Genomic DNA, 112,202 nt, shown 5'->3' on the forward strand with positions numbered 1-112,202 from the left:
GTTCACGCGGCGTGCCGCCGTCGCGGTCGGGCGCATAAATACCGGGGATGCGCAGAATACTGCTGCGCACCGGCGTGGCACGACCCAGGAAACGGACACTATTTTCAGCATCAATTCGGCGCCTAGCCCTCGTCGTTTCTGGCCTAAGCGCTCTTGTTTCTATAGCGACTTCACTCTGACAGTCGCCATAGACGCCACTGGTGGAACCGTAGACCAGGGCATCAGGCAAGCGGCGCCGGCGCAGGGCACGGGTCAACGCCCGGGTGCGCGGGTCGGTCCAGCCGGCGCCCGGCGGCGGCGCCAGATGCACGACGCGCGTCGCCAGCCCGGCCAGTCGGCGCAGCGTGTCGGGGGCGTCCAGATTGCCCTGCAAGGGCGTGATGCCCCGGGCCCGTAACTCAGCAGTGCGCCCCCCGCTGGAGGTCAGCGCCATCAGGCGCACCCGGCCGGCCAGAGCTTGCGCCACCCGCAGCCCGATATCCCCGCAACCGATGAGCAAAACACGGGCACGGCGAAAGCGCGCCGGCAAGGCGCCAGGACGCGTAGCGTACAGACTGGGGGACGGGGTGGCTCGGGGGCGTGGGTTTGGAGGCAAAATCGGGGCTATTAAAAATGTAACAACGCCTAAGGATACAGAAAACATGACGAGCAGCGAAACCGGAACACCAGGGTTCCAGATCACCGTCAAGCCCAGCGGCCGCTTATTCACCGCCACCCCCGGCGAAACCATTTTGGCCGCCGGCATTCGCGCCGGGGTTGGCATGCCCTACGGTTGCAAGGATGGCGCCTGTGGCTCCTGCAAATGCAAAAAAATTGAAGGCATCGTGGTGCATGGACCACATCAAAGCAAGGCCCTGAGCGAGGAAGAAGAAGCCAACGGCTTTGTCCTGACCTGCTGTGGTGTGGCGCAGAGCGACGTCGTGCTGGAGTCGCGCCAGGTGACGTCTGAGGGTGCTTTTCCGATCAAGAAAATGCCGACGCGGGTCGCCTTGATGGAGAAAAAATCCGCGGATGTGATGTTGCTCAAACTGCAGCTGCCGGCCAACGACAGCTTTGCCTACCACGCCGGCCAGTATGTCGAATTTCTCCTGCGCGATGGCGCCCGACGCAGCTACTCCATGGCCAACGCACCCCACACGCTGGCCACAAGTGGCGGGCTGGAACTGCACATTCGCCACATGCCGGGCGGCAAATTTACCGACCAGGTGTTCAACACGATGAAGGAAAAGGAAATCCTGCGGGTGGAAGGGCCGTATGGCAGTTTCTTTTTGCGCGAAGACAGCAACAAACCGATCGTGCTGCTGGCCTCCGGCACCGGCTTTGCGCCCCTCAAGGCGCTGATTGAGCACATGCAGTTCAAGAACATCCAGCGCCCTGTCACGCTCTATTGGGGCGGTCGGCGCCCGGCCGACTTGTACATGGATGCCTGGGTCAAGGCCAAGCTGACGGAGATGCCGCAACTGCGCTACGTGCCCGTCGTCTCGGACGCCCTGCCCGAAGATGGCTGGACCGGGCGCACCGGTTTTGTGCACCAGGCGGTGCTGCAGGATTTGCCCGATCTGTCGGCCTACCAGGTCTATGCCTGCGGCGCCCCGATTGTGGTGGACTCGGCCAAGGCGGCCTACACCCATCAGGCGGGCCTGCCCGAGGACGAGTTTTACGCCGATGCATTCATCACCGAAGCCGACAAGGCCCACGAAGCAGCGTCGGCCTGACGCCTCGGGTCTGACAAAGCAAAAAGGCCACGACTTGTCAGTCGTGGCCTTTTTTTATGAATAGCCCCGGCGTTACTTCACCACGTCAATCACCGGCTTGTCGGCTTTTTGCTTGTCAATGGCTTCGCTGTTCTGGTTCACTTCGTTTTTGAGCTTTTTGTGCTCTTTTTTGGTGACTTTGCCATCGGCTTTGGCTACTTTCTTGGCAGCATCCAATTTGGCTTCACGCTTCTCAAGACCAGCGGCCTCTTTGGGGTTCAATTGGCCAGCAGCGACCCCTTTGTCGATGCTCTTTTTCTGCTCGGCCTGATGTTTGTCCAGTTCCGGCGTCGCCACCGGATCCTGGACGACCTGCGCGGCGGGAGCGACGGGTTTCAAGTCCATGGTGCGGGCGGGTGCGGAGGGTGCAGCCGGTGTGGCAGGTACGGCGGGTACGGTTTGCGCATAAGCGGCGCCACTGGCAGCAATTACTAGCGCGGTCATCAAAGTCTGAATCTTCATCGTGAATTCCTTCGTTGAGTAAGTCATGGAGAAAATTCCCCATAGGTATTCAACGTCTGCCCGGCACGGGTCGGACGACAAGCACAGGGCCTGGAGCTGTAAGGGTTTGTCACGGCGATCCGGCCCTTCGCCGTGGCATAAGCGCGTTATGGGCGTTACAAAATCCCACTCAATCGGTCTGGGCGCCCGCTTCGAACCACTGTTTGATGAGCCGGCGCTCGGCATCGCTGATGCCGGTGGCGTTGTTCATCGGCATCAGCTTGGTGACCACCACTTGCTGGTACAGGTTTTGGGCATGCAGCTTGACGTTTTGCGGGGAATCCAGCCGCACGTTCTTCATCTGCACCTGCGCACCGTGACATTGGTAGCAGCGCTGGGCCAGCACCACCTGCAAGGATTTATAGTCATTTTGACCTGTAACCCCCGTCAAATAAGCGGAAGAAGCTACTGAATTTATAGCACCCTGATCGGCCAGCGCTGGTGGCGCCGGCTTCAGCCAGACGATCACCGCCACGATGGCCGCCACCCCCACCAGGGCGTAAGGCAGCGGATTGCCGTTGCGCCCCAGCTTGTAGCCGTGGCGCATGACAAAAAACTGGCGGATCGCAGCACCAGCGAACATCATCAAAATCAGCACCAGCCAGTTCTGCGGATGCGTATAGGTAAAGCTGTAATGGCCGCTGAGCATGGCAAACAGCACCGGCAGGGTGAAATAGGTGTTGTGCACGCTGCGCTGCTTGCCGCGCTGACCGTGGATCGGGTCCACCGGCGCGCCGGCCTTGATCGCCGCCACCACCTTTTTCTGCCCCGGGATGATCCAGAAAAAGACGCTGGCACTCATGCTGGTGGCCAGCATGGCACCGACCAGCAAAAAGGCCGCCCGCCCGGCAAACCAGTGGCAGGTCAACCAGGAGGCGATACACACCAGCCCAAACACCAGGGCGCCCACGATGGCGTCGCCGTGCTTGCGCTGGCCGAACAGCCGACAGATCAAGTCGTACAGCAGCCAGAAGACAACCAGAAACGACAGCGCCACCGCAATGGCGGTCGCTGGCGCCCAGTCCATGCGCGACTTGTCGATCAGGTAGGTGCTAGCGCTCCAGAGGTAGGACACGGTGAACAGCGAGAAGCCCGACAACCAGGTGCTGTAACTCTCCCAAAAGAACCAGTGCAAGTGCGGCGGCAGCTGCGGCGGCGCCACATTGAACTTGACCGGGTGGTAGAAACCACCGCCATGCACCGCCCACAACTCCCCGCTGACGCCCTGCTTTTTCAGGTCGTCATCGACCGGGGCGGTGAGGCTGCTGTCGAGAAAAACAAAATAGAACGACGAGCCAATCCAGGCAATCGCCGTGATGACGTGGAGCCAGCGCAACAGCAGGTTGGCCCAGTCGAGGTAGTAACTTTCCATGCGTTTAAACCTTATTCGTGCCTGCCACTCTAGCGGCTAAGTTGGCTAAGTTGGCTAAGTTGGCTAAGTTAAAAGGTTTGCAATATCTGTGCCGCGACGGCCACCGCAATCACCGCAGGCGCTTTGCCGGCAATGCCGGGAACACCGATCGGGCAGGTGACATGGGCCAACTCTTGCGGCGTAAAACCCCGCGCCGCAAGCCGGTGCCGGAACGTCGCCCATTTGGTCTGGCTGCCAATCAGGCCGACATAGGGCAAATCAGCGCGCAAACGCTGGCGCGTCAGACAGGCGGCCACCACGTCCAGGTCTTCGGCATGGCTGAAGCTCATGATCAGCACGCGGGAGTCCGGCGCCAAGGTGGCAACGGCGGCCTGCACCGGGTCGGACTGCTCACAGGTGATGTGTGACGGCAGCTGCGTCGGAAAAATCTCATGGCGGCTGTCAATCCAGCGCACCTGCAATGGCAAATCAGCGAACGCGTGCACCAGCGCATGGCCCACATGGCCGCCCCCAAACAGGGCCAGCGGGTAACGCGTCACGGCCAAACGCAGTTGCAGGGCATCCCTGTTGGCCGCTTGTACCCGCTCAAAACGCAGATGGACTTCGCCACCACAACACTGGCCGAGCGCCGGGCCAAGGGCATAACGCCGTACCGGTTCGCCCTCCCCGGCCCGGCTGTGCAAGCGCTGACGGGCTTCCGCCAGCGCCGACAACTCCAGGTGACCACCGCCCACCGTGCCGACCGCGTTTTGGCTAAAAACCGCCATCCAGGCGCCTTTTTCGCGTGGCACCGAGCCGCGTGCGGCATGCACGGTGACCAAGATCGCGTCTTCATCGGCCAATTGGGCCAGAAATTCGTCTGTTGTACTCACGCTACCATTACCTTTTGATACTCAAAACAAATCCACAACCCATGTTGTTTCGGGCACAGTATGCTTCGCGGATTTAACCGTCACCGCTGCTTGCCCCCTCCAATAGAAATCCGTTCACACCCAAGGCGCCACATGAACAAGAATACCAATCGCCTCTATGCGTTACTGGCAGCCACCGCCGCCGGTATTGCCGCCCTCATCGCGGGTTGTTCCTCGACCCCGTCCGCGCCACCGGGATCAGCGCCTGGCGAGTCACCCTTTGCGTCAGGTCAGCCAAGAACACCCGAGTCGACCGTTTCTGGTGCCACCTCGCCCCGCGCTTACCGGCGTGATGCGGCCAATCACTTGTATGGGCAAAACACACAACGAATTTTCAAAGGCAAGATGCCACCGCTGCTCTATGCCATTGGCGTGCTGCAGGTGGAAGTCGACGGCAAAGGCCAAGTCACCGCCCTCAACTGGATGCGGGCGCCCACCCATGCGCCGGAAGTCGTTGCCGAGATCGAACGCACCGTCCGCCTTGCCGCCCCCTTTCCGGTCCCGGTGCGGATGGGCCGCGTGACCTACACCGACACCTGGCTGTGGCACAGCAGTGGCCGCTTCCAACTCGACACGCTGACCGAAGGACAACTGTAAAGCCTTGCGGCGCAAACCGCAGGCACGGTGTGGGCCAGCGCGGCCCTCAACGGCTTGAAAATGGCGTCAAGACCCCCGGTAAGTCGAATAACTCCAGGGGCTGACCAGCAGCGGCACATGGTAGTGCTGCGCGGCATCGGCAATGCCAAAATCCAGGCTCACTTTACCCAGAAAATTGGGCTCCGGCAGCGCAACACCGCGGGCCCGGTAATAGCCTGACACATCGAATAGCAGACGGTAGGTGCCGGGCTGGAGATGGTCGTTATCAAGCAGCAGGCCATCCGGGTTGCGCCCATCCTGATTGAGAACGAACTGCTTGAGCAGTGTCGCCGTCTCCCCTTCTGTGGAGTAAAGCGCAACGCGCATGCCGGCCGCAGGCGTGCCGTGCATGGTGTCCAGTACGTGTGTGCTCAGGCCCATAGTGGTGCATCCTTCGTCCGTGGCAAACTGAAAGTGTATACACCTTCAAGCACACTAAACTGGCAATAAATCTGGATGCACGCACAGCGAACCACATGACAACGAAGGGCTCCCCGGCAATCATGAACCACTACGACAGCACGCGCGCCTATCCTCGCGATCTCATTGGCTACGCCAGCAAGCCACCCCACGCCCAGTGGCCCGGACAGGCCCGCGTGGCGCTGCAGTTTGTCTTGAATTACGAAGAAGGCGGCGAAAACAGCGTGTTGCATGGCGACGCCGGTTCCGAGCAATTTTTATCTGAAATGTTCAACCCGCCGAGCTTTCCGGCGCGCCACATCAGCATGGAGGGCATCTACGAATATGGTTCCCGTGTGGGCGTGTGGCGCATCCTGCGCGAATTCGAAAAGCGCCAGTTGCCGCTGACGGTGTTTGGCGTGAGCATGGCGCTGGAACGCCACCCCGAATTGGTGCATGCGGTGAAAGAACTGGGGCATGAAATAGCCTGCCACGGCTGGCGCTGGATCCACTACCAGAACATCGACGAAGCCACCGAGCGCGACCACATGGCGCGGGGCATGGACATCCTCACCCAAATCACCGGCGAACGCGCCCGCGGCTGGTACACCGGGCGCGACAGCCCCAACACCCGCCGCCTGGTGGCGGACTACGGCGGCTTCGAGTACGACAGCGATTACTACGGCGATGACCTGCCGTTCTGGATGAAAGTCCAAAAAACCAATGGCGAGGTGGTGCCCCAGCTGATCGTGCCCTACACGCTGGACTGCAATGACATGCGCTTTGCGCTGCCGCAGGGCTACTCCCACGCCGATCCGTTCTTTCAATACCTAAAGGACAGCTTCGACGTCTTGTACGCCGAAGGCGAAGCGACGCCGCGCATGATGAGCATCGGCATGCACGGCCGCCTGCTGGGTCGCCCGGGACGCATCACGGCACTGCAGCGTTTTCTGGACTACATTGAAAAATTTGAGCGGGTCTGGGTCTGCCGGCGCATTGACATTGCCCGACACTGGAAAACAACCCACCCTTACCAGGACTAGCGCACCCATGAAAACGGCCCTGACCCTGGATCAACTCAATGCCGCGCCCGTCAACGAGGCCATGCATCTGCTGGCGGGCGTCTATGAACACTCGCCCTGGATTGCCGAACAGGCACTGACCACACGACCGTTTGCCTCGCTGGCCCAACTGAAACACAGCATGGCGCGCAGCGTGGCCACGGCTGGACGGGACGCCCAGTTGGCGCTCATCCGGGCGCACCCGGAGCTGGCCGGCCAAGCCATGGTCAGCCAGACCCTGACAGCCGAATCCAGCCACGAGCAAAGCAAGGCCGGCTTGACCCAATGCAGCCCGGCTGAATTGACCCACCTCCAGCAGCTGAACACCGCGTACCGCGAGAAATTTGGTTTTCCCTTCATCCTTGCGGTGCGCGGACCGCGCGGCACCGGCTTGTCCCGCAACGACATCATCGCCACCTTTGAGCGCCGCTTGCTGGGCCACCCCGAGTTTGAATTGGCGGAATGCCTGCGCCACATCCATCGCATTGCCGAGCTGCGCCTGAACGACAAGTTCGGCGTCACACCCACTCTCGGGAACGAGGTGTGGGACTGGCATGAAGCACTGGCGCAATTCAGTGATGCGGGTTACCAGGAACAGGGACAACTCACCGTCACCTACCTGACCGAGGCGCACCGCGCCTGCGCCGCGCAGATTAAGAGTCGAATGCTGGCCTGCGGCTTTGATGAAGTTCACAGCGACGCCGTCGGCAATGTCGTCGGACGCTATTATTCTGATAGCAATACCCGTAACATCGACGGTGGCTACAGCCCTGAAACACCTAACACTTTGCTCACCGGCAGCCATTTCGACACGGTGCGCAACGGCGGCAAGTACGACGGCCGCCTCGGCATTTTTGTACCGATGGCCTGTGTCCGTGAGTTGGCGCGCCAGGGCCAGCGTCTGCCTTTTCAGATTGAAGTGGTGGCCTTTGCCGAAGAAGAGGGGCAACGCTTCAAGGCCACCTTCCTGAGTTCCAGCGCCCTCATCGGTCGGTTCGACTTTGAGTGGCTGAATCAACAGGATGCGGATGGCATCACAATGCGCGAAGCCATGCAACACGCCGGTTTGGCACAGGACGAGATCCCCCAACTGCAACGCCAGCCGGCCGACTACCTGGGGTTTGTCGAAGTCCACATCGAGCAGGGTCCGGTTCTCAACGAGCTGGATTTTCCGCTCGGCGTGGTGACCTCCATCAACGGCAGCGTGCGCTACACGGCCGAAGTCATTGGCACGGCCTGCCATGCCGGCACCACGCCGATGAACCGGCGCAATGATGCGGCGGCGGCCGTCGCGGAGTTGCTCCTCGCCGCCGAAAAACGGGCCACGCAGGATGGTGACTCGGTGGCCACCGTCGGCCAACTCCTGGTGCCCCATGGTTCCCCCAACGTGGTGCCGGGACGCTGCCAGTTCACACTGGATCTGCGGGCGCCGACCGATGCCCAGCGCGATGCCATGGTCAGCGACGTGCTTGAGTCATTCCAGAATATTTGCAACCGCCGCCAAGTTCGCTCGACCCTGGAAGAGACGATGCGGGCCGCCGCCGCCCCCAGCGCGCCAGCGTGGCAAAAACGCTGGGAGCAGGCCGTTAGCGCGCTGGGGGTGCCGCTGCACCGCATGCCCAGCGGCGCCGGTCACGACGCCATGAAGTTGCACGAGGTGATTCCGCAAGCCATGCTGTTTGTGCGCGGACAGAACGCCGGCATCAGCCACAACCCGCTCGAATCCACCACCAGCGACGACATGCAACTGGCCGTGCTTGCCTTCTCGAACCTGCTGCAACAGCTCGCCTCCGACCTGCAACAACCTGGACTCCCGCCTGCGCGGGAATGACCTCTTTATTTCGACCTGAAAGTCTCGCCCAATGACGCCCTACGAACAACTCGACGCCTGGATTGACGCCCACTTTGACGAACAGCTTCAATTCCTGCAAGAACTGATCCGCGTCCCCACCGACACGCCACCCGGCAACAACGCCCCCCACGCCGAACGCACCGCCGAACTGCTGCATGGGCTGGGACTGGACGCCGAAAAATACCCGGTGCCCGAGGCCGAAGTGCAGGCCGCCGGCCTGCAGAGCATCACCAATCTGCTGGTGCGCCGCCACTACGGGCCGGGTCAAACGATTCTCCTGAATGCGCACGGCGATGTGGTGCCTCCCGGCGAAGGCTGGACCAAAGAGCCCTACGGAGGACAGATTGAAGACGGCAAGATTTACGGCCGCGCCACAGCGGTGAGCAAAGGCGATTTTTCGACCTACGCCTTCGCGGTGCGAGCGCTGGAAGCGGTGGCCCGACCCACGGCCGGCAGCGTCGAGCTGCTCTTCACCTATGACGAAGAATTTGGGGGAGAAGTGGGGCCCGCCTGGTTGCTCAAACACCAGATCATCCAGCCCGACCTGATGATTGCCGCCGGCTTCAGCTACCAGGTGATCACGGCACACAACGGCTGCCTGCAGATGGAAGTCACCGTGCATGGCCAGATGGCGCATGCCGCCATTCCGGATTCGGGGGTGGACGCCTTGCAGGCCGCGGTGCACATCCTCAGCGCCTTGTACGCGCAAAACACGCTCTTTAAGAAAGTCAGCTCGTCGGTCGAAGGCATCACGCACCCGTACCTGAACGTCGGCCTGATTGAAGGCGGCACCAACACCAACGTGATTCCGGGCCGTGTCACGTTCAAACTGGACCGGCGCATGATCCCGGAAGAAATCCCGGCGCAAGTCGAGGCCACGCTGCGCCAGATCATTCTGGACGCGGCCATGCAACAACCCGGCATCCGGGTCGACATCAAGCGCATTCTGCTGGCCCATGCCATGCAGCCGCTGCCGGGCAACAAGCCGCTGGTGGACGCCATTCAGAAGCATGGCAAAGCAGTGTTTGGCGAAGACATTCCGGCCTTGGGCACGCCCTTGTACACCGACGTACGCCTGTTCTGCGAGGCGGGCATTCCCGGCGTCATCTACGGAGCCGGACCGCGCACCGTGCTGGAGTCGCACGCCAAGCGGGCGGATGAGCGCCTCGATCTGGAAGACCTGCGGCGGGCGACCAAAGTGATTGCCCGCACCTTGCTCGACCTGCTCAAGTAAGCACAATAACGACTATCAGAAGGGCTGCACACCGAGTAGCCTATTGCTTTAAATAAAACAACACAGGAACCCCGTATGAGCAAAGAACTTTCCCCCGCCGAATACGCCCTGCGCGAAGCCGCCCGCGATTACCACCGCAGCCCCACGCGCGGGAAAATTTCGGTCAACGCCACCAAACCGCTGTCCAACCAGCGCGACCTGTCACTGGCCTATTCACCCGGCGTCGCGTACCCCTGCCTGGACATTGAAGCCGACCCGTCCCTCGCCGCCGAGTACACCTCACGCGGCAATCTGGTGGGCGTCATCACCAACGGCACCGCCGTGCTGGGCCTGGGCAACATCGGACCGCTGGCCGCGAAGCCGGTGATGGAGGGCAAGGGCTGTCTGTTCAAGAAGTTTGCCGGCATTGATGTGTTTGACATTGAGCTGGCCGAGAACGACCCCGACAAACTGGTGGAGATGATTGCCGCCATGGAGCCCACGCTGGGTGGCATCAACCTGGAAGACATCAAGGCGCCGGAGTGCTTCTACATCGAGCAGAAATTGCGCGAGCGCATGAACATTCCGGTGTTTCATGACGACCAGCACGGCACCGCCATCATCTCCAGCGCCGCCCTGCTCAACGGGCTGGAGCTGGTCGGCAAGCGCATTGAAGAAGTCAAGATCGCCGTCTCCGGTGCCGGAGCTGCGGCACTGGCCTGCCTGGACGTGATGGTCGGCTTGGGCGTGCGACGCGAGAACGTCTACGTCTGCGACTCCAAAGGTGTGATCCATGAAGACCGCCCGGGCGGCTTTGACGAATCCAAGGCCCGTTTCGCGCAGAAGACGTCTCTGCGCACGCTGGCCGACGTCGTCAACGGCGCCGACGTTTTTCTGGGCTGCTCCGCGCCCGGCGTGCTAACGCAGGACATGGTCAAAACCATGGCCAACCAGCCCATCATTCTGGCGCTGGCGAACCCGGAACCCGAAATCCGCCCGGAACTGGCGAAAGCGGTGCGGCCGGATTGCATCATCGCCACCGGCCGCTCGGACTACCCGAACCAGGTCAACAACGTCCTGTGTTTTCCCTACATCTTCCGCGGTGCGCTGGACTGCGGCGCCACCAAGATCACCGAAGCCATGAAACTGGCCTGCGTGCGCCAGATTGCCGACTTGGCCAAGGCCGACATCAGCGAAGAAGTCGCCACCGCCTACGCCGGCAAAGAACTGGTGTTTGGCCCGGACTACCTGATCCCGACGCCCTTTGATTCGCGGCTGATCTTGCGCATTGCACCAGCTGTCGCCCAGGCGGCCGAAGAGTCCGGCGTCGCCGTGCGCCCGATCAAGGACATGGAAGCTTACCGCCAGCAGTTGTCGCGCTTTGTCTACCAGACCGGCATGTTCATGCGCCCGGTCTTCACCGCCGCCAAAGCCGTGGCCAAAGACGCCAAACGAGTCGCCTATGCCGAAGGCGAAGACGAACGGGTGCTGCGCGCCGCCCAAGTCGCGGTCGACGAAGGCCTGGCCCATCCGATTCTGGTCGGCCGGCCCGCGGTGATCGAGGCGCGGCTGGCCAAAGCAGGCCTGCGCATCCGGCTGGGGGTGGATGTGGAATGCGTCAACCCGGAAGACGACCCGCGTTTCCGCCAATACTGGGAAACCTACCACCGCCTGATGGGGCGCCATGGCGTGTCCATCGACGCCGCCAAGGCTGCCGTGCGCCGCTCCAACACCATCATTGCCTCCTTGATGCTCAAGCTCGGCCATGCCGATGCCATGCTGTGCGGACTGGTGGGGCGTTTTGACGTGCACCTGGAGCACATTCGTGACGTCATCGGGGTCAAAAAAGACGCGTCCGGCTTTGCCACCTTGAACGCCTTGATGCTGGAGCAGCGCACCCTGTTCATCGCCGACACCTTCGTCAACGAAGACCCGGACGCCGCACAACTGGCCAGCATCGCCGCCATGGCGGCCGCTGAAGTCCGGCGCTTTGGCCTGCCACCCAAAGTCGCTTTTCTCTCGCACTCCATGTATGGCTCCTCCAACCGCAAATCGGCCGTCAAAATGCGACTGGCCCACGAGCTGTTTTGTCAGCTGGCGCCCGAGGTGGAATGCGACGGTGAACTGCAAGGCGACGCCGCCTTGTCGGAAGACATGCGCGAAGCCGCCCTGATGGGCAACAAGCTGCATGGCGAGGCCAATCTCCTGATCTGCCCCAATCTGGACGCCGCCAACATTCTGTTCAATGTGCTCAAGGTCACGGGCGGACATGGCGTCACGGTGGGGCCGATCCTGCTGGGCGCGGCGGCCCCCGCTCACGTCCTGACGCCCTCCTCGACGGTACGGCGGGTGGTCAACATGACGGCACTGGCCGCGGCGAACGCCGTGCAGGGGACGTAAGCCACTCAGCGGCTACTTGGCACTGTTTATGCGTGTAGGACGGTGATTCAAACCGTCCTACTGTCCGCCCTTGCTGGAGATCTCTATGAGTAAACGCATTCTGTTCAAGTTGGCCGTCGCGCTGGTGGCGACCTCGGCCCTGGGGCTGGCCCAGGCGAAAAACACGCCGATCAAATTCCAGCTCGACTGGCGCTTTGAGGGGCCGGCAGCCTTGTTTCTGTCGCCGGCGGCCAAGGGCTACTTCAAGGCCGCCAAGCTGGACGTGAGCATTGACGCCGGCAACGGCTCCGGCGGCACCGTCACCCGGGTGGCCTCCGGCACCTACGACCTCGGCTTTGCCGACATGGCCGCGCTCATGGAGTTCCATGCCAACAACCCGGACTCCCCCAGCAAGCCGGTCGCCATCATGATGGTCTACAACAACACGCCCGCCTCCGTCATGGTGCTCAAGAAATCGGGCATCAAGACGCTGGCCGATCTGAGCGGCAAAAAATTTGGCGCGCCCGTGTTTGATGCGGGCCGCCGCGCCTTTCCGATTTTCGCCAAGGCCAACCACATCACCGGCGTGCAATGGACCGCCATGGACCCGCCACTGCGGGAAACCATGCTGGCCCGCGGCGATGTGGAGGCCATCACCGGCTTCACCTTCACCTCGCTGCTGAATCTGGAAGCTCGCGGCGTCAAGGCGGCCGACGTGCTGGTGTTCCCCTATGCGGACCATGGTGTCAAGCTGTACGGCAACGTGATCATTGCGTCGCCCAAAATCCTGAAAGAAAATCCGGCGGCGGTCAAAGCCTTTCTGCTGGCGTTCACCCAAGGCGTGAAAGAGGTGCTCGCCAAGCCCGAAGCGGCGATTGAATCGGTACGGCAACGTGACGGCATCATCAACGTGGCGCTGGAAACCCGGCGCCTGAAACTGGCCATCGACACCGCCGTCAACAGCCCGGATGCCCGGGCCGAAGGCTTTGGCCAGGTCAAGGGACCGCGCCTCACCCTGATGGCATCTCAAGTGTCGGATGCCTTCAACACCAAGACCCGGGTCAACGCCGACACCGTGTGGAATGGCGCCTTCCTGCCCCCGCAGGCCGCGTTGGACGTGTTGCCAAAAAAATAAGCGGGGTCAGATTAGCTACATTAATAATAGCTAGTTACGCCCTATCGACGGGGGCTAAAGCCCTATTTCTCATATAAAAATGATGCAACACTCCGCCAGCCCCTGGTTTGTCGATTTTCAGGACGTCTGGCTCGCCTACAACGACGAACTGCGCCAGCAGAACCACTTTGCGGTCGAGGCCATCGACCTCAAGGTTCGCCAGGGCGAGTTCATTGCCATCGTCGGGCCGTCCGGCTGCGGCAAGTCCACCTTCATGAAGCTGGCCACCGGCCTCAAGATGCCGTCGATGGGCAGGATCATGATCGACGGCCAAGCCGTCACCGGGCCTTTGAAAATCTCCGGCATGGCGTTTCAGGCACCGTCGCTGTTGCCCTGGCGCACCACGGTGGACAACGTGTTGCTGCCGCTGGAAATCGTGGAACCTTACCGCAGCCAGTTCAAGGCGAAACGCAAAGAATACGAAGCACGCGCCCGGGCGCTGCTGCAAAAAGTCGGACTGGCGGGCTACGAGGACAAATTTCCCTGGCAGCTGTCAGGCGGCATGCAGCAACGGGCCAGCATCTGTCGGGCTCTCATTCATGAACCCAAAATGCTGCTGCTGGACGAGCCTTTTGGGGCGCTCGATGCCTTTACCCGCGAAGAGTTGTGGTGCATTCTGCGCGACCTCTGGACCGAGCAAAAATTTAATGTCATCCTGGTCACGCACGACCTGCGCGAGTCCGTCTTTCTGGCCGACACGGTGTACGTGATGAGCAAAAGTCCGGGCCGGTTTGTGGTTAAAAAAGCCATCGACCTGCCGCGCCCGCGCGACCTGGAAATCACCTACACCCGCGAGTTCTCCGACATCGTGCATGAACTGCGGGGCCATATTGGTGCATCGCGGAACCATGGCACCCAAGCGCACACCACCGGCAGCCCCGCATGAACCGTCAACTCACCGAACGCTGGGCGCCCGTGCTGCTGGCGCTTGTCCTGATCCTGCTGTGGCAACTGGTCTGCATGGGTTTCGCCATTCCCGAGTTCATTTTCCCCAGCCCGTTGGCCATCGGCCAATCCATGGCCGAGTTCGCCGGGCCGCTGGCCGCGGCGGGCTGGAAAACCTTCTGGGTCACGCTGATCGGCTTTGGCATTTCCATTGTGGTCGGGGTGATGCTGGGCTTTTTGGTCGGGTCGTCCCGCATGGCCTACGCCGCGGTCTACCCGCTGCTGGTGGCCTTTAATGCGGTGCCGAAAGCCGCACTGGTGCCCATCCTGATCGTCTGGTTCGGCATTGGCGTGGGCCCGGGCATCCTGACCGCTTTTCTGATTTCATTCTTCCCCATCACGGTCAACATGGCCACCGGCTTGGCCACGCTGGAGCCCGAGCTGGAAGACGTGTTGCGAGTGCTGGGCGCCAAGCGCTGGGACGTGCTGATCAAGGTCGGCTTGCCGCGTTCCATGCCCTACTTTTTTGGCTCGCTCAAAATCGCCATCACGCTGGCTTTTGTCGGCACCGTGCTGGCGGAGATGACCGCGGGCGACTCGGGCATTGGCTACCTGATGCAATCGGCCGGCTCCGCGCAGCGCATGCCCCTGGCGTTTGCCGGCCTGATCGTGATCGGCGCGATGGCCATGGCGATGTACGAGTTGTTCAGCTTTATCGAAAAAAACACAACGGCCTGGGCGCATCGCGGCACCCAGGGCGAATAGCGGCCCGGCCCCGACCTTGACATGAGTTGGCACGCCTCCCTGAAACTCGACTACACCGTGCGGACCGAGCGCACCGTCGCCCATTTTCTCCATGACGGCCCCTTGCGTGTCTTGCAAAGCCTGTACCCCGAGGGCGATGCGGTGTGCCACAACGTGCTGGTGCACCCACCCGGTGGCTTGGTGGGCGGCGACACACTGGACATTCGCATCACCGCCGGCGAGGCGTCCCACGGACTGATCACCACCCCCGGCGCCACCCGTTTTTACCGCTCCAACGGCGAACGCGCCGTGCAACGCACCCACATCACCTTGACCGGGCAGGCCCGTCTGGAATGGTTGCCGCTGGAGGCGATTTGCTACAACCACGGCCTGGCCGAAAACCACCTCACCCTGGAGCTGGCGCCGCAAGCGGAGTTCATGGGCTGGGACGTGACGGCGCTGGGGTTGCCGCATGCCAGCCAGCCCTTCGAGCAGGGGAGTTTTTTGCAACACATTGAAGTGCCCGGCGTGTGGCTGGAGCGCGGGCGCATCAAGGCCGATGACCTCCGATTGATGAACGGCCCGCTGGGGCTGGCGGGGCACCGCTGCCTGGCCTCGATTTTTTTTGTCGCTGGCAGCAAGCTGGAAAGAGGACGGCGCCAACGCGCGCTGGACGCCGCCCGAACCGTGATCGACGCACACGCCCTGCGCGCCACCGCAGGCGCCACCAGCCCGGATGGACAGGTCATTGTGGTGCGGGTGCTGGCACCGATGGTGGAGCCGGCCATGGACCTGCTGCGCCAGGTATGGGGCGCGTGGCGGCAGCACTTCTGGCAGCGGTCAGCAATCAATCCCCGTATCTGGTCAACCTAATGATATTATTTTGAGATAACCAAAATACGAGGTGACCCCCATGTCCTATCCTGCATCCGGTGCTGCAATGCAGACGGCAGCCTAACAATGGCGCTGCCTGAAGACGACTTGTCCGCTTCGAGTGCCTTGGTAATTGAGAGCAACCCCACCTCACGTTCGATTCTGGTAGCCCAGTTGCGCGACTTTGGCATGGGTACCGTGCTCCAGTGCGCACGGCTGGTAGATGCCCGCCGCCAGCTGGAGTACCGGACCTTTGACGTGGTGCTGTGCGAACATCATTTTGCCAACGAAGTCATGTCCGGCCAGGACTTGCTGGACGATTTGCGCCGCAACCAACTGTTGCCGTTTTCGACCGTCTTCATCATGGTGACCGCCGAGGCCACCTATGCCAAAGTGGCCGAGGCCGCTGAATCGGCGCTGGATGGCTATTTGCTCAAACCGCACAAAGCCACCCATTTGGGAGAACGGCTGCGGCAAGCCCGCATCCGCAAAATTTCCCTGGCCGAAATATTTACCGCGATCGAAGCCGAAGACTTTGAACGCGCGGCCGAGCTTTGCCTGCACCGCTTTGAGTCCCGGGGCCTGTTTTGGCTGTATGCCGCTCGCGTCGGCGCCGAGTTGCTGCTGCGCACCGGCAAATGCGCGCAGGCCCAGATCTTGTACGAAGCCGTGGTGGCCGCTAAAACCCTGCCCTGGGCCAAACTGGGGGTTGCACGCTCTTTGCTGGATGAAGGCCAGATTTCCAAGGCCACCAGTACCCTGGAGAACCTGATCAACGAAGACCCCAGCTACGCCGACGCCTACGATGTGATGGGCCGCGCCCAGTTTGAACTCGGCAAGTTTGACAAGGCCCTGGCCACCTACAAAATGGCCAGCGAGCTGACGCCCGCGTCCATCACCCGTTTGCAAAATCTGGGCATGATGACCTACTACTCGGGCGACCGTGCAGAAGCCGAAAAAATACTCGATCGCACCACCCGGCTCGGACTGGACTCCAAAATGTTCGACTGCCAGACGCTGGTGCTGCTGGCGTTTGCCCGTCTGGATTGCGGCGACAGCAAAGGCCTGCAACGCTGTCGCGACGACTTTGTCCGCCTGATCGACAGAAACCCGGACAGCAAACGCCATCGTCGACTCGCCAACATTGTGGATGCGCTGGCGGCCATTCAGCAGCACCAGTTTGCGCAGGCCGTGGACGCCGTGCGCGCCATGAGCAAAGTCGTGCAATCGCCCGACTTTGATTTCGAATCCGCCTCCAACCTGCTGGCCCTGATGGCACAACTGGCCAACAAAGCCATTCAGCTGGACGAAGTGGAGTCCGTGGTGGACACCCTGAGCATGCGTTTTTGCACCAGTCGGCCCTTAACCGAACTCCTCGCCGCTGCCGCTGCCGTCCATGAACCCTATGCCGCCCGCATACGGGACGCACAGGCCCAGATTCTGAAACTCACCGAGCACGCCATGTTGCTCAGCATGGAAGGGGACCCCAAGGCGGCGGTCAAAAACCTGATTTTTCACGGCAGCTCCACCCTCAACGGCAAGCTGATTGAAACCGCCCACCTGGTGCTGCATCGCTACGCTGAAAAAATTGAGGACGCACAAGGCCTGAACGAGATGGTGCAGGACTTGCGCACCCGCTTCGGCACCCCCATCAGCCGACCGGCACTGGGTGAACAAAAACGTCAGGCCGGCGGGCTGACCCTGCGCACCGGCGGCGCGCCCGCCAAGGCCCCCAGCACATTGACGTAACAACCGGGGGTGCGGCCCCGTCACATGGCGACCAGTTGCCGCACGCGGTCAATCGCCATGTTGCAGCCCTTGCCGCGGGCCAGCATGCGGATCATGCGCCCAATGCTCTTGATGATGACAGCGGCATAAGCGGGCAGCGCAGACAGGGTGGCGACGGCAACGGTGAGTACCTTGAGCGTCAAACGTCGTGAATTTGAACGTTGCATGTTGCTTCTCCGGTGGTGATAAGTTTCCATCTCGCTGCGCGGCGGCCTGTTTTTGAAACAGGCTTTTGCATGGCGATGGGGAGGGACTTTAGGGAGGAGCGGGAGATTGGGAAATACGCCTTGTGGCGTATGGGGCGAGCGAATCCATAAGGAACCTACTCAAATGTGAAACTCTACTCAACAGAACAACATGGGTTCGTGATTTTCCGCATTGCAGCGGAAGCGGTCATTTAGAAGCTCCGCCCATTTGGGGGATAAGCTTGACGTTTACGAACGATAAGTCATGGGAACAAAACTCGCACCCGCTGAAGAAGAGCTTTACCGCAGAACCGACGAAGTTTTGCACTATGTATGGGACCCAATAGGCGTCGCAGGGACACCTCTCGCACGAGACGAATACTTCGGCTATTTGCCTCAGGTCTTCCGTTTGATTCAGGCTAACGCTTCGGCTGAGCAGATAGCGGCGTACCTAGAAGAAGTCACAACGGTCGGCATGGGTTTACCAGCCAATTCTGGGCGGGCTTTGAAAGTCGCAAATATATTGCTGCACTGGAAGGAGACTGTCGCTTCCAAGTTCGACTTCCTTCAGCGTTGAATGACCGCCTCGGAGCAAGACAAAAGTCTGTTTTGGGTCTCAAACTGCCATCCACGGTCTCAAACTGACCCATCAAACTTATATATACCCGTTCCAATTCAAGGCGAAACGCATGCCTTAAGGCAATAACACTTTCACGGCGTGTGCTCTCCCCGCACCCAAGCGGCCATCTGCGCCACCTCGCTGCCTTGCGCCATCAACCCAGCAACCACTCCTTGCTGATCTGCGGCTGGACGGTTTTGGCTGACCTTCCACTTGCCCACCCAGCGCTGCACCGGAATCTCGATGCCGACGATGGCGATGAGCATGCTGTTCAGGTAATCAGCGGGCGCATCCGACACCTGCCAGGGTTGGGTTTGCCGGGCTTCGTGTGTCCGGGTCAGGCGGGTGACCAGATCAAGCAGCCGGGCCGGGTCGTCAAACGCCTGCGGCACACCGTGGGCGTGAACGGTGGCGTAATTCCAGGTGGGCACGACCTTGCCATGCGCCTGTTTGCTCGGGTACCAGTTGGGTGACACATAGGCTTGTGGCCCGGTGAACACCGCCACCGATGACGCCGCCGTCAAAGCCTGCCACACCGGGTTGGCGCGGGCAACGTGGCCAATCAGCGTGCCGTGCTCTCCGCGTTGGGCATCCAGCAGAAACGGGATGTGGTTTACCAGCAGCTCACCCTGGTGCGGCACCACCCAGGTGGCCAGCGGGTAGGCGCCGACCAGCGCGTGCAGCGTGGCGGGGTCGGTTTCTTCAAAATGGGCGGGGAGGTAGGTCATGGGTATTGCGAGGGCCTGGTTTCGAGCTCAACGTGGCGGGTGGTCGGGAAGCCTATTTGCTACAAAATAAATAGCTATCCACGCTTATTTCACGGGGGCTATAAGCCTAAATAACATCCAAATGTAACGAACACTGCCAGCGCTTTTTCACGCTGACGCTCAGAGCTTATCCCCCAATTCGGCTAGGCGATGCGGGACTGGTCGCCGTGGCCCGTCAGCGTGAGCATTTGGTACGCCCTCTAAAATAACCTAAAACAAATAGGGATATCTGTGAATTCAATCCGATTGCTTGCAGCGCTTCTCGCTGGATTGTGTGTGTATGCCGTTGCGGCGCCTGCCATCGCGCAGTCAACCCGGACTCGGGTGGCCGAGGTCGATCTGCCGGCACGGCTGAAGGAGGTGGAGCACGACGCCAAACTGTCTGAATCCGCCTTCAAGACCGGCCGCAAAGTGGCGGCAGTCTGCGCCAACTGCCATGGCGAAGGGGGCAACAGCCTCAAGCCGGAGATCCCCAATCTGGCCGGCCAAAACCCGGCGTACCTGATCGAACAACTGCGCAAGTTCGCCGATGGACGGCGCCGCAATGAGTTCATGGAAGGCATGATCAAGGCGATGAACAGCGACGAAAAGATCGGGATGGTGCTGTTCTATGCCAATCAAAAAGTTGTCCGCAAGACCGTGTCAAACCCGGCGCTGGCGGCCAAGGGCAAGGAGCACTACAGCAAGACTTGCTGGCGTTGCCACGGCGAAGATGGGCGGGGCAACGAGAAATTTGCCCGCATCGCCGGGCAGCAGCCGGATTACCTTCGCGCCACCCTGCGGGGTTACCGGGCGGGGACCGGCCTGAGAATTGACCCGCTCATGGCGGCCACGACCCAACTGATGACGGACGCCGACATTGATGCCGTCGTCGCGTACGTCATGTCCATGGAATAAAGCGGCCTGGCGGCGCTTCTCTGTCAGGCCGTTACAAAATCGATAAAACCGCGTTCCACATTGGTCGAGACCAGTTTGACGTGGACTTTGTCGCCGACCTTGAGTCCGTCCGCGCCGCTCACCAGCTTGCCATCGGCGGGCGGGGTAAAAATCCGGACCCAGATGCCGTCGGTGGTGCTGCCGGTCACGATGGCGTCATAACGCTGGCCAACGTGCGACTCCAGCAACAGCGCCGCCTCGGACTTGCGCATGCGCCGCTCCACTTTCTGGGCAGAGTTTTCTTGCCGGGTGCAGTGCATGGCCAGCTCGCCCAGCTCGGCGTTCGAGTACGGCGGCGGCTTGTTCGCCAGCACCGCCTTGAGCAGGCGCGAGGTGATCAGGTCGGGGAAGCGCCGGTTGGGCGCGGTGGAGTGGGTGTAGTCGCGCACGGCCAGGCCAAAGTGACCAATCGGCGGGCCGCCGGGCGTTTCCACCACATACTCGCCCGAGCCCATGAGCCGCACGATGACGAGCGACAGATCGGGAAAGCGCAGCGGATCGGCCTGGTGGCGTTTGGCCAAAAAGGCTTCCAGCGCTTTGGAATCGGGCTCCGCCGGCAAGGTTTCGCCGTATTCCTGGGCCACGGCCACGATGCGCAACCAGCGCTCGGGTGAGCGCACCACGCGCCGCAGCGAGGCGCCGCCCTGCGCGGCCAGATAACGGGCGGTGCAGCCGTTGGTGGCGATCATCACTTCTTCGATCAGCTGGCGGGCGCGGTTTTGCACTTGCTGGCGAATGTCGATCACCTGCTCGCCTTCAAACACGGCGCGCGGCTGGAAGGTTTCAAACTCCAGTGAGCCTTCAGCATGTCGGCGCAGGCGCAGCTGCTGGGCCAGGGCGTCCTGGGTGCGCAGCTGGGCATCCATGCCGGGCACGGCCGCGGCGGCGGCCGGCAGCGCGGCCTCGCCGTCAATCCAGGCGCTCACCGCGTCGTAGGCCAGCTTGGCCTTGTTGCGCACTTTGGCCCGGTAGACGGTGGAGCGAATCAGCGTGGCGTCGGCGCTGAAGTCCATCTCGGTCACCAGCGCCAGCCGGTCCTGGTCAAAGTTGAGCGAGGTCAAGTCGGTAGACAGGCGCTCGGGCAACATCGGAAAGATGCGGGCCGAGGTGTAAACCGAGGTGGTGTTGGTGCGGGCGTGTTCGTCAATGGCGCTGCCTTTTTTGACCAGCGCGTCCACATCGGCGATAGCCACCCACATTTTGACGCCGCCTTGCGGCAAACCTTCGCTGGCGGTGAGCTGATCCAGATCCAGCGAGTCGTCGTTGTCGATAGAGCACCAAAGTAAATGGGTGAGATCGCGGATGGCAGCGTCGCTCTCGCGGCTGGGGCCGGTGATGGCAGCCAGTTGTTGCTCCACCCCGGCGGAGAACTCGGGTTGCAGGCCGCGCTCGAACATGGCGCTGGTCGCGATGCGGACAAGGTCTGAGCGGTGATGGTGATGATGGTTGTTGTGGTTATTGGCGTGCATGCGGGCAATATACATGCAGCGCCCGCAGCCCAGCCGTGGCGCTGACCGTGCCGGGGGGCGTCTTGGAGGGCCTGAGCCGCTTACATGCCGACACACTTCAACACAAGTCGACCGCGCACTCTGGATTATTCTGTAGGTTCTCCGTAATGTCAGCAACCCGTTTGATGAAGTGATGAACTTCAACTAGGAGTGAATTGATATGAATCCCCAAGATACGCCCGAGGGACAGGCCCCGGGAGAATTGACAGGACAGGTGTCGGAAATCACGATTGCCCAGTTGGTCGGCGAGGTCTATGAATCCGCGCCGCCGGTAGAGAAAAGTCGTCTGCTTGAGCATTTATTGCGGCCATTGGGGGTGCTTTCGATTGTGGCCGTGGCCAATGGTATCTTCGCCAATATCCGGTTTCGAGGCGGCTGGCAGGACATGCACGTTCGCCCCGAAGAAGCCCAGAACGTGCAAGCCAGCGATGTCATCACCCTGGTCAACCATGTGCAGCAGGTCAGCTTTCACGCCGTCGATGGCTTGGCCAAAATGCTGGCGGCCTCGCCGGTGATGACGGGCTCGGCGGCCGCGGCGCTGCTGGTCACCGTGCTGATGCAGCGCGCCCGAAGCCGCCGCGCCAGCGACACAGCGGGCATCGATGATTCTTTGGTGCCGGACTGACCGCCACACCGAAACGTCGTCAGATCAGGTAAAGCACTGCATTAGATCGACCGTGGCGCGTCGCCCGACATTGCTGGCATGCTCGGTCAGCCAATTAGTGGCACGCTCGCGGCCCTGCTCGTTCAGCAGTTCGAGAAAAGGCGGGTGTGCCAGCAGCTTGGTTTCGGTGCGCTGCAGGCTCACCAACTCGCTGGAATCGATCATGTGGAACCGCATCTTCTGCAGCCGCCGTTCCAGCCGGCCCCAGGTCAGAAAGGTCGGGCTTGAAAACTCAATCGCCTGCGCAAACATCCGCATCTCACGCATGAAGTTGGCGCTGAACGCCAACTCTGCAATGCGCGCCTCGATTTCTTCCACGGTGTGCGGTGTGCCTTCGCGCTTGAGCGGGCTGAGCAGCACCAACAACACGTCGCGCGAGTCGCAGTCATAAAACAGCGGAAAGACGGCCGGGTTGGCCGCGTAGCCACCATCCCAATAGGGCTCGCCTTCGATCTCGACTGAATGATGAATTTTGGGCAGACAGGCGGAAGCCAGCAGCACGTCAACGGTGAGTTCGGTTTCGCGAAATATCCGCAGCTTGCCGGTGTTCGCCTGCGTGGTGCCGATGAACAGCTTGAAGGGGCACGCTGCGCGCAAGCGGTCGAAGTCGATCTGCCGATTGAGCAGGTCGCGCAGGGGGTTCAAGTCAAAGGGGTTGAGCTGCGAGGGCGAAAAGTTGCCGGCCCAGTTGGCGAGCAGCTTGCTGGCGGGCGACAGGCTGATGGCATCGCCCTCACCCCGGGTCATGCTCCCCCAAGGCATCTGTTGGCCCACTTCGGTCCAGAAATCGGTCAATCCCTGGCGAGCCCCGTCGCGGCCGCCCTTCAACCAGCCGTTGGCAAACACCACCGCGTTCATGGCGCCGGCGCTGCTGCCGCTCAAACCCTCAAACTCCAGCTCCGGGTTGGCCAGCAAGGCGTCCAACACGCCCCAAGTGAAGGCGCCATGGGCGCCGCCGCCTTGCAGCGCCAGGTTGAGCCGGCGCGGCGCCGGGCGGCTGAAGCGTTGGAGCAAACCAAGGCCCGGCCGGCTGGAGTTGGCTCGGCGGGTGGGGGATGCAGCGCGGTCGGTCATAGAAACTCCTTATCGGCGCACGCGGCGCCCTGCAAGCTGGGATCAGTATAGGGTTTCCCCTTGCACAGTATCCACGACTCGCGCGTCACAGCATGGCGCAAGACGAATTGCTATTAACTTAATAGCTTCTCGCGCATACTGGACGGGGGCTATAGACCAATAATACGTACAACCTCTCTGAACTGCGGGGGCCATGGCCGGGCACGATGGCCAGGATTTGGGCCAGGCCGTTGTTGGGCGCAGGCTGACCGAGCGTCAGCGCGAAGGCACTTCGGTACTCTGGTTCGGAATCCCATCGATGGGCGCTTCGTCCGTGCCGATCGTGGTTCGGGTAAATGACTCCACCTGCCTGCGTGCCGCCTCCGGATCAGCCAGCCAGTTGGCGTAAAAGTCGAACGGGCAGGCGGCCAGCCCTTTGTCCCCTTCGCCCGAATTGATCACCCCGGTATAACCGCGGTGCAGCAGTTTGAAGAGATGGTTTTCGGACTGGCCGTTGCGACGGAAGTCGCGAATCAGATTCTTGGACAGGGCCGCGTACTGAATACCCATCTCTTCCTCGCCGCACTCGCCCAGTGTTCGGCCGTCAAACCCGATCAGGGCCGAGTGTCCAAAATAGGAATAAACGCCATCAAAGCCAGCAGCGTTGGCGACCGCCACATAGGTGTTGTTGGCAAAGGCCATGGCCTTGGAAATCAGTATTTGCTGCTCCTTGGCCGGGTACATATAACCCTGGCAACGGACAATCAACTCAGCCCCGCGCATCGCACAATCACGCCAGATTTCCGGGTAATTGCCGTCGTCGCAAATGATCAGGCTGACCTTCATGCCCTTGGGTCCCTCACTGACATAGGTGCGGTCACCGGGGTACCAGCCCTCGATCGGTGTCCACGGCATGATCTTCCGGTATTTTTGGACAATCTCGCCCTGATCATTCATCAGAATCAGGGTGTTGTACGGCGCTTTGTTCGGATGCTCTTCATGCCGCTCGCCGGTCAGCGAGAACACCCCCCACACTTTGGCATTGCGGCAGGCTTCGGCAAAAATATCGGTCTCGGCACCCGGCACCGTGGCCGCGTTCTCGTACATTTCGGCCGTGTCGTACATGATGCCGTGCGTGCTGTACTCAGGGAAGATGACCAGGTCCAGCCCGGGCAAGCCCTTCTTCATGCCCTCGACCATGCGGGCAATATTGCGCGCGTTGTCCAGCACTTCCGCCTTGCTGTGCAGGCGGGGCATTTTGTAGTTGACTACCGCGACGCCGACCGTGTCTTTGCTGCTTGAAATATCACCGTGAATCATATTGACCTCATTCGTTAGTAGGACCGCGTGGGTCAGTGGCTGATCATCCAGGGCCGCTTGCCCGGAAAGGCCTTGTTCCCATTCGGTGCTGTCACCGTCGCACCGCGCTTGCCGGAGGTTGAGCAACAACCGCAGCCGGCGGGGTGTTTCAGCCGCGCATAGTCGCTTGAGCGTTTCGGCTCGTGCCGGGCTCGCTCGTTGGTTTCCAGCGCGCGGCGCGTGCTGCCCTCCATCAGGGCCAGGCGCGGTGCCGTGACAAAAACACGCGCGGCGTCGGCGCCGCAATCGGGGCATGGAGCGGCCTCGTTGCGGGCCGCCAGCGGACGCAATGCGTCGAAGCCCCCGCAATCAGGACAGGCGTAGTCATAGGTGGGCATGGGCAGACCTCGCTGTGTGTCAGATCAAATCGTGCGACAGCGGCATGTCGATGCTGCCGTCAAGGTGCTTGATCGGCCCCAATGCGTTCGGGTTGATGTCGAACTCAAAGATCTGCGTCGGCAGCCACAAGGTGGCACAGGAGTTCGGCACATCGACCACGCCGCTGATGTGGCCCTGCACCGGGGCCGTGCCCAGGATGGAATAAGCCTGCGCGCCGGAGTAGCCAAACTTCTTCAGGTACTCGATGGCGTTCAGGCAGGCCTGGCGGTAAGCGACCTGCACGTCGAGGTAGTGCTGCTTGCCGGCCTCGTCCACCGAGATGCCTTCGAAGATCAGGTAGTCGTTGTAGTTGGGTGTCATCGGGCTCGGTTTGAAAACCGGATTCTTGATGCCGTACTTGGCCATGCCGTCCTTGATCAGGCTGACCCTCATGTGCACCCAGCCCGCCATTTCGATCGCGCCGCAGAACGTAATTTCGCCATCGCCCTGGCTGAAATGCAGGTCACCGACGCTCAGGCCTGCGCCGTCCACGTAGACCGGGAAAAAGACCTTGGAGCCGCGTGACAAATCCTTGATATCGCAATTGCCGCCGTGTTCACGTGGCGGCACCGTGCGCGCCCCCTCCAGCGCGGCCTTGTCACGGGCAGCGCCCGTCATGCGGCCCATATGCGCCGTGCCGGCCGAAGGCGGGTTAGCCAAACCGGGAACGCGGTCAGGATCAGTGGCAATCAAGTCGCCCTCACGCTTGTTCCACAGGTCCAGCATCGCCTTGTCCGGCAGGCAGCCGATCAGCCCGGGGTGGATCAAGCCGGCAAAGTTAACGCCCGGGATATGCCGCGAGCTTGTGAACATGCCCTTGAAGTCCCAGATCGACTTTTGTGCTTCAGGAAAGTGATCGGTCAGGAAACCGCCGCCATTTTTCTTCGAGAAGAAACCATTGAAGCCCCACAGGCTGTCCTGCTTGGCGCCGATGTCCAGCAGGTCAACCACCAGCAAATCACCAGGCTCGGCACCCGTTACACCCACGGGGCCCGACAGGTAGTGCACCGTGGTCAGATCAATGTCGCGCACATCGTCGGCACTGTCGTTGTTTTTGATAAAACCGCCGGTCCAGTCGAAGGTCTCCAGGATGAAGTCATCGCCCGGCTTGACCCAGCAGGCCATCGGAATATCAGGATGCCAGCGGTTATGGATGTTCTCGTTGTCAGTCGGCGACTTGGTCAGGTCAACTTTGATCAGGGTGTCTGTCATGGCATTTCTCCTGGAGAGGTTAGTAAGGAAACAAAATAGGTTCAGACCGAAAGGAATTGCTTGATGCGTGCCGTGTCGGTATCGGCCCGGGTACTCTCATGCACCAGTTGCCCGCCTTCAATGACGAACAGGCGGTCCGCCACCTCCATCGCGAAGCTCAGCACCTGCTCGGACACCACAATCGTGATCTCACGCATCTTGCGGATTTCGTTCAACGCCTTGGCAATGTCCTTGATGATCGATGGCTGTATGCCTTCGGTGGGCTCGTCCAGCAGCAGCACCTTGGGGTTGGTCACCAGCGCGCGGGCAATCGCCAACTGCTGCTGCTGCCCGCCGGACAAGTTGCCGCCTTTGCGCTTGCGCATCTCAAACAGCACGGGGAACAAGGCATAAATTTCATCCGGAATCTGCTTGTGGCGCGCGTTTTCCAGTCCGGTCTGGATGTTTTCCTCGACCGTGAGCGTGGGGAAAATCATGCGCCCCTGCGGTACGTAGGCCACGCCTTTGGCGACCCGCTGGTAACTCTCGTCTTTGGAGATGTCGTTGCCATCCACATCGATGGTTCCCGACTTGAGCGGCAGCACGCCGATGAGTGACTTGAACAGCGTGGTCTTGCCCATGCCATTGCGGCCCATGATGGCCACGGTCTCATTTTTGTGGGCGGTGAAGGTCAGGCCGTGCAGCGCCTCGCTTTGCCCGTAGCTCACATGAAGGTTGTTGACGTTCAGCATGGTTTATCTCCTCAGTGGCCCAGATACACGTCAATCACACGCGGATCAGCCTGAACTTTTTCCATTGAACCTTCGGCCAGGATTTTTCCCTGGTGCATGACGGTCACTTTGTGCGCGATCTGTTTGACGAACTCCATGTCATGCTCGATCACGATCATGGCGCGCCCCTTGCAGATGCGCTTGAGCAGCTCGGCCGTGAGTTCGCGCTCGCGCACGCTCATGCCGGCAATCGGCTCGTCCAGCATCAGCAACTCGGGGTCCTGCATCAGCAGCATGCCGATCTCCAGCCACTGCTTTTGCCCGTGCGACAGCAAGCCGGCTTCAATCTCCAGGTGGCCGTCCAGGCCAATTTCGGTGGCGATGGCCTGGACCCGGCTCTTGACCTCGTCACTGCACTTGAAGAACAGGGCGCCAAACACGCCACGCCCCTGCGGAAACGACACTTCCAGATTCTGGAAAACACTCAGGTTCTCGTAGATCGAAGGCGTCTGGAACTTGCGGCCAATCCCGGCGCGAACAATCTGGTACTCGGGCAAGGCCGTCATCTCGTCGTTCTTGAACTTGATGCTGCCGGTCGTGGCGCGGGTCTTGCCGCAAATCAGGTCCAGCAGCGTGGTCTTGCCGGCGCCGTTCGGACCAATGATCACGCGCAACTCGTTTTGATCGATGTAGAGGTTCAGCTTGTCAATGGCCTTGAAGCCGTCGAACGATACCGTCAGGTCTTCGACCGACAGCACGAAATCATTGTTTTTCATAGTGGGCCTCCGTAGTTTCAGGTTTGTTGACTGATCAGGTCCGCAGGCATCACAGGTGATTCGCTGACAGCGGCATGGGGGGCGGTGGCGGTGGCGGTGGCGGTGGCGGTGGCGGTGGCGGTGGCCATGACGGGTGGCCGCTCCTCTTTTTGGCGCGCCGCCATGCGCCTGGCCCACCATGGCTTGATGCGATGGTTGTAAACACCGGCCAGACCATCAGGAAAAGCCAGTACGACACCGAGGAACATGGCGGCCATCAGGAACAGCCACAGGTCCGGGAAAGTCTCTGAAAAATAGGTCTTGCCAAAATTCACCAGCAAGGCGCCATAGACCGCCCCGACCAGCGACATGCGGCCACCGACAGCGGCAAAAATCACCATCTCGATCGATGGCACGATGCCCACCAGCGAGGGGGACATGAAGCCCACCTGCAACGTGAACAGGGCACCGCCAATCGAAGACAGCAAGGCGGCAAAGCAGAACGCAAAGACCCGGAACATGGCCACGTCGTAGCCCGAAAAACGGACCCGGTCTTCCTTGTCGCGCATCGCCAGCAGCAGGGTGCCGAGTTTGCTCTGCTGGATCCAGGCACACAGCACGATGGCGCCCAGCAGCAGCACCACCGTGAGGTAGTACAGGATGTACTTGGCGCTGTCGGTGCGGGTGTCCCAACCCAGAAGAGTCTTGAGATCGGTCATGCCGTTGACGCCACCGGTGAACCCCTGCTGACCCACGATCAGTACCGTCAGGATCAGGGCCACGGCCTGCGTGATGATGGCAAAGTACACCCCACCAACCCGCCGCTTGAACATGGCGTAGCCAATAATGAAGGCCAGCAAAGTGGGCACCACCAGAATCAGCAACAGCGTCAGGGGAAAAGAACGGAACGGTTCCCACCACAGCGGCAATGCGGTGATCTGGTTCCAGTCCATGAAGTCGGGGATGCCCGGGGTGGACTGGATCTTGGTCGTGATGACATCGCTGGCCTCCAGCTTGAGAAACATGGCCATGCCATAGCCACCCAGGCCAAAGAAGACGCCCTGCCCCAGGCTCAACACGCCGCCATAGCCCCATAACATGACCAGGCCGAGGGCGACGAACGCATAACTCAAATACTTGCCCACCAGGTTCAGGCGGAACAGGTCGAGGGTCAAAGGGAATGCGACCAGCAACACCAGGGCCAGCAACAAGACGCTGCCCATTTTGTGACGTTCAATCCAATGCTTGATAGGACTCATAAAGACCTCCGGTTGACGAGGGGTTGCAATAGGAATTTCAACGGCGCACCTTGGCGGCAAACAAGCCTTGCGGGCGCAGCATCAAGATGGTCACGATGAGCATCAAGGTGAGGACCTTGGCCATGGAGCCGCTCATGAAGAATTCAGCGAGCGACTGGGTTTGGGCGATGCCAAAGGCGGACACCACGGTGCCCAACAAGCTGGCCGCACCGCCAAAAGTAACGACCAGGAACGCGTCCACGATGTAGAGGGAACCGCTGGTGGGACCGGTCGAGCCAATGGTGGTGAAGGCGGCGCCAGCAACGCCGGCAATACCGCAGCCAATGGCAAAGGTGAGCCGGTCCGTCTTGCGGGTGTTAATACCGATGGCATTGGCCATCACACGATTCGCCACCGTGGCACGGACCCGCAGACCCCAACGCGACTTGTAAAGCGCCAGCAGCACGCCACCGGTCACCACCAGGGTCAGCGCCATCACGAACATGCCATTGATCGGAATGTCCAGGCCCGGTATCGGCGCCCAAGAACCCATCAACCAGTCCGGCAAGGTCGGGCTGACTTCCTTGGCGCCAAAAGCCGTGCGAAAAATTTGTTGCATGCCGAGTGACAGACCCCAGGTCGCGAGCAAGGTGTCCAGCGGACGCTTGTACAAGTGGCGAATGAACAGCCACTCCACCCCCCAGCCGACGGCGAAGGCAAACAGGAAGGCGGCCAGGATGGCAAACGGAAAGTAGATTTGCGCCAACTGCGGCGCGTAAGTCTCGGCCAGGTGCGAGAACAGGTAAATGGTGTAGGCGCCGATGGTCATGAACTCACCATGCGCCATGTTGATAACACCCATCTGGCCAAAGATGATGGCCAGCCCCAGGCCCATCAGCAGCAGGACAGAAAACAGGCTTAAACCTGCAAAGCCTTGCATCAGGCCGATGTTGAGCATTTCGGAAGGTGACATGATGAGCTCCAATACAGCTTGCGTGACGTGGGGGCGGTGAAGGTTGGTACGCTTGAACAAGCCTTCCCGGCCCGCCCCGCCTGACGCGGGAACGAGCCGGGAAGCTGATCAGGCCTTACTGATAACCCTTGGGAAACGGGTTCGGTTCGATCAATGCCGACGACTCGGCCACGACCTTGAACTGGCCGTTGGCCTGGGCCTGGCCGATGCGCGCCTTGCTCCACAGGTGATGGTTTTCATGCAGTTTGACGTAGCCTTCTGGCGCCGTCTTCAGCTCGATACCGGCCGAAGCAGCGGCGATTTTGTCCACATCAAAGCTGCCGGCCTTCTCGACCGTGGCTTTCCACAACCAGGGTCCCAGGTAGGCGGCCTGCGTCACGTCGCCGATCACCGCGTCTTTGCCGTACTTGGCCTTGAAGGCGGACACGAACGCCTTGTTATTGGCGTTGTCCAGCGACTGGAAGTATTTCATCGAGGCATAGAAGCCGTTCATGTTCTCGCCGCCAATACCCAGCACCTCGTCTTCGGTCACCGAAATGGTCAGCAGAAACTGTGTCTTGGCCGTCACGCCAGCGGCCTTGAGTTGCTTGTAGAACGCGACATTGGAGCCGCCAACCACAGCGATGAAAATGCAGTCCGGCTTGGCCACCTTGATCTTGTTGATCAACGAATTGAAACTGGTGCTGCCCAGGGGGTAGTACTCTTCGCCCACCACCTTGCTGCCGGCGGGCAGATGCCCTTCAATGTGCTTGCGCCCAATTTTCATGGAGGTGCGCGGCCAGATGTAGTCGGAGCCGACGAGGAAGAAGGTTTTCGCCTTCTTTTCTTTCGAGGCCCAATCGAGACCGTACAGGATCTGCTGTGTTGCTTCCTGGCCGGTGTAGATCACGTTCTTGCTTTGCTCCAGGCCTTCGTAAAAGGTCGGGTAGTACAGCATGCCATTTTCTTTTTCAAAAATCGGCAACACCGCCTTGCGCGACGCCGAGGTCCAGCAGCCGAACACGGCAGCCACGCGGTCATTGACCAGCAGCTTCTTCGACTTTTCGGCAAACGTAGGCCAATCAGAGGCGCCATCTTCCTTGATGACCTTGATCTTGCGGCCGAGCACGCCGCCCATGGCATTGATCTGGTCAATCGCAAGCTGTTCAGCCTGGATCGATCCGGTCTCTGAAATCGCCATGGTGCCGGTGGAGGAATGCAGTTGTCCGACGGTCACCTCGGTATCGGTCACAGCCAGCTTGGTGGTGTTGACCTTGGCGGTCGGGAACTGCTGGGCCCGGGCCCACATGGGCAAACCGGCCAGCAGAGGCGCAGCGGCCATGCCTTGCACCAGACGGCGGCGGTTGATGAGGGAATTATCTCGATGGTCATGCGACATGGTGAGCTCCTGCGGTTGATAAAAAAGTAAGGAGAAGGATTTCTCTTGCTGGGATGGATCATCCAAAAAATTGCGCGCTAACCCAATACGTCAATCAACGTAGGCCCGTGATCCGGCCGGCCTCAAAAGCAGCAGGCGCGCTTCTTGCTTTTTAAGTTTTACTGTTCACCGGAGTCGTGCTTGACTGCTGCCAACCAAAAAATTTTTCGTATCCGCCGCGAATACAACGCCTGGGTTGCTGACGAGTCGCTGGAGGACTACGCGTTGCGTTACACACCGCGTAGTTTTCGCAAGTGGTCGGAATGGCGGGTTGGCAATACGGCCTTCGGCGCCGTGTCATTTCTTGCACTGGAGGCTATTGGCGGCGCCATTGCATTGAATTACGGCTTCAGCAATGCACTGTGGGCCATCCTGGTGGTGGGCCTGATCACCTTCTTCACCGGCTTGCCCATCAGCTACTACGCCGCCCGCTATGGGGTGGACATGGACTTGCTCACCCGGGGTGCCGGCTTTGGCTACCTGGGCTCCACCATCACCTCGCTGATTTACGCCAGCTTCACCTTCATTTTTTTTGCGCTGGAGGCGGCCATCATGGCGCTGGCCTTGCAGATGTACCTGGACATCCCGATCGCCTGGTGTTACGTGATCAGCGCCCTGCTGATCGTGCCCGTGGCGGTTCGCGGCATCACCCTGATTTCCAGACTGCAGATGTGGACCCAGCCGCTGTGGGGCGTGCTGCTGCTGTTGCCCTATCTCGCCGTACTCTGGAAAAATCCACAAGCGTTCTCTGATTTCACAGGGCTGGCCGGCCGCACCTCGGATAGCAGCGAGTTCAACCTGTTGATGTTTGGTGCCGCAGCGACCGTGGCGTTCTCGCTGGTGGTCCAGATTGGCGAGCAGGTGGATTTTTTGCGCTTCCTGCCCGAGAAGACCCAGGCCAACCGCAAACGCTGGTGGGCCGCCGTGCTGATGGCCGGGCCGGGCTGGATCGTGCTGGGCATGCTGAAGATGCTGGGCGGCGCATTCCTGGCTTTTCTGGCACTGCAACATGGTTTGTCCGCGTCCAAGGCGGTGGAGCCGACCCAGATGTACCTGGCCGGCTTCTCCTATGTGTTCAGCAACCCGGCATGGGTGCTGGCGGCCACGGTGATCTTTGTGGTGGTGTCACAACTCAAGATCAACCTCACCAACGCCTATGCGGGGTCGCTCGCCTGGTCCAATTTTTTTGCCCGGTTAACCCACAGTCATCCGGGCCGGGTCGTCTGGCTGCTGTTCAATGTGGTGATTGCCCTGCTGCTGATGACACTGGACGTTTTCTCCGCGCTGGAAAAAGTGCTCGGGCTTTACGGCAATATGGCCACGGCCTGGGTCGGCGCGCTGGTGGCGGACCTGGTGATCAATAAACCATTGGGCCTAAGCCCGCGCGGGATTGAGTTCAAGCGGGCGCATTTATACGACATCAATCCGGTCGGACTGGGCTCGATGCTGCTGGCGGCCGTGCTCGCCGTGGTCGCCTACACCGGCGCCATGGGTCCGTACGCGGAGGCCTTTTCGCCCTTCATTGCGCTCGGCACGGCACTGCTTCTGTCGCCTCTGCTGGCCTGGCTCACCCGGGGCCGCTACTACATCGCCCGCCAGCCGCAGGCCATGGGCGAACCGGGTCAGATGGTGACTTGCCATGTGTGTGAAAACGCCTTCGAGGCGGAAGACATGGCGCGCTGTCCTGTTTACAGCGCCCCCATCTGCTCCCTGTGCTGCACACTGGAATCCCGCTGCCATGACCGCTGCAAAACCGGTTCACGGGCGGCCGAACAGGCCGAGAAACTGCTCGGATTTCTGCTGCCCCGGGCCTTGTCAAACCGGGTGAATTTCCGTGCCGGTCACTATTTTGTCGTCACGCTGTCCCTGTGCGCCCTGCTCGCCACCGTGATGGGCATGGTGTACATGCAAGAAACCGCGATGCCCCTTCTTGTTGACCCGGTGGGCATGTTGCGCGCTGCGTTCGTCAAGGTATTTGCCATGCTGTTGCTGATCGTTGCAGTCTGCAGTTGGTGGGTGGTGTTGGGCAGCGAAAGCCGGCGCATGGCGCAAGACGAATCGAACCGCCAGAACCAGCTGCTGTCCCGCGAGATCGAGGCCCATCAACGCACCGATGCCGCCCTGCAAAACGCCAAAGAGCTGGCCGAGTCGGCCAACCAGGCCAAAACCCGCTACGTGGCGGGCGTGACGCATGAGCTGCGCACGCCGCTCAACAGTATTCTGGGTTACTCGCAAATCCTGTTGAAAAACGAAACGCTGGCCAACACCCCGCGCGAAGCCGTGCAGACCATCCAGCGTAGTGGCGAGCACCTGCTGGCCTTGGTAGACGGGCTGCTTGACCTGGCCCGCATTGAAGCCGGTCGACTGCGGCTGGAGCCCATCCCCCTGCCGCTGCCCGACTTTCTGGCGGGGCTGGTGAGCATGATGCGGCCACAGGCTGAGGCCAAGGATGTGAACTTTATCTACACCCACAGTGGCCGCATGCCCACCTGGGTGCAAGCGGATGCCAAGCGGCTGCGCCAGATCATCATCAACCTGTTGAGCAATGCCGTGCGCTTCACCGACGCCGGTAGCGTGACCCTGCATGTCGACTGTCGCAGTGATGTCATCCGGTTTGACGTGGTGGACACCGGCATCGGTATCGCCCCCCAAGATCAGCAACGTATTTTCTTGCCCTTTGAGCGCGGGGCTGCCGGCCGTCGCCGGAGCGAACCGGGCACCGGACTGGGTCTGACCATCACGGCCTTGCTGACCTCCCTGATGGGCGGCGACCTGTCCCTGCAAAGCGCACCAGACAAGGGCAGTACCTTCAGCGTGCGGCTGTACCTGCGCGAGATTGATGACCCGGGCCCGCAGGCTGACCCGCCCTACCAGATTGCAGGGTTTTTCGGCAAGCGCAGAACCTTGCTGGTGGTCGACGACCAGCCGGTACAACGCCAGATGCTGGCCGGCATGCTGACGCCGCTGGGGTTTGCCATCACGGAGGCGGCCAGCGGTATGGAATGCATCGACAGCCTGGGCGATGCGCTGCCGGATGCGATCCTGCTCGACATCAGCATGGACGGCCTGGACGGCTGGCAAACCGCACAACAAATACGCAACCTCGGCTATGACGCGGTGCCCATTATTGTGGTCTCCGCCAACGTCATGGAGAACCAGAGCGCCCGGCTGAAGTCCGCCGGATGCCAGGCGTTTGTTGCCAAGCCCGTGCTGGAATCAGAACTGATGGACGCCTTGCAGCGCCACCTGGGACTGGAGTGGGTGAATTCAGGGGTGTTGCCGATTCCAGCCCCAATCAGTCCGGAGGGTGACACGCTGAGGCTGTCCGATGACGCCCGGGCCGAGCTCATCCGGCTGGTGCGGCTGGGCCATGTGCATGGCTTGCACCGCGTGCTCGACCGCTTCACGGCGGACGAGCCATCGCTGGCCGCCACTTGTAAAAAACTGCGCGGCTTCGTCAGCCGCTGCGAACTTGAATCTTTGCTGGACCATTTAACCGAGGATGAAGATGCTTGCGAACCCTGACCCACAACGCCCCGTCGTGCTGGTGGTGGACGATGACCCCGCCAGCCTGGGTATGTTGTGCGATACGCTGGAGGGCGAGGGCTATTCCGTGCTGGTGGCCCGGGACGGCGACGCGGCGCTGGAGCGTCTTGAACTGGTGGCGCCTGACGCCATTCTGCTGGATGCCGTCATGCCGGGCCTGTCCGGCTTTGACACCTGTCGACTCATCAAGGCGAACCCGGTGCTGGCCCACATTCCTGTGATTTTCATGACCGGCCTGTCTGAAACGCCCCATGTGCTGGAAGGCTTTGCCTGTGGCGGTGTGGACTATGTGGTCAAGCCCTTGCGCGCCCAGGAACTCGTGGCCCGCCTGCACACCCACACCCGTAACGCCCGCATCACACGGCTGGCGCGTGAGGCGGTTGACGTGGCTGGATTCGGGGTGGTGCTGGTGGATGACCTGGGGCGTGTCGCCTGGCGCTCACCGCAGGCGGCCTTGTGGCTGCAAACGGTTGACGGCACGACCGCTGACGGGCGATTGTCTGATTCTGTGAACGCGGCACTTGGCGGCGATAGCGACCAGGTACGGCTGACGCTGGCCGGCGTGCAGTTGACGGTACGCAACATGGGCCGGGTCGGCATGGGGGAGACCATGCTGCTGCTGGAGCAGCGCAGCGCCAGCGCAGCGGCGCCCTTCCAGCTGGAAAATGCCGCCTTGACGCCACGCGAAACCGAAGTCTTGTCATGGCTGGCCAAGGGAAAAACCAACCGGGATATTGGAGACATTCTGGGCATGAGCCACCGAACGGTAAATAAGCACCTGGAACACATTTTTGAGAAGCTGGGGGTCGAAACCCGCGCTGCCGCTGCGGCACTGGCGACCCGGCATTTGCTTTAACACGATGCACCAAACAGGGGTTTATTGCCACAAACCGCATCCATCCCGCCACTTTATGGTGCGCCCACCGAGGAACCTGCCGCCATCGCACCGGCGCAGGGCGTCAAGAATGCGGCCGGTATCACGGCATGGCTATTGCATAGGTAAGTGCATGGAACTCACCCCCCGCGAAAAAGACAAGCTGCTGATTTTTACCGCCGGTTTGCTGGCCGAGCGCCGCAAGGCGCGCGGCCTGAAACTCAACTACCCGGAGGCGCTGGCCCTGATCAGCGCCGCCGTGATGGAAGGCGCCCGCGACGGTAAAACCGTGGCGCAACTGATGAGCCTGGGCCGCACCATCTTGACCCGCGCTGACGTGATGGACGGCATTGCCGAGATGATTCCCGACATTCAGGTGGAGGCCACGTTTCCGGATGGCACCAAGCTGGTGACGGTGCATCAGCCGATTGTTTGAATGAATTTCTTTATGGCCATTGCGAGGAGACAAGCACCATGCATCCCAAGTTACTGAACACTCTTGTTTTGATAACTGCTTGCGCACTGTCCACGGGGGCTAGCGCCCATATTGGCACTGAAGTTGGCACCCATGCCGAGTTCGGGCTTTTGAACGGCCTGCTGCATCCGTTGACCGGCTTGGACCATCTGGCCGCCATGCTGGCCGTGGGCTTCTGGAGCGCGCTAACCGCCCGCCGCGCCTGGACGGCACCACTGGCCTTCGCTGCCATGTTGCTGGTCGGCGCCCAGCTCGGCCTGGCCGGGATGGCGCTGCCGGCGGTCGAGCCGATGATTGCGGCCTCGCTCTTGGTGCTGGGTTTGCTGGTGGCCTTGCGGGCCCGCCTGCCCGCCCTGCTGGCGGCCGCCTTGGTCGGTGTTTTTGCCATTTTTCACGGTGTCGCGCATGGCACCGAACTTGTTGGTGCGGCAACCGTCTGGGCGCCGTTGGCGGGCATGTTGATCACCACCGTGGCACTGCATGCAGCCGGCCTCGGTTTGGGTCTGACCCTGAGAACGCGCAACCGATGGGGGGCGCGCATAGCAGGCACGGTGGTCACCCTCTTCGGCAGCTTTTTGTTGCTGCAAATGGTTTAACGAGGACACACCATGACACCCGGCGAAATCATCACCGACGGCCCCGATCACTTCCTCAACCCGGGACGACCCACCGTCACGCTGGTGGTGCAAAACACGGCGGACCGGCCGATCCAGGTCGGCTCGCATTACCACTTTGCTGAAACCAATGGCGCGCTCGGCTTTGACCGCGCCGCTGCCCAGGGTATGCGCCTGAACATTGCTTCGGGCGCGGCGGTGCGCTTCGAGCCGGGGCAGCAACGCACGGTGGAGCTGGTGGACTACGCAGGGGAGCGGCTGGTGTTTGGTTTTCGTGGATTGACGAACGGTGCGGTTGACGCCAGCATCAAGGGAACTCTGTAATGGCAACAATTGGACGACGCGCTTACGCCGAAATTTTTGGCCCCACCGTGGGCGACCGGGTGCGGTTGGCGGACACTGATCTGCTGATTGAAGTCGAGCAAGACCTCACGCTGGGCGCCGGTGGTTACGGTGAAGAAGTCAAGTTTGGCGGTGGCAAAACGATCCGTGACGGCATGGCGCAATCGCAGCGCACGCGCGCCGAAGGAGCCGTGGATTGCGTCATGACCAACGCCCTGATCCTGGACCACTGGGGCATCGTCAAGGCCGACATCGGTCTCAAAGGCGGGCGCATCGTGGCCATCGGCAAAGCGGGCAACCCGGACGTGCAGCCGGGCGTCGACATCATCATCGGCCCCGGCACCGAGATCATCAGCTGCGAAGGCAACATCGTCACCGCCGGCGGCATCGACTCGCACATTCACTTCATCTGTCCGCAGCAGATCGAGGAGGCGCTGGCGAGCGGCGTCACCACCATGATGGGCGGTGGCACCGGCCCAGCCACGGGCACGTTTGCCACCACTTGCACGCCCGGACCGTGGAACATTGAGCGCATGTTGCAGGCGGCCGATGCCTTCCCGATGAACCTGGGTTTTCTGGGCAAGGGCAACGCCAGCCTGCCGGCCGCGCTGCACGAGCAAATCAACGCCGGCGTCATCGGCCTGAAACTGCACGAAGACTGGGGCACGACACCGGCCGCCATCAGCAACTGCCTGGACGTGGCGGAAGAGACCGACGTGCAGGTGGCGATTCACTCCGACACGCTCAACGAGAGCGGCTTTGTCGAGAACACCATCGCTGCCACCAAGGGCCGCACCCTGTGCGCCTTCCACACCGAAGGCGCGGGCGGCGGTCATGCGCCCGACATTCTGAGGGTGGTGGGCGAAACCAACTTCTTGCCTAGCTCCACCAACCCGACCATGCCGTACACCGTGAACACGCTGGACGAGCATGTTGACATGCTGATGGTCTGCCACCATCTGGATCCCAGCATTGCCGAAGACCTGGCCTTTGCCGAGAGCCGCATCCGCAAGGAAACCATTGCCGCCGAAGACGTGCTGCACGACCTCGGCGCCATCAGCATGATGAGCAGCGACAGCCAGGCCATGGGCCGCGTCGGCGAAGTGATTCTGCGCACCTGGCAGACCGCGCACAAAATGAAGGGGCAGCGCGGCAAGCTCTCCGAAGACAGCGAGCGCAACGACAACTTTCGCGCCAAACGCTACGTCGCCAAGTACACCATCAACCCGGCCATTGCCCACGGCATCAGCGACGAAGTGGGCAGCATCGAGGTCGGCAAATGGGCCGATCTGGTGGTGTGGAAGCCGGCCTTCTTCGGCGTCAAACCGGCGCTGATTCTGAAAGGCGGCTTCATCGCCATGGCGGCGATGGGCGACCCCAACGCCTCGATCCCAACGCCGCAGCCGGTGCATTACCGGCCGATGTTTGGCGCCTATGGCGGCGCCCTGACGCGCGGCTCGCTGACCTTTGTATCGCAGGCCGGGCTCAATGCCGGCATCCAGGAACGCTTCGGGCTGGCCAAGACCTTGAGCGCGGTCAAAAACATTCGCGGCGTGCGCAAGCAGCACATGGTGCACAACCACTACCTGCCCAAGATGGAAATTGACGCCCAGACCTACACCGTGCGCGCCGATGGCCAATTGCTGACCTGCGAGCCCGCGGTAAGCTTGCCGATGTCGCAACGTTATTTCTTATTCTGATGCTCCAAATCTCCAAACTCATGCCGCAAGGCGCCGGCCTCGCCCCGGTGCTGATCAAACGCGCCGCCACCGTCGAACTGGACTGGGACGTGCGCCAGAAAAGCCGTTTTGACGCCACCGATTCACAGGGTCGCACGCTCGGTATCTTCCTGCCACGTGGCACCGTGGTGCGCGGTGGCGACGTGCTGGTGGCCGAAGACGGCTCGCTGATCCAGGTGATCGCGGCGCCGCAGCCGGTGCTGGTGATTACCACTTGCAGCGCGCACGGCAGCCCGTTTGACCTGACGCGCGCCGCCTACCACCTGGGCAACCGCCATGTGCCGATCGAACTCCAACCCGATCACCTGAAAATCGAACCCGACCATGTGCTGGCCGACATGCTGCGCGCCCTGCATTTGACGGTGCGCGAGGCGACCGAGGCGTTCGAGCCCGAGGGTGGCGCCTATTCCGCCACCGGCCACAGCCACGCCCCCCACGTCCATGGCGCTGCGCACGACCATAGCCCTGCGGCGCCAGCCGCAAAACCCAAGCCCATCAGCATTCCGATTGCCGCCGCGGCGCCGCACGTCCATGGGCCGGGCTGCAATCACGGGCACGGCCACCACCCCTGATGCGCCCACCCGGCCCCCTCCCGCGCCATCCGCTCAACGGCATTCGTCGACGCCGGGACCTGCCCGCACCCCGCAGCGGCAACAGCCTGATGCAACTGATGTGGCTCGCCTCGCCGGCCCTGCCGATTGGTGGATTTTCTTACTCAGAATGCCTTGAAGCCGCTGTCGATACTGCGCGAGTAGCTACAGAATCAGGAGCAACCGAGTGGCTGCTCGACCAGCTCCACCTGAGTCTGGCGCGAGGCGACTTGGCCGTGCTGGCCAAGGCGGTGCCGGCCTGGCAGCGCGCCGACCACGCCCGCATCGCGGAACTCAACGCCTGGGTGCTGCAAACCCGGGAGAGCAGCGAACTGCGCGCCCAAGCCGAGCAAATGGGCCGATCCCTGCTGGAGTGGCTGCGCAACCACACCACCGCCCGCACCGAACAAATCGACACGCTGGCCCAGTTGCAGCCGACCTACCCGCTGGCCTTCGCCCTCGCCGCCAGCGCCTGCCAGGCCACACTGCGCGACTGCCTGCTGACCTTTGCCTTCGGCTGGGCCGAAAACATGGTGCAAGCGGCGATCAAGTCGGTGCCGCTGGGCCAAAGCGCCGGGCAGCGCATTTTGTCGGCCCTGACGGCCGAAATCCCCCGCGCTGTCGACCACGCCCTCTCGTTGGCTGACAGTGAACGGCAAGCCTTTTCCCCCATGCTGGCGATCCTGAGTGCCCAGCATGAAGTTCAATACTCCCGCCTCTTTAGATCCTGAAAGCGTCCGCCATGTCTGCACTGCACCACATCCCGAATCGCACCAAAAAGCTGCCGCCGCTGCGTGTCGGCATCGGCGGCCCGGTCGGCTCCGGCAAAACCACGCTGCTGGAAATGCTGTGCAAGGGCATGCGCGACCGCTATGACCTGGTCGCCATCACCAACGACATCTACACCAAGGAAGACCAGCGCCTGCTGACCGAGAGCGGCGCATTGGATGCCGAGCGCATCATGGGCGTCGAGACCGGCGGCTGCCCGCACACCGCCATCCGGGAAGATGCCTCCATCAATCTGGAAGCCATTGACCGCATGCTGGTGGACTTTCCCGACGCCGATATCGTGTTCATCGAGAGCGGCGGCGACAACTTGGCCGCCACCTTCAGCCCCGAACTGAGCGACCTGACGATCTACGTCATCGACGTCGCCGCCGGCGAGAAGATCCCGCGCAAAGGCGGCCCCGGCATCACCAAGAGCGATTTTTTCGTCATCAATAAAACCGACCTGGCCCCCTACGTGGGCGCCAATCTGGACGTGATGGCGGCGGATACCACCCGCATGCGCACCGGGCCGAAGGGCCTCAAACCCTTTGTCATGACCAATTTGAAGACGCTGGCGGGACTGGCCGAAGTAATTGCCTTTATTGAATCCAAAGGCATGCTGCAAGCCCGTTAGAATAGGCAGCTTGGAAGCGTGGCAGAGTGGCCGATTGCACTAGTCTTGAAAACTAGCAAACCGAAAGGTTTCGTGAGTTCGAATCTCACCGCTTCCGCCAAATACTGAGCCCCATGCGGGCTCCCGGTCTGTGCTATTAAGCATAAAGTGACCATTTGGACAAGTTATGCCTTATTTCCCAATTGGCCACATTTTGCTTTACTGGAACTTTGTGCTAGGAATCCAATGCGACGCTCAGCCACTGGTAGGCTAATTTCAAAAAAACAATCTAAGCTCACCGATACAAAATCGAGTGGGCTTTTTTTTGCCCAGCCCTGTTGGGGTTCACGCCCAACACACTGTGGGCTTCGCCCGAACTGCACTGGGACTTTGGCTTGTTACTACTGCGCGCAACAACACTCAGGGACCGCACTCATGCTCACTGGCGAGCTACGCAGCCAAATCGACGCTATCTGGAATTCATTCTGAACCGGCGGCATCTCCAACCCATTGGAGGTGATGAAGAAAATCACTTACCTGCTTCGACGAACTATGCGGACCAGTTGACGGCAGTCATGTGATGCGACATCAACCCAGTCAATGGACTTCGCATCATGCCGCGCCTTCCAAAAGCTGAAGAGGCTGCCCGAAAAAGGCCACGGGTTCGTCCCTGCTCGCAACACTAGACGTCTTGGAATTACAGGTGGTTATAGAAAACCGGTTCCTTGAGCGGATTGATTTCGTTTGGAAGAATTCCATCGACAGCCGGCAGCAGCTCATCATCTGCAGAAGTCATCGGCTCGATTCGAGAGCTGTAGTCAACTCCTCCGAAAATCTTGTCAATTCCTTTAACGATTGGGGCTAGTCCATCATTGACTTTTACCATCAAACTGCGCTCATTCTCTGGGAGCAGAAACTGCAAGAGATATGGCTTAACTCCCGCGCCCATCTCGATACCCAGTGCGGTGTTCAGCAACCCTGAAGTCTTAGTCACGAACGTGCTCATTTCATTTTTCTTGGCAATCGAGTACGAGCTCAAGGTAATGAGCTTTCCCTCAAGTGGAAATGAGATGGCAAAGACATCTTTTCTCGTCGGAATGGGAGACATGCGTTCAAACATACCTCTCTCCTGGTACCAACGGACTTTGACTTTGATTTGACCGCGGAATTCGTAAAGCCCCGCCTGCACAGGGGCCGCGTATCGCTCTTGAAACGCTGCCGCCACCTTTTCATAGTCCTTGTTATTGGCGCAACCATCACTGCATGGCAATAACACGAGACGAGGGATGGTTCCTATCTTGTCCTTGCGTTGATTGATTCGGTCCATGGCCTCTTTATCGCCAATACCTTCGAGTACCAATGAGTTGGTAATTTCAGGCATGTTTTCCGACTTTCGGTACCTTAGAAGCAGATGCTTTTTGTCTGCGTATCTGGCTTGGATACTCGGATTCTGGTTGACGATAGGCTCATTCGCTAATGAGTCAGTTGGCTTTTTTTCACTCAAATTCGTGACTTCTGAAATGACCTGGGAGGCTACAGCCGGTTGGTCAATGATGGTGATGCTGGAAGCTACCGCAGCACTGTCCTTTTCGACATCCAACCCAAGAGCTCCTTCATTACCTACCGCCCACGCGTTCAGTGCAAAAGCCAAACCCAGAAAACCAAATTTCTTGATGTTTTTCACGTCTCTAACCTTCAACTCAAATACAAAAAAACCCTCAACCAATTGCTTGGTGGAGGGCAGATACTGAATCTATCAATGAACCTGCAAATGCAAATTCTGCAACCCCGTACCGTAGTTTTTGACCTCAGGCCGGAAGCTTTGCGTCTCAGCCTTTCGACCGATTTGCCTCGTGGCAGCGAGTCTATCAACTTAAAGCTGCCTTCTTGGGTTATCCAAGGTAGGTGGGTTGGGTATCTGCTTCGCTAATCGCTGTTGGCAGCCTGCTGGGGAGACCACCAAGGACGCAAGGTTTTGAGCACTTCGCATGACAGGCCTTGCCAGCCCTCCGGCCAAATGGAACGTAGGAACTCTTTTGCCAACGAAAAATGTGACCTGAATTGCCAGGCCTCAACAAATGGCGGCCATCCGACACCTAACTCAGTCCAGATTTTCAGTTCCACCTAAAAAGTCATTTATGATTTCGCCTGGGCAAACCCTCTGAAAAGTGGGGACGCAAAGCCACCGACCTACGGAGCAATCTATGGTAGCGGAGCCGCTGGGAGTGAAGACTCTCATCGAGCATTTGCGAAAGCCCGTTGCCTGCATGGTCACGGGCTTTTTTGTTGCTCAGTCGATTGGCCCACGACCAAATAAACACGGAAAACTCTCAATGTATTTGCCAGAAATTCGTTTTACTAAGCTATCCACGCTTGTGGTATCTCTGGCTATCTCTGGCCTTGCACATGCACATCCCTTGGATTTCTTGACCCCCGAGCAGCGGGTGTTCATGATGAACAAGTTTCTGCAGTCTCAAAATGAACTGCTCGTTCAACCAGGGAAATCTGGAGCAGCAGATGGCAGCGGCGCAACGCCATTGACGCTGGAGCAACGGGTAAAGCTCCTAAACTGGTTCGTGACAGGAAAAACCGGCGATGAGGCACAAGCACCCAATAAATTGGAAGTCGCTGCGGCCAAGCCTGTTATTGCATCTGCCCCTGCGCTTTCGCAGCCGGCACCTGCTGCCGCCCAAAACAATGAAGCAAGCTTGGCGGCTGAGCTCGACAAATGGGCTGCTCTTCCATCTGGAGTCAAGTTTGAACGGTTCCGTGACGGCTTTGCCATCAATCAAACCCGATACCTCGACCCAGAGGGACGCATCGTTTCCTATGGCTTTGACGAACAATCAGGTGACTTTACCTATCTTGTACAGAGCGGAAGTGGGCAATTTCTCTTGAAATCAGGCCGTGCCTCAAGCGGGAACGAACCCATTGAAATCGGCAAGGCCGAATTGCGAGGGTCCCTATGGGCGGTGACAACGGTTACCGGTAGAAAATTCACGGGCAGAAGGTTGATTCCGCTTGCTCGGGGGTTCATCGTCGCTCGCGACAACACTGGGTATCGTTATGTTCCGGGCAAAGGCATGACCTCTTTTGCAGCCCCGGAACAGTTCTCCATCGCGGCACTCCAAAGCGGAAACGTCTCTGGAACTGGTTACATCCTGCTCGAACGGACGCCAGAAGAACAAGCCATGGCAAATAACAGCGTGAGCGCGCTCTTTAGTAGCGTGAAAGCACTGGGAAGCACCCTCGGAATAGGTAAGAAAGAGGATTACGCCCTGCTGAATATCGATTCCAAAAAACTTGTTCCCATCAACATCTCCATGGAGGATAAGCGTGTTCAAGTGATGAGCGTCTGTCGCAGGCAAAACTTCATCATGGCGGAGTGCGAGCGGATGGACTCTTACGAAAGCCTGTTTCAGCCCAATGGGATGCACAACATGACGCACTACTTCTGGCGCATCAATTGGTTCAATGCCGGTGGTCGTCCGATTCTTGTTTCACAAGAAGGTGGATTGACGAAAGTTGCAGCAACCGATTTGGGTACGGGGAAAAAAGCCATGATTTTTGAGCGCGTAATGGGTATTGCTTCTTTCAATGCTGACCAGGGTGTGGACGGCAGAATTTCGGTTTCTGCACAGATGGGGTTCAGTACAGAGAAAAAAGACGATATCGTTTCACTGCTGGACTCATCGACACAGGTCTCTTCAAAAGACCCCGAGTGACCCTCAGAGCAGTCGCTTAGCTCGTTTACGGCCCTCCGCTATTCGGCCGAGGGCTTTTGCCATACTGGCGAGAGACGCAGCAACATAGACGCAGATGAGCACTCCCAGACCGAAATCAGTCGACAAAAAAACTGGCAGCGTTTGCGACGAGTTTTTTCTTTGGTCAACTTATGCTTTATTTTTCACCGTTAGGCCAACTTATGCTTTAACGGTCACGCCGTGATGACCGTTTTGAACAGGGAAACGGTCATCAATTGCTTTATTCTGCGGTCATTTTTCACTTAACGGCACACGGTCCTTCAGCACATCTGCCCACGGTTGCCCGTCCTGCGGTAACACTCAAGTGGGACCGTCTTGCCTTCAGGCAGCGGCAGACCAATGCATGTCCCCGTCCAAAAATCCACTTCTGATAACGCAATGGCCTGTTCATTCCATAGCAGTTCTTTCTAGATATTTTGAGAAAAATCAAGCGTTGACAAGCAGGTCAGCCCAGACTACGCCCTAAGCCCAACCCGACGGGATTGGAAGGAAGTCACTGCTTCTTATGAAACAAATGTGGAGGTTTCATGGTCAAGGAAGTCTCTCGGAAATCGCCCGCGGAACCTAGAGCTTCAGGCATTCATCTCTACTCGGTGCACGATCCGATACCGGTCCCTGAGGTCACCGAGTCTGATAGCGAAGCGGCATGGGCGTTGTGGGAAGACTCCTTATCGACACCAAGCAGTGGGCCGGCGGCTGACTTCAAAAGTACCGTGCCGGCTGAACTTCCACCTTTTCATTTTTTTGATTCACTCAAACGCAACCGCTAACCCCAGAGGTCCAGTGGTGGCTCGGTCACGACCGCGCGCAGGATGTCGGACCGCGACACAAAACCGGTAAGAAGACCCTCCTCATCCACCACCGGCAGCCCCGGCAAACCGGTGTCCAGCAGAACGCGTGCCACGTGCCGGATATCGGTCTCTGGCGCCACACTCGGCACCGGCGTCGCCATGATGTCCGAGACGCTTTGCGCCAGCAAGGCCCGCCACACCAGCGCATTGCTGTCCGGCCCTGGCAGGAGATCGGGGCGCAGCAAATCGGCACGGGACAACAAACCCACCAGTGTTGCCGCGTCATTCACGACCGGCGCCTGACCCACACCCTGACTGGCGAGGATTTGCCACGCCTGCAGCACCGTCGCCGTGTGCGGAATGGCGATCACGGTGCGGCTCATCAAGGCCGCCACCTGCGTCAGGGGTTGGCGCTCCAGCACCACCTTCTGGGTCTGGGCGTAAGCCGCCAGCGCCGTGCGATGCGCCTCGTCGCTAGGGGCGGGCTGCGCAGGCCCGGCAAAGGCGCCAGGAAAAGCGGATTGGGCATCGCGCCCATCACGCCCGACGGCCTGAATCGCGTGGTTGCGGGCAACCGCACTGACACCGCCAACTTGACGCAACTGCTCCAGCGAGCCACGAAACAACTTACCCGCCAAGCTATATACCGAGAACATCGTCCAGCCCTTCCCTTGTTCGGACAGACTATAGCGCGGCCGCGCCACAGCGTCGGAGAAACTCAGGCGTGCGGTGGCAGGAACAAGGACTGCAAGTCGTTCAGAAAGTCAAAACCCCGCACGCTCGGTTTGATGCGGGCAAAGTCACGCTCAATCAAGCCTTTGCGCTCCGCTTCCTCCAGCCCTTTTTGAATGGCGGTAATGGCCAAACCGGTGCGTTCCGAGAACTGCTGCAAACTAAAACCGTCTTTCAAACGCAAGGCATTCAGCATGAACTCAAACGGCAAGTCCGCCCGGCTGACCTCCTCCTCTTGCGCCAGACAGTGGCCGGCCAGGGCTTTTTCCATGTAGAGCCGGGGCTCGCGAAAGCGCACTTGCCGCACCACCCGGTGGGCAAAACTGAGCTTGCTGTGCGCCCCGGCGCCCAAGCCCAGGTAGTCGCCAAACTGCCAGTAATTGAGGTTGTGATGGCAGCGGTGCCCGTCGCGGGCGTAGGCCGACACTTCGTAGCGGTACAGGCCGGCCTCGCCTGTCATGTCGGTGATGAGATCCAGCATGTCGTAGGCCGTATCTTCCTCGGGGATCACGGGCGGAAACTTGGCGAAATAGGTGTTGGGCTCGATCGTGAGGTGGTAAATCGAGATGTGCGAGGGTGCCAGCGCCAGTGCCGTGGCCATGTCCTGCTTCAAGTCGGCCAGCGTCTGGCCCGGCAGGGCGTACATGATGTCCAGATTGAAAGTATCAAAAGCCTGCGCTGCTTCCTCTACCGCCGCCAGCGCTTGCGCGCGGTCATGCACCCGGCCCAGCTTCTGTAAAAAGTCATCGTTAAAGCTCTGCACCCCCACCGACAGGCGGGTGACGCCGGCGGACCGGAAGGCCCTGAAACGGTCTTTCTCGAACGTGCCGGGATTGGCTTCCAGCGTGATCTCGCAATCAGGCTCCAGCCGGAGGCGGGCCCGAATGCCGCTCAGCAGGCGATCAATGGCGTCGGGTGAAAATAGGCTGGGCGTGCCGCCACCGATAAAAATAGTGTGCACCGTGCGGCCCCAGATGAGCGGCAGGGCCGCTTCCAGATCGGCCATCAAGGCATCCAGATAGCGCTGCTCGGGCAGCTCGGCTGCGCGCATTTCGTGCGAGTTGAAGTCGCAATAAGGGCACTTCTTGAGGCACCAGGGTAGGTGGATGTAGAGCGACAGCGGCGGCAAGGCCGCAAACTGCAGCGTGCCCGGCCGCATGTAGTGTTGCAGGTCGTGGGGCGCCGGGGCCTCGGCTGCGCTGGCGCTTGAAATAATAGGAATCATGGTCCGTACCGCCCGTTTTACAGCCAACGCTCACGCATCAGTTCCACCATGGCCCGCGCCGCTTGCCCGCGGTGGCTGTTGGCATTTTTGACCGCGGTCGGCAATTGGGCAAAGGTCTGACCAAACTTAGGGATGTACATCACCGGGTCAAAGCCGAAACCATTACCGCCGACCGGGACCCGCGCAATCTCACCGACGACGCGACCGACCGCAATCAGCGGCTCGGGGTCTTGCGCTGAGCGCACCGCCACCAAGGTGCTGACCAGCGCGGCGCGCCGATTGTCCACGCCGCGCATTTGCTCCAGCAGGGCACGCACGTTGTTGTCATCGCCTTTTTCATAGCCAAACTGGGTGGCGTAATAGGCGGTATCGACCCCCGGCAAGCCGCCAAAGGCATCGACGCACAAGCCGGCATCGTCCGCCACGGCGGGCAAGCCGCTGAGCTGCGCGGCGTGCCGGGCCTTGGCCAGCGCATTCTCGACAAAAGTGTGAAACGGCTCAGCGGCCTCGGGAATGCCCAAGTCGCCTTGCGCCACCAGCTCAAACCCCAGCGGTGTAAATAGGGCGCGCAGTTCGACCAATTTGCCTTGGTTGTTGGACGCTAGAACAATTTTCATGAAATAAGGCTGTAGCCCCCGTCTAATATGCGTAGATAGCTATTAATTTAATAGCGAATGTTTCTGCAGCGCGACCAGGTCGCTGATGCCTTTTTCGGCCAAAGCCAGCAAGGCATCCATTTCCAGGCGTGTAAATGCCGCGCCTTCGGCCGTGCCCTGCACTTCCACGAAATGACCGGCCCCGGTCATCACCACATTCATGTCCGTGTCGCAGGCCGCGTCTTCGGTGTATTCCAGGTCCAGCAAAGGAGTGCCTTGCACGATGCCGACCGAGATGGCGGCCACGTGGTCGCGAATCGGCGATTCCAGCAATTTGCCCTGCGCCATCAGCAGGCTGACGGCATCCTGCGCGGCGACAAAAGCACCGGTGATGGCGGCGGTGCGGGTACCACCGTCCGCCTGCAGCACATCACAGTCCAGATGGATCGTGCGCTCGCCCAGCTTGCTGAGGTCAAACACGGCACGCATGGAGCGCCCGATCAGGCGCTGAATTTCCTGGGTGCGGCCGCTTTGCTTGCCACGGGCGGCCTCGCGGTCGTTGCGGCTGTGGGTGGCGCGCGGCAGCATGCCGTATTCGGCTGTCACCCATCCCTCGCCGCTGCCTTTTTTGTGCCCTGGCACTTTTTCTTCGACCGACGCCGTGCAAAGCACTTTGGTGGCGCCAAATTCGATCAAAACCGAACCTTCGGCATGGATGGTGTAGCTGCGCGTGATGCGCACCGGTCGCAGTTGGTCTGCGGCACGCGCGCCATCTCTTAAAAATTCACTCATGGTTTCTCTCAATCAGTCAGGGACAGCGCCCCAGTGGCATCAGCTCTTTTTGGCAGCGGACCGGCGGATCGCCTCGTTGATTTCAGCGATGGAGCGCTCAATGGCGGCGTCGTCCATGTCCTCGATAGCGGAGTCAAGCCAGCCGGCCTGAACCGTCGAGGCAAAAACACCATCGCTGACGGTGTCGGTTGAAATGTGGTCCCGCGTTGACTCGAACCCGTCGGGGGTTTCCCACTCCATGGCGATGCAGGTCACGTTGTCACTGTTGTCACCCGCCTTGGCCAGCGCCTTTTCCACCAGATCGGGGACCGCTTCACTCACCGGTTTATGGCCGAGATGGTAAGTAATGTCCTCATCCGTCAGGCTGCTCCACAGGCCGTCCGAGCACAGCATCAACTTGTCGCCTTGTTGCAATGGAACCGGTCCGGTAATGTCAAACACCGGCTTGGTTGGTGAACCCAGGCACGTAAACAGAATATTGCGATTGATGTTCGCCGGCAATTTCAGCCCCGCGGCGGCCACCTGGCGCTGCTCAAGAAAGGAATGATCCCGGGTGCGCGCCAGCAACTCAACCTGGCGCACCAGATAGAGCCGGGAATCACCACAGTGAATCCAGGTCACGGCCCCGCCTTGCACGACGGCCGCCACCAAGGTGGTTCGGGGCGTGTCCAGCATGCCCTTTTCCACCGAATAACGCAAGATTTGCCGATGCGCCGTCAACAACGCAGACGCCAAAAATGCGGCCACATCCGGCAGCTCTGGCTTGGCCTCTTTTTGAAACAAGGCCGAGATGGTCTGCAAGGCCAACTGGGCGGCCACTTCACCCAAAGGGTGCCCCCCCATGCCGTCCGCCAGCAAAAAAATACCCGAGCCACGGGTGTAGCAATACCCCATGCGATCTTCGTTTTTTTCCCGCCCACCTTTGCGACTGACCTGAAAAACAGAGAATTTCATTTTATTTTCCCGCCAACGCCGGTGGCTTTTTGGACGTTCTTTTTGGTGTCTGACACCATCGTGTCGAACTGAAGTCGAACTTTTTCACTGACACTCAGTTTGGTGTAGCGCCGCTCACCCTCACGGCTCAACTCTTTTTGCAAGGCGAACACCGACTGCGGCCGAGAGAGCGGATCAAGCGACATGCACCACTCCACCACCTCAATCAGATTATCGGAATAAACGCCACGCAGACGCGCCAGGGCAATGGCAATACGGTCTTTTTCCAGCCGTTGCGGTGCCTCATTGGGCGGGTAACCCTGCATGCAGGCATAGATACAGGCGCCGATCGCGTAAATATCGGTCCATGGCCCCATGGAGGCATCGCGCCGGTACATTTCTGGCGCGGCAAAGCCGGGGGTGTACATCGGACGGATGAAGTTGCCCTCTTTGCTGAGGACTTCACGCGCAGCGCCGAAGTCAATCAGCACCGATTTATTGTCATCCGTGATAAAAATATTGGCCGGCTTGATGTCCAAATGCAGCATCTTGTGCTGATGAACGATGCGCAAACCACGCAGGATTTCGTCGAACAGGGACCGGATCGTGGATTCCCGGAACACTTTGCGCTGCTTGAGATCCCGCGCCGTGATAATGAAATCTTGCAGGGACGCGCCCTCCAGATAATTCATCACCATGTAAACGGTTTCATTCTCCCGGAAGAAGTTCATCACACTCACCACCGATGGGTGTGAAATCTGGGCCAGGGAGCGGCCCTCTTCAAAAAAACTCTTGAGGCCCAGCCGGTACAAGGACAGTTTTTCGGGTTGCACCTGGGGCAGTAGCTCGCCTGGGGCGCGCGTGGCCAGCGATGACGGCAAGTACTCCTTGATCGCCACCTGCTGCCCCTCGGCATCAACCGCCAGATACACCACGCCAAAGCCACCCGCCGCTACTTTGCGGACAAGGCGGTAACCACCTATCTTGGTGCCGGGGGGTAACGGTGCGGGTTTGACCTTGGACATAATTTTCGAGTGAGCTCCCGTGCGGACTGCCAGAACCGGGTTATTCTCAGGCACATTCCATTGATCAAAGAGTCGCAATGCCAGTTTACAGCATGACTGGCTATGCCAGTGCCCAGCACAGCACAGCCAATACCAGTACCGAAACCGAGTCCAGAAACACCCCTCACAGTCAGCTTGGGCTGGAAATCCGGTCAGTCAACAGTCGCTTTCTGGACCTGTCGTTTCGCTTGCCCGAAGAGCTTCGCCAGTACGAGCCCGCGCTGCGGGAACTGGTTGTCGGCCGCATCAAACGTGGCAAGGTCGAAGTTCGCGTCGCCATTGAAACCGGCACCCAGAACAGCGTTGCGGATCCAACGCCCCGCCTGCTGCAACGACTCAACGCGGTGCAGGACAGCATCAAAGCCTGGCTGCCGGATGCCAGACCCTTGAGCGTGGCTGACGTCATTCGCCTGTCCGTTGGCGAACAAACCTCCACCCGTGACTGGCGTGAAGATATTCTTCCCCTCGCCGAAAAAACCATCAAGGAACTACTGTCAGCACGCGAGCGCGAGGGCGCCCGCCTTGCCACCATGCTGCTGGAACGCATCGGCCAACTCCGGGCGCTGGCCGCACAAGCCGGGCCATTGGTGCCCCAACTGGTGACACAACAGCGACAACGCTTCCTGGAGCGCTGGAAAGAGGCCATGGCCTTGACCGATGGCGCTACGCTGCCCGAGGCGGCACAGGATCGGGCCTTGACCGAAGCCACGGCATTTGCCATTCGCATTGACGTCGCAGAAGAAATCACCCGCATCCACTCTCATCTGGATGAGCTGGAACGGCTGATCAATAAAGGCGGCGAAATCGGGAAACGACTCGATTTTCTGATTCAGGAACTGCACCGCGAAGCCAATACCATGGGCTCAAAATCGGCCGCACTGGAACTGACCCATATTTCAGTGGACATGAAAGTGCTGATCGAACAAATGCGCGAGCAGGTGCAGAACATAGAATAGGGCGACCCTGTCAATCGCTCTCAAAAAGCTGTCTCTTTTATGGATTACCCCGGAAATTTGTTTGTCGTTGCCGCCCCCAGTGGCGCCGGCAAATCCAGCCTGGTCAAGGCCCTGCTTGAACTTGATTCGCATGTGCAACCGTCGGTTTCGCACACCACGCGTGCCCCCAGAGGGCAAGAAAAACATGGGCGCGAGTACTTTTTTGTCTCCGAACCCGAATTTGATGCCATGGTGCAAGCGGGTGCCTTTGTGGAATGGGCCAATGTGCACAACCACCGGTACGGCACCTCCAGAAAAGCGATAGAAGAGCGCATGGCGCAGGGCGCAGATGTCATTCTTGAAATCGATTTTCAGGGCGCCATCCAGATCAAGAAGATTTTTGCCAATGCCATCAGCATTTTCATCTTGCCGCCCAGCTGGGAAGAGTTGCGTTCACGGCTGGAGCGCCGCGGTGAAGACTCACCCGAAGTCATCGAGTTGCGGATGAAAAATGCGGCCATTGAGGTCGCACAGGTCCAGCAATTCGACTTCGTTATAATTAATGAGTTGTTTGACCGGGCGCTTTTTGACCTCAAGGCGATCGTTCACTCGCAACGACTCAAGTTCTCGGCGCAACGTCGCGCTAGAGCTGAAACATTTAAAGCACTGAACATCCCTTAGTGCTTTCCCCTGGTCTTTCGGAGAATTTCATGGCCCGTATTACCGTCGAAGACTGCCTTGTGCAGATCCCCAACCGCTTCCAGTTGGTATTGGCCGCAACTTACCGTGCGCGCATGCTGAGCCAAGGCCACGCGCCCAAAGTTGAGTGCAAAAACAAACCTGCTGTCACGGCCTTGCGCGAGATTGCAGCCGGTAAAGTCGGTCTGGAAATGTTGAAAAAAGTGCCGCTCTAACGGCTTTTCAAACTTGTAAAAAGCACCGTTCACGGTGCTTTTTTATTGCTGCCCCGCAAACTATCAGCTGCACGCTATATATTTGGGGGGTGAGTACACTTCTCAAATCAGCTTTCAGCAAGGTCCCTGCCACTGGTGCAAATAGTCAGCAGGCCATGCCCAGTCCGGCCGCCGCCAACGCAGCCGCAGCCAGTTTCGCCAGCCTGACGGCGAAACTCGACTACCTGTCCCCCACTGATCTGGAGCAGGTGCGCCTGGCCTACCGGTTTGCCGACCAAGCCCACTTGGGGCAACTTCGCAATAGCGGCGAACCCTACATCACGCACCCGATTGCCGTGGCCGCCCAGTGTGCGGAATGGAAACTGGATGCCCAAGCACTCATGGCCGCGCTTCTTCATGATGCGCTGGAAGACTGCAGCGTCACAAAAGTAGAGTTGATTGAACGCTTTGGTTCCCCGGTGGCCGAACTTGTGGATGGCCTGACCAAGCTCGACAAACTGCATTTCAATACCCGGGAAGAAAACCAGGCCGAATCGTTTCGAAAGATGCTGCTGGCCATGGCACGCGATGTGCGCGTCATTCTGATCAAGCTGGCGGATCGAACCCACAACATGCGGACACTGTCAGACGCGCCGCGCGAAAAATGGGGTCGCATCGCCTCTGAAACCCTGGATATTTACGCGCCGATTGCGCACCGTCTGGGTTTGAACCAGACCTACCGGGAACTCCAGAACCTCTCTTTTTCCCATTTGCGACCTTGGCGCTTTGCCATTTTGTCCAAGGCCGTGGCCAAAGCGCGCAGTCGACGAAGAGACCTGATTCAAAAAGTGCAGCGGGAAGTCGAGTCCGCATTCGCCAGCAGTGGCATGAAAGTCAGGATCGCCGGACGGGAAAAAACACTGTACTCCATCTATCAAAAGATGGATGAAAAACACTTGAGCTTTGCCCAAGTCACTGACATCTATGGCTTCCGGGTGCTGGTACCCAGTGTGATCGATTGCTACACGGCACTGGGCACACTGCACCAACTCTACAAACCGGTGCCCGGCAAGTTCAAGGACCACATTGCCCTTGGCAAGGTCAACGGTTACCAATCGCTTCACACCACACTGGTTGGCCCCTCGGGCGTTAATGTGGAATTCCAGGTACGCACCGAAGCCATGCACATCGTTGCCGAGTCGGGCATTGCCGCGCACTGGCTTTACAAAGTCAACAACCCGCAAGATACAACGACCAGCGACCGGCTGGGCTCCAAGTGGTTGCAGTCACTTTTAGAAATTCAGGACGAAACACGGGATGCCGCTGAATTCTGGGACCACGTCAAGGTGGATCTATTCCCGGATGCCGTGTATGTTCTGACGCCAAAAAGCCAAATCATGGCCATGCCAAGAGGGGCAACGGTGGTGGACTTTGCCTATGCAATTCACAGCAATATTGGGGACCGAACCCTGGCGGCAAAAATCAATGGCGAACAAGTGCCCTTGCGTACTGAACTCAAAAACGGTGACGTCATTGAAATCGTCACCGCACCAGTTTCAACACCCAACCCGGCCTGGCTGGGTTTTGTACGGACGGCGCGTGCGCGTTCAAAAATTCGTCAGCACCTGAAAACACTGGCCCAAGCCGACTCAGAAGGCCTGGGTGAAAAGATGTTGACACAGGCATTGCGAGCTGAAGGCATTGAAAAATTACCGGACGATACGGAAAAAAATCAGCTTATTTGGGAAAAATTACTGCGTTTTAGCGGCAACAAAAGCAAATCCGAGCTGTTAACGGACATTGGCTTGGGCAAAAAAATTGCCACGATCATCGCGAAACGCTTGCTGACCCTGCTAACCGATAGCGGTGAAAAACAAGATGCCTTACTGCTCACACGCGAACGCTACACAGAGAACGAGACGGTGTCGCAGGGAAGCATCGTACTGGATGGAAGCGAAAATGCCTCGGTCCGGTTTGCACCCTGCTGCAGACCGGTTCCGGGCGATGGCATTGTGGGCTATCTGGGACGAGGCGAAGGACTGATCGTGCATGCCGACGACTGCGCCGTTGCGGTGAGGCTCAAACACAAGGACAGTGAGCGGTTTATCGGCGTGGAGTGGTCTGATGAGACTGTTCGCACGTTTGAAACCGAGATTCTGGTTACCGTCACCAATGGCAAGGGTGTGTTGGCCCGGGTGGCGGTGGCATTGGCGAACGCCGAGGCAGACATCACCCACATCGACATGGAAGATGAAGCCGCGCAAGATGCCACGGATTTACGTTTCATCATTGCTGTGCGTGACCGCAATCAGTTGGAAATTGCACTGCGTAACCTGCGAAGAACGCCCTCAGTGCTCAAGGCGCAGCGGGCCAAGAGCACGCAATAAATTAGCGCAACGTTGGCACGGGGTATTGAACGCTAACGACTTCAATCTCCACAATGGCGACAGGTGTCACCAACTGCAGAACGTCGCCAGTTCGGGCTTTCAACAGGGTTCTGGCAATGGGCGACACCCAGTTGACTTGACCCTGGGAACTGTCCGCCTCATCGATACCCAAAATGGTGACTGTTCGCGCCAAGCCCGTGTTGTCCAGGTAAGTCACACACGCACCGAAGAATATCTGGTCACTCCCATGATGAACGGCGGGATCGGTGACCTCCATAATTTCAATTCGTCTGGTCAAAAACCGGATCCGACGGTCAATCTCGCGCAGACGTTTTTTACCGTAGATGTAATCGCCATTTTCAGAACGGTCGCCGTTGCTGGCCGCCCAATGCACAATTTCGACCACGCGTGGGCGCTCGTTATCAATCAAATCCAGCAATTCGCTATGAATACGGGCATAGCCTTGCGGAGTGATGTAATTTTTGCCGCCTGTTGGAACTAAGGGCAATTGCGGCTCATCATCGTCCGCGTCATCTGTTTCTTTGGTAAACGCCTTGTTCATGACAATTTCTCCGAATAGCGCATGCACTTTTATTTTCGAAGATACAAAAGAAAAAGGTCTGCAACTTTGCAGTTGCAGACCTTTACTTTTTTGGTGCGGCTGGCAGGAATTGAACCCACGACCCCTTGGTTCGTAGCCAAGTACTCTATCCAACTGAGCTACAGCCGCCAAGAACTAAATTATAACCTACTTTAATTGGTGGGCCGTCACAGACTTGAACTGTGGACCAAAGGATTATGAGTCCTCTGCTCTAACCAACTGAGCTAACGGCCCAACCTCAGTTCAGATTGTAAAGGTCTACTTGTGATAACTCAGAGCGTTGCTGACCAATTTTGACGTAATGTCCACAATCTGGATCATTCGGTCATAGGCCATGCGCGTGGGGCCAATGACGCCCAAGGTGCCGACCACTTGGCCATCCACCTCGTAAGGGGCACTGACGATGGACAGATCTTCGAACGGCACGACCTGGCTTTCACCACCAATAAAAATACGCACGCCTTCCGCCTGGCCGGCAATATCCAGCAAGCGCATAAGTTGTGCTTTTTGATCAAACAATTCAAAAGCACGCCGCAGGTGACCCATGTCATTGGAAAAGTCGGAAACAGCCAACAGGTTTCGCTCGCCGGAAATAACCACCTCGTCTTGAGTCTCTGAAATGGCATCCGAGCTGACGGCCACTGCCGCCTGCATCAGACTGGCAATTTCCGAGCGGAGCGATTCAACCTCATTTTTTAACCGTTCGCGAACCTGCTCAATCGCCAGGCCAACGTAATGACTATTGAGGTAGTTCGCCGCTTCAACCAGCTGAGCCTGCGAATAATCTACCTCGGTAAAAATCACCCGGTTTTGCACGTCGCCCTCGGGAGAAACGATGATGACCAGCAAACGTCGCTCCGACAGCCGCAAAAACTCGATGTGCCGGAAAACGGATGAGCGACGCGGGGCAATGACCACGCCGACAAACTGGGACAAACTGGAGAGCAGATTGGCCGCATTGGAAATCACTTTTTGCGGTTGATCGGGCGCCAGACTGTGCGCGGCAAACTGACCTTGCCGCACTGTCAGCATGGTGTCGACGAACAACCGATAGCCGCGCGCCGTTGGAATGCGCCCCGCCGAGGTGTGCGGGCTGGCAATCAGCCCGAGATCCTCCAGATCAGACATGATGTTTCGGATGGTGGCGGGTGACAAATCCAGCCCCGAGGCTTTGGAGAGCGTGCGCGAGCCCACCGGCTGCCCATCGGCGATATAGCGCTCGACCAGCGCTTTCAATAACAACTTGGCGCGGTCATCCAACATGGTGGCATTTTAGTGATGTAATTTGTCGATGAAATCGAAATTTCGGCAGGTTGCGTTAATAGGTAAATACCAGACGGTCGCGTCGGGTGCTTCAGGGGCGCTCTCACGCAGTGCGCTGGAAGACATTGCCCATTTTTTACATGCCCAGGGTTGTGAGGTGGTTTTGGAGCATGACACGGCGCAAAACATGGGCATTTCCGGTTATCCGGTCTTGACTGTTCCCGAGATTGGCGTGCGATGTGATCTGGGCCTGGTGGTTGGCGGCGATGGCACCATGCTGGGCATTGGCCGCCAGTTGGCCCACTTTGGCGTGCCATTGATCGGCATCAACCAAGGTCGGCTGGGGTTCATCACCGACATTCCGTTTGACAGCTTCACGTCCACGCTGGCACCCATGCTGCGGGGCGAGTATGAAGAAGACCATCGCAGCCTGATGCATGCCCGGGTCATGCGCGATGGCCAATGTGTCTTTGACGCGTTGGCCATGAACGATGTGGTGGTGAATCGTGCCGCCACCTCGGGCATGGTGGAGTTGCGCGTGGAGGTGGATGGCCATTTTGTGGCGAACCAGCGGGCCGATGGCTTGATCATTGCCACGCCCACCGGCTCGACCGCTTATTCTTTGTCGGCTGGGGGGCCGCTGCTGCACCCGTCCATTCCAGGCTGGGTGCTGGTGCCCATTGCGCCACATACTTTGTCAAACAGGCCCATTGTCCTCGCCAATGTTTCGGAGATTGCTATTGAAATAGTAGCAGGACGGGACGCCAGCGCCAGTTTCGACATGCAATCGCTGGCGTCGCTGCTGCACGGTGACCGCATCGTGGTGACGCGCTCGAAGCATCACGTCCGGTTTTTACACCCCAAAGGCTGGTCCTACTTTGACACATTGCGCCAGAAATTACATTGGAATGAAGGAGTAGCCTGACCGTGAGCTTAAAACGTATTGTCTTGCGCGATTTCGTTATCGTGAGCGAGCTTGATCTTGATCTTGCCAGCGGCTTCACCGTCCTCACAGGCGAAACGGGGGCCGGTAAATCGATCCTGATTGATGCGCTGCAACTGGTCACCGGCGGTCGGGCTGATGTCGGCGTGATCCGTGAAGGCAGCCATCGCACCGATGTCAGCGCCGAGTTCGATGCCACGGAAGCTTTGACCGTCTGGCTGGATGCAGCCGGATTTGACACCGGCGACAGCCTCCTGTTGCGTCGTACGGTAGACACCCAGGGCAAGAGCCGCGGCTGGATCAACGGCAGCCCGGCCACGGCCACCCAACTGCGCGAGATCGGCGAGCAACTGCTGGATATTCATGGGCAACACGCCTGGCAAAGCTTGACCCGCCCGGATGCAGTCCGGGGCCTGCTGGATGCCTACGCTCGAGTCTCGTCCGCCGCACTGGCTCTACTTTGGCAACGCTGGCGGCAAGCGCAACACGACCTGACGCAAGCCCACGCCGCCCAAGAATCACGGCTGCGTGAGCGTGAACGCCTGGCATGGCAGATTGGTGAAGTTGACAAACTGGCGCCGCAGCCCGACGAGTGGAATGAACTCAACACCGAACACGGCCGCCTGTCCAACGCGCAAGCCCTGCTGGATGCGGCACAAGGCGCCGTTCAGACCCTGGACAACGAAGACGGCGGTGCGCTGGGCACGCTGCACAACGCCTGCCAAATGCTACAACAACAAGAGCACCTGGAACCCTATTTCAGAGGGCTAACCGAGGTTTTAGCATCCAGTCTGGCCCAGGTGGAGGACACGGCTCATTCACTGAGGGCCTACCTGCGCAAGACCGAACTTGATCCACAGCGCCTGGGTGAACTTGATGGGCGCATGGCCTTGTGGTTATCTCTGGCCCGACGCTACAAACGAGCGCCTGCGGAATTGCCCGGTTTGTTGACAGCCTGGAGGCAGGAACTGGCAGATCTCGATGCGGCGGCTGATTTGGCAGGACTGGAAGCAGCCCAGACCGCCGCGCTGGACGCCTACATGCTGGAGGCCAAGCGGCTTTCGAAGGCGCGCGCCAAAGCGGCACCACTTCTGGGCAAAGCCATCACCCAGGCCATGCAGGGTCTGGGCATGCAAGGCGGCCAATTCGAGGTTGCGCTGCAAAAGTCAGCGCAACCGATGCAAAGTGGCCTGGAAGAGGTCAGCTTTCTGGTGGCCGGGCATGCCGGCAGCACCCCCCGGCCTGTCAACAAGGTGGCATCGGGCGGCGAGCTGTCCCGCATGGCACTGGCCATCGCAGTCACGACCAGCCAGCTCGGTACCGCGCAGACGCTGATTTTTGACGAAGTCGACTCCGGCGTGGGTGGCGCGGTGGCCGAGACCGTGGGCCGCCTCATGAAGCAATTGGGCGTTGACCGGCAGGTCCTCGCCGTCACCCACCTGCCGCAAGTAGCCGCCTGTGCAGATCACCATTTGGTGGTTGCGAAACAGCTGCAAGGCAAGTCGACGGTGAGCTCCGTGAACGCGGTGCAGGGCGAACAACGGGTGGCAGAAGTGGCGCGCATGCTGGGTGGCGAGCGCCTCTTGGGCACCACGCTGGCGCACGCCAAGGAAATGCTGCAAGCGAGGGAGTAATGCGATGAAAACCGGACCCCTGAATTTGCAGATCGTTCTCATCACAGGCATGTCGGGCTCCGGCAAGTCGGTGGCATTGCATGCGCTGGAGGATGCCGGCTTTTTCTGCGTCGACAACCTGCCGCCGGAATTGCTGGTGCCCTTTGTGGCACTGGAAAAAGAGCATAAAGCCACGCGGGTAGCGATTGCGATGGATGTTCGCACCGCAACGTCACTGCCCCTGCTGCCCGAGCAGCTCGCGGTCCTGAAAACACAGGGCATCATGGTGAAGTCCCTGTTTCTGGATGCCACCACCGGAACGCTGGTACGCCGCTATTCTGAAACCCGGCGCAAGCACCCGCTGTCGCAAGCTGCCTCCGTACATTCGGCCCAGGACCAGCGACGTGCGCTGGTGGATGCCATTGAACTGGAACGTGAGCTGCTGGCTGATCTGCGGGAAAACGCCCATGTCATCGACACCAGCATCATTCGGCCCTCGCAGTTGCAGGGCTATGTCAAATCACTGATTACCACTCCCGGCGAGCAACTGACGCTGGTATTCGAGTCGTTTGCCTTCAAGCGCGGGGTGCCAGGCGACGCCGACTATGTATTTGATGTCCGCATGTTGCCCAACCCGCACTATGAGCCTGAACTGCGTCCGTTGACGGGGCAGGATGAGCCGGTCGCGGCCTTCCTGCGTGAGCAGGCCGATGTGGCGCAAATGCTTGAACACATCCAGAAGTTTCTGACTTACTGGCTTGACGGGTTGGCGCGCGATCACCGCAGCTATGTCACGGTGGCCATTGGCTGCACTGGCGGGCAACACCGATCGGTCTACCTGGTGGAACAACTGGTGAAGTTGTTTGAGGACAAGTGGGTCACGCTGAAGCGCCACCGGGAACTGGAAACCCGCTGATCAGGCTCCTAACCCGCTTATTCCTGCGCTAGCAACTTTCTGACGGGCGCCGGTAGGCCCAAGCGAGGCCACTCATCAGCGGCGAGCCAGGCGCCCTCTGACGACCCGATGGCAGAAGGTGGTAATTGCACCTGAACCGGGTGCAGATGCAGGTCTTTGTGGGTCAAGACATGGGTAAAAACAGACCCGTCTTGCAGCGCCGAACGGTAGCGAGCAGGCACAGCAAGTTCCAGCGCCTCGCGGTTGTCAAACAAGGGAAAGCAATAGAGCCCCGCCCAGACGCCCGGAGTCGGCCGCTTGCTCAGCCACACGGAAGCATCGCCAGTCTGCGCCCACAGCAACCAGATCGACTGCGCGCTGCGTTTGAGTTTGCGTGTCTTCACGGGGTATTTTTCGGGCTGCCCCTGCTCCCGTGCCACACAGGACTGAGCGAGCGGGCAAACTCTGCAATCAGGCTTTTTAGTGGTGCAAACCGTGGCGCCCAAATCCATCACGCCCTGCGTATAACGCGGCATGGCATGCAACAGATCATGCACCGGCAGCAATTTTGAAGCTTCTTCCCACAACAGCCGCTCGTTGGCCGCGCTGGACAGATCGGCATCAAAGCCCAACACGCGGGTCAGCACGCGTTTGACATTGCCATCCAGAATGGCAACCCGCTCAGCAAAGCACAGGGAGGCAATCGCCGCCGCTGTGGAGCGCCCGATGCCCGGCAATGTTTGAAGTTGTTCAGCTGACTGCGGAAAAACGCCACCGTGTAAACCCATCACCGCAACGGCGCACAAATGCAGGTTGCGGGCGCGGCTGTAGTACCCCAGACCACTCCACAAGCCCAACACGTCATCCAGCGGGGCCGCCGCCAGCGCAGCCACATCAGGAAAGCGAGCCAGAAAGCGAGGAAAATAATCCAGCACGGTCGCCACCTGTGTCTGCTGCAGCATGACTTCGGACAGCCAGACGCGGTAGGGATCGCGCGTGTTCTGCCACGGCAAATCGTTGCGCCCATGCGTTTTCTGCCAAGTCACGACCTGGACGGCCAAATCTATCTGCACGGTAGGTTAGACCCGCTCAAGTGCGCGGGTCGTCTCGGGACGCACCCGGTCCGTCGCGTTGATCAAATAGTCAGTCAGCTCTGACAATTTGGCCTCCAATTGCTGCAAGGCGTCTCCCCGGGCTTGAATTTCACTAATTCGGTCGTCCAGTCCACCGGACGCCTGTTGTATGCGGTCAATGGCTTCCAGGCGGCGAGCGAAGTTTCGGCGGCGCTCCCGCAACTGCGCATCCAGCTGGGCGGCGGCCGATTTACTCCACAACTCAATATCGGCCAATGCCGCTTCGTGGATGGCGCGAAGACGGGTGGAAAGTGCCCGCACCAGTCGATCCGCAAACTCGGGTTGCGCCAGCCGGAAGGCGTTGCCAATGCCCAGGTACTGTAAATGGCTGCGCTCCACCAGATCAAGATCGTGCCGGTATCCGGCCAGAGAAGGTTCGGTCGGAGCCTGCAACGAAAAGCCGTGCTCGGCATTCAATTGCCGGAACGTTGCCGCCAGCATGGATTGAATCTCCTCACTGATGGCTTGCACCTTGCGCAGACTCGCGCGCAGCTGCTCAAAGGTGTCGCCATAGGCGCGCTTGACGCCCAGCTTGAGGCCTTTTTGCTGCAAGACCGCCGTGAGTTGTGCCATTTCTTTTTTGAGCGCAGTTGGCCCCAGCAGGCTGAACACCTCACGCAGCAGCTTCAGGTGGACCGAGCGCACGGCGTGAATTTTTGCCCCACCCAGATCAAATTCGGTCTGCTCTTGCGAAATCCGGGAGCGCATGCTCTTGATCACCGGCGAATTTTTGCCTTGAAGCCCCTTGAGTTCCAGCATCTGCTCCGTCAGATCACATCGACGAATATTGATGACCCGTCCCGCCTCGGTGCGCAACTCTGAAATGCCACTGAAGACGGCCGCCCCCAGCATTTTTTGCCGCTGCCCCATGATGCCCTGGCTCAAGGCCTCTTCAAGCGCAGGCAAGCAACTGAGTTCCAGCAGGGCTGCATCGTCTGTCACCTTGGCAACCAGCCCCTTTTGCGCAGACACCGGAATGACCTGTTGCACGGGAATGCCCAAAATTTCGGCGGTGGAGGCCCGTTGGCGCTCAATTTGCGCCTGAACCTGCGCCGGGGAACTCAGGGCATCCCACAAGGTATCAATCTTGTTGAGCACCACCAGTCTGGTACTTATATCGTTCGAATCATTGACCAGATGCTCGCGCCAAATCGAAAGATCCGATTTGGTCACCCCGGTGTCGGCACCCAAGAGAAAAACGATGGCATGCGCTTGCGGAATCAGGCTGACCGTGAGTTCCGGCTCGGCACCAATGGCGTTCAGCCCAGGGGTGTCCAGAATCACCAGTCCCTGCTTCAACAGCGGATGCGCAATATTGATCAGTGCATGCCGCCACCGGGGGACTTCGACCAGGCCTTGGGCGTCGACCATCGGGTTGTCTTCCGGCGCTTCAAGCTGCCAGAAGCCAAGTGACCTCGCATCGTCCTGCGTCACGCGGCGGGTTTCAGCCACCTTTTCAAGCGCAGCAGACAACTGCTTGGGATCATTCACATCCAGATCAATGCGGGTCCATTTTTCAGGCACCATGCGCCACTCCATCAGCGACTGGGGATGCAGGCGCGTTTCAATGGGCAAGAGGCGCAGACAAGGCGGTACGTCTGCGTCATAGCCCATCTCGGTCGGGCACATGGTCGTTCGCCCGGCGCTGGCGGGCATGATGCGACGACCATATCCGGCAAAGAAAATAGCGTTGATCAACTCGGATTTCCCGCGGGAAAATTCCGCCACAAAAGCCACCATGACTTTGTCGGCGCGCACCCGGGCTTCCAGTCGTTGCAGGCGCTCCTCCACGGCGGCATCCAGCAGTTCGTGGTCTTTCATCCACTCGGCCAGTAACTTCAGCCGAAGGGCAAACTCACGCCGCCACGTACCGTGTTGGTCAAACTGTTCGTTGAATGAAGTACCCAAATATCCTCCGCTTATTGGTTCAATATAGCACCACACATCGTTGTGATGCTCAAGCTTTCTGACAATTGGGACAGTAAAAAGTCGACCGCTGACCTTGCCGCAAAGACTTGATGGGTGTGCCACACACCCGACAGGCCTGCCCTTCCCGTCCGTAGACCATCGCATCCAACTGGAAATAGCCATTCTCACCGCTGGCACTGGAGAAATCCCGCAGGGTGCTGCCGCCCTTGGCCACCGCGCGTTGGAGCACATCCTGGATCGCCGCGTGAAGCTTGGCGACGCGCGGTCGGGTTAAGCGCGCCGCACTCAAAGTCGGCCGGATACCGGCCAAAAATAGCGCCTCGGAGGCGTAAATATTCCCCACGCCCACCACCACATCACCCGCCAGCAACACTTGTTTGATTGCTGCTTTGCGCCGCTTCAGGCCAGCGTAGAACTGCTTGACCTCAAAATCATCGGACAAGGGCTCCATGCCGAGCTTCCCCAGCAGCTTGCGGGCCTCGGGGGCGTCCTCACTGTCGGCATAGACCACCGCCCCAAATCGGCGGGGGTCATTGAGCCGCAGTATGCCGTGGGTGGTCAGCATTTCGAAATGGTCATGGACGCCCGCCGGCGGCAACTGCTTGGCAAACCTCACACTCCCGGACATGCCCAAATGCAGCAGCAGCAAGCCGTGATCAAGATCAATCAGCAAATATTTGCCACGTCGGCGCACGGCCAGCACCGTTCGTCCGACTAATTGAGTCGTAGCGCAACCCAACGGCCATCGCAAGGCTTTGCCCAAGCAGACGGACAGCACTTTCGCGCCTGCGATGGCGTCGGCAAAACTCAAGCGCGTCACTTCAACTTCGGGTAATTCAGGCATGACAAAAAAATTGAGCAGACATGGATTATTATGGTCTGATGTTGCGTTTCAACCGTTTTTCACTCCTTTTCCTGTTTGTTTGCGCGCTAACCGCGAACGCTCAAACCCTCAACCGCAAACCGACTGAGCCCATCAGTTCAGCGATGGACAGTGAGCTTTTTTATCAGCTCTTGCTGGGCGAGCTCAATGCCCGCGAAGGGGAACCCGGCGCTGGCTACTCGCTGATTCTTGATGCGGCGCGAAAAACGAATGACACCAAGCTGTACCAGCGTGCCGTTGATATTGCACTACAGGCGCGCTCAGGCGAATCGGCCCTGCTGGCAGCCCGGGCCTGGAAACAAGCCCTGCCTAAATCAAAAGAAGCCAATCGCTATGTGCTGCAGATCTTGATCGGACTGAACCGAATTGGCGAAGCCCTGGAGCCGCTCAAACGCGAGATAGCGACAACCGACCCCAAAGACCGCGTGGCGGCCATCATGACCATTCCGCGCTATTTTTCCCGTGCCAGCGACAAAAAGCTGGCCGCCACCACGGTTGAGCAGGCGCTGACGGGCTACCTGACAGCGCCTGGCGTCGGCGTTGCTGCCTGGACCGTGATCGGGCGCATGCGATTTGATGCGGGCGATATCAACGGCGCGGTGGAGGCGGCCCGCAAGGCTCAGGCCATCGACGCCCAATCGGATCTCCCCGCCCTGCTGGCCTTGTCCATGATGAGCCCGAAGGCGCCCCAAGCCGAAGTCATTGTGAAAAAGTACCTGGACGAACAAGCGCAACCCGAAGTGCGCATGGAATACATCCGCGCCTTGCTGGACGCACAGCGCTACGCCGAAGCGGTCGGCCAATTGCAGATCCTCACGGCGGAAAAACCGGACTATGCCGATGCCTGGCTGATCCTGGGCGTCCTTGAATTGCAGGACGGCAAAGCATCGGTGGCCGAGCGGTCCCTTAAACGTTACGTGGACCTGGCGCAGGCCAAGCGCACGGAGACACCTCGTCCGGAAATGGGCCGTGGCCTGGTGCAGGCCTACCTTTCGCTGGCCCAAATTGCCGAGCAAAAGAAAGACTTCAAACAAGCCGACGCCTGGCTCAAGCGCATTGACAGTGCCGACGACCTGCTCAACGCCCAACTGCGGCGAGCCGCCATTCTGGCGCGACAGGGCAAGCTCGAGGAAGCCCTTGCATTAATCCGCAGCCAGCCCGAGAAGTCAGCAGCAGACGCCCGGCTGAAAATCGCCGCTGAAGTTCAACTGCTGCGCGACAGCAAACAGTACAAAGGCGCCTACGACCTTCTCGCGGATGTCACCTCGCGCAACCCCACCGATTTTGATTTTGTTTACGACATGGCCATGGTGGCCGAAAAATTGGGCAATCTGGAAGAAATGGAACGCCTGCTGCGCCGTGTCATCGAGAGCAAACCTGACTATCAACATGCTTACAACGCGCTGGGCTACTCGCTGGCCGAACGCAACACCCGTTTACCCGAGGCCAAACAGCTTATTTTGAAAGCGCTGGAATATGCACCGGGTGACCCGTTCATTACCGACAGCTTGGGCTGGGTTGAATTTAGAAGCGGCAATCTGGCCGAGGCTGTGCGCATTCTGCAAGAGGCTTTCAAAGCCAAACCGGATGCAGACATTGCGGCGCATCTGGGGGAGGTCTTATGGACCATGGGACTGCGAGATCAAGCGGTGAGCACCTGGAAAGAAGGCCTGCAACTCAATGCTGAAAACGAGGCCTTGCTGGAAACACTCAAACGACTGCGTGTGAAGCTGTGAGCCGGCTAGGGAAGGTCGCTTGTTCGATCATCATTTTTGCTACTATTTTTATAGCAGGTTGCGCAGCACCGACAAGGGCTATCGTCTCAAACGAGTCTGAGGTTTCGCTGTGGCGCGGGCGTCTGGCCGTCCGGGTCGAGTCTGAGCAGCCCCAGACTCAGCCCCAAGCCTTTTCTGCCGGATTTGAGCTGACCGGCAACGCACAGGCCGGCGAACTGACGCTGTATACGCCGCTGGGTAATACAGCCGCCGCCCTTTCCTGGTCGCCCCAAACGGCCGTCATGCGCTCGAATGGCGATGTCCGCCATTTTGAGTCCCTCGACGCCTTGATCAAGCAGGCGGTCGGCACCGAGATACCCGTGGTGGCGCTCTTCGCATGGCTGGCGGGTGACAACATGGCGGTCGCGGGCTGGAGCGCCGACTTGTCGGATCATGCCAATGGCCGAATCACGGCTCGTCGCACGCAACCGGCCCCCCTGGCGGAGTTGCGACTGGTGCTGGAAAAATAGAACACACGCACATTAGCTGGGGGCAGCGCCAACGGTCTACCCCACAAACTCACAACCTATGAAGTCTCTCTACGACGTTTGCGCCCCGGCCAAACTCAATCTGTTTCTGCACATCACGGGCCGAAGAAGCGATGGGTATCACCTGCTGCAATCCGTCTTCATGCTGATTGACTGGTGCGACACGCTGCATTTCGACCTTCGCCCAGATGGAGAAATCAGTCGCGAAGACCTCTGTACGCCTTTGCCTGCGGATGACCTGATCGTGCGTGCCGCACGCGCCCTGCAAGCCGCCAGCAGCAGCCCGCTTGGTGCGCACATCGGCATTGAAAAACGTATCCCGGCACAAGCCGGAATGGGCGGAGGCTCCTCCGACGCCGCCTCGACCCTGCTGGCCCTGAATCGTCTGTGGCAACTCAAATTTTCATTGGAAAAACTCACCCAAATCGGACTTGCGCTGGGTGCCGACGTGCCATTTTTTCTGAGCGGACACAATGCTTGGGTCGAAGGTATCGGGGAAAAAATGACCCCGATTTCCTTGCCCCCAAGCAGGTTTTTGGTGGTTAAACCAATCGACGGATTAGACACAAGATTGATTTTCTCGGATCCATCTCTAAAAAGGGACAGTGAAACTGCTATAATTTCAGGCTTCGCTGCAGATATATTCGGCTTTGGCCGGAACGACTTGCAGAGTGTTGCCCAAAGACTGTGTCCTGGTGTTAATCAAGCTTTAGAATGGCTTGCCTCACAGGGACTCAGTGGCCGGATGACAGGCTCTGGAAGTGCTGTGTTTGCACAAATGTTGCCCGATATTGATTTGCAAAGTGCTCCAAGCGCGTTTCAAATCAGGTTGTGTAACAATTTGAATGTTCACCCCTTAATGGGCTGGGCATCCAGCGAAAGTTTATCGGTCGACAGCTTATAGCTGCTGACCCGTGTAGGGGAGTCGCCAAGTTGGTTAAGGCACTGGATTTTGATTCCAGCATGCGAAGGTTCGAATCCTTCTTCCCCTGCCAAATTTTTTGTTGTACGTGCCAAGCACTGGCCGTACAAGCGCAAACGTCACTCAATAGCTGGGACACTCATGCAGGCTTCTCCACCCCCTGATTTCATGGTTTTTACCGGCAATGCCAATCCTGGCATGGCCGCAGAAATCGCCAGCCACTTGGGTATCAGACTGGGTTCCGCAACGGTTGGTCGCTTCTCCGATGGCGAAGTGACTGTCGAAATCAATCAAAACGTACGGGCCCGCGACGTCTTCGTGGTCCAATCCACCTGCGCGCCGACCAATGAAAACCTGATGGAATTGCTCATCATGGTGGATGCACTCAAACGTGCTTCCGCCGAGCGCATCAGTGCCGTCATTCCTTATTTTGGTTATGCCCGGCAAGACCGTCGTCCGCGCTCAAGCCGCGTCCCCATTACCGCCAAAGTGGTGGCCAACATGCTGCAGGCTGTCGGTGTCGCCCGCGTCCTGACCATGGACCTGCATGCCGACCAGATTCAGGGCTTCTTTGATATTCCGGTGGACAACATTTATGCATCCCCCGTGTTGCTGGGTGATCTGCGCCAGAAAAACTACGAAGACCTGATTGTGGTGTCACCCGATGTGGGTGGCGTGGTACGTGCCCGCGCACTGGCCAAGCAGCTTCATTGCGACCTCGCCATCATCGACAAGCGTCGGCCCAGAGCCAATGTGAGCGAGGTGATGCACGTCATCGGTGAAATCGAAGGCCGCAACTGCGTCATCATGGATGACATGATTGATACCGCCGGCACCCTGGTCAAGGCCGCGGAGGTTTTGAAAGAGCGCGGCGCCAAGAAGGTTTACGCCTATTGCACGCACCCTATTTTTTCGGGTCCAGCCATTGAACGCATCACCAATGGCGGTGCGCTTGATGAAGTGGTGGTTACCAATACCATCCCCCTGAGCCAGGCCGCTTTGGCTTGCCAGAAAATTCGGCAACTGTCCGTGGCACCGCTGATCGCAGAAACGATCCAGCGCATTGCCAAGGGCGAGTCCGTCATGAGTTTGTTCTCGGATCAGGAAAATCTTTTCTGATACAGGCAAAAGTGGGCTCACGCACGAATCATTACGTGCCGTGAGCCTTTTTAAAATCGGAGTCACACTGGTCGCGGTGGACTCCTTCAGGAGTTACATATGAAATTCGTCGCTTTTGAGCGCGCCAAGCAGGGCACGGGTGCGAGCCGCCGTCTCCGCATCACCGGCCGCACGCCCGGTATCGTTTATGGTGGCGCTGCTGAAGCATTGCAGATCGAAATTGATCACAATGCTCTCTGGCACGCCTTGAAAAAAGAAGCCTTCCATTCCACCGTTCTGGACATGGAAATTGACGGCAAAGACAGCAAGGTTTTGTTGCGTGACGTGCAAATGCACCCATTCAAGCAACTCATCCTGCACATTGACTTCCAACGCGTCGATGCCACCACCAGATTGCACGCCAAGGTGCCTTTGCACTACAGCGGTGATGAAAACTCAGCCGCGATCAAGACCGACGGCTGTGTTGCCAATCACGTGATCACTGAAATTGAAGTGCTGTGTCTGCCAGCCGACTTGCCTGAATTCATCGCGGTGGATTTGAGCGGTCTGAAAAAGGGTGCTTCACTGCACTTGGCCGACATCACCCTGCCTAAGGGCGTGACAGCTGTTCCGCACGGCGGCAACAAAAACCCGGTCCTGGTGTCCGTGGTGGCGATTGCAGGCGCTGAACTCCCTGCTGCTGAAGCTGGCGCAGCTGCTGCACCTGCAGCCGGCGGTAAGCCAGCCGCCGGTGGCAAGGCAGCCCCTGCCGCTAAAGCACCTGCAGCCAAGAAGAAGTAATCTTTCCCAGGTTACCGGCTTTCTGCACATTAATGGCCCACTTCGGTGGGCCATTTTGTTTTCGGCTTTTACCCTGATAATTTGTTCATGATTAGACTTTTTGTTGGCCTTGGTAATCCCGGCCCCGAATACGAATCCACCCGCCATAACGCCGGATTCTGGTGGATTGATGCGCTTGCGCGTGAACTCAAGACTCCTCTCGTGATGGATAAAAGCTACCACGGGCTGGTGGGCAGAACCACGGTGAACGGGCAAACGGTCTGGCTGCTCGAACCTCAAACTTTCATGAACCTGTGCGGCAAGTCGGTCGCGGCACTGGCGCGTTTTTTCAAGATTCAGCCCCAGGAAATCCTGGTCGCGCACGACGAACTGGACATCATCCCGGGCGAAGCCAAGCTCAAACTCGGCGGCAGCCACGCTGGACACAATGGTTTGCGTGACATTCACGCCCAACTCGGCACGGACGACTACTGGCGCTTGCGCTTGGGCGTGGGTCACCCGGGCGTCAAATCCGAGGTCATCAACTGGGTGCTGAAAAAACCTTCGCTGGACCACCGGATTGCCATTGATCAGAGCATTGACCGCGCGCTCAAGGCCCTGCCGCACTTTCTGGCGGGCGACATGGATAAAGCCACCATGCTGGTGCACACCAGCAAGCCGCCCAGGCCCAAGCCACCGCGTCCTGAAAATCCACCGCTGTAACATCCGCCTGATCCAACCCTATCGAACAGAAAGAACGCCATGCAAAGCACCCCCTTGAATGCTATATTTTTAATAGCTTCTTGCGCTTTATCGACGGGGGCTACGGCTCAAAATACTTACAAATGCGGGGATGCCTACAGCCAAGTGCCCTGCCCCGGCGCCAGGGTTATTGACGCCACGGACAGCCGGACACCCGCACAGAAAACACAGGCCGACTTGGTAACAGGGCGCGTGGCCCGCACGGCTGATGCGATGGAGAAGGCGCGACTGCAACAGGAAAAAATAGACAGCGCGGCCAACGCGTCACCCGTGCCGCCAGCGCACATGGAGAATGCCAGCGCCGCCGGCACAACGCAAGCCAAGAAGAAAAAAAGGAAAGCGCCTGATTACTTTACGGCGCAGGCGCCTGGCGAGAAAAAGAAAGCCGCTAAAAAGATAACGGCAAAAAAAGACGCGACCAAATCCTGAGGCAAGCTGGCCTCGCAAGCTGACTCAATGACCGGCCGAGTTATTCGTCTCCAGCTGCAGGCGCCGGTACTTCTGCCATAAGGTTTCGCGGTCTTCCACAAACTGCGGATTGACGGGGATGCACGCGACCGGGCACACCTGCACGCACTGGGGTTCGTCAAAATGGCCGACACATTCGGTGCATTTATGGGGGTCTATCTCATAGATTTCCAGGCCCAGATAAATCGCCTCGTTCGGGCACTCCGGCTCACAGACATCGCAGTTGATGCACTCGTCGGTGATGATCAAAGCCATGGCTTGGCATCCGCTGGATTGTTAAAAGGAGTCAGACTAAACATCATGGGCGAATTATCCCCGTTCTGGCACAAACCAGGCCAATCACACTGCTGCCAGCAGGTCGATGGCGCGGCACCGTCCTGTCGCCGCGTTCCACCGCTGGTTCAAGCGCTTTGAAACAGGACGTAAAAGGTGATGTCGAAACGAGCCGGCGCCGCGTTATAGGTACATAACGAACCGGCGCCACCGACAGGGTTGCGGCCGGCACGCTGGTGCCAGATTCAATTGCGGGACGACCCGATTTATTGAAATGACGCCACCCATCTTTTCGGAAGGAATTCGTCATGCCAAGCCAAACCCTGCGCCTTCGGGCTCTTACCTTCGTCGCCGGCGCCGCTTTTTTGCTCTTTAGCGGCTGGGCAAATGCGGACCCGCCAGCGCGCGTGGCGCGATTGGGCTACGCGAGCGGCGCAGTCAGTTTTTCACCGGCGGGCGATAACGAGTGGGTTCAAGCCCCGATCAATCGGCCGCTGTCCAATGGCGACCGCCTTTGGACAGATGCGGGGGCTCGGGCGGAAATCCAGGTGGGCGGCGCCATGATTCGCATGAGCGCCGGGAGCAGTGTCGCCGTGCTTGGTCTCGACGACCGGATCGCCCAGTTGCAATTGACCCAGGGCACCTTGAATGTCCGCGTGCGCCGGCTGGAACCCAACCAGGTGTTCGAGGTCGACACGCCCAACTTCGCCTTCACGTTGCGACAACCCGGCGAATACCGGATCGTGGTCGATCCAGACGGCAATGCCTCGGACATCATCGTGCGCAAAGGTCAGGGGGAGGTGTACGGGGAAGGCGCCTCCTACGTCGTCGATTCACGGCAACCGTATCGCTTCAAAGGCACCGACTTGCGCGATTACGAGTATCTCGAGGTGCCGAACCCCGATGAATTCGACCGCTGGGCGGTTGAGCGAGACCGCCGATATGACAACTCGGCCTCCGCCCGTTATGTTTCGCGGGACGTGGTGGGCTATCAGGACCTCGATGCGAACGGCACCTGGCGCGAAAACGCGACCTACGGCAGCGTCTGGGTTCCGAATCGCGTGGCGGCTGGCTGGGCGCCCTACCGTGACGGCCATTGGGCCTGGGTCGACCCCTGGGGCTGGACCTGGGTGGATGACGCCCCCTGGGGCTTCGCCGTCTCCCATTACGGCCGCTGGGCCAATATGGGCGGCACGTGGGGCTGGGTCCCTGGCCCCGTGCGCACGCGGGCCTACTACGCCCCGGCCCTGGTGGCGTTCGTGGGCGGCAACAACTTTCAGTTGACGATCTCCAGCGGCAACGTCGGTGGCGTCGCATGGTTTCCGCTGGCGCCGCGCGAGGTCTATCGACCGTCCTACACGGCAAGTCGCCATTACTTCGAGAACGTCAACCGCAGTAACACGGTCATCAACAACACCGTTATCAAAAACACCTACAACACGACGAATGTCACCAATGTGGTCTACGCCAACCGGCAAGTGCCCGGAGCCGTCATCGCCGTGCCGAGGACCGCGTTCGTGCAGTCACAGCCGGTGGCCAGGGCAGCGGTTCGCGTGTCGCAAAAAGTGGTCGCCAGCGCACCGGTCGCCGTGATCGCCCCGCTGGCACCGACCGAACGAAGCAGCCGCTGGGCCAGCAACCCGGGTGGCAAGCCACCAGCCCGCGTGTTTGAGCGATCAGTGGTCGCCCGCACGGCCCCCCCGGCAGTGCACTCTGGCTATGTGGCGCAACCCACGCCACCGAGCGAAAAATCGGGCAAACCACGGGACGACGCTGCCCGCAAACCATGGAAACCAGCCGTGGCAGCGGCGGCGCCCAGCGTCAAAGTGCTCGACCCGGCACAACTGGCCATCCCGACGGCACGGCCGCCACCCGTGGCGCCGGCTGCCAAGCCAGGCGAGGCTCGCGACCAGGCCGATTGGAAAAAGCCAAGCGCAGCGCCAGCGGCGTCTGTTGCGCCACCGGCGCCGTCCAAAGCGGCGGTACAGCCCCAGCCCAGTAGCTGGCGTACCACGCCGCCAGCAACGCAGGCAGCCGCTGCGCCACGCGGCAAGTGGGAGCAGCGCGACAGTAGCGAACCGCGCACACCGGCTGTTGCGCCACCGCCGCCGCCACAACGCGCGGCTGAACCGAAGACCATGCCGCCACAAGTCGCGCCGTCAGTGCCGGCAACACAAGGGCCACCGCCATGGTCTGCTCAGTCCAGAATCGCCCCACCCGCGCAAGCCGTTCGACCGGCACCGGCCGCGCCGCAAGCAGTCAAACCCGCGCCGATCCCCGCGCCAAGACAAGCCGAACCCGATCGGCCGGTCGCGGTACCCCCATCACCGCCGCCTCACCCTGCCGAGCCCAAGCCCGTCGCACCGAAAGTAGCGCCATGGACAGCGGCGACGCCAGCACAACCGCCGTCTGTGCCACCCAGGTGGAACGCAGCACCGCAAAATGCGGCGCCGGCAGCGCCAGCGACTCGGCCCGCCCCCCCCGCATGGCATTCGGCACCCCCTGCGAACCCCGAGCCGGCCGCAGCCGCCAGACCCGCCGAGCCGCGTCCGCCGGTGGCAGCGCCCAAAGCGCCTCCGCCGCCACCAGCCCAAGCGGCACCCAAATCAGAACACCATGTGCAAAAACCGAAGCCAGACGGCCGCAAGCCGGGGGACGGCAAAAATGACAATGAGGACCCCAAACGCTAAGCAAAAGCGGCCACCCCAAAGGATGGCTCCATCGGGCGTTCACACGTCAAGTGGGGCCAACCGGGTTTGATCGTAAGTTGGCTGCGCCGGCAAGCCGGCCAGATGTTGCGTATCGGCCCAAGTCAGGATGTCGATTCGATCACCCTCGATGCGCACCCGGTTCAAACCGGCATTGGGAATGGCGCTCTGGCGCGGTCCCGCCAGGGGCCAGACGCCGCGCCTGTTCATGGCCGACAGCATTGAGCGGCACATCGACCTGACCCTGAAAGCGCAGCTCGCGGTTCCAGTCGGTTTCGCCATGGCGGATAAGAACGAGTTCGGTCATGGGCGCGATGCTGCAAGGCGCTGCCGCCTGCGGCGCAGCCAGACTTTCTCAATCTCAACGGCGACAAAAACGACCGCGGAAGCCCCGAGGCAGAGCAACAACTCGGCCAGACTCAGCGGCTCGGTCTTGAAAATCGGGTTCAGCACCGGCACATAAATCGTCGCCATTTGCAGCACAAAGGTGAGCAGCACGGCACCCAGCAACGGCCGGTTGGTGCCCAGGCCGAGACGCCACAAGGATTCGGTTTCCGAACGGACCGCCAGCACATGCGCCATCTGCGACAAGGTCAGCACGGTGAACACCATGGTCTGCCAGTGCGCGTGACCGGTCGACAAGGCCCAGGCCTGCACCAGCAGGCACAGTCCGCCGATCAGCAAGCCGACCCACAAAATATGCTGCCATAGGCCGTGGGCGAACAGGCTTTCCTGCGGCGGACGCGGGGGCCGCTGCATGATGCCGCGCTCGGCGGGCTCGGCCGCCAGCGCCAGCCCCGGCAGACCATCGGTCACCAGGTTGACCCACAAGATGTGAATCGGCAACAGCGGAATCGGCAAACCCAGCATCGGGGCCAGAAAAATGGTCCAGATCTCGCCCGAATTACCGGTCATCGCATAGCGGACAAACTTGCGGATGTTGTCGTAAATGCGCCGGCCTTCCCGTACCGCCGCCACGATGGTGGCAAAGTTGTCGTCGAGCAAGACCAAGCTTGACGCCTCGCGTGCCACGTCGGTACCGCCGCGGCCCATGGCCACGCCGATATCAGCCCGCTTAAGGGCAGGCGCGTCATTCACGCCGTCACCCGTCATGGCGACAAACTCACCGCGCGCCTGCAAGGCCTCAACAATGCGAATCTTCTGCGCCGGATCGACCCGGGCATAGACCCGTACCGATGCCACGCGCTCACGCAGAGCGGACTCAGTCATCGTCGCCAGTTCCCGCCCCGTCAGCACCTCGGCCTCGCCATCCGTCACGATGCCCAGCCGCCGCGCAATCGCCAGCGCCGTCGCCGGGTGGTCGCCCGTGATCATCACCGGCGTAATGCCTGCTGTTTGACAGTCGCGCACCGCAACGGCAGCCTCCAGACGTGGCGGGTCAATCAATCCGATGAGCCCAATCAGGCTCAGACCAGACTCCAGCGCCTCGACTGATCCAGGGGCGGGCAGCGTCACATGAGTACGACAAGCCAGCGCCAGCACCCGCAAGCCCTGCGCCGCCATGGCCTCGGCAGCGGCCAGCAGCGCCGCCGGCTGCAACGGCACGGAACCGTCCACGCGCCATTGGGAACTGCACAAAGGAATCACCGATTCGGGTGCGCCCTTGGTGTAGGCAATGAAGCTGTTTTCGACCCGATGCAAGGTGCTCATGCGCTTACGTTCCGAATCAAACGGCAGTTCCTGTACCCGTTCAAACTGCCGCTCAAGTTCCGCCTTGTCGAGTCCGGCCTCCAGCGCCACTTGCGTGAGCGCGGTTTCGGTCGGGTCGCCCTGCCACACCCCGTCGCGGTTGCGATTGGCGTCATTGCACAAGGCGGCCGCACGCAGCAGTTCCAGATGAAGGGGCCCCGCCAGTCCACTGCCCGGCACCCATTCCTGCCCATCGGCCAGCAACAGTTCGGCGTGCATGCGGTTCTGCGTCAGGGTTCCGGTCTTGTCGGAACAAATGAAGGTGACGGAGCCCAGTGTTTCGACCGACGGCAGGCGTCGGATCAGCGCATTGAGCGACACCATGCGGCGTGCGCCCAGCGCCAGCAGCACCGTCACCACGGCAGGCAGCGCTTCTGGAATGGCGGCCACGGCCAGGCTCACAGCGGTCAGGATCATCAGCACCGGCGCCTCGCCGCGCAGTACCCCGACCAGAAAAATGACGACGCAAATGGCAATGACCGCCAACGCCAGCCGCTTGCCAAAAGCCGCCAGGCGCAACTGCAGTGGCGTGCTTCGATCCGTGTCACGGTCCAGCAGCCCGGCCACCTTGCCCAGCTCGGTCGCCATGCCGGTAGCGACCACCAGACCGCGGCCGCGCCCGTGGGTGGCGGTGGTGCCCTTGAAAGCCATGTTGAGCCGGTCGCCCAGCGCATGCGCGACGCCGCTCAAGGTCGAGGTGTGTTTGGCCACCGTGACCGACTCACCGGTGAGGGCCGACTCGTCCACCTTGAGTTGGGCAATCTCGATCAGCCGCAAATCTGCGGGGATCTGGTTACCGGCTTCCAGCAACACAATGTCACCGGGCACCAGTTCACTGGCGGCAATCACCAGCGTCTGCCCGCCGCGCAGCACCGTGGCATGGGTGGCGGCCAACTGCTGCAGCGCCGCCATGGCTTTGTCTGCCCGCCAGGCTTGCACAAAACCGATGGCCGCATTGAGCAGCACGATCACCAGGATCGCCAGCGTATCGATCAGATCACCGATGACACCCGAAATCACGGCGGCACCCATCAGCACCAGCACCATGAAATCCTTGAACTGGTCAAGGAACTGACCCCACAAGCTACGGCCCGGCCGCCCCTGGATTTCGTTCGGGCCGTGCTGTTGGGCACGGCGACTGGCCTCGTCCGCCAGCAGACCATGCGCCGGGTCTACCCCGTGCTGACGCGCCAGTTCATGGGCATCACGCAGGTGCCAATGATCGGAAGCAACCTGGGGTGATTCCTCCGCCATGCCGGGTTTACTGCCAGGTCAGTTGTTCATTCCGCCGCATCAAGCGCATCCAGCTCGGACGGCTCACTCAACTTGATGATCATCACCGGCACGCCAGCGGCGTGCAGCACTTCATTGGAGACCGAACCCAACAAAGCGCTGCGCAGGGAGCTCATGCCGCTGGCCCCCATGATGACCAGATCGCATTGGTAGTTCTCCAGGATGTCAATGAGAGTGTGTGCCGGGTCACCCGAGGCCACTTCGCTTTCGTAAGGAATATTGGCATCCTTCACCAAGGCTTCGGCGGCCAGCAGGGTGTGGGCGCCAGCGGCGGCACTCACCTGCTCAATCACTTCCGGATCGTGCGCCACCACCAGTTCATACAAGGTGGCGGGTTCCTGCACATTCGCCAAAACAAAGCTGGTCTCAAGACCCGCCTGGGCCATGCGAATGGCAAAACGAACCGCCTCCAACGAAACAGCAGAACCATCCACGGGCAATAGTATTTTCATTTTTTCTCCGACTTAAATATTAGAACGAACCCTGCAAGCGTAGATCACCCGCGCGGGACTCGTCTTGAGTTGGGTCAATATACGCCAGTCTCTGGCGGACCCCAATCAGGCTAGGTCCGGGCCAGACTCTGTACTTTTTCCAGCAAGCGCTGGTTCACCAACGGCGACACAAACTTATCCACCTCACCGCCCAGCGAGACGATTTCGCGCACGAAGGTGCTGGAGATGAACTGGTATTTGTCACTGGGCGTGAGAAAAACGGTTTCCACGTTGGGCATCAGGCTGCGGTTCATGCCCGCGAGCTGGAACTCGTAGTCAAAGTCGGTCACGGCGCGCAAACCGCGCACCATCGCCTTGGCGCCGCGCGCCACCACAAAGTCACGCAACAGGCCCGAAAAGCTCTCAACTTGCACCTGCGGATAAGCCTTACTGGCCTCACGGGCCATGTCGATGCGCTCCTCCAGCGAAAACATCGCTTTTTTATGATGCCCCGCGGCGACCGCCACGATGACGCGGTCAAACAACTGCGTCGCCCTGCGCACCACATCTTCATGGCCGAGGGTTATGGGGTCAAAAGTGCCGGGATAAACAGCAATTACGTCATTGGCCATTTTTTGTTTGTGGGTCAGTTGAGGGGGAAAGCTCGGGGGCTTTTTTGTCTCGGGGCTCGCCTACGCTGCATTATGCAGCGCACCAACAAACGCCTAACCCAGGCGCTTGAGCAAATGGGCATGCACGGCACCGGCCTTCAGGTACCGATGCACCTTCAGCCCGGCGGGCAGCAACTGCTCATCCGTCCACAAGATCGGTGCCTCCAGATAGACAAAGCCATCCAGTGCCACCACGCGGCCGGCCGCTTGCAGCGCCGCTTCAAACAACACCGAGTCAAAGGGCGGATCGAGAAACACCACATCCATGCTGGCCGGATCGATCTGTTTGAGCGCAGCCACGCCGTCGCCGCGCACGATTTGCGTCGCGCTGGCCTGCAGCTGCGTCTGAATGCGCTTGAGCTGCACCACCAGGGCGGTGTCCTGTTCGACCAGCGTCACCTCTTTGGCACCACGCGAAGCGGCTTCAAAGCCGAGCACACCGGTGCCGGCAAAGGCATCGATACAACGCCAGCCAGTCAGGTCCTGGCCCAGCCAGTTGAACAGGGTCTCGCGCACGCGATCAGGGGTCGGGCGCAGGCCGGGCTTGTCGGCCACCGCCAGCTTGGTGCGCTTCCATTGGCCGCCGATGATGCGGACTTCATGGCTCTGTGGGGCGGCATGAACGGGGACGCGGGGCTTGCGGGGGAGTTCGGATTTCTTTTGTTTCATTGGTATAGCTTAACGAAGTAGGCCGGTGGCCCTGGCACATCCCAATGAAACCCGATTGCGTCTCGCCCGTCGGATCAGCAAGAGGCAGCCAGCGCTCGGAAAAGTGCTGCTTCGGTCACTTGCCAGCGGCCACACCGCCCAGCACCACCGTCACCATTTTCTCCGGCTGCAGCTTGCGCGCAAACGCGGCTTTCACGTCGGCGGCACTTACTTTTTCTACCTGCTGTGTCCAGGTGTCCAGGTAGTCCAGCGGCAACTGGTTCCAGGCGATGTTGGCGACGTTGTCGAGCAGCTTGCGGTTGCTGTCGACGCGCAGGGCAAAGCCGCCGATCAGGTTGTCTTTGGCGGCTTTGAGTTCCTCCTCCAGCGGGCCGTTGGCCACAAACTCGGCCACCACGTCACGCGACACCTGCACCGCCTTGTCCGCCTGGTCGGGCCGCGTTTGCAGGCCCAGGGTGAAGGCGCCGGCGTGCAGGCCGGGGGCAAAGTAGCTGTAGACGCTGTAGCTCAAGCCGCGCTTTTCGCGCACCTGCGTTGTCAGGCGCGACACAAAACCGCCGCCGCCCAAAATGTAGTTGCCGACTGTGAGGGCAAAGTAATCCGGGTCAGCACGCTTGAAGCCGGGCTGGCCGATCAAGACATGGGCTTGCGCGGAGTCGAACGCGATGCGTTGCTCGGCGGGTTTGTCCAGTGGCGCGATCTCGGCCACGGGAGGCAATGCCGGGCAACTGGTCGCGGCCCCAGCCGCCTTGGTCGTCGCCGACAAACGCGAAAACAACTGGGTCACCAGGTCGTCGGCCTGCGCCCGGTTGACGGCGCCCACCAGCGTCACTTTGGCCCGACACGGCAAAACCAGCGTGCGGTACACCGCCTTCATGTCGACCACGCTGATGCGGGCCAGGGTCGCTTCGGTCATCTCAAAACCATAAGGGTGCGATCCGTAAACCGCCAGATTGAAGGCACGCGCGGTCAGGGTGGCGGGCCGGGTATTGGCCTCTTTCAGGGCCGCATTCAGGGTGGCGCGCTCGCGCAGCCAGATGGCGGACGGAAAGGCCGGCTCGCCCAGTTGCCGGGCGGCCAGTTGCGTGGCTTTGGACAACAGGTCCGGGTAGGTCAGCGAGCGCAGCGAAAAACTCATGCGGTCAGAACTGGCAGCGCCGCCAAACGAGGCGCCCAGATCGGCCCAGGCTTCGCTCAAGGCGTTTTCATCCAGCGCGGCTTCACGGCGAGCGCCAGTTTTAGCGTCACTGGCCAACACGCCTTTCGACGTCATGCTGGCGGTGACGCTGGCCAGCCCGGCCTGTTGGGCCGGATCACGGCGACTGCCGGCGTCAAAGTCAATCTGCACGTCGACCATCGGGATGGCGGGGCTTTGCACCAGATAGACCTGCACGCCCGAGGCTTGCGTCCAGTGCTCGATGGGAAGGCCTGCCAGTGCAGAATTTATACAAAATAGGCTTGTAGCCCCCGTCCATACTGCGTAGATAGCTATATTTTTAAGAGTAATCATGGCGTGTATCAAAGTGCTTGCTCAATGCCGGGAGCCCGGCGGGGGCGTGCGTGGCTTGTGGTTTTTGTCCAGCGGCTGCGGCTGCAATACCGCCACCGTGAGCTGGTCGTCCCCAAAATATTTGCCGGCCACCGCCTTGACCTGCGCCGCCGTGACGGCACGCAAGCGGGCAATCAGCCGTTCGTCCGCATCCAGCGGCAAGCCCTGTACCCAGTTGCTGCCCAGTTCGCGGGCCTGGTTGAACACCGAATCCAGCTTGTACACCTGGCTGGCCACCCACTGGGTCTTGACGCGGTTGAGTTCGGCTTCGGTGACGCCGTCGCGGGCGATACGGGTGATCTGTTCACGCAGAGCCAACTCCACCTGCGCGGCGGTCTTGCCTTGCGCCGGCACGCCTTCCAGCATGAACAGCTGCGGGCCACGACCCCACAAACCGTTGTAGGCGCCGGCACTGTCCGCCACCCGTTTGTCACCCTGGGTGAGCGCGCGCTCCAGCCGCGCGCCACTGTAGCCGTCCAGCACGGCGGACAAAACCGTCAGCGCCAAAGCATCGGCATCACTCGCCTGGCTGCTGACCGGTGCCCCCGCCGGGCTGTCGGCCAGCGACTGCAACGCCGGCACCTTGAACGCCAGCGACAGGTAGGCCTGCTCGGCCGGGGCCTTGAAATCCATGCGCCGGATGCCCAGTTGCACCGGCTCCTCGCGCGGCTTGCGCAGCGGCACCGCCCGTGTGGGCAGAACACCATAGTATTTTTCCGCCAGGCGGCGCACCTGCACCGCGTCCACATCACCGGCCACGACCACCACGGCGTTAGCGGGCACATACCAGCGTTTGTAAAACTCGCGCGCATCCGCCGGCGTCATGGCTTGCAGATCACTCATCCAGCCCACCACCGGGCGCCGATAGGGCGACGCAACAAACACGGTGGCATCCACCGCCTCATGCATCAGGGCGCGGGGGTTGTCTTCGGTACGCATGCGGCGCTCTTCCTTGACCACTTCCAGCTCTTTGGCGAACTCTTCATCGGCCCACTGGTTGTTGGCGAACCGATCGGCCTCCAGCTTCATCACATCTTCCAGGCGGCTGGCCGGAATCTGCTGGTAGAAACCTGTGTAGTCCTTGCCGGTGAAGGCGTTTTCCCGCCCGCCCAACGCCGCCAACCGGCGGGAAAACTCGCCCGGCGCAACGGTGGGGGTGCCTTTGAACATCATGTGTTCCAGTACATGCGCCACACCCGAGGTGCCATCCACTTCGTCCATGGAGCCAACCCGTACCCACAGCATATGCACCGCGGTGGGCGCGCGCCGATCGGGTTTGACAATCACCGTCAGGCCATTGGCTAAAGTGAATTGTTCAACTTCGGGAGGGGTTTGCGCCTGGGATGGCATGCTGAAAAACTGGCAGACCAAGAGGCCGAGAAGCGGCAGCAGACGGGTTGGCGAAGAAGCGGTTGGTCGTTGCATGGGTCTTTCCATAGAATGGTGTGATTCTAAGAAACCACCAAATGTTCAGTTTTTTTAAAAAAAAGCCCCCCCTCGCCGTACCGCCATTAGCGCCGCCATTAACGCCGCCTGCGCTGCAACCCGTCTTGACGCCTGAGGCGCAGCCGGTCACGCCGCCAGCGGTAGCGGCAACAGCCCCTGCGCCGCAGCCGCCCGCCACCACCGCACCGGAGCGCAAGTCCTGGCTGGACAAGCTGAAAGTCGGCCTGCGCAAAACCGGCGCCAGCATTGCGACCGTCTTCACCGGCACCCAGATTGATGACGCGCTGTATGAAGACCTGGAATCGGCCCTGCTGATGGCGGACACCGGCGTCAAGGCGACGCAGCATTTACTGGACGACCTGAAACGCCGGGTCAAGGAAAGCAAAGCCACCGACCCGGCCGCCGTCAAGGGCTTGCTGATCGAGTCCATCACCAGCCTGCTCCTGCCGCTGGAAAAACCGCTGGTGATCGGGCAGCACAAGCCGACCGTCATCATGGTGGCCGGCGTCAACGGCGCCGGCAAAACCACCACCATCGGCAAACTCACGCGCCATCTGTCCGACCAGGGCACGTCCGTGCTGCTGGCGGCAGCGGACACCTTTCGCGCGGCGGCGCGCGAGCAACTCAGTGTCTGGGCCGAGCGCACCACGGTTGAAATCATCAGCCAGGAAGGCGGCGACCCGGCCGCCGTCAGCTTTGATGCCGTCAGCGCCGGCAAAGCCCGCGGCAAAGACGTGGTGCTGGTGGACACGGCCGGCCGCCTGCCGACCCAGTTGCACCTGATGGCCGAACTGCAAAAGATCAAACGCGTGGTGCAAAAAGCCGACGCCACGGCACCGCACGAGGTGCTGCTGGTGATTGACGGCAACACCGGACAAAACGCCTTGACGCAAGTAAAGGCGTTTGACGATGCGCTGCAACTCACCGGCCTGATCGTCACCAAGCTGGACGGCACCGCCAAAGGCGGCGTGCTGGCCGCCATCGCGCGGGAGCGACCGATTCCGGTCTATTTCATCGGGGTCGGGGAAAAGCTGGAAGACCTGCAAACCTTCAATGCCCGCGAGTTTGCGCAAGCGCTGCTGTCTTGACTGATTCCCACGCCTTGCTCAATGCCGCGCAGACCGCCGCTCGGCTGCCGTACGGCGCGCTGGTGGACGAGATCGTCGGCCTGCTGACCGATGACTCGGTGCAGGTGCCACAACGACTGGTCCAGGCGTTGGCCGGCGGTGGCAGCCTGTTTGTGATGCCGGCCATGGACCGCCGCGTGGTCATCACCAAACTGATTACCTTCACCCCGGCCAACGCGGGCACGGCGCGCCCGACGATTCAGGGCGACATGGTGGTGTTTGACACCGCCAGCGGCCAGCGCCGGCTGGTGCTTGACGGCCCGACCGTCACGGCGCGGCGCACCGCGGCCGTGTCGTTGCTGGCGGCCCAGCGGCTGGCGCCGAACACGCAAGGGCCGCTGCTGATCGTCGGTGCGGGCGTGCAGGGTTTGGCCCATCTGGAGGCCTTTGCCGACGGCTTGGGCGTCACGGAGTTTGTGATTGCCTCGCGCAGCCCGGCCAGCGCGCAAGCGTTGGCCCAACACGCGCAGGCCCGGGGTTTGCACGCCCGCGTGGTGCAAGACGCCAATGCGGCGCTGGCCGACTGCCCGCTGGCGGTTTGCTGCACGCCGGCCAGTGGCGTGGTGCTCAGCGCCCTGCCCCGCCCAGATGCTTTTATCGCCGCAGTGGGCGCCTTCACGCCCACGATGGTGGAGCTGAGCGCCGGCTTATGCCAGCACTTCGCCGAACAGGGCACGGTATTTGTGGACACGGCCGATGCCGCCCATGAAGCGGGCGACCTGCTGCAGGCCGGACTCGATGTGAGTCACTTTGCCACCTTGGCCGATGTGATTCGCCAGGACATTCCAAAACCCACTGGGCCGGTGCTGTTCAAAAGCTGCGGCTGGGCCGGCTGGGACCTGGCGGCGGCGCGGACCGCGCTCGCCCGGTAAAACCGGACACGGGCCCGCTGCGGCCTGACTGGTTTTACTCCAGTACGCCCTTGTAAATCGACTGCAGCATGTCCTTGCCAACCCGATCGGCCATCTTGACATGCACCGGCGCCATTGCGGTCTTCAGCGCCAGCCGTTCTTCCTTGCTCGGCTCGTAGACGAGGGTCTTGCCGCTCTTGCGGACCCCCACCAGCGCCTGGTCGTTTTCTTCCTGGGCGATGTTGTTGCCATAGACCGTGGCTTCTTTCATGGCTTGCTCCAGTTGCTCGCGGATATCGGCGGGCAGACCGTCCCAGAACTTTTTGTTCACGATGACCGCGTAGCCGATGTAGCCGTGGTTGGTCAGCGAGAGGTGCTTCTGCACTTCGTGCGTCTTCTGGGTGTAGATGTTGGAGATCGTATTCTCGGTGCCATCCACCACACCCGTCTGCAGTGCCTGGTAGACCTCGGAGAACGCCATCACTTGCGGAATACCGCCCACCGAACGGATCTGTTCCTCCAGCACCTTGGAGGACTGAATGCGAAATTTCTTGCCTTTGAAGTCGGCCGGGGTCTTGAGCGGCGAGTTGGCGGTGAAGGACTTGAAACCGTTGTCCCAGAAGGCCAGCCCCCGGATGCCCTTGGGCTCCAGCTTGGCCAGCAGACCGGCGCCAACCGGCCCCTGGGTGATCTTGTGCAACTCAGCGGTGCTGTCAAAAATGAAGGGCAAATCGAAGGCCTCAAACTCCCGCACCCCGAGCGGCCCAAACTTGGACAGCGAAGGCGCCAGCATCTGCACCGCGCCAATCTGCAGCGCTTCGATCTCTTCCTTGTCCTTGTACAAGGAGCTGTTGGCATAGACCTCGACCTTCACCTTGCCCTTCGTCAACTCTGCGGCCTTCTTGGCAAAGAACTCCGCCGCTTTGCCCTTGGGCGTATCCAGCGCGACGACGTGGCTGAACTTGATGATCGTCTGCGCGCTGGCGCCCAGGGCGGCGCAACTGACCAGCAAACCCAGCAACAATTTAGAAACCTTCATTTGATATCTCCTCATTTTTGTTATCACCATGGAACGAAACTTAGAACTGCGGCAGGCCCGGCCGGCTTTGCGCCAGCGTGCGTTGCGCGAGCCGCAGCACGGGCGCATCGACCATGCGGCCATCGAGGCTGAACACGCCGCCACCCGCTGCGGCGAACGCCGCCATCACGCGCTGCGCCCACAGCAGCTCGGCCGCGCTGGGCGCAAAAGTCGCATTCACGCCGGCCACCTGCGCCGGATGAATGCAGAGCTTGCCGCCAAAACCACCGCGCCGGCCGCGTGCCGCATCGGCCTGTAGCTGCGCACTGTCCTGCGTGCCCGGTGTTACGCCGTCCACCGGCGCGGGCAGGCCGGCGCGGCGTGACGCCAGCACCAGGACCAGGCGCACCGGTGCCAGTTCGGCTTCATCGGGGCCGCAGGCCAGGCCCAGGTCGGCCTGAAAATCGAGGTTGCCAAATGCCAGCCGCAGCACCTGCGGGGCAGTCGCCAGCGCATCCGCTGCGTCCAGTCCGGCAACCGACTCCAGCAGCGGCAGCAGCGCGCAGGCCGGGCTCACCGCCTGCGCCACGCGCTGCAGCCCCGCCAGCGTTTCGGCCTTCGGCACCATCACACCGGCCAGACCCTGCGCGGCGAGTTGCTGCAACAGCCGCAAGTCATCGTCCTGCCAGAGGCTGCCGCAGGCGTTCAGGCGCACCAGCAGCCGTGCGCGCTCGGACTCAGAAAAAAGACTGAACGCGTCGGCCAGCTGGCCGCGTGCGGCAGCCTTGTCACGGGGCGCCACCGCATCTTCCAGGTCAATAATGACCGCGTCCGCCCCCGAGGCAAGCGCCTTGGCAAAACGCTCCGGCCGGTTGGCGGGCACGAACAAAAAGGAACGCGCCACCGCCAGCACGGCACCGGCGTGTTGAACGGGCAGCGGCGGGGCCAGTTCGCTCATGCCGCGCGCTCCAGCAACGCACCGACGCGCGGCCAGCTGGCCACGCCCCACAGGGCGTCCACCGCAGCCTGCATCTCGGCTGCCGTCGCGCCGCCGCTGAAGGCCGCCAGCCGCAGTGCCTTGGCCGTGATCTCGTCGCGGCTGAGCGTGTTGCCGGGGTCGCCCTTGGGTTCGTCAACCCGGCCACGCAGCACGCGACCATCGGCGGTATAGACCGTGACCTTGCCGATCCAGCGCTGCGGGTAGGCCCGCTCCACTTCTTCATCGAGCACCATCTCGACGCGGTCGCGCAGCTGTTGCGTGGCCGCGTCCTGGAAATGCTGGTCAAACTCCACCAGCCCCGCGTGCCCAAAGCGCGCCACCAGCGCCAGCACCGTGCCCATGGAAAACTTGCTCTGGTGCACCGTGGTCGGGTTGAGTACCGGGCCCAGCACGTCGAACGCACTCTGATGCACCTGCGTCACCACCCGCGCCAAATCTTCGGGCTGGAGACTGTGGGCCTGCATCACCTGCAACAACGCATCCGCCGCCGGGTGTGTGTGGCGACACGAGGCGTGAAACTTGAACGAGGTCTCGGCCGTGGCCCAGCGCGTGCCCAGACCATCAATCAACCGGGCGGGGTTGGCGTCGCTCGACATGCCCGCGGCCATGCCCTGCGGGCCTTCCAAAATCTGCGCCGCGCCGGTGAAACCGTCCTTCGCCAGATACGCCGCCATCAGCCCCGCCGCCGCCGCGTGCGCGGTGTGCAGTTGTTTGCTGTCGGCGGCTGTGCGCAAAAATTCCCACAGCCCCGCCGACTGGGTCCCGGCCGAGCCGAAGGCGTGCTGCATCTGCGCCGCATCCAGCCCGAGCAGCTTGCCCACCGCCGCTGCCGCCGCCAGCGTGCCGGCGGTGCCGGTGGTGTGGAACACCTTGTAATGCGAGCGACCCAGAAATTCGCCGACGCGGATGCCGACCTCATAACCTGCCACCGCGGCCGTCAGCAACTGCGGGCCGCTGGCACCCAGCGCCTGCGCCACCGCCAGCGCCGCCGGGAAGACCACCGTGGCCGGGTGGAACACCGAGCCGTTATGCACGTCGTCCTGCTCGGCCACATGCGAGGCGGCGGCATTCGCCATCGCGGCCAGGTAGGGGCTGGTGCGGCCCCGGCTGATGATCACTTCCGACGGGCCAGCCGGCGGCATGTCGCAGCCCGGCATCGCCTGTGGCCCCATGGCCAGCGCAAAGCGCGTGATGCTGTCAACCGGTCGCGCGCCATGCCCGGCCACCGCCGAGCCGAACCAATCCACCAGCAAGTCCTCGGTCTTGCGGAGCACCGAGGCCGGAATGTCGGCCAACTGCAGGTTGGCGGCAAACGCGGCGAGTTGGGCGGTGGGAGCATTCATGGCGGTCATCCTTACAGTTAAATTGGCACCTAGCCCTCGTCGGCAGGTCATTGTTCGCTATGGTTTCAGGAGTATTCAGTTGACCGGTCAAATCGCCCCGGCGGCGCGCAGGGCCGCGATGGCCTCATCGCCTTGCCCCAGTTCGCGCAGGATGGCCTCGGTGTGCTGGCCCACGGCCGGCACCGGGTCCATGCGGTAGTCAAACGTGTTGTTGCGCCCCGGCGGCAGCAGCGCCGGAATGTCGCCGGCGGGCGTGCTCACGGTCTGCCAGCGCTGGCGCGCCTGCAGTTGCGGGTGCGCCCACAGGCCGGCCATGTCGTTCATGCGGGCGTTGGCGATCTGCGCCTGGTCCAGCCGCGCCACCACCTGTTCCGCCGTGTGCTGGCCGAAGGTAGCGAGGATGATGGCCTGCAACGCCTCGCGGTGCTCGTTGCGGCGCGCGTTGCTGTCAAAACGCGGGTCGCTGGCCAGCGCGGCGTCGTCTAACACCACCGCACAAAACACTTTCCACTCACGCTCATTCTGCAAACCCAGCATCACCGTGCCGCCATCGCCGGCCGTAAAGGGCCCGTAGGGATAAATGCTGGCGTGCGCGGCAGCGGTGCGCGGCGGTGGTGCTGCGCCCTCAAACGCGTAGTACATCGGGTAACCCATCCATTCACCGAGTGCTTCCAGCATGGACACATCGATGTGCGAGCCCTGCCCGGTCTTGCCGCGCAGCAGCAGCGCCGACAGGATGTTGCTGTAGGCGTACATGCCGGCCGCGATGTCGGCCACCGAGTTGCCGGCCTTGCTCGGCGCCTCGGGCGTGCCGGTGACCGACAGAAAACCGGCCTCGCTCTGAATCAACAAATCGTAGGCTTTCTTGTCGCGGTACGGGCCGTCTGCGCCATAGCCCGAAATGTCGCACACGATCAGACCCGGGTGCTGCTGGCGGAGGGCCTCGTACGACAAACCCATGCGCACCGTCGCACCGGGGGCGAGGTTTTGCACCAGCACGTCGGCCGTGCCCAGCAACTGTGTGAGGGCCGCCAGTGCGCCCGGCTGCTTGAGGTCCAGCGTCAGGCTTTCTTTCGAGCGGTTGGTCCAGACGAAATGTGAAGCCTGGCCCTTGACGCGGGTGTCGTAGGCGCGGGCAAAGTCGCCGCTGCCGGGGCGCTCCACCTTGATGACGCGGGCGCCCAGGTCGGCCAACTGGCGTGTGCAGAACGGCGCGGCAATGGCGTGTTCGAGGGAGACGACGGTGATGCCGTCAAGAGGTCGTGTCATGGACAGCCTTATTCAAAAAGACCGTGGCAGCCCGAGGATGTGCTCGGCCACGTAGGAATAGATCAGGTTGGTGGAGATCGGCGCCACCTGGTACAGGCGCGTTTCGCGGAACTTGCGCTCCACGTCGTATTCGTTGGCAAAGCCGAAACCGCCGTGAAACTGGATGCAGGCGTTGGCCGCTTCCCAGCTGGCCTTGGCGGCCAGGTACTTGGCCATGTTGGCCTGCGCGCCGCAGGGCTGACCGGCGTCGAACAACTCGCAGGCCTTGTAACGCATCAGGTTGGCGGCTTCCACTTCCATATAGGCGTCGGCAATCGGGAACTGCACGCCCTGGTTCTGGCCAATCGGGCGGCCAAACACCACGCGCTCGCTCACATATTTGGTCACCCGGTCCAGGAACCAGTAGCCGTCGCCAATGCACTCGGCGGCGATCAGCGTGCGCTCGGCGTTCAGGCCATCCAGGATGTACTTGAAGCCCATACCTTCCTGGCCAATCAGGTTTTCTTCCGGGATTTCCAGGTTCTCGAAGAACAGCTCGTTGGTCTCGTGGTTGACCATGTTGGGGATCGGCCGCACCGTCATGCCGGACTTCTCGGCCTGGCGCAGGTCCACCATGAAGATCGACATGCCTTCCGACTTCTTCTTGACTTCGGCCAGCGGCGTGGTGCGCGCCAGCAGGATCATCCAGTCGGAATGCTGCACGCGCGAGATCCAGACCTTTTGCCCGTTGACGACGTAGCGGTCGCCCTGCTTCACCGCGGTGGTCTTGATCTTGGTGGTGTCGGTGCCGGTGCTGGGCTCGGTCACGCCCATCGACTGCAGGCGCCATTCGCCGGAGGCAATCTTGGGCAGGTACAGCTCCTTTTGCGTCTTCGAGCCGTGGCGCAACAGCGTGCCCATGTTGTACATCTGGCCGTGGCAGGCGCCGGAGTTGCCGCCACTGCGGTTGATTTCTTCCATGATGACCGAGGCTTCAGCCAGGCCCAGGCCCGAGCCGCCGTATTGCTGCGGGATCAGCGCCGCCAGCCAGCCGGCCTGGGTGAGCGCGTCAACAAAGGCCTCCGGGTAACCACGTTGCGCGTCGATCTTGCGGTGGTATTCGTCAGGAAACTGGGCGCAGAGGGCGCGCACGGCGTCACGGATGTCCTGGTACTGGTCGGGAGCGGTTTTGATCATGGGTGGGGTCGGTGGTTTTTGTGGAGTGCCGGTCAGGCGAGTTCGGCGCTGCCTTGCATGGTCAGCCAGCCTTCATGGTCTTCGGCCCAGAGCCGGACAGTCTTGCCATCGGCCGAGGGTTGACCGTTCAAGCGGAACGGGTGCAGGTCAAACGTCGGCCGCACCGCCTTGAAGCTGAACGACTTGATAAAAGCGCCGGGCACATGACGGCGCACCAGATCGACCAGCAAGGTGGCAATCAGCGGGCCATGCACGATCAGGCCCGGGTAGCCCTCGACTTCGGTCACATAGCGGCGGTCGTAGTGAATGCGGTGGCCGTTGAAGGTGAGCGCGGAATAGCGAAACAACAGCACGTCGTCCGGCACGATCTCGCGCTGCCAGGCGGCGCCTGTTTCGGCCGGCACCGGCAGCGGCAGCGAGGACACACCCGTGCTGAGCGTGGGGGCCTGTGGTGCCGCGCGGTAAACAATGTCGTGTTCTTCGGTCAGCGCCAACCCGTTGGCGTTGTGGACTTCATGTTGCACCAGCACAAACAGCAGGTCGCCCGTGCGGCCGGCCTTGTGCCTGACCGACTCGATGCGCGAGATGCGCTGGGCCGCATCGCCCACCCGCAACGGGTTGTCCGGCAACCACTGCAGCCGACCGCCGGCCCACATGCGGCGCGGCAACGGCACCGGCGGCAGAAAACCACCGCGCTTGGCGTGGCCGTCGGGGCCAAGTTCACTCTGCCGGTGCTGCGGCAAAAAATACAGCCAGTGCCACAAGGGCGGCACGGCCGTGCCGGGCATTGGTAGCGCATCGTCGCGGTCCAGCGTGGCGCTGAGCGCGCGCAGCGGCGCGGCGGTGATGTCGTCGGACAGGGTTTCGGTTTTACCGACCCAGCGCTGCAGATTTGCCAGCGTGGCGGCGTCCAGGGTGCGCATGGGGAGATTCATCGTGGTCATTCCGTTTGGCTTTGATCTAGCGGCCATCCTCGCTTTTTTAGCCGGCGAACACCATCACTCATTTTCAAACGAAGCCTTCTGAATTTCCGAAGGCTTGCAGGGTTTGCGTTAGCATGAAGCGATGCAATTCGACCTGTTGGATTTGAGACTTTTTGTGTTGGCGGCGGACGAAGGCAGCCTGACGCGGGCGGCCTTGCGGGGGCATCTGTCGCTGGCGGCGGCCAGCAGCCGCATCAAGTCACTCGAAGCCCAGTCGGGCCATGCGCTGTTTTACCGAGAGGCCCGCGGTGTCCGCCTGACGCCCCCGGGCGAAGCGTTTTTGCACCACGCCCGCGGCGTGCTGCGCCAGGTGGATCAGTTGCGCGTTGACTTGCAGGAATACGGCGGCGGCCTGCGCGGCCACGTTCGCGTCTTTGCTAACACCACGGCGGTGACGGATTTTCTGCCGGAAATCCTGCCCGGCTTCCTGTCGGAAAACAGCCGCATCAATGTCGATCTTCAGGAAAAACCGAATGCCGAAATCGCCCGCGGCGTCCTGGACGGGCGCGCCGACATCGGCATCGTCGCCGGCCAGGTCGACATGCTGGGTCTGCAGGCCATCCACTTCAGCACCGACCGCCTGGTGCTGGTGACCGCCCACAACCACCCGTTTGCCACGCAGAAAACGATCGCCTTTGCCGACACGCTGGAGGAAGACGCTGTCGGCATGAACCACCGCAGCACGCTGCAGACCTTTCTGGCCCAGGTGACAGAAAAACTCGGCAAGCCCCTGAAACTGCGCATCCAGCTCTCCAGTTTCGACGCCATGTGCCGCATGATCGGTGCGGGGGTCGGGGTGGGCATCGTGCCCGAGAGCGCCGCACGACGCAACCAGGAGAGCATGGGCCTGGCCCTGATCGAACTCACCGACGCCTGGAGCGTGCGCGAACGCTATATCCTGGTGCGTGACCGCGCCGCCCTGCCCCGCTATGCGCAGGCGCTGATCGAGACCTTGTGCGCGCATTACAAACCATTGACCAATCAAGGCGAGGCGACATAACCATGACCGCATCAAGGTAAACTTCGCCAATGACAGAACTCGTCGAAAAGCTTGCTGACCTGACCGCCCTTCGGGACCGCGATGCACTCGACATCGCCCTCGTCAGCGCCATCAATGACCTGCTGAAGCCACAGTCAGCGGCGATCTACCGGGTGGTCGGTGACACCGACAATGAGCGCTGGCTCACCACGGCGCAGATGGACGCCGATCAAGTAACACCGACCAGCGACTCCGCCTGGTCCGAGTTGGACTTGCTGCCCCGAATGTCCGAACACCCCCTGCGCCAGCAAGCGGTGGCATCACGCCAGGTGATGCAGACGTCCAGCGGCCCGGACATCACGGTATTCCCTCTCGCCAGCAACCCGGGTGCCATCGGCATCCTGGAAATTGGCACACAGGCGCCGCTTTCTGACAATGACCGTCGTTTAGTGAGCGGCGTGCTGCGTCTGTACCTCAATTTCCAGAGCTTGCTGGACTATGGCGAACGCGACGCCCTGACCGAACTGCTCAACCGCAAGACGTTTGACGGCGCTTTTCTCAAAGCCACCCTCGAACAAACACGGACGGAAGACAACGCACAAGGCAAGCGCCGCAGTGCGGCCTGTGCCGGCAGCTACTGGCTGGCCATGATCGATATTGACCACTTCAAGCGGGTCAATGACAACTACGGCCACCTCATTGGCGACGAAGTCCTGTTGCTGCTGGCGCGCCTGATGCGAACCTGCTTTCGCTTTCACGACCAGCTCTACCGCTTCGGCGGGGAAGAATTTGTGGTGCTGATGCGCTGCAACGGCGAGCAGGAAGCGACGGCGGCACTGGAGCGGCTCAGAACCACCACCGAAAAACACCTGTTCCCCCAAGTGGGTCACATCACCATCAGCATCGGGTTTTCTGAAATCAAGACCGGGGATACCCCGAGTGGCGCCTTCGAGCGCGCCGACAAGGCGGTTTACTATGCCAAGGAACATGGCCGCAACCAGGTTTGCAGCCACGCGGCCCTGATCGCCAGCGGTGAACTGGTCGACCAGGTGGCCATTGTGGGTGACATGGAACTGTTTTAAAGCCCGGCCCATTCTGCTGTGGCGGCTTTTTCCCCTAAAATCGAGGCCATTTTTTCGCACAATGTGCGCCATCGTCCCCGGCTTCGTTCGACCCTCACGGTCCATTCACGGTCCTCACGCAGTCCTACAAGCGGGGCCGCACCTTACATACTTTTTTGCACATGAACACCTTGCTCCCCCGCATTGAAATCGAAAGCGCTCCACAACCCACCGCCGCCGTCATCTGGCTGCACGGTCTGGGCGCCGATGGCAACGACTTTGCGGCCCTCGTGCCCGAGCTGGATTTGACCGCCTGCCCGCCGATTCGGTTTGTCTTTCCGCACGCCCCCAGCATGCCCGTCAGCCTGAACGGTGGCTATGTGATGCCCGCCTGGTACGACATTTTTGGCGCCGATCTGGTGAGTCGGCAGGACGCCGCCGGCATTCAAAAATCCGGACGCGCCATTGCGGCACTGATTGATCAGGAGGTGGCACGCGGCATTGCACCGGAGCGCATCGTGCTGGCCGGATTCTCGCAAGGCTGTGCCATGGCGTTGCACACCGGCTTGCGCTATCCCAAGCGACTGGCGGGCCTTCTGGCGCTGTCCGGCTACCTGCCGCTGGCGGACACCCTGAGTACCGAGCGCACGGACGCCAACGCCGACACGCCCATTTTCATGGCCCACGGCAGCATGGACCCGGTGGTGGTGCCGGCCCGGGGCGAGGCCTCGCGCGATTTATTGGCCAGGCTGGGCTACCCGGTGCAATGGCACAGCTACCCCATGCAGCACAGCGTGCACCCTCGCGAAGTGGCGGACATCTCGGTCTTTCTGGCCAACGTACTGAAGCAGCACCCCGATGCAGCCTGAGCAAGCGTCCGGGCGGCCCCACGGCGTGGTGCTGGGGATCGACTTTGGCACCTCCAACTCGGCCGCGGCCTTGGTGGGCGAGGACGGCCAACTGTGCGTGATTCCGCTGGACGGCCAACGAGCGGCCATGCCGACCGCGCTGTTTTTCTCCCACGAGACGCACACCACCCTGTTCGGCACGCAGGCGATGCAGGCCTACCTCAGCGGTACCGAGGGGCGCCTGCTGCGCTCCATCAAAAGCCTGCTGGGCAGCAAGCTGATGGAGGAACAAACCCTGGTCAACGGCCAGTTGCTGAGCTTTTTTGAGATCGTGGTGCTGTTCTTCAAGGAACTCAAGTCCCGCTGCGAAGCCCATGTGGGCCACCCGATTCACAGCGCCATGCTGGGGCGCCCGGTGCATTTTGTGGACGATGACGCCGAGCGCGACGCGCTGGCCCAAGCCACACTGGGCCGCGCGGCGCTGGCCGCCGGCTTTACCCACATCGACTTTCAGCTGGAACCGATTGCGGCAGCGTTTGACTTTGAGCAGCGCGTCACGACAGACACCACCGTGCTGGTGGTGGACATTGGCGGCGGCACCTCCGACTTCACCGTCATCCGCCTCCAACCTGATCGCCGGCAGGACGCCGACCGTGCCCAGGACATTCTGGCCACCACCGGCGTGCACCTGGGCGGCACCGACTTCGACCGCCTGCTCGACCTGAGCCACGTCATGCCGCTACTTGGGCACAAGCACATCGGCCCCGGTGGACGGCCGGTGCCTAACAGCGCATTTTTTGATCTCTCCACCTGGCACCTGATCCACCACGCGTACTCCCGCAAAAACATGCACTTTGCCCGCGAGTTGTGGACTTCATACACGGATCGGACGCTCCATACGCGCCTGCTGCAAGTGCTCGAAGGCCACCATGGACACCGCATCCTGGCGAGCGTCGAAGCCGCCAAAATCGCCTGCTCCGTCGCCTTTGAGAGCGCGCCGGTGGATTTAAGCTTTTTGGACACGGCCAACAGCCCCGCCCAGTCCCCTGTGGTGACCCCGCACAGCATGGGCGAGGCGCTGGCCCAGTCGCTGGACCAGGTGGTGCAATGCGCCGTGCAGTGCGTGCAAGCGTCCGGACTGGCCGCCGTGGACGTGGTGTACCTGACCGGCGGCTCGTCTGCACTGCAGCCGCTGATGGACGCCCTGCAGGCCGCCCTGCCCGGCGCGACCCTGGTGCCTGGCGACCGCTTTGGCGGCGTCGCAGCAGGCCTGGCCTACGCGGGCTTTGTGACCCACCGGTCGCAACCCAGTAAAACCCAAGAAACCGCCACTAGCGCTATCTAAACAATAGCTATTTGCGCAGATAGCACAAAGGCTAGAGCCATATTTAGCTCAAACCCTCCAGCAAACCCTCAAACCGGTCAAGCGACGAACGAGGCCAGGACGCTAGCCGTCAGGGTCAATCTCTATAAGGGGGACGTGGGGTTTGCCTGACAATAGAACATTTCCGCCCCGCTACCGGCCCTATGCCCGCAAAAAACACTGATCCTGACGCTCACGCCAGTCGCCGCGACACCTTGGCACAGTTGCGCCTTGCGTTGCGTGAGCAGCAAGTGGTGCTGGACAGTGCAGGCGTCGGCATCGTGTTTATCAAGCACCGCACCATCATCCGCTGCAACCAGCGTTTTGCCCAGATTTATGGCTATGCGGAAGCAGCCGACATCCTGGGCAGCACCAGCGTCTCGCTGTACCCGGATCAAGCCGCTTTTTACACCCTCGGCAAAGCCGCCTTCACGGTCATGGCACAAGGCTTGGCTTACAAGTCAGAAGTACAGATGAAACGCCGGGGCGGCGAATTATTCTGGGCCCACCTGACCGGCAAACTCGTCAACCCGGCGGACACCAATGAAGGCTCCATCTGGATCATTGAAGACATCAGTGAGCAAAAGGCGGCACAAGCCCAGCTCCAATCGGTCTTGACTGAGCAAAATCTGATTCTGGACAATGCCATGGTGGGCATCGTATTTCTGCGCGGCCGCACGCTCACCCGCTGCAACAAAAGCTTCGAGAACCTGTTGGGCTATGAAGCCGGTGAACTGCATGGCAGTTCCTCCAGAAAATGGTACCTGACCGAGCAGGAATGGCGGGATGCTGCACGCCAATGGCAGGAACCTTTCGCGGCCGGCCAGGCCTTTGAGGGCGAAGTGCTGCTGCGCAAAAAAGACGGCTCCGCCATTCATTGTGAAGTTCGCGCCAAGGCGATTGACCCCAGCCATCCAGACGCTGGGTCGATCTGGATCACCATGGACATCACGGCGCGAAAAAAGGCTGAAACCGAATTGCTGCAAGCGCGTGCAGGCCTTGAAAAACTGGTTGAACTCCGAACCCAGGAGCTCCGCAGCACCGTGATGGCGCTGGAAAAAAAAGCAGTGGAACAAAAAGAGGCCGAAGCGCATATTCAGCGCCTGGCGCATTTTGATGCACTCACCGGGCTGCCCAACCGCTTGCTGCTGAATGACCGTTGCCAGCACGCCCTGAGCGTGGCACAACGGGGGCAGCAACCGGTCGCCTTGATCTTTCTTGATCTGGACCATTTCAAAAACATCAACGACTCGCTGGGCCATCGCGTCGGTGATGAGGTGCTGGTTGAACTGGCGACCCGCCTGAAAGCCACGGTACGGGAACAAGACACGGTCTCACGCCTGGGCGGTGACGAATTCATCTTGCTGCTGCCCAACACCGATGCGGTCGGCGCGGCCAGTGTGGCGAAGAAGTTGCTGCAGGCGGCGCTCCTGCCGATTCAAATCGAACAGCATGAACTCACCGTGACGCCCTCCATCGGCATTGCGCTCTACCCCAAAGATGGCCACGATCTCGACACCCTGTCCAAATGCGCGGACGCGGCCATGTACCGCGCCAAAGGCGAGGGGCGCAACAGTTACCGTTTTTACACACCAGAGATTCAGGCCCATTCCGACCGCACCCTGCTGTTAGACAACGCCTTGCGCCGCGCCCTGGCGCGGGATCAACTGGAACTGCATTACCAACCGCAAATCTCGATGGCGACCGGTCAGACCGTCGGGGCCGAGGCCTTGCTGCGCTGGCATCACCCGGAGTTGGGCGATGTCTCGCCAACGGAATTCATCCCGATTTCCGAGAGCAGCGGCCTGATCCTGCCCATTGGGGAATGGGTCATTCGCACCGCCGTCAAGCAGTTGGCCGCATGGATTGAGCGAGGCATGGCGCCCATCACCATCGCCGTCAATTTATCAGCGGTTCAGTTTCGGCATGCCGACCTGCCCAAACTCATCAGCACCATCCTGGCGGATGCGGCCCTGGCCCCCCAGTTGCTGGAGCTGGAGTTGACCGAAGGTGTGGCCATGACCCATCCGCAGGGCGCCATCGCCGTGATGGATGACCTGCACCTGCGGGGGGTGCGCATGTCGATTGATGATTTTGGAACCGGTTACTCGTCGTTGAGTTACCTGAAACGCTTTCAGGTCTACAAACTCAAGATCGACCAGTCCTTTGTGCGGGACATCACGGAAGACCCGGACGACAAAGCGATCGTCGGCGCCATTATCAGCATGGCCAACAGCCTGGGGCTGAAGACCATTGCCGAAGGCGTGGAAACCGAAGGCCAGCTTGAGTTCCTGCGCACCCGGGGTTGCGACGAGGTCCAGGGCTACTATCTGAGCCGCCCCTTACCGGCAGAGGCGTTCGAGCACTTTGTGCAAAACCAGGCTAGCGGGACCCCACCCAAGCAGCGTTGATCGCTGCCTTGGCCTTACTTGCTGGCGGCTTTGGCGGGTGACTTGGCCGCCTTGGACACTGGCGCAGCAGTCGCGGGCAGTCCCAGTCGTTTGGCAATGGACTGCTCCAGGGTTTTCACCTTGGGATCGATCGTGCCCTGCATGTCAATCACCAGCTTGTCGACCAGCACTTTTTGCATCTCGCCGCTCATCTGCGAAAATTTACGGTTAACGGGCGACTCGATGATGGCAATGAGTTGCTTGAGTTCGTCTTCGCTGAATTTTTCTTCCAGCATGGCGCCAATGGTTGATGGGGCGATTTTGACGGCACGGTCACGCACCAGCGGCACCGCCTCGTCCGCGTATTTCTTCACGTCGGCCTGAATCTCTTTGGCGATGCCCTCGCGCTTTTCGGGCGCTACTTTGGTCTGCAAAGCCAGGCCGGCCTGCTGCATCAGCTGCGCCGCCGGCCGCTCGGCCAAGGCTTGCCCGGCCTGCTCAATGCCGGGTTGCTGCAACAGCAACACCTTGGCGACCAATTCTTTCTTGGCAGCGGTGGACTCAGCCTGCGCGCCGGTAGCCAGCGCCAGCAGCGCGATGATCAATAATTTTTTCAAAATAATCCCCCTAATAGAAAAAAACAAAACTGCCAATCGTGATCGGCAAGCACCAATTCATTATGACCCTGGAGCACAAGGAAACCTAAAAATCAGGTGTTTATGGCATTAAGACCCTGAAGGATTTTCGAGTCCAGCTTGAAATTTACCACGCGAAAAATCAATTTACCTTGATTTCATACAGAGAAAACCACCCCTGGTAACACGCGGGTACAAGGCTTACAACTGAGCGCGGCCCGCCGGCAGCGACAATAATGCAAGGCCCAAAGCCTGGTTTGTCTGAGCCAGTTGCCTTGGTTAACCGCAAGCTGTTTTGTCCTGTCATCTGAATTACCACCTTTTCGTACTGACCTTCCATTCATGAAAAATCTGGTATTGCTAGGCGCTGGCCATGCCCATGTGCACCTGCTGTCCACGCTGGCAAGCCAGCCTTGGCCGGGCGTGCAGATCACCTTGATTGCGCCCTACCCGCGCCTGCTTTATCCGGACCTGGTGCCGGGTTTTGTGGCTGGGCACTACGCCCTGGACAAGTGCGTGATTCCGCTGGAGCCGCTGTTGAAAAACACCGGCATCCGCTGGCTGGCCCAGAGTGCGACGGCCCTCGATGCCAATGCACGCAGCCTGACACTGGACGACGGCAGCACGCTCAATTTTGACTGGCTGTCGGTCAACACCGAGCCGGTGCAAGATCGCCAGCAAATTGAACAACGCCTGCCGGGGGCGCGCGAATACGGCCTGTTTGTTCAGCCAACCGAGGCGTTTGGGGCGCTGTGGCCCCGGGTCACCGAGTTGGCGCAAAGCCGCGCGCTGCGGGTGGCCGTCATCGGCGGCAGTGCGCTGGGCATTGAACTGGCCATGGCCATCCGGCACCGGCTACCGACCTCCTCGGTCACCCTCGTCACGGAAGGGGCCAGCGTGGCCGATCACGACACATCCGCCGTGCAACAGCGGGTGGTCCAGGCCCTGAAACAACGCAACATCACGGTCCTGGCAGATCAGGCCGTGAGCATCCAAGCTGGTGAAGTCTCACTCACCAGCGGCGCCCGCCTGGCCTGCGACATACCGGTGATTGCCTCCGGAGCGCAAGCCCCGGCCTGGCTCACCGGCAGTGGCCTGGCACTGGACGCGCAAGGTTTCATGGCGGTCGACGCCTGCCAGCGCTCCACCAGCCACGCCAACGTCTTTGCCGCCGGCGACATCAGCACGCGGGTCGATCAGCCACTGGCGCACAGTGGCGTCTTCGCCTTGCGGACCGGACCTGCGCTGGCCCAAAATCTGGCGGCGGTCGTCGCCGGCCTGGAACCCCGCCCCCACGCACCGTCCAAATTCACCTTGAATTTGCTGTCCTGCGGCGACGAGGATGCCATCGCCAGCTGGGGCCGCTATTGCGTACAAGGCCATTGGGTGTGGTTGCTGAAAGACTGGATTGACCGCTCGTTCATCCAGCGCTACCGCAGGGACTGAGGCGAGCTGCCTTTTAATAAAATGCCCATGGACCTCCAACCCAAAGCCGGCGATGAAGTGCATGGCCGCACCGCCAACTGGCACAGCCAGTTGGCCCACGGCTCGGCCCAACACAGCCCGGCGGCCGAGCGCAACCAGCAGCCGATCCTGCAGGTCTTGCAGCAGGTGCTGCCCGCGCAGGGAATGGCACTGGAAATCGCCAGTGGCACGGGGCAACATGCGGCGTTTTTCGCGGCGGGCTTGCCGGGTTGGGTCTGGCAACCCAGCGACGCGCAGGCCGATGCCTTTGGCTCGATGGCAGCCTGGTGCGCACAAGCTGGCGTTGCCAACGTCAGCGCGCCGCTGGTGCTTAACGTGCTGGCGCCGCAATGGCCGTCCGAGGGCGCGGCATTCACGCAACCCTTCGATGCTGTTTACTGCGCCAACATGCTGCACATCGCGCCGTGGGCAACCTGTGCCGCGCTGATGCAGGGCGCGGCGCGGCACCTAGCACCGCACGGCAGGCTCATCACCTACGGCCCCTACCTGGAGCACGACGTGCCGACTGCGCCGGGCAACCTGGAATTTGATGCAAGCCTGCGCCAGCGCAACCCGGCCTGGGGCATTCGCCCGCTAGCCGACGTGACGCAGCAGGCGGCGCTCGCCGGCCTGCACTTGAGTGCGCGATTTCAGATGCCGTCCAACAACCTGCTGCTGGTGTTCCAGCGCGTCAGGCCTGCGGGGCAAGCGACTTCTTTGTTGGCGGCTGCAACATAACGATTGAAATTCGGCGCCGCTCGGCCTCAGAGCCACATGCCGCTGTGCGGCATGTGAACGGCATGCGACATGCTGCCGCCAAGCACGAAGGAACCGATCACAAAGCTCAGCACGGCGATGAAAATGCTGGCAAAAAAGGCGGTCCAGAAACTGGACACCGTGAAGCCCTTGACCAGTGACGAGACCAGCAAAATCATCAAGGCATTGATCACCAGCAGAAACAAGCCGAAGGTCAGTAAAGTGAGCGGCAAGGTCAGGATGATCAGCAGCGGCTTGACGATGGCATTCGCAAAGCCCAGCAGCAGGGCGGAGACCACCAGCGAGGCGGTATCGGCGAATTTGATGCCTTGAAAAATCTGGCTGGCCACCCAAAGCGCGAGCGCGGTGATGGCCCAATGCAGAAGAAAAGGCGTCAGGTTGTCCATCATGTCAAAAGCTCTCGTGGGTGCCGGGAAGGGCGATCAAAGAATCATACTGCCCCGTCCCTCAGCGCACTTGCAGCTTCGCTCCGCCCGTCATCGCCGTGATTTCACCGATCTCCGTGGCGGCATCGAACCCATGCTGCTTAAAAATGGCCAGCACCGCGGCCACCGCGTCCGGGGCGCACGACACCAGCAGGCCACCGCTGGTTTGCGGGTCGCTCAGCAGCGCCTGGTCGACCTCGGCAAAGCCGGCAGGCAAGCCGATGTCGTGACCATAGCCAGCCCAGTTGCGACCCGAGGCACCGGTCACATTGCCCTGCAATGCCAGCTCACGCACCCCACCCAGCAAGGGCACGCGGGCCCAGTCCAGCTGCACAGTGCAGCGGGCGCCCCGCGCGATCTCCAGCGCGTGACCGGCCAGACCAAAGCCAGTGACATCGGTCAGGGCATGCACGCCGGCCAGCGCGGCCAGTTCCGGTCCCGGGGTGTTCAATTTGGTGGTGACGGCAATCATTTGCGCGTAGCCAGCGGCATCCAGTTTTTCTTTTTTGAGTGCGGCCGACAGAATGCCAACGCCCAGCGGTTTGCCCAGAATCAGCTTGTCCCCAACCTGGGCATCGGCATTGCGTTTCACGCGGCTGGGGTGCACCAGGCCAAGCGCCACCAGGCCATAAATCGGCTCCACCGAGTCAATGGTGTGGCCGCCGGCAATCGGAATGCCGGCTGCGCGGCAGACCGAGGCGCCGCCTTCGAGGATTTTGGCGATGGTCTCGGTGGAGAGCACGTTGATTGGCATGCCGACCAGCGCCAGCGCGAGAATCGGCTGGCCACCCATGGCATAGACGTCCGAGATGGCATTGGTGGCGGCGATGCGGCCAAAGTCAAACGGGTCGTCCACGATCGGCATGAAGAAATCGGTGGTGGCAATCAGGGCCTGCTCGTCGTTCAGCTTGTAGACCGCGGCGTCGTCCGCCGTCTCGATGCCGACCATCAATTCTTTCGGCATCGGCATGGCGGTGATGCCCTTCAGGATTTCAGACAGCACGCCGGGCGCGATCTTGCAGCCGCAGCCGCCGCCGTGGGACAGGCTGGTGAGGCGCGGTTCAGCCAAGGCGTGGGCCGTGTTGGAAGCGGGGAGTGTTGGAGAGGGTTGGGTCATGTCGTATTCCATTGAAGCGTCAAATTATGGGGTTCTGCCACTCTTGCGGCCAGCAGCGCGGTGACCAGCTGGCGCAACAGGGTTTGCTCGCGCTGCGGTTCAAACAGATAGGCACGCGCCTCACACTGTTGCCGCAACAGGGGTAAAAAATCGGCATCGTCTCGGCAGCGCTGCAACAGCGCGGCCAGGGCGTCATCATCGCCCAAAGCGAAATACCCGGCATAGTCCGGGCCCAACATGCCCACATTGCCGTCAATGCGCGAGGCCAGCACCGGCGTGCCGCTTTGCACCGCTTCCAGAATCACCTGCGCGCCACCTTCCATTTTGCTGGGGTGCACCAGCAGATGGGCGCGCTGGAGATGGCTGCGGGTCTGGGCATGTGGCAAGCCCCCCAGCCAGCGGTAATGCGAATAACAGCTGGCGGCCAGCTGCGCCGCTTGCCCCAAAGCGGGATCGAGTGCCGCGCCAATGTGGTCCAGATAAATGTCGGGGCGGATGGCCAGGCGGGCCGCGGCGCGCAGATAGGTCAAGGGGGCTTTTTCATCGCGCAAGTGGCCCACCATCAGCGCCCGCAGATGCCGATCGGTCTTGTTGAGCGTGGCACGCCGTGGCGCCGACTGGAAAATGACCTGGGCTTTGTGTCGAAGCGCTTGCGGCAAGGCCTGTGGCCCGCGCTCCTGCAGCAACACCAGCTGCGCGGCCAACTGCAAGGCGCGCTGGGCTGACAGGTCGGTTTGAATGTCCCGGTACAGGTCGGTGCCGGTCAGCACCACGGCCAACTGCGCCGCGCCTTTGGCCTGGGCCCAGGCCAGCGCCGCGTCCGCTGATTTGCGCGCGTGCAGCGCCAGCATCACGTCGGCGGCCTCGCCCTGCCACTGGCTGGCAATGGTGGTGCGAAACAGCGGGTGCAGCAGGCGCGACCAGCGCCAGGCGGTTTGCCAGTTGCCGTTGTTGGCCTCGGCCAGCGCCGGGCTGATGATCAGGACATGCGGTCGTTTCATAAACAAAACAGGGCTCTAGCCCCCGTCCCTGCTGCGCAATTAGCTATTGATTCAGTAGCACGCATCATCCCTCTCAGTCGTGCGCCAGAAACACGGCAAACCAGTCCCGGGCATCGCGCCATTGCGTCACCTGCGAAAAACCGGCCTCGCGCAACAGGGCTTCAAACTGCGGCGGCGTGTATTTGTAGGAGTTCTCGGTGTGAATGCGCTCGCCTGCGGCAAAGTGGCGCTGCGCCCCGGGCCAGTGCACCATCAGCGCCTGCACCGCCTCCAGGTGCATCTCGATGCGGGCGACCTCGGCGTTGTAGCAGGCCCGGTGCCGCCACTGTGCCACCTCAAAATCGCTGCCCAGCAGCCGGTTGATGTGCAGCAGCATGTTGCGGTTAAAGGCGGCGGTCACGCCCAGCGCGTCGTCGTAGGCCGGCTCCAGCAGCGTGATCGGTTTCAGCAAATCCACCCCAATCAGCAGACCGCCAGCCGGGGCGGCCTGGCGCGCCTGGCGCAGGAACAGCAAGGCGTCGGCCGGCGAGAAGTTGCCGATGCTTGAGCCCGGGTAGAACAGCAGGCGCTGACCCTCGCCCGCTTCCGGCGGCAGCGCCAGTTGCGACGAGAAGTCCAGCCCGACGCCCAGCATGTCCAGCCCGGGGTACTGGCGCTGCAGCGCTGCCAGCGCGCCGCGCAAAAACGCCACCGAAATATCCACCGCCACATAGCTCGCCGGGCGCAGCACGTCAAACAAACGTGCCGCTTTTTCACAGTTGCCGGCGCCCAGGTCCACCAAGGTCAGGCCTTGCGGCAGCAGTGCTGCCATGTCGGCGCCATGCTGGGCAAAGATGGCGGCTTCGGTGCGGGTCGGGTAGTACTCGGGCAGCTCGGTAATGGCTTCAAACAGGCGTGAGCCGAGCGCGTCGTACAGGTACTTCGGATGGGTGAAGGCCGCGTGGGCCAGCAAACCACGTGCCAGCTCGGCACGCACGGCGGCATCGTCGTCCTGATGCAGCTGGACAAACCGGGGAACACGCACGCGAGCGGAAGTGGGGGTCATGGGCGATAACTTTCTTCAATCCTGGCGATCAATTAAAGCCTTATTGACAGCCATGCAACCGGAATCGCCGGCCTTGCGAGCCAGCTCAAAGGAGAAGTTTCGAGTCTAATCGGAGATTCCAAAAACGTTAACGGAGTCCCTTATGGCCAGCCTTTCCTCTTCTTCTACCCGCACCCTGAAAGCCCTGCTGGCCAGCGCCGTTTTGGCCGTCAGTGGCCTGGGACACGCAGAACCGGTGTTCAAAGTCACGGCCATTCCCGACGAATCACCGACCGAACTGGCACGCAAAGCGGTACCGCTGGTGAAGTACCTGGAGAAAAAGCTCGGTATGAAGGTGGAGTTCACCCCGGTCTCTGACTACGCGGCGGCGGTGGAAGCGCTGGTCAACAAGCAGGTGGACATGGCTTGGTACGGCGGCTTCACCTTTGTGCAGGCCAATGTCCGCTCCGGCGGCAAAGTCATACCGCTGGTGCAGCGCGAAGAAGATGAAAAATTCAAATCCGTCTTCATCAGTGGCGACCCGAGCATCAAGACGCTGGCCGATCTGAAAGGCAAAACCGTGAGCTTTGGCTCGCAGTCCAGCACCTCGGGCCACCTGATGCCGCGCAGCGTTTTGCTGCAGGCCAACATTGACCCCGACAAAGACTTCAAACGCGTGGCTTACTCCGGTGCACACGACGCCACCATCGCCGCCGTGGCCGCGGGCAAAGTCGATGCCGGCGCCCTCAATATCTCGGTCTGGGAAAAATTCGTGGCCGACAAAAAGGTCGACACCAACAAGGTCAAAGTGATTTTCACCACCCCGGCTTACTTTGATTACAACTGGACCGTGCACGCCGACATGCCGGTAGCGCTGCGCGAAAAGCTCACCAAGGCCTTTCTCGACCTGAACAAAAACACACCGGAAGGCAAGGAAATCCTGGAGCTGCAGCGCGCCACCAAGTTCGTCCCGACCAAGGCCGACAACTACAAGGGCATCGAAGCCGCCGCCCGCAGCGCGGGTTTGATCAAGTAATTGCCATCCGCTACTTAATTCATAGCTATATACGCCCTATAGACGGGGGCTAGAGGCCTATTTAACTCATGAAAATATTGCTGGAGAACTGCACCGGGTGCCACCCGGCCGCTCGGGCCAATGCCCCGGCGGCGCTGCGCGGCCTGAACCTGACGGTGGCCAGTGGCGAGCAGTTGGCCGTCATCGGCCCCTCCGGCGCCGGCAAAACCACCCTGCTGCACCTGCTGGCCTGTGCGCTGAAACCGGTCAGCGGCACGCTGCAACTGGACGGGCGCAACCCCTGGCAGTTGTCGCGCACTGCGTTGCAGCGGCTGCGCGGCGAGCTGTTTCTGGCGCCGCAGGTGCCGCCGCTCCCGGCACGGCAGCGCGTGGTCACCGCCGTGCTGGCCGGGCGGCTGCCGCACGAAAGCCTGTGGGCCAGCGTGCGCAGCCTGTTTTACCCGACCGACATCGCGCTGGCCGAACGGGCGCTGGCGCGTTTTGACGTCAGTGACAAACTGTTCGAGCGGGTCGACCGCCTCTCCGGCGGCGAGCGCCAGCGCGTCGGCCTGGCCCGCGCCTTGGCGACGCAGGCCCAACTCTTTTTAGTGGACGAACCGCTGTCGGCGCTGGACCCCACCCGGTCACAGCAAGCCATCGAGTCGCTCACCCAAGCGGCCCGCGAACGCGGTGCCACGCTGGTGGCGACGATGCACCATGTGGAAATGGCATTGCGGCATTTCCCCCGCATCATCGGGCTACGCGACGGTGAACTGGCCTTTGACCTGCCCGCTACGCAAGTGACGCCGGAGCGGCTGCAGCAGTTGTACGCGCAGCATCTGGACGAACTGAGCCAAACCACGCCCACCGAGCAGCAAGACGCCCCGGTGGCCGCCCCGCCCGTGGCGATGAATTGTCGGTAGCGCGGCCGGCCATGCTGTTCCCCGCCAAGCGCCCGCTGCCCGGCAGCCCCCCACCCGCCTTGCGCGACCCGGCCTGGAGCGGCCGCATCTTCTGGACTCTGGCCACGCTGGCGCTGCTGTGGCCGATGCTGGTGCTGACCGAGTTCAAGCCCTGGCTGCTGCTGGAGCCCGACGCCCTTACGCCGGCGCTGCGCTTTCTGGCTGATTTTGTGCCGCCCAAGCTGGACGGCGACTTTCTGGCGATGGTGGCGCGCGAAACCTGGCGCACCGTGGCGATTGCCACCGCCGGCCTGACGCTGGCCCTGCTGCTGGCGGTGCCGCTGGCGCTGCTCTCGGCGCGGGTGCTGTCGATCTCGGCGCTCACCGGCCGCATGGCCTTGTTGCCGGCGGTCGTGCGGCAACTGGTGCGCTGGCTGCTGATCGTGCTGCGCAGCGTGCCCGAGCTGATCTGGGCGCTGGTCTTTGTGCGGGTGGTCGGGCTGGGCCCGACCGCCGGCGTGCTGGCCATTGCGCTCACTTTTGGCGGCATGCTGGGCAAGGTCTATGCCGAAATTCTGGACAGCGGCGAGACGCATGGCACCACCAGCTTGCTGCGCAACGGCTCGGGCCGGCTGCAGGCCTTTTTGTATGCGCTGCTGCCGCAAAACGCCGCCGAGCTCACCAGCTACACCGTGTACCGCTGGGAATGCGCCATCCGCTCCTCGGCCGTGCTCGGCTTTGTCGGCGCCGGCGGCTTGGGCCAGCAAATGGACGCGTCCATGAAGATGTTCAACGGCTCGGAGGTGGCCACCATGCTGCTGGTGTTCATGGCGCTGGTCTGGCTGGCGGACAAAATCAGCGCCTGGTTGCGCAAGGGATTGGCATGACGGTTGACACCCAAACGGCGGCGAACGAGGTCTACAAACTGCCGCCCAAGCTGTTTGACGCCCGCTGCAAAGCCTGCTGGTTCGTGGCCGCCGTGTTGCTGCTGGTGGGCTTAAGTTTTGGGACGCTCGACCTGCAGTGGGCGCAATTTCTGTCGGCGCAGGCGTTTTCCAAAATGGGCAAGTTCCTGGGTGAACTGCTGCCGCCGGAAACCAGCCCGGTGTTCTTGAGAAAGCTGCTGGCCGCCGCGCTCGAAACACTGGCCATGTCGGCGCTGGGCACGCTGCTGGCGGTGCTGCTCGGCTTGGCGCTGGCCCTGCCCGCCAGCAAGACGTATGACGGCGACCCGGCGCGCTGGCGCAGTCTGACCCGGCTGCTGCTGAACGCCTTGCGCAGCGTGCCGGAGCTGATCTGGGCCACCTTGCTGCTGATTGCCGCCGGCCTGGGGCCGTTTGCCGGCACGCTGGCGCTGGCTTTGCACACGGCGGGGGTGTTGGGCCGCCTGTTCGCCGAGGCCATCGAGAATGCACCGCCCGGCCCTGCCTTTGCCCTGCGCGTGCGCGGCGTCCCGAGCAGCCGCGTGTTTTTGTACGCCACCTTGCCGCAGGTGCTGCCGCAACTGCTGAGCTACACCCTGTACCGCTGGGAAAACAACATCCGCGCCGCCGCCGTGCTGGGGGTGGTGGGCGCTGGCGGGCTGGGCCAGATGCTGGCGTTCCACATGGGGCTGTTCCAGATGGGAGAAACCAGCAGCATCCTGATCGCGATGCTGTTTTTGGTGGCGCTGGTGGATGCGCTGAGTTTTGCCAGTCGCCGCTGGCTGGCCAGTTAGTGAGTTCTAGCCACCCGCAGGCTGGCTGACAGCCCCAACGGGCGTGAACGCTTACGCCCCGATTGACAAAAAGCAAAGATAAGTTCCCGATAAAACGCTATAAGCCCCATTGAACTTTTGAATTGGCACTCGATCAGACAGAGTGCTAATATAAAAGCTATGACAACAAGGAGTTCAGGTATGGCTTATCAAACTGGAGTTTCAGGCGCTGCGCTGGCAGTTGCCAACCCGTGGTCGATGGTGCCCCCGTTGGGTAATCTGGATGCTTACATCTCGGCGTCCAACCGTTTACCCATGCTCACGCTCGAACAAGAGCAGGAGTTCTCGCGCAAGTTCCGGCAAGACAATGATCTGGAAGCGGCGGGCAAGCTGGTGCTGTCGCACCTGCGGTTGGTGGTGTCGGTGTCGCGTCAGTACCTGGGCTACGGTCTGCCGCACGGTGATTTGATTCAGGAAGGCAATGTTGGCCTGATGAAGGCGGTCAAACGCTTTGACCCCGATCAGGGCGTGCGTCTGGTGAGCTATGCGCTGCACTGGATCAAGGCCGAGATTCACGAGTACATCCTGAAGAACTGGCGCATGGTCAAGGTGGCGACCACCAAAGCCCAGCGCAAGCTGTTCTTTAACCTGCGCTCCATGAAGCAGCGTTACAAGTCGGATGATGCCGCGGCCGATGCCGGCACGCACCGCGAAACCCTGAACGAAGAGCAAATCGAGGCGATGGCAGCGCAGCTCAAGGTCAAGCGGGAAGAAGTGATTGAGATGGAAACCCGGCTTTCCGGCGGCGATGTGCTGCTGGACCCCAGTCCGTCGGATGATGGTGAAGATGCCTATGGTCCGATTTCCTACCTGACCGATGCCAAGCACGAGCCCATCGCCATGATCGAGGCCCGGGAGCGCGACGCCCTCGCCAGCGATGGCATCGCCAGTGCGCTGGAAGCGCTGGACGAGCGCAGCCGCCGCATCGTGGAAGAGCGCTGGCTCAAGGTGAATGACGACAATTCGGGCGGCATGACGCTGCACGAATTGGCGGCCGTGTATGGCGTGAGCGCCGAGCGCATTCGCCAGATTGAGGTGGCGGCCATGAAGAAGATGAAAAAGACACTGGTCGAATACGCCTAACGTCCTGCGTCTGACGCAGCAGGCCCCTGACGCTTACCAAGCTCAGGGGCTTTTTTTATGCCGCCGGCGATGCATGCCGGCGTTTAAGAGTTTTTCAGCAGCAGCTTGATGTCAGCCGCCAGGGCCGGGGCGCCGGAGCCGTAGCGGGTGAATAAACGCAATTTACCCTGCGTGTCATACACGTAGCTACCGGCCGAATGGTCCATGGTGTAGCTGGTGGGCGTCTTGCCATCCACTTTTTTGTAATACACCTTGTAGTCTTTGGCGAGCGCTTCGAGTTTTTCGGGCGTGGTGTAGAGCGCCAAAAAGGTGGGGTCAAAATTGGCCATGTAGGCTTTGAGCACTTCGGGCGTGTCGCGCTGGGGGTCGATCGAGACAAACAGACCCTGCAGGCGCTCGCCATCCTTGCCGAGCAGCTTTTTCACCTCGGCCAGCTCGGCCATGGAGGTCGGGCAAACATCCGGGCATTGCGTGTAGCCAAAGAACATCACCACCACTTTGCCGGCAAAGTCCTTGATGCTGCGGGGCTGGCCATTGTGGTCGGTCAAAGCAAAATCACGGGCGTAATCGGCGCCGGTGATGTCAATGGCGGAAAACGTCGGCTTCGGCTCGGAGCAGGCAGTCATACTGGCTGCAGCCACCGTCAAACAAGCGTATCCAGCTATTAATTTAAGAGCACTTCGTTTTTTCATGCAATGATCATAGTACATAGTGGTCCACCAGCAAGGCGGCAAACAGCACGCTCAGGTGGATGAGAGAGAAGCGAAAAGTCTTGCGCGCCAACGCATCCGAGTAGTTGCGCCAAAGCCAAAAAGCATACAGACAAAACCCAAAACTCAAGCCCAGCGCGGCGATGAGATAGATCCAGGAACTCATGCCGAAGATGTAGGGCATCAGGCAGGCGGCAAACAGAATAAAGGTGTACAGCAGCACCATCAACCGGGTGAACTCGTTGCCGTGCGTCACTGGCAGCATCGGCAGGCCGGCTTTGCGATAGTCTTCCACGCGGTACAGCGCCAGCGCCCAGAAGTGCGGCGGCGTCCACAGGAAAATGATCAGGAACAAAATGAAAGCTTCCGGCCCGACATTCCCGGCCATGGCGGCCCAGCCCAGCACCGGTGGCATGGCGCCGGAGGCGCCGCCAATCACGATGTTTTGCGGTGTCAGCGGTTTCAAAATCACGGTGTAGACCACCGCATAGCCGACAAAAGTGGCAAAGGTCAACCACATGGTCAGCGGATTGACCCAGACATACAGCAGCGTGGAGCCCGCAATGCACAACACAGCCGAAAACAGCAGGGTTTGCTTGTCGTCCAGTTCGCCTTTGGCCGTGGGGCGCCAGGCGGTACGCTTCATCTTGGCGTCGATGCCTTTTTCGACAATGCAATTGAAGGCGGCCGCCGCCCCCGCCACCAGCCAGATGCCCAGGCAGGCCAGCAGCGCCAATCGGACTTCGGCCCAGGTGGGCACACCCGGCACGGCCAGCACCATGCCAATCAGGGCGCAAAACACGATCAGTTGAACCACGCGCGGCTTGGTCAAGGCATAGAACTGCCTGAATACGGAAACTTGAAGCGTTAAGGAATTGGCACTCATGCGGGGTGTCTCGATAGGGATGGGTCCAAGGCAATCGACGCCTTGGCAGAGGGGCTCGTCTGGCTCGCGGCGACGGCCCAGGTCAGGACGACGACCAGTGCGCCGGCCCCGCCGGTATGCAGCACGGCGGCCACCAGGGGCCAGTCCAGCACCACGTTGCTTAAGCCGGTGATCAATTGCAGGCTGACAAGGGCCGCCAGCCAGCGGGACGGGCGGCGCAGCGCCGGCACGCGGTTCAGGCGCCAGGCCAGCACGCCGAGCAAGGTCAGCACGATGACCGCCATGATGCGGTGAACATAGTGAATGGCGGTCAACGCGGCAAAGCTGATGGGCTCGCCCGCCGCAGTCAAACCCAATTCGCGCCAGAGCGCAAAGCCCTGCTGGAAGTTCATCGTTGGCCACCAACTGTTCTGGCACATCGGAAAGTCGGAGCACGCCAGCACGGCGTAATTGGTGCTGACCCAGCCCCCCAGCGCGACTTGCACGACCAGCAACGCAAAGGACAATCCCAGCAACCAGCGCAAACCCGGGCCAACAAGGACGGGCAGCACGCCACCCTCCCCTTGCGCAGAGCGCACCACTTGCACGCACAGCAGCGCCAGCAACACCAGCCCGCCCAGCAAATGCAGCGTGACGATGGCGGGGAAAAGTTTCATGGTGACGGTGAGCGCGCCAAAAGCGCCCTGCAGGCACACCCACAGCAGGGTGAGCGTGGGCCACCACGGATTGATCGGGTGAACGTGTGCCTTTCGTCCCCGCCAGCCCAGCCAACTCGCCACGGCCAGCACCAGAATCAACACACCGACACTGGTCGCCAGATAGCGATGGACCATCTCAACCCAGGCCTTGCCGTGCGTCACAGGTCCGGTGGGCATGGCGCTTTGGGCCGCGGCGATATGGACATTGGCACCCAGCGGGCTGGCATGGCCATAACAGCCCGGCCAGTCGGGACAACCCAGCCCCGAGTCGGTCAACCGGGTAAAGGCGCCAAACAGGACCAGATCAAAGGTCAAAAACAGGGTCAGCAGCGTGAGCGCCTGGATCCGTCGCAGGGGCGTGGCGCGCCGATTGCGAAACCACACCCACGCCAACGGTCCGGCGGCCAGCAGCGCCCCCACGAACATCATGCGTGCCAGCGGCGACAGATCGTAAAGTTCTTGCACCGTCAGGTCCTACTGCACAGCCAATTTTCCGGCTTCACGCCCGGCCTGATCCCAGCCGGCCGACGCGCGCATCAAACGCTCCAGATCCCGCTTGGCCTTGGCGGCGCTGGAAAGATCCAGATTCGCCGGGAAGCGCATCATCCAGTTGCCCATCGGGTCCACCACGTACAGATGCTCGGCGAGTTGCTGACCAGCGGTCGGCGCCAGCCAGGCGGACAGCCCGGCCGGGGACACGCGCAGCACCGTGGCCTCTTTCAGGGCGGGCAACAGTTTGTCGGGCACCGCGGCGTCATCGGGAATCAGCCAGACCCAGTCCATCCGGTCTTTGTCCTTGCCCAAGCCCTCGCGCATCTGGCGCTGCAGATACAAATGGTGGCTGCAGATGTCATCGCAAGCGCCGCCGGCCACGCTGATCAACAGCCACTGGCCTTTCAGCGCCTGGAGCGTGCTGCGCTGCCCGCTCAGACTCGCAGTGGCGAGGTCGGGCAAGGGACGCTGCGGATCGATCAGTTCGCCGAAATTGCGACGCCCTTCCGGTCGCACCACGTAATAGGTGAAATACGAGGCCACCACCGGCGCGGCACAGACCAAAAATACCGCCAGCATCTTCCAGCGGCCACTGACCTTGCGCCGGGCCTGCGCGTCCATCACACGTTCAGGCGACGGCATGGAGTGAACCGTCAACCCCAGGTGCTGATCGACACGGCTGGCGTGCGGACGGGAAGAAGCGTCAGGCGCGTCGGAAGGAGAAGAATCGTCTAACAATTTGGAACCAGACATAAAGAATTGCGATCAGCGCACTCAGTGCAAACCATTGAAAAGCATAACCATAGTGAGTGGCCACGCCGGTGGCTACTTGCGGCCATTCCCGCAGCAAACCTTCACTCGCGGCACCCATCTGTTGCACCGATACCGGCAGCAGCGGCACCCCCAACTCGGCACTGAAACGGGTCATATCGAGATTTTGCCGGATACGGCCCATCTCCGGGCCGCCAAGCTCGTATAACTTGGACGGTGGCGGGACAATGCGGCCCTGAATTTCGACCACTCCCGACGGCGTGTCAATCCTGGGCAGACTGGTGCGATCGATGAAATTTCGGGCCACCCAGCCGCGCTGCACCAGCACCACGGCAGGACTGCCTTCCAGCTGCAGCGGCGTCACCACATACAAGCCCGGCTTGCTGTTCATTTGGCGGTTGTCCAGAAATACCGTGTGCGCTGCCAGCCAGTGCCCCCGCAGCGTCACCCGGCGCTGCAACTCAGCCGCCTGACCAGCCCGCAAGATCAATGCGGATCCGTCCAGTGGGGACAAGGTGGCTTGTGCGCCGATACTGGCCTGCAAGGCTTCTTTCTGGGCCGCACGCGACAACTGCCAGCGCCCCAATGCCAATGTGGAAGCCACCGCCAGCACGGTGCCCAAGGTGATCAGCCAGAACTTCCAGCGCAAACTCACGAGATAATCCAGTCCATGAAATACTTAGTCATTCTTGCATTTGTCGGCATCATCGGCAGTCTAGGCACCGCGCTGTTTTTCATGATGAAGA

At 60.8% G+C, this 112,202-nt stretch carries 107 protein-coding genes, 4 tRNA genes, 1 pseudogene and 2 riboswitches (2 of these 114 running past the window's edge); of the genes and pseudogenes, 57 read left to right on the forward strand and 55 right to left on the reverse strand.

Annotated elements, in window-relative coordinates; translation table 11 throughout:
• Nucleotides 1-643: the 5' portion of an NAD-dependent epimerase/dehydratase family protein gene (locus HHJ17_RS07970; protein ID WP_296501483.1), read on the reverse strand. Its footprint begins 350 nt before the window's first position; the window shows 643 of its 993 coding nt (coding positions 1-643); its start codon is at nucleotides 641-643; its stop codon lies beyond the left edge, outside the window.
• Here HHJ17_RS07970 and HHJ17_RS07975 point away from each other — a divergent pair.
• A complete protein-coding gene (locus tag HHJ17_RS07975) occupies nucleotides 642-1,715 on the forward strand; it encodes a CDP-6-deoxy-delta-3,4-glucoseen reductase (protein ID WP_296501481.1) in 1,074 nt (357 codons plus the stop codon). The two genes, HHJ17_RS07970 and HHJ17_RS07975, sit on opposite strands and share 2 nt — an antisense overlap.
• Before the next feature lie 72 nt (nucleotides 1,716-1,787).
• On the opposite strand, the gene HHJ17_RS07980 is transcribed toward HHJ17_RS07975, so the two are convergent.
• The 3 genes from HHJ17_RS07980 to xdhC all read right to left on the reverse strand — a co-directional run bounded on the left by HHJ17_RS07980 (nucleotide 1,788) and on the right by xdhC (nucleotide 4,499).
• Nucleotides 1,788-2,216 (reverse strand): hypothetical protein, encoded by a 429-nt coding sequence (locus HHJ17_RS07980; protein ID WP_296501479.1) that lies wholly within the window; start codon nucleotides 2,214-2,216, stop codon nucleotides 1,788-1,790.
• A gap of 169 nt (nucleotides 2,217-2,385) precedes the next feature.
• The gene (locus HHJ17_RS07985) at nucleotides 2,386-3,627 is read right to left on the reverse strand and encodes a urate hydroxylase PuuD (protein ID WP_296501477.1); all 1,242 of its coding nucleotides are present in this window, start codon (nucleotides 3,625-3,627) and stop codon (nucleotides 2,386-2,388) included.
• Between the two features lie 68 nt (nucleotides 3,628-3,695).
• Entirely contained in the window at nucleotides 3,696-4,499 is an 804-nt protein-coding gene (gene xdhC / locus HHJ17_RS07990) for a xanthine dehydrogenase accessory protein XdhC (protein ID WP_296501474.1), read from the reverse strand.
• Nucleotides 4,500-4,631: 132 nt separating this feature from the next.
• On the opposite strand from xdhC, the gene HHJ17_RS07995 reads away from it, so the two are divergent.
• Nucleotides 4,632-5,135, forward strand: a complete 504-nt coding sequence (locus HHJ17_RS07995) for a hypothetical protein (RefSeq protein ID WP_296501473.1) — start codon at nucleotides 4,632-4,634, stop codon at nucleotides 5,133-5,135.
• Nucleotides 5,136-5,201: 66 nt separating this feature from the next.
• On the opposite strand, the gene uraH is transcribed toward HHJ17_RS07995, so the two are convergent.
• Nucleotides 5,202-5,555 (reverse strand): hydroxyisourate hydrolase, encoded by a 354-nt coding sequence (gene uraH / locus HHJ17_RS08000; RefSeq protein ID WP_296501471.1) that lies wholly within the window; start codon nucleotides 5,553-5,555, stop codon nucleotides 5,202-5,204.
• A gap of 122 nt (nucleotides 5,556-5,677) precedes the next feature.
• On the opposite strand from uraH, the gene puuE reads away from it, so the two are divergent.
• From puuE to HHJ17_RS08045, 9 genes are all read left to right on the forward strand, one after another.
• Nucleotides 5,678-6,616, forward strand: coding sequence for an allantoinase PuuE (puuE, locus tag HHJ17_RS08005; protein WP_296501470.1), 939 nt, complete (start codon nucleotides 5,678-5,680; stop codon nucleotides 6,614-6,616).
• A 7-nt stretch (nucleotides 6,617-6,623) separates the two neighbouring features.
• Nucleotides 6,624-8,465, forward strand: a complete 1,842-nt coding sequence (gene uraD, locus HHJ17_RS08010; RefSeq protein WP_296501467.1) for a 2-oxo-4-hydroxy-4-carboxy-5-ureidoimidazoline decarboxylase — start codon at nucleotides 6,624-6,626, stop codon at nucleotides 8,463-8,465.
• Nucleotides 8,466-8,496: 31 nt separating this feature from the next.
• Nucleotides 8,497-9,720 carry a M20/M25/M40 family metallo-hydrolase gene (locus HHJ17_RS08015; protein ID WP_296501465.1) on the forward strand — a complete coding sequence of 408 codons (1,224 nt, stop codon included), beginning with the start codon at nucleotides 8,497-8,499 and terminating at the stop codon, nucleotides 9,718-9,720.
• A gap of 75 nt (nucleotides 9,721-9,795) precedes the next feature.
• Nucleotides 9,796-12,099, forward strand: coding sequence for an NADP-dependent malic enzyme (locus HHJ17_RS08020; protein ID WP_296501463.1), 2,304 nt, complete (start codon nucleotides 9,796-9,798; stop codon nucleotides 12,097-12,099).
• A gap of 85 nt (nucleotides 12,100-12,184) precedes the next feature.
• Nucleotides 12,185-13,213 (forward strand): ABC transporter substrate-binding protein, encoded by a 1,029-nt coding sequence (locus HHJ17_RS08025; protein WP_296501460.1) that lies wholly within the window; start codon nucleotides 12,185-12,187, stop codon nucleotides 13,211-13,213.
• Nucleotides 13,214-13,292: 79 nt separating this feature from the next.
• A complete protein-coding gene (locus HHJ17_RS08030; RefSeq protein WP_296505479.1) occupies nucleotides 13,293-14,138 on the forward strand; it encodes an ABC transporter ATP-binding protein in 846 nt (281 codons plus the stop codon).
• Complete coding sequence (locus HHJ17_RS08035; protein WP_296501455.1) at nucleotides 14,135-14,902, forward strand: ABC transporter permease; 768 nt, start codon at nucleotides 14,135-14,137, stop codon at nucleotides 14,900-14,902. Before HHJ17_RS08030 ends, HHJ17_RS08035 begins: the two co-directional genes overlap by 4 nt.
• A 21-nt stretch (nucleotides 14,903-14,923) precedes the next feature.
• Nucleotides 14,924-15,754 carry an urease accessory protein UreD gene (locus HHJ17_RS08040; protein ID WP_296501453.1) on the forward strand — a complete coding sequence of 277 codons (831 nt, stop codon included), beginning with the start codon at nucleotides 14,924-14,926 and terminating at the stop codon, nucleotides 15,752-15,754.
• 87 nt (nucleotides 15,755-15,841) lie between these two features.
• On the forward strand, nucleotides 15,842-17,503 hold the full coding sequence (locus HHJ17_RS08045; RefSeq protein ID WP_296501452.1) for a response regulator: 1,662 nt from the start codon (nucleotides 15,842-15,844) through the stop codon (nucleotides 17,501-17,503).
• Nucleotides 17,504-17,523: 20 nt separating this feature from the next.
• Here the strand turns inward: HHJ17_RS08045 and HHJ17_RS08050 are convergent, their stop codons facing one another.
• Nucleotides 17,524-17,709 carry a hypothetical protein gene (locus HHJ17_RS08050; RefSeq protein WP_296501450.1) on the reverse strand — a complete coding sequence of 62 codons (186 nt, stop codon included), beginning with the start codon at nucleotides 17,707-17,709 and terminating at the stop codon, nucleotides 17,524-17,526.
• 283 nt (nucleotides 17,710-17,992) lie between these two features.
• Between HHJ17_RS08050 and HHJ17_RS08055 the strand changes: the two genes are divergently transcribed.
• On the forward strand, nucleotides 17,993-18,304 hold the full coding sequence (locus HHJ17_RS08055; RefSeq protein ID WP_296501449.1) for a hypothetical protein: 312 nt from the start codon (nucleotides 17,993-17,995) through the stop codon (nucleotides 18,302-18,304).
• Nucleotides 18,305-18,438: 134 nt separating this feature from the next.
• Here HHJ17_RS08055 and HHJ17_RS08060 read toward each other — a convergent pair whose 3' ends face one another.
• Complete coding sequence (locus HHJ17_RS08060) at nucleotides 18,439-19,074, reverse strand: FMN-binding negative transcriptional regulator (protein ID WP_296501447.1); 636 nt, start codon at nucleotides 19,072-19,074, stop codon at nucleotides 18,439-18,441.
• Between the two features lie 270 nt (nucleotides 19,075-19,344).
• Between HHJ17_RS08060 and HHJ17_RS08065 the strand changes: the two genes are divergently transcribed.
• Entirely contained in the window at nucleotides 19,345-20,010 is a 666-nt protein-coding gene (locus HHJ17_RS08065; protein ID WP_296505481.1) for a c-type cytochrome, read from the forward strand.
• A 23-nt stretch (nucleotides 20,011-20,033) separates the two neighbouring features.
• Here HHJ17_RS08065 and HHJ17_RS08070 read toward each other — a convergent pair whose 3' ends face one another.
• A complete protein-coding gene (locus HHJ17_RS08070; protein WP_296505483.1) occupies nucleotides 20,034-21,518 on the reverse strand; it encodes an RNB domain-containing ribonuclease in 1,485 nt (494 codons plus the stop codon).
• A 199-nt stretch (nucleotides 21,519-21,717) separates the two neighbouring features.
• Here HHJ17_RS08070 and HHJ17_RS08075 point away from each other — a divergent pair, with 199 nt between their 5' ends.
• A complete protein-coding gene (locus HHJ17_RS08075) occupies nucleotides 21,718-22,182 on the forward strand; it encodes a hypothetical protein (RefSeq protein ID WP_296501440.1) in 465 nt (154 codons plus the stop codon).
• Between the two features lie 24 nt (nucleotides 22,183-22,206).
• On the opposite strand, the gene HHJ17_RS08080 is transcribed toward HHJ17_RS08075, so the two are convergent.
• From HHJ17_RS08080 to urtA, 9 genes are all read right to left on the reverse strand, one after another.
• Nucleotides 22,207-23,295, reverse strand: a complete 1,089-nt coding sequence (locus tag HHJ17_RS08080; RefSeq protein ID WP_296501439.1) for a patatin-like phospholipase family protein — start codon at nucleotides 23,293-23,295, stop codon at nucleotides 22,207-22,209.
• Nucleotides 23,296-23,550: 255 nt separating this feature from the next.
• On the reverse strand, nucleotides 23,551-24,594 hold the full coding sequence (locus HHJ17_RS08085) for an aliphatic amidase (RefSeq protein ID WP_296501437.1): 1,044 nt from the start codon (nucleotides 24,592-24,594) through the stop codon (nucleotides 23,551-23,553).
• A gap of 32 nt (nucleotides 24,595-24,626) precedes the next feature.
• Entirely contained in the window at nucleotides 24,627-24,971 is a 345-nt protein-coding gene (locus HHJ17_RS08090) for a zinc ribbon domain-containing protein (RefSeq protein ID WP_296501436.1), read from the reverse strand.
• Nucleotides 24,972-24,990: 19 nt separating this feature from the next.
• Nucleotides 24,991-26,223 carry a formamidase gene (gene fmdA / locus HHJ17_RS08095; RefSeq protein ID WP_296501435.1) on the reverse strand — a complete coding sequence of 411 codons (1,233 nt, stop codon included), beginning with the start codon at nucleotides 26,221-26,223 and terminating at the stop codon, nucleotides 24,991-24,993.
• Nucleotides 26,224-26,264: 41 nt separating this feature from the next.
• Nucleotides 26,265-26,954, reverse strand: coding sequence for an urea ABC transporter ATP-binding subunit UrtE (gene urtE / locus HHJ17_RS08100; RefSeq protein ID WP_296501433.1), 690 nt, complete (start codon nucleotides 26,952-26,954; stop codon nucleotides 26,265-26,267).
• A gap of 11 nt (nucleotides 26,955-26,965) precedes the next feature.
• Nucleotides 26,966-27,709: an urea ABC transporter ATP-binding protein UrtD gene (urtD, locus tag HHJ17_RS08105; protein ID WP_296501431.1), complete on the reverse strand. Its 744-nt coding sequence runs from the start codon at nucleotides 27,707-27,709 to the stop codon at nucleotides 26,966-26,968.
• Nucleotides 27,710-27,726: 17 nt separating this feature from the next.
• Nucleotides 27,727-28,947 carry an urea ABC transporter permease subunit UrtC gene (gene urtC / locus HHJ17_RS08110; RefSeq protein WP_296501429.1) on the reverse strand — a complete coding sequence of 407 codons (1,221 nt, stop codon included), beginning with the start codon at nucleotides 28,945-28,947 and terminating at the stop codon, nucleotides 27,727-27,729.
• A gap of 37 nt (nucleotides 28,948-28,984) precedes the next feature.
• Entirely contained in the window at nucleotides 28,985-29,899 is a 915-nt protein-coding gene (urtB, locus tag HHJ17_RS08115) for an urea ABC transporter permease subunit UrtB (protein ID WP_296501427.1), read from the reverse strand.
• Between the two features lie 115 nt (nucleotides 29,900-30,014).
• On the reverse strand, nucleotides 30,015-31,277 hold the full coding sequence (urtA, locus tag HHJ17_RS08120; protein WP_296501425.1) for an urea ABC transporter substrate-binding protein: 1,263 nt from the start codon (nucleotides 31,275-31,277) through the stop codon (nucleotides 30,015-30,017).
• Nucleotides 31,278-31,457: 180 nt separating this feature from the next.
• Between urtA and HHJ17_RS08125 the strand changes: the two genes are divergently transcribed.
• The 10 genes from HHJ17_RS08125 to HHJ17_RS08170 all read left to right on the forward strand — a co-directional run bounded on the left by HHJ17_RS08125 (nucleotide 31,458) and on the right by HHJ17_RS08170 (nucleotide 40,998).
• Entirely contained in the window at nucleotides 31,458-34,841 is a 3,384-nt protein-coding gene (locus HHJ17_RS08125; protein ID WP_296501423.1) for an ATP-binding protein, read from the forward strand.
• Complete coding sequence (locus HHJ17_RS08130) at nucleotides 34,819-35,718, forward strand: response regulator (protein ID WP_296501421.1); 900 nt, start codon at nucleotides 34,819-34,821, stop codon at nucleotides 35,716-35,718. The genes HHJ17_RS08125 and HHJ17_RS08130 overlap by 23 nt, the downstream gene beginning before the upstream one ends.
• Before the next feature lie 151 nt (nucleotides 35,719-35,869).
• The gene (gene ureA / locus HHJ17_RS08135; RefSeq protein ID WP_296501420.1) at nucleotides 35,870-36,172 is read left to right on the forward strand and encodes an urease subunit gamma; all 303 of its coding nucleotides are present in this window, start codon (nucleotides 35,870-35,872) and stop codon (nucleotides 36,170-36,172) included.
• A 38-nt stretch (nucleotides 36,173-36,210) separates the two neighbouring features.
• Nucleotides 36,211-36,807: a HupE/UreJ family protein gene (locus tag HHJ17_RS08140; RefSeq protein ID WP_296501418.1), complete on the forward strand. Its 597-nt coding sequence runs from the start codon at nucleotides 36,211-36,213 to the stop codon at nucleotides 36,805-36,807.
• Between the two features lie 12 nt (nucleotides 36,808-36,819).
• Entirely contained in the window at nucleotides 36,820-37,149 is a 330-nt protein-coding gene (locus tag HHJ17_RS08145) for an urease subunit beta (RefSeq protein ID WP_296501415.1), read from the forward strand.
• Nucleotides 37,149-38,867: an urease subunit alpha gene (gene ureC / locus HHJ17_RS08150; RefSeq protein ID WP_296501413.1), complete on the forward strand. Its 1,719-nt coding sequence runs from the start codon at nucleotides 37,149-37,151 to the stop codon at nucleotides 38,865-38,867. The genes HHJ17_RS08145 and ureC overlap by 1 nt, the downstream gene beginning before the upstream one ends.
• On the forward strand, nucleotides 38,867-39,478 hold the full coding sequence (gene ureE / locus HHJ17_RS08155) for an urease accessory protein UreE (protein ID WP_296501411.1): 612 nt from the start codon (nucleotides 38,867-38,869) through the stop codon (nucleotides 39,476-39,478). The genes ureC and ureE overlap by 1 nt, the downstream gene beginning before the upstream one ends.
• An 89-nt stretch (nucleotides 39,479-39,567) precedes the next feature.
• Entirely contained in the window at nucleotides 39,568-40,227 is a 660-nt protein-coding gene (locus HHJ17_RS08160; RefSeq protein ID WP_296501716.1) for an urease accessory UreF family protein, read from the forward strand.
• An 11-nt stretch (nucleotides 40,228-40,238) separates the two neighbouring features.
• Nucleotides 40,239-40,898, forward strand: coding sequence for an urease accessory protein UreG (gene ureG / locus HHJ17_RS08165; RefSeq protein ID WP_296501409.1), 660 nt, complete (start codon nucleotides 40,239-40,241; stop codon nucleotides 40,896-40,898).
• A 12-nt stretch (nucleotides 40,899-40,910) separates the two neighbouring features.
• Nucleotides 40,911-40,998 (forward strand) — tRNA-Ser (locus HHJ17_RS08170).
• Nucleotides 40,999-41,574: 576 nt separating this feature from the next.
• On the opposite strand, the gene HHJ17_RS08175 is transcribed toward HHJ17_RS08170, so the two are convergent.
• Nucleotides 41,575-42,561 carry a hypothetical protein gene (locus tag HHJ17_RS08175; protein ID WP_296501407.1) on the reverse strand — a complete coding sequence of 329 codons (987 nt, stop codon included), beginning with the start codon at nucleotides 42,559-42,561 and terminating at the stop codon, nucleotides 41,575-41,577.
• Nucleotides 42,562-42,655: 94 nt separating this feature from the next.
• Nucleotides 42,656-42,738, reverse strand: a riboswitch (cyclic di-GMP riboswitch).
• Between the two features lie 280 nt (nucleotides 42,739-43,018).
• A riboswitch (cyclic di-GMP riboswitch) is annotated at nucleotides 43,019-43,101 on the forward strand.
• A gap of 1 nt (nucleotide 43,102) precedes the next feature.
• On the opposite strand from HHJ17_RS08175, the gene HHJ17_RS08180 reads away from it, so the two are divergent.
• Together HHJ17_RS08180 and HHJ17_RS08185 are read left to right on the forward strand one after the other, a co-directional pair.
• The gene (locus HHJ17_RS08180) at nucleotides 43,103-44,602 is read left to right on the forward strand and encodes a hypothetical protein (RefSeq protein WP_296501405.1); all 1,500 of its coding nucleotides are present in this window, start codon (nucleotides 43,103-43,105) and stop codon (nucleotides 44,600-44,602) included.
• Between the two features lie 566 nt (nucleotides 44,603-45,168).
• The gene (locus HHJ17_RS08185; protein WP_296505485.1) at nucleotides 45,169-45,411 is read left to right on the forward strand and encodes a hypothetical protein; all 243 of its coding nucleotides are present in this window, start codon (nucleotides 45,169-45,171) and stop codon (nucleotides 45,409-45,411) included.
• On the opposite strand, the gene HHJ17_RS08190 is transcribed toward HHJ17_RS08185, so the two are convergent.
• From HHJ17_RS08190 to HHJ17_RS08215, 6 genes are all read right to left on the reverse strand, one after another.
• On the reverse strand, nucleotides 45,408-46,088 hold the full coding sequence (locus HHJ17_RS08190) for a CBS domain-containing protein (protein ID WP_296501403.1): 681 nt from the start codon (nucleotides 46,086-46,088) through the stop codon (nucleotides 45,408-45,410). The genes HHJ17_RS08185 and HHJ17_RS08190 overlap by 4 nt on opposite strands.
• A gap of 62 nt (nucleotides 46,089-46,150) precedes the next feature.
• Complete coding sequence (gene hemW, locus HHJ17_RS08195; RefSeq protein ID WP_296501401.1) at nucleotides 46,151-47,389, reverse strand: radical SAM family heme chaperone HemW; 1,239 nt, start codon at nucleotides 47,387-47,389, stop codon at nucleotides 46,151-46,153.
• 17 nt (nucleotides 47,390-47,406) lie between these two features.
• Nucleotides 47,407-48,006, reverse strand: a complete 600-nt coding sequence (gene rdgB, locus HHJ17_RS08200; RefSeq protein WP_296501399.1) for an RdgB/HAM1 family non-canonical purine NTP pyrophosphatase — start codon at nucleotides 48,004-48,006, stop codon at nucleotides 47,407-47,409.
• A 42-nt stretch (nucleotides 48,007-48,048) separates the two neighbouring features.
• On the reverse strand, nucleotides 48,049-48,777 hold the full coding sequence (rph, locus tag HHJ17_RS08205; protein ID WP_296501396.1) for a ribonuclease PH: 729 nt from the start codon (nucleotides 48,775-48,777) through the stop codon (nucleotides 48,049-48,051).
• Nucleotides 48,778-48,816: 39 nt separating this feature from the next.
• The gene (locus HHJ17_RS08210; protein ID WP_296501394.1) at nucleotides 48,817-49,731 is read right to left on the reverse strand and encodes a PP2C family serine/threonine-protein phosphatase; all 915 of its coding nucleotides are present in this window, start codon (nucleotides 49,729-49,731) and stop codon (nucleotides 48,817-48,819) included.
• On the reverse strand, nucleotides 49,728-50,735 hold the full coding sequence (locus HHJ17_RS08215) for a serine/threonine-protein kinase (protein WP_296501392.1): 1,008 nt from the start codon (nucleotides 50,733-50,735) through the stop codon (nucleotides 49,728-49,730). Before HHJ17_RS08215 ends, HHJ17_RS08210 begins: the two co-directional genes overlap by 4 nt.
• A gap of 77 nt (nucleotides 50,736-50,812) precedes the next feature.
• Here HHJ17_RS08215 and HHJ17_RS08220 point away from each other — a divergent pair, with 77 nt between their 5' ends.
• The 4 genes from HHJ17_RS08220 (at nucleotide 50,813) to HHJ17_RS08235 (ending at nucleotide 54,989) form a co-directional block, all read left to right on the forward strand.
• Nucleotides 50,813-51,730, forward strand: coding sequence for a YicC/YloC family endoribonuclease (locus tag HHJ17_RS08220; RefSeq protein ID WP_296501390.1), 918 nt, complete (start codon nucleotides 50,813-50,815; stop codon nucleotides 51,728-51,730).
• 39 nt (nucleotides 51,731-51,769) lie between these two features.
• Nucleotides 51,770-52,390, forward strand: a complete 621-nt coding sequence (gene gmk, locus HHJ17_RS08225) for a guanylate kinase (protein ID WP_296501387.1) — start codon at nucleotides 51,770-51,772, stop codon at nucleotides 52,388-52,390.
• Between the two features lie 29 nt (nucleotides 52,391-52,419).
• On the forward strand, nucleotides 52,420-52,623 hold the full coding sequence (rpoZ, locus tag HHJ17_RS08230; protein WP_296501385.1) for a DNA-directed RNA polymerase subunit omega: 204 nt from the start codon (nucleotides 52,420-52,422) through the stop codon (nucleotides 52,621-52,623).
• A gap of 155 nt (nucleotides 52,624-52,778) precedes the next feature.
• Nucleotides 52,779-54,989: a bifunctional (p)ppGpp synthetase/guanosine-3',5'-bis(diphosphate) 3'-pyrophosphohydrolase gene (locus tag HHJ17_RS08235; RefSeq protein ID WP_296501384.1), complete on the forward strand. Its 2,211-nt coding sequence runs from the start codon at nucleotides 52,779-52,781 to the stop codon at nucleotides 54,987-54,989.
• Nucleotide 54,990: 1 nt separating this feature from the next.
• Here HHJ17_RS08235 and greB read toward each other — a convergent pair whose 3' ends face one another.
• The 4 genes from greB to hrcA form a co-directional block, all read right to left on the reverse strand.
• A complete protein-coding gene (gene greB, locus HHJ17_RS08240; RefSeq protein ID WP_296501382.1) occupies nucleotides 54,991-55,551 on the reverse strand; it encodes a transcription elongation factor GreB in 561 nt (186 codons plus the stop codon).
• A gap of 91 nt (nucleotides 55,552-55,642) precedes the next feature.
• Nucleotides 55,643-55,719, reverse strand: a tRNA-Arg gene (locus HHJ17_RS08245).
• A gap of 28 nt (nucleotides 55,720-55,747) precedes the next feature.
• Nucleotides 55,748-55,824: transfer RNA gene (locus HHJ17_RS08250), tRNA-Ile, on the reverse strand.
• Nucleotides 55,825-55,848: 24 nt separating this feature from the next.
• Nucleotides 55,849-56,853 carry a heat-inducible transcriptional repressor HrcA gene (gene hrcA / locus HHJ17_RS08255; protein WP_296501380.1) on the reverse strand — a complete coding sequence of 335 codons (1,005 nt, stop codon included), beginning with the start codon at nucleotides 56,851-56,853 and terminating at the stop codon, nucleotides 55,849-55,851.
• 28 nt (nucleotides 56,854-56,881) lie between these two features.
• On the opposite strand from hrcA, the gene HHJ17_RS08260 reads away from it, so the two are divergent.
• Genes HHJ17_RS08260 through rapZ form a run of 3 tightly spaced genes read left to right on the forward strand, consistent with a single transcriptional unit; the run spans nucleotide 56,882 to nucleotide 60,325 of the window.
• Nucleotides 56,882-57,778, forward strand: a complete 897-nt coding sequence (locus tag HHJ17_RS08260; protein ID WP_296501378.1) for an NAD kinase — start codon at nucleotides 56,882-56,884, stop codon at nucleotides 57,776-57,778.
• Between the two features lie 2 nt (nucleotides 57,779-57,780).
• Nucleotides 57,781-59,430, forward strand: a complete 1,650-nt coding sequence (gene recN, locus HHJ17_RS08265; RefSeq protein WP_296501376.1) for a DNA repair protein RecN — start codon at nucleotides 57,781-57,783, stop codon at nucleotides 59,428-59,430.
• 19 nt (nucleotides 59,431-59,449) lie between these two features.
• Nucleotides 59,450-60,325 carry an RNase adapter RapZ gene (rapZ, locus tag HHJ17_RS08270; protein WP_296501715.1) on the forward strand — a complete coding sequence of 292 codons (876 nt, stop codon included), beginning with the start codon at nucleotides 59,450-59,452 and terminating at the stop codon, nucleotides 60,323-60,325.
• A 17-nt stretch (nucleotides 60,326-60,342) separates the two neighbouring features.
• Here rapZ and mutY read toward each other — a convergent pair whose 3' ends face one another.
• The 3 genes from mutY to mutM are packed head-to-tail and all read right to left on the reverse strand — an operon-like array spanning nucleotide 60,343 to nucleotide 64,210.
• Nucleotides 60,343-61,377 (reverse strand): A/G-specific adenine glycosylase, encoded by a 1,035-nt coding sequence (gene mutY / locus HHJ17_RS08275; protein ID WP_296501375.1) that lies wholly within the window; start codon nucleotides 61,375-61,377, stop codon nucleotides 60,343-60,345.
• Nucleotides 61,378-61,383: 6 nt separating this feature from the next.
• Nucleotides 61,384-63,345, reverse strand: a complete 1,962-nt coding sequence (locus HHJ17_RS08280; RefSeq protein WP_296505487.1) for a dynamin family protein — start codon at nucleotides 63,343-63,345, stop codon at nucleotides 61,384-61,386.
• Between the two features lie 49 nt (nucleotides 63,346-63,394).
• Nucleotides 63,395-64,210 (reverse strand): bifunctional DNA-formamidopyrimidine glycosylase/DNA-(apurinic or apyrimidinic site) lyase, encoded by an 816-nt coding sequence (gene mutM, locus HHJ17_RS08285; protein ID WP_296505489.1) that lies wholly within the window; start codon nucleotides 64,208-64,210, stop codon nucleotides 63,395-63,397.
• A 143-nt stretch (nucleotides 64,211-64,353) separates the two neighbouring features.
• Between mutM and HHJ17_RS08290 the strand changes: the two genes are divergently transcribed.
• The 8 genes from HHJ17_RS08290 to HHJ17_RS08325 all read left to right on the forward strand — a co-directional run bounded on the left by HHJ17_RS08290 (nucleotide 64,354) and on the right by HHJ17_RS08325 (nucleotide 70,503).
• Entirely contained in the window at nucleotides 64,354-65,985 is a 1,632-nt protein-coding gene (locus HHJ17_RS08290) for a tetratricopeptide repeat protein (protein ID WP_296505490.1), read from the forward strand.
• Nucleotides 65,982-66,494: a lipoprotein insertase outer membrane protein LolB gene (locus tag HHJ17_RS08295; protein ID WP_296505492.1), complete on the forward strand. Its 513-nt coding sequence runs from the start codon at nucleotides 65,982-65,984 to the stop codon at nucleotides 66,492-66,494. Before HHJ17_RS08290 ends, HHJ17_RS08295 begins: the two co-directional genes overlap by 4 nt.
• A 58-nt stretch (nucleotides 66,495-66,552) precedes the next feature.
• On the forward strand, nucleotides 66,553-67,416 hold the full coding sequence (ispE, locus tag HHJ17_RS08300) for a 4-(cytidine 5'-diphospho)-2-C-methyl-D-erythritol kinase (RefSeq protein WP_296505494.1): 864 nt from the start codon (nucleotides 66,553-66,555) through the stop codon (nucleotides 67,414-67,416).
• Between the two features lie 14 nt (nucleotides 67,417-67,430).
• Nucleotides 67,431-67,507: transfer RNA gene (locus tag HHJ17_RS08305), tRNA-Gln, on the forward strand.
• A gap of 68 nt (nucleotides 67,508-67,575) precedes the next feature.
• On the forward strand, nucleotides 67,576-68,553 hold the full coding sequence (locus HHJ17_RS08310; RefSeq protein WP_296501361.1) for a ribose-phosphate pyrophosphokinase: 978 nt from the start codon (nucleotides 67,576-67,578) through the stop codon (nucleotides 68,551-68,553).
• 99 nt (nucleotides 68,554-68,652) lie between these two features.
• On the forward strand, nucleotides 68,653-69,333 hold the full coding sequence (locus HHJ17_RS08315) for a 50S ribosomal protein L25/general stress protein Ctc (RefSeq protein WP_296505495.1): 681 nt from the start codon (nucleotides 68,653-68,655) through the stop codon (nucleotides 69,331-69,333).
• Between the two features lie 87 nt (nucleotides 69,334-69,420).
• The gene (pth, locus tag HHJ17_RS08320; RefSeq protein ID WP_296505497.1) at nucleotides 69,421-70,035 is read left to right on the forward strand and encodes an aminoacyl-tRNA hydrolase; all 615 of its coding nucleotides are present in this window, start codon (nucleotides 69,421-69,423) and stop codon (nucleotides 70,033-70,035) included.
• 39 nt (nucleotides 70,036-70,074) lie between these two features.
• Nucleotides 70,075-70,503, forward strand: coding sequence for a hypothetical protein (locus tag HHJ17_RS08325; protein ID WP_296505499.1), 429 nt, complete (start codon nucleotides 70,075-70,077; stop codon nucleotides 70,501-70,503).
• Nucleotides 70,504-70,527: 24 nt separating this feature from the next.
• Here HHJ17_RS08325 and HHJ17_RS08330 read toward each other — a convergent pair whose 3' ends face one another.
• Nucleotides 70,528-70,797: a YfhL family 4Fe-4S dicluster ferredoxin gene (locus tag HHJ17_RS08330; protein WP_296501352.1), complete on the reverse strand. Its 270-nt coding sequence runs from the start codon at nucleotides 70,795-70,797 to the stop codon at nucleotides 70,528-70,530.
• 326 nt (nucleotides 70,798-71,123) lie between these two features.
• On the opposite strand from HHJ17_RS08330, the gene HHJ17_RS08335 reads away from it, so the two are divergent.
• Nucleotides 71,124-73,505, forward strand: a complete 2,382-nt coding sequence (locus HHJ17_RS08335; protein WP_296505501.1) for a DUF6600 domain-containing protein — start codon at nucleotides 71,124-71,126, stop codon at nucleotides 73,503-73,505.
• A 39-nt stretch (nucleotides 73,506-73,544) separates the two neighbouring features.
• Here the strand turns inward: HHJ17_RS08335 and HHJ17_RS08340 are convergent.
• The 7 genes and pseudogenes from HHJ17_RS08340 to HHJ17_RS08370 all read right to left on the reverse strand — a co-directional run bounded on the left by HHJ17_RS08340 (nucleotide 73,545) and on the right by HHJ17_RS08370 (nucleotide 81,196).
• A pseudogene (locus HHJ17_RS08340) lies at nucleotides 73,545-73,830 on the reverse strand (histidine phosphatase family protein).
• A complete protein-coding gene (locus HHJ17_RS08345; protein WP_296501347.1) occupies nucleotides 73,827-76,487 on the reverse strand; it encodes a cation-translocating P-type ATPase in 2,661 nt (886 codons plus the stop codon). The pseudogene HHJ17_RS08340 and the gene HHJ17_RS08345 overlap by 4 nt, the downstream one beginning before the upstream one ends.
• A 26-nt stretch (nucleotides 76,488-76,513) precedes the next feature.
• On the reverse strand, nucleotides 76,514-76,978 hold the full coding sequence (locus tag HHJ17_RS08350) for a universal stress protein (RefSeq protein ID WP_296501345.1): 465 nt from the start codon (nucleotides 76,976-76,978) through the stop codon (nucleotides 76,514-76,516).
• Between the two features lie 110 nt (nucleotides 76,979-77,088).
• Nucleotides 77,089-77,589: a pantetheine-phosphate adenylyltransferase gene (gene coaD / locus HHJ17_RS08355; protein WP_296501343.1), complete on the reverse strand. Its 501-nt coding sequence runs from the start codon at nucleotides 77,587-77,589 to the stop codon at nucleotides 77,089-77,091.
• 93 nt (nucleotides 77,590-77,682) lie between these two features.
• The gene (gene rsmD, locus HHJ17_RS08360; RefSeq protein WP_296501341.1) at nucleotides 77,683-78,297 is read right to left on the reverse strand and encodes a 16S rRNA (guanine(966)-N(2))-methyltransferase RsmD; all 615 of its coding nucleotides are present in this window, start codon (nucleotides 78,295-78,297) and stop codon (nucleotides 77,683-77,685) included.
• 115 nt (nucleotides 78,298-78,412) lie between these two features.
• On the reverse strand, nucleotides 78,413-79,807 hold the full coding sequence (locus tag HHJ17_RS08365; RefSeq protein WP_296501339.1) for a pitrilysin family protein: 1,395 nt from the start codon (nucleotides 79,805-79,807) through the stop codon (nucleotides 78,413-78,415).
• A gap of 21 nt (nucleotides 79,808-79,828) precedes the next feature.
• Entirely contained in the window at nucleotides 79,829-81,196 is a 1,368-nt protein-coding gene (locus HHJ17_RS08370; RefSeq protein ID WP_296501714.1) for a pitrilysin family protein, read from the reverse strand.
• A 116-nt stretch (nucleotides 81,197-81,312) separates the two neighbouring features.
• On the opposite strand from HHJ17_RS08370, the gene ftsY reads away from it, so the two are divergent.
• Both ftsY and HHJ17_RS08380 read left to right on the forward strand, forming a co-directional pair.
• Complete coding sequence (gene ftsY, locus HHJ17_RS08375) at nucleotides 81,313-82,380, forward strand: signal recognition particle-docking protein FtsY (RefSeq protein WP_296501338.1); 1,068 nt, start codon at nucleotides 81,313-81,315, stop codon at nucleotides 82,378-82,380.
• Nucleotides 82,377-83,291 carry a delta(1)-pyrroline-2-carboxylate reductase family protein gene (locus HHJ17_RS08380; protein WP_296505503.1) on the forward strand — a complete coding sequence of 305 codons (915 nt, stop codon included), beginning with the start codon at nucleotides 82,377-82,379 and terminating at the stop codon, nucleotides 83,289-83,291. The genes ftsY and HHJ17_RS08380 overlap by 4 nt, the downstream gene beginning before the upstream one ends.
• 34 nt (nucleotides 83,292-83,325) lie before the next feature.
• Here the strand turns inward: HHJ17_RS08380 and HHJ17_RS08385 are convergent, their stop codons facing one another.
• The 6 genes from HHJ17_RS08385 to HHJ17_RS08410 all read right to left on the reverse strand — a co-directional run bounded on the left by HHJ17_RS08385 (nucleotide 83,326) and on the right by HHJ17_RS08410 (nucleotide 90,020).
• Nucleotides 83,326-84,309, reverse strand: a complete 984-nt coding sequence (locus HHJ17_RS08385) for a TRAP transporter substrate-binding protein (protein ID WP_296505504.1) — start codon at nucleotides 84,307-84,309, stop codon at nucleotides 83,326-83,328.
• A gap of 40 nt (nucleotides 84,310-84,349) precedes the next feature.
• Nucleotides 84,350-85,246, reverse strand: coding sequence for a CoA ester lyase (locus HHJ17_RS08390; protein WP_296501332.1), 897 nt, complete (start codon nucleotides 85,244-85,246; stop codon nucleotides 84,350-84,352).
• The gene (locus HHJ17_RS08395; protein ID WP_296501330.1) at nucleotides 85,243-86,631 is read right to left on the reverse strand and encodes an MmgE/PrpD family protein; all 1,389 of its coding nucleotides are present in this window, start codon (nucleotides 86,629-86,631) and stop codon (nucleotides 85,243-85,245) included. Before HHJ17_RS08395 ends, HHJ17_RS08390 begins: the two co-directional genes overlap by 4 nt.
• A gap of 87 nt (nucleotides 86,632-86,718) precedes the next feature.
• A complete protein-coding gene (locus HHJ17_RS08400; RefSeq protein WP_296501328.1) occupies nucleotides 86,719-87,900 on the reverse strand; it encodes a CaiB/BaiF CoA-transferase family protein in 1,182 nt (393 codons plus the stop codon).
• Between the two features lie 12 nt (nucleotides 87,901-87,912).
• Nucleotides 87,913-89,076, reverse strand: coding sequence for an acyl-CoA dehydrogenase family protein (locus HHJ17_RS08405; protein WP_296505506.1), 1,164 nt, complete (start codon nucleotides 89,074-89,076; stop codon nucleotides 87,913-87,915).
• A gap of 32 nt (nucleotides 89,077-89,108) precedes the next feature.
• The gene (locus tag HHJ17_RS08410; protein WP_296505508.1) at nucleotides 89,109-90,020 is read right to left on the reverse strand and encodes a MaoC family dehydratase N-terminal domain-containing protein; all 912 of its coding nucleotides are present in this window, start codon (nucleotides 90,018-90,020) and stop codon (nucleotides 89,109-89,111) included.
• Nucleotides 90,021-90,141: 121 nt separating this feature from the next.
• On the opposite strand from HHJ17_RS08410, the gene HHJ17_RS08415 reads away from it, so the two are divergent.
• The 5 genes from HHJ17_RS08415 to HHJ17_RS08435 all read left to right on the forward strand — a co-directional run bounded on the left by HHJ17_RS08415 (nucleotide 90,142) and on the right by HHJ17_RS08435 (nucleotide 96,721).
• On the forward strand, nucleotides 90,142-91,059 hold the full coding sequence (locus HHJ17_RS08415) for a LysR substrate-binding domain-containing protein (protein WP_296505509.1): 918 nt from the start codon (nucleotides 90,142-90,144) through the stop codon (nucleotides 91,057-91,059).
• 29 nt (nucleotides 91,060-91,088) lie between these two features.
• The gene (locus HHJ17_RS08420) at nucleotides 91,089-92,120 is read left to right on the forward strand and encodes a GGDEF domain-containing protein (RefSeq protein ID WP_296505510.1); all 1,032 of its coding nucleotides are present in this window, start codon (nucleotides 91,089-91,091) and stop codon (nucleotides 92,118-92,120) included.
• A 161-nt stretch (nucleotides 92,121-92,281) separates the two neighbouring features.
• Complete coding sequence (locus tag HHJ17_RS08425; protein WP_296505512.1) at nucleotides 92,282-92,968, forward strand: carboxylesterase; 687 nt, start codon at nucleotides 92,282-92,284, stop codon at nucleotides 92,966-92,968.
• Nucleotides 92,958-94,292, forward strand: a complete 1,335-nt coding sequence (locus HHJ17_RS08430; protein WP_296505515.1) for an Hsp70 family protein — start codon at nucleotides 92,958-92,960, stop codon at nucleotides 94,290-94,292. The genes HHJ17_RS08425 and HHJ17_RS08430 overlap by 11 nt, the downstream gene beginning before the upstream one ends.
• Before the next feature lie 182 nt (nucleotides 94,293-94,474).
• The gene (locus HHJ17_RS08435; protein ID WP_296505517.1) at nucleotides 94,475-96,721 is read left to right on the forward strand and encodes a bifunctional diguanylate cyclase/phosphodiesterase; all 2,247 of its coding nucleotides are present in this window, start codon (nucleotides 94,475-94,477) and stop codon (nucleotides 96,719-96,721) included.
• A 14-nt stretch (nucleotides 96,722-96,735) separates the two neighbouring features.
• Here HHJ17_RS08435 and HHJ17_RS08440 read toward each other — a convergent pair whose 3' ends face one another.
• On the reverse strand, nucleotides 96,736-97,317 hold the full coding sequence (locus HHJ17_RS08440; RefSeq protein WP_296501313.1) for a hypothetical protein: 582 nt from the start codon (nucleotides 97,315-97,317) through the stop codon (nucleotides 96,736-96,738).
• 360 nt (nucleotides 97,318-97,677) lie between these two features.
• Here HHJ17_RS08440 and HHJ17_RS08445 point away from each other — a divergent pair, with 360 nt between their 5' ends.
• Nucleotides 97,678-98,781 (forward strand): FAD-dependent oxidoreductase, encoded by a 1,104-nt coding sequence (locus tag HHJ17_RS08445; protein WP_296505519.1) that lies wholly within the window; start codon nucleotides 97,678-97,680, stop codon nucleotides 98,779-98,781.
• A gap of 27 nt (nucleotides 98,782-98,808) precedes the next feature.
• The gene (locus tag HHJ17_RS08450; protein WP_296505520.1) at nucleotides 98,809-99,537 is read left to right on the forward strand and encodes a DUF938 domain-containing protein; all 729 of its coding nucleotides are present in this window, start codon (nucleotides 98,809-98,811) and stop codon (nucleotides 99,535-99,537) included.
• A gap of 26 nt (nucleotides 99,538-99,563) precedes the next feature.
• Here HHJ17_RS08450 and HHJ17_RS08455 read toward each other — a convergent pair whose 3' ends face one another.
• The 4 genes from HHJ17_RS08455 to egtD all read right to left on the reverse strand — a co-directional run bounded on the left by HHJ17_RS08455 (nucleotide 99,564) and on the right by egtD (nucleotide 103,164).
• The gene (locus tag HHJ17_RS08455) at nucleotides 99,564-99,965 is read right to left on the reverse strand and encodes a phage holin family protein (RefSeq protein ID WP_296505522.1); all 402 of its coding nucleotides are present in this window, start codon (nucleotides 99,963-99,965) and stop codon (nucleotides 99,564-99,566) included.
• A 58-nt stretch (nucleotides 99,966-100,023) separates the two neighbouring features.
• On the reverse strand, nucleotides 100,024-101,118 hold the full coding sequence (selD, locus tag HHJ17_RS08460; protein WP_296505525.1) for a selenide, water dikinase SelD: 1,095 nt from the start codon (nucleotides 101,116-101,118) through the stop codon (nucleotides 100,024-100,026).
• Nucleotides 101,115-102,119, reverse strand: a complete 1,005-nt coding sequence (senB, locus tag HHJ17_RS08465; RefSeq protein ID WP_296505526.1) for a selenoneine biosynthesis selenosugar synthase SenB — start codon at nucleotides 102,117-102,119, stop codon at nucleotides 101,115-101,117. Before senB ends, selD begins: the two co-directional genes overlap by 4 nt.
• Nucleotides 102,120-102,192: 73 nt before the next feature.
• Nucleotides 102,193-103,164 carry an L-histidine N(alpha)-methyltransferase gene (egtD, locus tag HHJ17_RS08470; RefSeq protein ID WP_296501303.1) on the reverse strand — a complete coding sequence of 324 codons (972 nt, stop codon included), beginning with the start codon at nucleotides 103,162-103,164 and terminating at the stop codon, nucleotides 102,193-102,195.
• Between the two features lie 142 nt (nucleotides 103,165-103,306).
• On the opposite strand from egtD, the gene HHJ17_RS08475 reads away from it, so the two are divergent.
• The 5 genes from HHJ17_RS08475 (at nucleotide 103,307) to rpoH (ending at nucleotide 107,899) form a co-directional block, all read left to right on the forward strand.
• The gene (locus tag HHJ17_RS08475) at nucleotides 103,307-104,179 is read left to right on the forward strand and encodes a putative selenate ABC transporter substrate-binding protein (protein ID WP_296501301.1); all 873 of its coding nucleotides are present in this window, start codon (nucleotides 103,307-103,309) and stop codon (nucleotides 104,177-104,179) included.
• 68 nt (nucleotides 104,180-104,247) lie between these two features.
• Nucleotides 104,248-105,081, forward strand: coding sequence for an ATP-binding cassette domain-containing protein (locus HHJ17_RS08480; RefSeq protein ID WP_296501299.1), 834 nt, complete (start codon nucleotides 104,248-104,250; stop codon nucleotides 105,079-105,081).
• An 11-nt stretch (nucleotides 105,082-105,092) separates the two neighbouring features.
• Nucleotides 105,093-105,947, forward strand: coding sequence for an ABC transporter permease (locus tag HHJ17_RS08485; RefSeq protein WP_296501296.1), 855 nt, complete (start codon nucleotides 105,093-105,095; stop codon nucleotides 105,945-105,947).
• Nucleotides 105,944-106,777 carry a phosphonate ABC transporter, permease protein PhnE gene (gene phnE / locus HHJ17_RS08490; RefSeq protein ID WP_296501294.1) on the forward strand — a complete coding sequence of 278 codons (834 nt, stop codon included), beginning with the start codon at nucleotides 105,944-105,946 and terminating at the stop codon, nucleotides 106,775-106,777. Before HHJ17_RS08485 ends, phnE begins: the two co-directional genes overlap by 4 nt.
• A gap of 180 nt (nucleotides 106,778-106,957) precedes the next feature.
• Nucleotides 106,958-107,899, forward strand: coding sequence for an RNA polymerase sigma factor RpoH (gene rpoH, locus HHJ17_RS08495; protein WP_296505528.1), 942 nt, complete (start codon nucleotides 106,958-106,960; stop codon nucleotides 107,897-107,899).
• A gap of 83 nt (nucleotides 107,900-107,982) precedes the next feature.
• On the opposite strand, the gene HHJ17_RS08500 is transcribed toward rpoH, so the two are convergent.
• The 5 genes from HHJ17_RS08500 to HHJ17_RS08520 all read right to left on the reverse strand — a co-directional run bounded on the left by HHJ17_RS08500 (nucleotide 107,983) and on the right by HHJ17_RS08520 (nucleotide 112,111).
• Nucleotides 107,983-108,525, reverse strand: a complete 543-nt coding sequence (locus HHJ17_RS08500) for an SCO family protein (RefSeq protein ID WP_296501290.1) — start codon at nucleotides 108,523-108,525, stop codon at nucleotides 107,983-107,985.
• 73 nt (nucleotides 108,526-108,598) lie between these two features.
• Nucleotides 108,599-109,495 carry a heme o synthase gene (gene cyoE, locus HHJ17_RS08505; protein WP_296501289.1) on the reverse strand — a complete coding sequence of 299 codons (897 nt, stop codon included), beginning with the start codon at nucleotides 109,493-109,495 and terminating at the stop codon, nucleotides 108,599-108,601.
• Entirely contained in the window at nucleotides 109,492-110,664 is a 1,173-nt protein-coding gene (locus HHJ17_RS08510) for a heme A synthase (RefSeq protein WP_296501713.1), read from the reverse strand. The genes cyoE and HHJ17_RS08510 overlap by 4 nt, the downstream gene beginning before the upstream one ends.
• Nucleotides 110,665-110,667: 3 nt before the next feature.
• Nucleotides 110,668-111,438, reverse strand: a complete 771-nt coding sequence (locus HHJ17_RS08515; protein ID WP_296505530.1) for a hypothetical protein — start codon at nucleotides 111,436-111,438, stop codon at nucleotides 110,668-110,670.
• Nucleotides 111,389-112,111, reverse strand: a complete 723-nt coding sequence (locus HHJ17_RS08520) for an SURF1 family protein (protein ID WP_296501283.1) — start codon at nucleotides 112,109-112,111, stop codon at nucleotides 111,389-111,391. The genes HHJ17_RS08515 and HHJ17_RS08520 overlap by 50 nt, the downstream gene beginning before the upstream one ends.
• Before the next feature lie 15 nt (nucleotides 112,112-112,126).
• On the opposite strand from HHJ17_RS08520, the gene HHJ17_RS08525 reads away from it, so the two are divergent.
• Nucleotides 112,127-112,202: the beginning of a DUF2909 domain-containing protein gene (locus HHJ17_RS08525; RefSeq protein WP_296501281.1), read on the forward strand. 146 nt of this gene lie beyond the right edge of the window; only the first 76 of its 222 coding nucleotides appear in the window; its start codon is at nucleotides 112,127-112,129; its stop codon lies off the right edge, out of view.

The organism is Rhodoferax sp. (assembly GCF_012927445.1).
Taxonomy (GTDB): domain Bacteria; phylum Pseudomonadota; class Gammaproteobacteria; order Burkholderiales; family Burkholderiaceae_C; genus Rhodoferax.

Bases quoted from the DNA above. Each gene is read 5' to 3' on its own strand.
- HHJ17_RS07975 (WP_296501481.1), top strand. From the start codon at position 642: ATGACGAGCAGCGAAACCGGAACACCAGGGTTCCAGATCACCGTCAAG.
- HHJ17_RS07980 (WP_296501479.1), bottom strand. From the start codon at position 2,216: ATGAAGATTCAGACTTTGATGACCGCGCTAGTAATTGCTGCCAGTGGC.
- HHJ17_RS07985 (WP_296501477.1), bottom strand. From the start codon at position 3,627: ATGGAAAGTTACTACCTCGACTGGGCCAACCTGCTGTTGCGCTGGCTC.
- HHJ17_RS07995 (WP_296501473.1), top strand. From the start codon at position 4,632: ATGAACAAGAATACCAATCGCCTCTATGCGTTACTGGCAGCCACCGCC.
- uraH (WP_296501471.1), bottom strand. From the start codon at position 5,555: ATGGGCCTGAGCACACACGTACTGGACACCATGCACGGCACGCCTGCG.
- puuE (WP_296501470.1), top strand. From the start codon at position 5,678: ATGAACCACTACGACAGCACGCGCGCCTATCCTCGCGATCTCATTGGC.
- uraD (WP_296501467.1), top strand. From the start codon at position 6,624: ATGAAAACGGCCCTGACCCTGGATCAACTCAATGCCGCGCCCGTCAAC.
- HHJ17_RS08015 (WP_296501465.1), top strand. From the start codon at position 8,497: ATGACGCCCTACGAACAACTCGACGCCTGGATTGACGCCCACTTTGAC.
- HHJ17_RS08020 (WP_296501463.1), top strand. From the start codon at position 9,796: ATGAGCAAAGAACTTTCCCCCGCCGAATACGCCCTGCGCGAAGCCGCC.
- HHJ17_RS08025 (WP_296501460.1), top strand. From the start codon at position 12,185: ATGAGTAAACGCATTCTGTTCAAGTTGGCCGTCGCGCTGGTGGCGACC.
- HHJ17_RS08030 (WP_296505479.1), top strand. From the start codon at position 13,293: ATGATGCAACACTCCGCCAGCCCCTGGTTTGTCGATTTTCAGGACGTC.
- HHJ17_RS08035 (WP_296501455.1), top strand. From the start codon at position 14,135: ATGAACCGTCAACTCACCGAACGCTGGGCGCCCGTGCTGCTGGCGCTT.
- HHJ17_RS08040 (WP_296501453.1), top strand. From the start codon at position 14,924: ATGAGTTGGCACGCCTCCCTGAAACTCGACTACACCGTGCGGACCGAG.
- HHJ17_RS08045 (WP_296501452.1), top strand. From the start codon at position 15,842: ATGGCGCTGCCTGAAGACGACTTGTCCGCTTCGAGTGCCTTGGTAATT.
- HHJ17_RS08050 (WP_296501450.1), bottom strand. From the start codon at position 17,709: ATGCAACGTTCAAATTCACGACGTTTGACGCTCAAGGTACTCACCGTT.
- HHJ17_RS08055 (WP_296501449.1), top strand. From the start codon at position 17,993: ATGGGAACAAAACTCGCACCCGCTGAAGAAGAGCTTTACCGCAGAACC.
- HHJ17_RS08060 (WP_296501447.1), bottom strand. From the start codon at position 19,074: ATGACCTACCTCCCCGCCCATTTTGAAGAAACCGACCCCGCCACGCTG.
- HHJ17_RS08070 (WP_296505483.1), bottom strand. From the start codon at position 21,518: ATGCACGCCAATAACCACAACAACCATCATCACCATCACCGCTCAGAC.
- HHJ17_RS08075 (WP_296501440.1), top strand. From the start codon at position 21,718: ATGAATCCCCAAGATACGCCCGAGGGACAGGCCCCGGGAGAATTGACA.
- HHJ17_RS08080 (WP_296501439.1), bottom strand. From the start codon at position 23,295: ATGACCGACCGCGCTGCATCCCCCACCCGCCGAGCCAACTCCAGCCGG.
- HHJ17_RS08085 (WP_296501437.1), bottom strand. From the start codon at position 24,594: ATGATTCACGGTGATATTTCAAGCAGCAAAGACACGGTCGGCGTCGCG.
- HHJ17_RS08090 (WP_296501436.1), bottom strand. From the start codon at position 24,971: ATGCCCACCTATGACTACGCCTGTCCTGATTGCGGGGGCTTCGACGCA.
- fmdA (WP_296501435.1), bottom strand. From the start codon at position 26,223: ATGACAGACACCCTGATCAAAGTTGACCTGACCAAGTCGCCGACTGAC.
- urtE (WP_296501433.1), bottom strand. From the start codon at position 26,954: ATGCTGAACGTCAACAACCTTCATGTGAGCTACGGGCAAAGCGAGGCG.
- urtD (WP_296501431.1), bottom strand. From the start codon at position 27,709: ATGAAAAACAATGATTTCGTGCTGTCGGTCGAAGACCTGACGGTATCG.
- urtC (WP_296501429.1), bottom strand. From the start codon at position 28,947: ATGAGTCCTATCAAGCATTGGATTGAACGTCACAAAATGGGCAGCGTC.
- urtB (WP_296501427.1), bottom strand. From the start codon at position 29,899: ATGTCACCTTCCGAAATGCTCAACATCGGCCTGATGCAAGGCTTTGCA.
- urtA (WP_296501425.1), bottom strand. From the start codon at position 31,277: ATGTCGCATGACCATCGAGATAATTCCCTCATCAACCGCCGCCGTCTG.
- HHJ17_RS08130 (WP_296501421.1), top strand. From the start codon at position 34,819: ATGAAGATGCTTGCGAACCCTGACCCACAACGCCCCGTCGTGCTGGTG.
- ureA (WP_296501420.1), top strand. From the start codon at position 35,870: ATGGAACTCACCCCCCGCGAAAAAGACAAGCTGCTGATTTTTACCGCC.
- HHJ17_RS08140 (WP_296501418.1), top strand. From the start codon at position 36,211: ATGCATCCCAAGTTACTGAACACTCTTGTTTTGATAACTGCTTGCGCA.
- HHJ17_RS08145 (WP_296501415.1), top strand. From the start codon at position 36,820: ATGACACCCGGCGAAATCATCACCGACGGCCCCGATCACTTCCTCAAC.
- ureC (WP_296501413.1), top strand. From the start codon at position 37,149: ATGGCAACAATTGGACGACGCGCTTACGCCGAAATTTTTGGCCCCACC.
- ureE (WP_296501411.1), top strand. From the start codon at position 38,867: ATGCTCCAAATCTCCAAACTCATGCCGCAAGGCGCCGGCCTCGCCCCG.
- HHJ17_RS08160 (WP_296501716.1), top strand. From the start codon at position 39,568: ATGCAACTGATGTGGCTCGCCTCGCCGGCCCTGCCGATTGGTGGATTT.
- ureG (WP_296501409.1), top strand. From the start codon at position 40,239: ATGTCTGCACTGCACCACATCCCGAATCGCACCAAAAAGCTGCCGCCG.
- HHJ17_RS08185 (WP_296505485.1), top strand. From the start codon at position 45,169: ATGGTCAAGGAAGTCTCTCGGAAATCGCCCGCGGAACCTAGAGCTTCA.
- HHJ17_RS08190 (WP_296501403.1), bottom strand. From the start codon at position 46,088: ATGTTCTCGGTATATAGCTTGGCGGGTAAGTTGTTTCGTGGCTCGCTG.
- hemW (WP_296501401.1), bottom strand. From the start codon at position 47,389: ATGATTCCTATTATTTCAAGCGCCAGCGCAGCCGAGGCCCCGGCGCCC.
- rdgB (WP_296501399.1), bottom strand. From the start codon at position 48,006: ATGAAAATTGTTCTAGCGTCCAACAACCAAGGCAAATTGGTCGAACTG.
- rph (WP_296501396.1), bottom strand. From the start codon at position 48,777: ATGAGTGAATTTTTAAGAGATGGCGCGCGTGCCGCAGACCAACTGCGA.
- HHJ17_RS08210 (WP_296501394.1), bottom strand. From the start codon at position 49,731: ATGAAATTCTCTGTTTTTCAGGTCAGTCGCAAAGGTGGGCGGGAAAAA.
- HHJ17_RS08215 (WP_296501392.1), bottom strand. From the start codon at position 50,735: ATGTCCAAGGTCAAACCCGCACCGTTACCCCCCGGCACCAAGATAGGT.
- HHJ17_RS08220 (WP_296501390.1), top strand. From the start codon at position 50,813: ATGCCAGTTTACAGCATGACTGGCTATGCCAGTGCCCAGCACAGCACA.
- gmk (WP_296501387.1), top strand. From the start codon at position 51,770: ATGGATTACCCCGGAAATTTGTTTGTCGTTGCCGCCCCCAGTGGCGCC.
- rpoZ (WP_296501385.1), top strand. From the start codon at position 52,420: ATGGCCCGTATTACCGTCGAAGACTGCCTTGTGCAGATCCCCAACCGC.
- HHJ17_RS08235 (WP_296501384.1), top strand. From the start codon at position 52,779: ATGCCCAGTCCGGCCGCCGCCAACGCAGCCGCAGCCAGTTTCGCCAGC.
- greB (WP_296501382.1), bottom strand. From the start codon at position 55,551: ATGAACAAGGCGTTTACCAAAGAAACAGATGACGCGGACGATGATGAG.
- hrcA (WP_296501380.1), bottom strand. From the start codon at position 56,853: ATGTTGGATGACCGCGCCAAGTTGTTATTGAAAGCGCTGGTCGAGCGC.
- HHJ17_RS08260 (WP_296501378.1), top strand. From the start codon at position 56,882: ATGAAATCGAAATTTCGGCAGGTTGCGTTAATAGGTAAATACCAGACG.
- mutM (WP_296505489.1), bottom strand. From the start codon at position 64,210: ATGCCTGAATTACCCGAAGTTGAAGTGACGCGCTTGAGTTTTGCCGAC.
- HHJ17_RS08290 (WP_296505490.1), top strand. From the start codon at position 64,354: ATGGACAGTGAGCTTTTTTATCAGCTCTTGCTGGGCGAGCTCAATGCC.
- ispE (WP_296505494.1), top strand. From the start codon at position 66,553: ATGAAGTCTCTCTACGACGTTTGCGCCCCGGCCAAACTCAATCTGTTT.
- HHJ17_RS08310 (WP_296501361.1), top strand. From the start codon at position 67,576: ATGCAGGCTTCTCCACCCCCTGATTTCATGGTTTTTACCGGCAATGCC.
- HHJ17_RS08315 (WP_296505495.1), top strand. From the start codon at position 68,653: ATGAAATTCGTCGCTTTTGAGCGCGCCAAGCAGGGCACGGGTGCGAGC.
- pth (WP_296505497.1), top strand. From the start codon at position 69,421: ATGATTAGACTTTTTGTTGGCCTTGGTAATCCCGGCCCCGAATACGAA.
- HHJ17_RS08325 (WP_296505499.1), top strand. From the start codon at position 70,075: ATGCAAAGCACCCCCTTGAATGCTATATTTTTAATAGCTTCTTGCGCT.
- HHJ17_RS08330 (WP_296501352.1), bottom strand. From the start codon at position 70,797: ATGGCTTTGATCATCACCGACGAGTGCATCAACTGCGATGTCTGTGAG.
- HHJ17_RS08335 (WP_296505501.1), top strand. From the start codon at position 71,124: ATGCCAAGCCAAACCCTGCGCCTTCGGGCTCTTACCTTCGTCGCCGGC.
- HHJ17_RS08345 (WP_296501347.1), bottom strand. From the start codon at position 76,487: ATGGCGGAGGAATCACCCCAGGTTGCTTCCGATCATTGGCACCTGCGT.
- HHJ17_RS08350 (WP_296501345.1), bottom strand. From the start codon at position 76,978: ATGAAAATACTATTGCCCGTGGATGGTTCTGCTGTTTCGTTGGAGGCG.
- coaD (WP_296501343.1), bottom strand. From the start codon at position 77,589: ATGGCCAATGACGTAATTGCTGTTTATCCCGGCACTTTTGACCCCATA.
- rsmD (WP_296501341.1), bottom strand. From the start codon at position 78,297: ATGAAACAAAAGAAATCCGAACTCCCCCGCAAGCCCCGCGTCCCCGTT.
- HHJ17_RS08365 (WP_296501339.1), bottom strand. From the start codon at position 79,807: ATGATTACTCTTAAAAATATAGCTATCTACGCAGTATGGACGGGGGCT.
- HHJ17_RS08370 (WP_296501714.1), bottom strand. From the start codon at position 81,196: ATGCCATCCCAGGCGCAAACCCCTCCCGAAGTTGAACAATTCACTTTA.
- ftsY (WP_296501338.1), top strand. From the start codon at position 81,313: ATGTTCAGTTTTTTTAAAAAAAAGCCCCCCCTCGCCGTACCGCCATTA.
- HHJ17_RS08385 (WP_296505504.1), bottom strand. From the start codon at position 84,309: ATGAAGGTTTCTAAATTGTTGCTGGGTTTGCTGGTCAGTTGCGCCGCC.
- HHJ17_RS08390 (WP_296501332.1), bottom strand. From the start codon at position 85,246: ATGAGCGAACTGGCCCCGCCGCTGCCCGTTCAACACGCCGGTGCCGTG.
- HHJ17_RS08395 (WP_296501330.1), bottom strand. From the start codon at position 86,631: ATGAATGCTCCCACCGCCCAACTCGCCGCGTTTGCCGCCAACCTGCAG.
- HHJ17_RS08400 (WP_296501328.1), bottom strand. From the start codon at position 87,900: ATGACACGACCTCTTGACGGCATCACCGTCGTCTCCCTCGAACACGCC.
- HHJ17_RS08405 (WP_296505506.1), bottom strand. From the start codon at position 89,076: ATGATCAAAACCGCTCCCGACCAGTACCAGGACATCCGTGACGCCGTG.
- HHJ17_RS08410 (WP_296505508.1), bottom strand. From the start codon at position 90,020: ATGACCACGATGAATCTCCCCATGCGCACCCTGGACGCCGCCACGCTG.
- HHJ17_RS08415 (WP_296505509.1), top strand. From the start codon at position 90,142: ATGCAATTCGACCTGTTGGATTTGAGACTTTTTGTGTTGGCGGCGGAC.
- HHJ17_RS08420 (WP_296505510.1), top strand. From the start codon at position 91,089: ATGACAGAACTCGTCGAAAAGCTTGCTGACCTGACCGCCCTTCGGGAC.
- HHJ17_RS08425 (WP_296505512.1), top strand. From the start codon at position 92,282: ATGAACACCTTGCTCCCCCGCATTGAAATCGAAAGCGCTCCACAACCC.
- HHJ17_RS08430 (WP_296505515.1), top strand. From the start codon at position 92,958: ATGCAGCCTGAGCAAGCGTCCGGGCGGCCCCACGGCGTGGTGCTGGGG.
- HHJ17_RS08435 (WP_296505517.1), top strand. From the start codon at position 94,475: ATGCCCGCAAAAAACACTGATCCTGACGCTCACGCCAGTCGCCGCGAC.
- HHJ17_RS08445 (WP_296505519.1), top strand. From the start codon at position 97,678: ATGAAAAATCTGGTATTGCTAGGCGCTGGCCATGCCCATGTGCACCTG.
- HHJ17_RS08450 (WP_296505520.1), top strand. From the start codon at position 98,809: ATGGACCTCCAACCCAAAGCCGGCGATGAAGTGCATGGCCGCACCGCC.
- HHJ17_RS08455 (WP_296505522.1), bottom strand. From the start codon at position 99,965: ATGATGGACAACCTGACGCCTTTTCTTCTGCATTGGGCCATCACCGCG.
- selD (WP_296505525.1), bottom strand. From the start codon at position 101,118: ATGACCCAACCCTCTCCAACACTCCCCGCTTCCAACACGGCCCACGCC.
- senB (WP_296505526.1), bottom strand. From the start codon at position 102,119: ATGAAACGACCGCATGTCCTGATCATCAGCCCGGCGCTGGCCGAGGCC.
- egtD (WP_296501303.1), bottom strand. From the start codon at position 103,164: ATGACCCCCACTTCCGCTCGCGTGCGTGTTCCCCGGTTTGTCCAGCTG.
- HHJ17_RS08475 (WP_296501301.1), top strand. From the start codon at position 103,307: ATGGCCAGCCTTTCCTCTTCTTCTACCCGCACCCTGAAAGCCCTGCTG.
- HHJ17_RS08480 (WP_296501299.1), top strand. From the start codon at position 104,248: ATGAAAATATTGCTGGAGAACTGCACCGGGTGCCACCCGGCCGCTCGG.
- HHJ17_RS08485 (WP_296501296.1), top strand. From the start codon at position 105,093: ATGCTGTTCCCCGCCAAGCGCCCGCTGCCCGGCAGCCCCCCACCCGCC.
- phnE (WP_296501294.1), top strand. From the start codon at position 105,944: ATGACGGTTGACACCCAAACGGCGGCGAACGAGGTCTACAAACTGCCG.
- rpoH (WP_296505528.1), top strand. From the start codon at position 106,958: ATGGCTTATCAAACTGGAGTTTCAGGCGCTGCGCTGGCAGTTGCCAAC.
- HHJ17_RS08500 (WP_296501290.1), bottom strand. From the start codon at position 108,525: ATGACTGCCTGCTCCGAGCCGAAGCCGACGTTTTCCGCCATTGACATC.
- cyoE (WP_296501289.1), bottom strand. From the start codon at position 109,495: ATGAGTGCCAATTCCTTAACGCTTCAAGTTTCCGTATTCAGGCAGTTC.
- HHJ17_RS08515 (WP_296505530.1), bottom strand. From the start codon at position 111,438: ATGTCTGGTTCCAAATTGTTAGACGATTCTTCTCCTTCCGACGCGCCT.